The sequence below is a fragment of the Nocardia sp. NPDC057663 genome (genome assembly GCF_042799895.1).
Classification (GTDB): Bacteria; Actinomycetota; Actinomycetes; order Mycobacteriales; family Mycobacteriaceae; genus Nocardia.
In genome coordinates, this window is the sequence record NZ_JBHVHX010000004.1 from 170,567 (window position 1) to 285,909 (window position 115,343).

The 115,343-nt window shown below is 68.4% G+C and carries 105 protein-coding genes (2 of these 105 running past the window's edge); 49 read left to right on the forward strand and 56 right to left on the reverse strand.

Annotated features, from left to right (window positions below; translation table 11 throughout):
• Together ACFVAV_RS12045 and ACFVAV_RS12050 are read left to right on the forward strand one after the other, a co-directional pair.
• Positions 1-546: the end of a hypothetical protein gene (locus tag ACFVAV_RS12045; RefSeq protein ID WP_379033967.1), read on the forward strand. 606 nt of this gene lie to the left of the window's left edge; only the last 546 of its 1,152 coding nucleotides appear in the window; its start codon lies off the left edge, out of view; it ends in the stop codon at positions 544-546.
• 273 nt (positions 547-819) lie between these two features.
• Positions 820-2,076, forward strand: coding sequence for a TetR/AcrR family transcriptional regulator (locus ACFVAV_RS12050; protein ID WP_379033968.1), 1,257 nt, complete (start codon positions 820-822; stop codon positions 2,074-2,076).
• 59 nt (positions 2,077-2,135) lie between these two features.
• Here ACFVAV_RS12050 and ACFVAV_RS12055 read toward each other — a convergent pair whose 3' ends face one another.
• A complete protein-coding gene (locus ACFVAV_RS12055) occupies positions 2,136-3,281 on the reverse strand; it encodes an acyl-CoA dehydrogenase family protein (RefSeq protein ID WP_379033970.1) in 1,146 nt (381 codons plus the stop codon).
• A 37-nt stretch (positions 3,282-3,318) separates the two neighbouring features.
• A complete protein-coding gene (locus tag ACFVAV_RS12060) occupies positions 3,319-4,827 on the reverse strand; it encodes an aldehyde dehydrogenase family protein (protein ID WP_379033972.1) in 1,509 nt (502 codons plus the stop codon).
• 221 nt (positions 4,828-5,048) lie between these two features.
• Here ACFVAV_RS12060 and ACFVAV_RS12065 point away from each other — a divergent pair, with 221 nt between their 5' ends.
• Genes ACFVAV_RS12065 through fadD5 form a run of 3 tightly spaced genes read left to right on the forward strand, consistent with a single transcriptional unit; the run spans position 5,049 to position 8,444 of the window.
• Complete coding sequence (locus ACFVAV_RS12065; RefSeq protein WP_379033974.1) at positions 5,049-6,035, forward strand: NAD(P)H-dependent flavin oxidoreductase; 987 nt, start codon at positions 5,049-5,051, stop codon at positions 6,033-6,035.
• Positions 6,032-6,838, forward strand: a complete 807-nt coding sequence (locus ACFVAV_RS12070) for an enoyl-CoA hydratase-related protein (protein WP_379033976.1) — start codon at positions 6,032-6,034, stop codon at positions 6,836-6,838. The genes ACFVAV_RS12065 and ACFVAV_RS12070 overlap by 4 nt, the downstream gene beginning before the upstream one ends.
• Positions 6,839-6,857: 19 nt before the next feature.
• Positions 6,858-8,444 carry a fatty-acid--CoA ligase FadD5 gene (fadD5, locus tag ACFVAV_RS12075; protein ID WP_379033979.1) on the forward strand — a complete coding sequence of 529 codons (1,587 nt, stop codon included), beginning with the start codon at positions 6,858-6,860 and terminating at the stop codon, positions 8,442-8,444.
• A gap of 59 nt (positions 8,445-8,503) precedes the next feature.
• Here fadD5 and ACFVAV_RS12080 read toward each other — a convergent pair whose 3' ends face one another.
• The 4 genes from ACFVAV_RS12080 to ACFVAV_RS12095 all read right to left on the reverse strand — a co-directional run bounded on the left by ACFVAV_RS12080 (position 8,504) and on the right by ACFVAV_RS12095 (position 12,977).
• Entirely contained in the window at positions 8,504-9,562 is a 1,059-nt protein-coding gene (locus tag ACFVAV_RS12080) for an alpha/beta fold hydrolase (protein WP_379033981.1), read from the reverse strand.
• 45 nt (positions 9,563-9,607) lie between these two features.
• A complete protein-coding gene (locus ACFVAV_RS12085; protein ID WP_379033983.1) occupies positions 9,608-10,957 on the reverse strand; it encodes a lipase family protein in 1,350 nt (449 codons plus the stop codon).
• Positions 10,958-11,031: 74 nt separating this feature from the next.
• A complete protein-coding gene (locus ACFVAV_RS12090) occupies positions 11,032-12,018 on the reverse strand; it encodes a diiron oxygenase (protein WP_379033985.1) in 987 nt (328 codons plus the stop codon).
• Positions 12,019-12,116: 98 nt separating this feature from the next.
• On the reverse strand, positions 12,117-12,977 hold the full coding sequence (locus ACFVAV_RS12095) for an oxygenase MpaB family protein (protein ID WP_379033987.1): 861 nt from the start codon (positions 12,975-12,977) through the stop codon (positions 12,117-12,119).
• 177 nt (positions 12,978-13,154) lie between these two features.
• Here ACFVAV_RS12095 and ACFVAV_RS12100 point away from each other — a divergent pair, with 177 nt between their 5' ends.
• A complete protein-coding gene (locus ACFVAV_RS12100; RefSeq protein ID WP_379033989.1) occupies positions 13,155-13,898 on the forward strand; it encodes an oxygenase MpaB family protein in 744 nt (247 codons plus the stop codon).
• 63 nt (positions 13,899-13,961) lie between these two features.
• On the opposite strand, the gene ACFVAV_RS12105 is transcribed toward ACFVAV_RS12100, so the two are convergent.
• Entirely contained in the window at positions 13,962-15,464 is a 1,503-nt protein-coding gene (locus ACFVAV_RS12105) for an FAD-dependent monooxygenase (RefSeq protein ID WP_379033991.1), read from the reverse strand.
• Between the two features lie 93 nt (positions 15,465-15,557).
• On the opposite strand from ACFVAV_RS12105, the gene ACFVAV_RS12110 reads away from it, so the two are divergent.
• On the forward strand, positions 15,558-16,121 hold the full coding sequence (locus ACFVAV_RS12110; RefSeq protein ID WP_379033993.1) for a TetR family transcriptional regulator: 564 nt from the start codon (positions 15,558-15,560) through the stop codon (positions 16,119-16,121).
• Positions 16,122-16,236: 115 nt separating this feature from the next.
• On the opposite strand, the gene ACFVAV_RS12115 is transcribed toward ACFVAV_RS12110, so the two are convergent.
• A complete protein-coding gene (locus ACFVAV_RS12115) occupies positions 16,237-16,812 on the reverse strand; it encodes an NADPH-dependent FMN reductase (protein ID WP_379033996.1) in 576 nt (191 codons plus the stop codon).
• Between the two features lie 600 nt (positions 16,813-17,412).
• Between ACFVAV_RS12115 and ACFVAV_RS12120 the strand changes: the two genes are divergently transcribed.
• Positions 17,413-18,153: an SDR family oxidoreductase gene (locus ACFVAV_RS12120; protein ID WP_379033998.1), complete on the forward strand. Its 741-nt coding sequence runs from the start codon at positions 17,413-17,415 to the stop codon at positions 18,151-18,153.
• Between the two features lie 100 nt (positions 18,154-18,253).
• Here ACFVAV_RS12120 and ACFVAV_RS12125 read toward each other — a convergent pair whose 3' ends face one another.
• Both ACFVAV_RS12125 and ACFVAV_RS12130 read right to left on the reverse strand, forming a co-directional pair.
• The gene (locus ACFVAV_RS12125; RefSeq protein WP_379034000.1) at positions 18,254-19,255 is read right to left on the reverse strand and encodes an oxygenase MpaB family protein; all 1,002 of its coding nucleotides are present in this window, start codon (positions 19,253-19,255) and stop codon (positions 18,254-18,256) included.
• 5 nt (positions 19,256-19,260) lie between these two features.
• On the reverse strand, positions 19,261-20,427 hold the full coding sequence (locus ACFVAV_RS12130; protein ID WP_379034002.1) for a thiolase family protein: 1,167 nt from the start codon (positions 20,425-20,427) through the stop codon (positions 19,261-19,263).
• Between the two features lie 472 nt (positions 20,428-20,899).
• Between ACFVAV_RS12130 and ACFVAV_RS12135 the strand changes: the two genes are divergently transcribed.
• The 16 genes from ACFVAV_RS12135 to ACFVAV_RS12210 all read left to right on the forward strand — a co-directional run bounded on the left by ACFVAV_RS12135 (position 20,900) and on the right by ACFVAV_RS12210 (position 35,623).
• Positions 20,900-21,124: a hypothetical protein gene (locus ACFVAV_RS12135; RefSeq protein WP_379034004.1), complete on the forward strand. Its 225-nt coding sequence runs from the start codon at positions 20,900-20,902 to the stop codon at positions 21,122-21,124.
• Complete coding sequence (locus ACFVAV_RS12140; RefSeq protein ID WP_379034006.1) at positions 21,124-21,309, forward strand: hypothetical protein; 186 nt, start codon at positions 21,124-21,126, stop codon at positions 21,307-21,309. Before ACFVAV_RS12135 ends, ACFVAV_RS12140 begins: the two co-directional genes overlap by 1 nt.
• 41 nt (positions 21,310-21,350) lie before the next feature.
• Positions 21,351-22,223, forward strand: a complete 873-nt coding sequence (locus ACFVAV_RS12145; protein ID WP_379034008.1) for an MlaE family ABC transporter permease — start codon at positions 21,351-21,353, stop codon at positions 22,221-22,223.
• Position 22,224: 1 nt separating this feature from the next.
• Positions 22,225-23,088 carry an ABC transporter permease gene (locus tag ACFVAV_RS12150; RefSeq protein WP_379034010.1) on the forward strand — a complete coding sequence of 288 codons (864 nt, stop codon included), beginning with the start codon at positions 22,225-22,227 and terminating at the stop codon, positions 23,086-23,088.
• A 9-nt stretch (positions 23,089-23,097) separates the two neighbouring features.
• Positions 23,098-24,522 (forward strand): MCE family protein, encoded by a 1,425-nt coding sequence (locus ACFVAV_RS12155; protein ID WP_379034012.1) that lies wholly within the window; start codon positions 23,098-23,100, stop codon positions 24,520-24,522.
• Positions 24,519-25,541 carry an MlaD family protein gene (locus ACFVAV_RS12160; protein WP_379034014.1) on the forward strand — a complete coding sequence of 341 codons (1,023 nt, stop codon included), beginning with the start codon at positions 24,519-24,521 and terminating at the stop codon, positions 25,539-25,541. Before ACFVAV_RS12155 ends, ACFVAV_RS12160 begins: the two co-directional genes overlap by 4 nt.
• Positions 25,538-26,551: an MCE family protein gene (locus tag ACFVAV_RS12165; RefSeq protein WP_379034016.1), complete on the forward strand. Its 1,014-nt coding sequence runs from the start codon at positions 25,538-25,540 to the stop codon at positions 26,549-26,551. The genes ACFVAV_RS12160 and ACFVAV_RS12165 overlap by 4 nt, the downstream gene beginning before the upstream one ends.
• The gene (locus ACFVAV_RS12170) at positions 26,551-27,651 is read left to right on the forward strand and encodes an MCE family protein (protein WP_379034018.1); all 1,101 of its coding nucleotides are present in this window, start codon (positions 26,551-26,553) and stop codon (positions 27,649-27,651) included. The genes ACFVAV_RS12165 and ACFVAV_RS12170 overlap by 1 nt, the downstream gene beginning before the upstream one ends.
• Positions 27,648-28,763, forward strand: a complete 1,116-nt coding sequence (locus ACFVAV_RS12175; protein WP_379034020.1) for an MCE family protein — start codon at positions 27,648-27,650, stop codon at positions 28,761-28,763. Before ACFVAV_RS12170 ends, ACFVAV_RS12175 begins: the two co-directional genes overlap by 4 nt.
• The gene (locus ACFVAV_RS12180; protein ID WP_379034022.1) at positions 28,760-29,944 is read left to right on the forward strand and encodes an MCE family protein; all 1,185 of its coding nucleotides are present in this window, start codon (positions 28,760-28,762) and stop codon (positions 29,942-29,944) included. Before ACFVAV_RS12175 ends, ACFVAV_RS12180 begins: the two co-directional genes overlap by 4 nt.
• Before the next feature lie 13 nt (positions 29,945-29,957).
• Positions 29,958-30,560 carry a hypothetical protein gene (locus tag ACFVAV_RS12185; RefSeq protein ID WP_379034024.1) on the forward strand — a complete coding sequence of 201 codons (603 nt, stop codon included), beginning with the start codon at positions 29,958-29,960 and terminating at the stop codon, positions 30,558-30,560.
• Positions 30,557-31,858, forward strand: a complete 1,302-nt coding sequence (locus ACFVAV_RS12190; protein ID WP_379034026.1) for a TetR/AcrR family transcriptional regulator — start codon at positions 30,557-30,559, stop codon at positions 31,856-31,858. The genes ACFVAV_RS12185 and ACFVAV_RS12190 overlap by 4 nt, the downstream gene beginning before the upstream one ends.
• Positions 31,859-32,274: 416 nt before the next feature.
• Entirely contained in the window at positions 32,275-33,507 is a 1,233-nt protein-coding gene (locus tag ACFVAV_RS12195) for an FAD-dependent oxidoreductase (protein ID WP_379034028.1), read from the forward strand.
• Between the two features lie 93 nt (positions 33,508-33,600).
• Positions 33,601-34,662, forward strand: a complete 1,062-nt coding sequence (locus ACFVAV_RS12200; RefSeq protein ID WP_379034030.1) for a lytic transglycosylase domain-containing protein — start codon at positions 33,601-33,603, stop codon at positions 34,660-34,662.
• A 122-nt stretch (positions 34,663-34,784) separates the two neighbouring features.
• Positions 34,785-34,997, forward strand: coding sequence for a hypothetical protein (locus ACFVAV_RS12205; RefSeq protein ID WP_379034032.1), 213 nt, complete (start codon positions 34,785-34,787; stop codon positions 34,995-34,997).
• Between the two features lie 17 nt (positions 34,998-35,014).
• Positions 35,015-35,623, forward strand: coding sequence for a hypothetical protein (locus tag ACFVAV_RS12210; protein WP_379034034.1), 609 nt, complete (start codon positions 35,015-35,017; stop codon positions 35,621-35,623).
• Between the two features lie 71 nt (positions 35,624-35,694).
• Here the strand turns inward: ACFVAV_RS12210 and ACFVAV_RS12215 are convergent, their stop codons facing one another.
• The 7 genes from ACFVAV_RS12215 to ACFVAV_RS12245 form a co-directional block, all read right to left on the reverse strand.
• Entirely contained in the window at positions 35,695-36,150 is a 456-nt protein-coding gene (locus tag ACFVAV_RS12215; RefSeq protein WP_379034036.1) for an aminoacyl-tRNA deacylase, read from the reverse strand.
• A 100-nt stretch (positions 36,151-36,250) separates the two neighbouring features.
• Positions 36,251-38,455, reverse strand: a complete 2,205-nt coding sequence (locus ACFVAV_RS12220; protein WP_379034038.1) for a serine/threonine-protein kinase — start codon at positions 38,453-38,455, stop codon at positions 36,251-36,253.
• Between the two features lie 152 nt (positions 38,456-38,607).
• Entirely contained in the window at positions 38,608-40,284 is a 1,677-nt protein-coding gene (locus ACFVAV_RS12225) for an AMP-binding protein (RefSeq protein WP_379034040.1), read from the reverse strand.
• A gap of 37 nt (positions 40,285-40,321) precedes the next feature.
• A complete protein-coding gene (locus ACFVAV_RS12230) occupies positions 40,322-40,873 on the reverse strand; it encodes a nuclear transport factor 2 family protein (RefSeq protein ID WP_379034042.1) in 552 nt (183 codons plus the stop codon).
• Between the two features lie 83 nt (positions 40,874-40,956).
• Positions 40,957-42,132 carry a PucR family transcriptional regulator gene (locus tag ACFVAV_RS12235; protein ID WP_379034044.1) on the reverse strand — a complete coding sequence of 392 codons (1,176 nt, stop codon included), beginning with the start codon at positions 42,130-42,132 and terminating at the stop codon, positions 40,957-40,959.
• Between the two features lie 112 nt (positions 42,133-42,244).
• A complete protein-coding gene (locus tag ACFVAV_RS12240) occupies positions 42,245-43,639 on the reverse strand; it encodes a glutamine synthetase (protein WP_379034046.1) in 1,395 nt (464 codons plus the stop codon).
• Between the two features lie 138 nt (positions 43,640-43,777).
• Positions 43,778-44,470 carry a TetR/AcrR family transcriptional regulator gene (locus tag ACFVAV_RS12245; protein WP_379034048.1) on the reverse strand — a complete coding sequence of 231 codons (693 nt, stop codon included), beginning with the start codon at positions 44,468-44,470 and terminating at the stop codon, positions 43,778-43,780.
• A gap of 155 nt (positions 44,471-44,625) precedes the next feature.
• Here ACFVAV_RS12245 and ACFVAV_RS12250 point away from each other — a divergent pair, with 155 nt between their 5' ends.
• Positions 44,626-45,060 carry a hypothetical protein gene (locus ACFVAV_RS12250; protein WP_379034553.1) on the forward strand — a complete coding sequence of 145 codons (435 nt, stop codon included), beginning with the start codon at positions 44,626-44,628 and terminating at the stop codon, positions 45,058-45,060.
• Between the two features lie 81 nt (positions 45,061-45,141).
• Positions 45,142-46,578, forward strand: coding sequence for an amidase (locus tag ACFVAV_RS12255; RefSeq protein WP_379034050.1), 1,437 nt, complete (start codon positions 45,142-45,144; stop codon positions 46,576-46,578).
• Between the two features lie 6 nt (positions 46,579-46,584).
• Here ACFVAV_RS12255 and ACFVAV_RS12260 read toward each other — a convergent pair whose 3' ends face one another.
• The 8 genes from ACFVAV_RS12260 to ACFVAV_RS12295 form a co-directional block, all read right to left on the reverse strand.
• Positions 46,585-48,798, reverse strand: a complete 2,214-nt coding sequence (locus ACFVAV_RS12260; RefSeq protein ID WP_379034052.1) for an acyl-CoA dehydrogenase — start codon at positions 48,796-48,798, stop codon at positions 46,585-46,587.
• Positions 48,799-48,800: 2 nt separating this feature from the next.
• Complete coding sequence (locus ACFVAV_RS12265; protein WP_379034054.1) at positions 48,801-49,679, reverse strand: SDR family oxidoreductase; 879 nt, start codon at positions 49,677-49,679, stop codon at positions 48,801-48,803.
• A 4-nt stretch (positions 49,680-49,683) separates the two neighbouring features.
• A complete protein-coding gene (locus ACFVAV_RS12270) occupies positions 49,684-50,562 on the reverse strand; it encodes a MaoC/PaaZ C-terminal domain-containing protein (protein ID WP_379034056.1) in 879 nt (292 codons plus the stop codon).
• Positions 50,559-50,999 carry an SRPBCC family protein gene (locus ACFVAV_RS12275; RefSeq protein WP_379034058.1) on the reverse strand — a complete coding sequence of 147 codons (441 nt, stop codon included), beginning with the start codon at positions 50,997-50,999 and terminating at the stop codon, positions 50,559-50,561. The genes ACFVAV_RS12270 and ACFVAV_RS12275 overlap by 4 nt, the downstream gene beginning before the upstream one ends.
• 33 nt (positions 51,000-51,032) lie before the next feature.
• The gene (locus ACFVAV_RS12280; RefSeq protein WP_379034060.1) at positions 51,033-52,223 is read right to left on the reverse strand and encodes a lipid-transfer protein; all 1,191 of its coding nucleotides are present in this window, start codon (positions 52,221-52,223) and stop codon (positions 51,033-51,035) included.
• A gap of 224 nt (positions 52,224-52,447) precedes the next feature.
• Complete coding sequence (locus ACFVAV_RS12285; RefSeq protein WP_379034062.1) at positions 52,448-52,636, reverse strand: hypothetical protein; 189 nt, start codon at positions 52,634-52,636, stop codon at positions 52,448-52,450.
• 204 nt (positions 52,637-52,840) lie between these two features.
• On the reverse strand, positions 52,841-54,214 hold the full coding sequence (locus tag ACFVAV_RS12290; protein WP_379034064.1) for an FAD-dependent oxidoreductase: 1,374 nt from the start codon (positions 54,212-54,214) through the stop codon (positions 52,841-52,843).
• A gap of 24 nt (positions 54,215-54,238) precedes the next feature.
• Positions 54,239-54,928 carry a TetR/AcrR family transcriptional regulator gene (locus ACFVAV_RS12295; RefSeq protein WP_379034066.1) on the reverse strand — a complete coding sequence of 230 codons (690 nt, stop codon included), beginning with the start codon at positions 54,926-54,928 and terminating at the stop codon, positions 54,239-54,241.
• Between the two features lie 203 nt (positions 54,929-55,131).
• Between ACFVAV_RS12295 and ACFVAV_RS12300 the strand changes: the two genes are divergently transcribed.
• From ACFVAV_RS12300 to ACFVAV_RS12335, 8 genes are all read left to right on the forward strand, one after another.
• On the forward strand, positions 55,132-56,073 hold the full coding sequence (locus ACFVAV_RS12300; protein WP_379034068.1) for an alpha/beta fold hydrolase: 942 nt from the start codon (positions 55,132-55,134) through the stop codon (positions 56,071-56,073).
• A gap of 7 nt (positions 56,074-56,080) precedes the next feature.
• The gene (locus ACFVAV_RS12305) at positions 56,081-57,859 is read left to right on the forward strand and encodes an amidohydrolase family protein (RefSeq protein ID WP_379034070.1); all 1,779 of its coding nucleotides are present in this window, start codon (positions 56,081-56,083) and stop codon (positions 57,857-57,859) included.
• On the forward strand, positions 57,856-58,746 hold the full coding sequence (locus tag ACFVAV_RS12310) for a metal-dependent hydrolase (RefSeq protein WP_379034072.1): 891 nt from the start codon (positions 57,856-57,858) through the stop codon (positions 58,744-58,746). Before ACFVAV_RS12305 ends, ACFVAV_RS12310 begins: the two co-directional genes overlap by 4 nt.
• Positions 58,743-59,846, forward strand: a complete 1,104-nt coding sequence (locus ACFVAV_RS12315) for a PDR/VanB family oxidoreductase (RefSeq protein ID WP_379034074.1) — start codon at positions 58,743-58,745, stop codon at positions 59,844-59,846. The genes ACFVAV_RS12310 and ACFVAV_RS12315 overlap by 4 nt, the downstream gene beginning before the upstream one ends.
• Before the next feature lie 55 nt (positions 59,847-59,901).
• On the forward strand, positions 59,902-60,468 hold the full coding sequence (locus ACFVAV_RS12320) for a hypothetical protein (protein WP_379034076.1): 567 nt from the start codon (positions 59,902-59,904) through the stop codon (positions 60,466-60,468).
• 149 nt (positions 60,469-60,617) lie between these two features.
• Complete coding sequence (locus ACFVAV_RS12325; RefSeq protein ID WP_379034555.1) at positions 60,618-62,039, forward strand: hypothetical protein; 1,422 nt, start codon at positions 60,618-60,620, stop codon at positions 62,037-62,039.
• 57 nt (positions 62,040-62,096) lie between these two features.
• Positions 62,097-63,029, forward strand: coding sequence for an IclR family transcriptional regulator (locus tag ACFVAV_RS12330; RefSeq protein WP_379034078.1), 933 nt, complete (start codon positions 62,097-62,099; stop codon positions 63,027-63,029).
• A 196-nt stretch (positions 63,030-63,225) separates the two neighbouring features.
• The gene (locus ACFVAV_RS12335; RefSeq protein ID WP_379034080.1) at positions 63,226-63,729 is read left to right on the forward strand and encodes a DinB family protein; all 504 of its coding nucleotides are present in this window, start codon (positions 63,226-63,228) and stop codon (positions 63,727-63,729) included.
• Between the two features lie 63 nt (positions 63,730-63,792).
• On the opposite strand, the gene ligA is transcribed toward ACFVAV_RS12335, so the two are convergent.
• From ligA to ACFVAV_RS12350, 3 genes are all read right to left on the reverse strand, one after another.
• Positions 63,793-65,784, reverse strand: a complete 1,992-nt coding sequence (gene ligA, locus ACFVAV_RS12340) for an NAD-dependent DNA ligase LigA (RefSeq protein ID WP_379034082.1) — start codon at positions 65,782-65,784, stop codon at positions 63,793-63,795.
• Positions 65,785-65,843: 59 nt separating this feature from the next.
• Complete coding sequence (locus tag ACFVAV_RS12345) at positions 65,844-66,377, reverse strand: VOC family protein (protein WP_379034084.1); 534 nt, start codon at positions 66,375-66,377, stop codon at positions 65,844-65,846.
• Positions 66,378-66,552: 175 nt separating this feature from the next.
• Complete coding sequence (locus ACFVAV_RS12350) at positions 66,553-67,527, reverse strand: alpha/beta fold hydrolase (RefSeq protein WP_379034086.1); 975 nt, start codon at positions 67,525-67,527, stop codon at positions 66,553-66,555.
• A gap of 191 nt (positions 67,528-67,718) precedes the next feature.
• On the opposite strand from ACFVAV_RS12350, the gene ACFVAV_RS12355 reads away from it, so the two are divergent.
• Complete coding sequence (locus ACFVAV_RS12355; protein WP_379034088.1) at positions 67,719-68,522, forward strand: HEAT repeat domain-containing protein; 804 nt, start codon at positions 67,719-67,721, stop codon at positions 68,520-68,522.
• A gap of 141 nt (positions 68,523-68,663) precedes the next feature.
• Here the strand turns inward: ACFVAV_RS12355 and ACFVAV_RS12360 are convergent, their stop codons facing one another.
• On the reverse strand, positions 68,664-69,161 hold the full coding sequence (locus ACFVAV_RS12360) for a hypothetical protein (protein WP_379034090.1): 498 nt from the start codon (positions 69,159-69,161) through the stop codon (positions 68,664-68,666).
• Between the two features lie 168 nt (positions 69,162-69,329).
• On the opposite strand from ACFVAV_RS12360, the gene ACFVAV_RS12365 reads away from it, so the two are divergent.
• The 3 genes from ACFVAV_RS12365 (at position 69,330) to ACFVAV_RS12375 (ending at position 72,748) form a co-directional block, all read left to right on the forward strand.
• Complete coding sequence (locus ACFVAV_RS12365) at positions 69,330-70,658, forward strand: flavin monoamine oxidase family protein (protein ID WP_379034092.1); 1,329 nt, start codon at positions 69,330-69,332, stop codon at positions 70,656-70,658.
• 94 nt (positions 70,659-70,752) lie between these two features.
• Complete coding sequence (locus tag ACFVAV_RS12370) at positions 70,753-71,361, forward strand: hypothetical protein (protein ID WP_379034094.1); 609 nt, start codon at positions 70,753-70,755, stop codon at positions 71,359-71,361.
• A 103-nt stretch (positions 71,362-71,464) separates the two neighbouring features.
• The gene (locus ACFVAV_RS12375; RefSeq protein ID WP_379034096.1) at positions 71,465-72,748 is read left to right on the forward strand and encodes a class I SAM-dependent methyltransferase; all 1,284 of its coding nucleotides are present in this window, start codon (positions 71,465-71,467) and stop codon (positions 72,746-72,748) included.
• 56 nt (positions 72,749-72,804) lie between these two features.
• Here the strand turns inward: ACFVAV_RS12375 and phaZ are convergent, their stop codons facing one another.
• Together phaZ and ACFVAV_RS12385 are read right to left on the reverse strand one after the other, a co-directional pair.
• Positions 72,805-73,602 carry a poly(3-hydroxyalkanoate) depolymerase gene (phaZ, locus tag ACFVAV_RS12380; protein WP_379034098.1) on the reverse strand — a complete coding sequence of 266 codons (798 nt, stop codon included), beginning with the start codon at positions 73,600-73,602 and terminating at the stop codon, positions 72,805-72,807.
• Complete coding sequence (locus ACFVAV_RS12385; RefSeq protein ID WP_379034100.1) at positions 73,599-74,816, reverse strand: PucR family transcriptional regulator; 1,218 nt, start codon at positions 74,814-74,816, stop codon at positions 73,599-73,601. The genes phaZ and ACFVAV_RS12385 overlap by 4 nt, the downstream gene beginning before the upstream one ends.
• 221 nt (positions 74,817-75,037) lie before the next feature.
• On the opposite strand from ACFVAV_RS12385, the gene ACFVAV_RS12390 reads away from it, so the two are divergent.
• Positions 75,038-76,738: a PHA/PHB synthase family protein gene (locus ACFVAV_RS12390; RefSeq protein WP_379034102.1), complete on the forward strand. Its 1,701-nt coding sequence runs from the start codon at positions 75,038-75,040 to the stop codon at positions 76,736-76,738.
• Between the two features lie 97 nt (positions 76,739-76,835).
• Here the strand turns inward: ACFVAV_RS12390 and ACFVAV_RS12395 are convergent, their stop codons facing one another.
• From ACFVAV_RS12395 to ACFVAV_RS12405, 3 genes are all read right to left on the reverse strand, one after another.
• Complete coding sequence (locus ACFVAV_RS12395) at positions 76,836-77,315, reverse strand: MaoC family dehydratase (protein ID WP_379034104.1); 480 nt, start codon at positions 77,313-77,315, stop codon at positions 76,836-76,838.
• A complete protein-coding gene (locus ACFVAV_RS12400; RefSeq protein WP_379034106.1) occupies positions 77,312-78,802 on the reverse strand; it encodes a long-chain fatty acid--CoA ligase in 1,491 nt (496 codons plus the stop codon). Before ACFVAV_RS12400 ends, ACFVAV_RS12395 begins: the two co-directional genes overlap by 4 nt.
• A 255-nt stretch (positions 78,803-79,057) precedes the next feature.
• Positions 79,058-82,378: a protein kinase gene (locus ACFVAV_RS12405; RefSeq protein ID WP_379034108.1), complete on the reverse strand. Its 3,321-nt coding sequence runs from the start codon at positions 82,376-82,378 to the stop codon at positions 79,058-79,060.
• 277 nt (positions 82,379-82,655) lie between these two features.
• On the opposite strand from ACFVAV_RS12405, the gene ACFVAV_RS12410 reads away from it, so the two are divergent.
• The gene (locus ACFVAV_RS12410; RefSeq protein WP_379034110.1) at positions 82,656-83,540 is read left to right on the forward strand and encodes an alpha/beta fold hydrolase; all 885 of its coding nucleotides are present in this window, start codon (positions 82,656-82,658) and stop codon (positions 83,538-83,540) included.
• A gap of 55 nt (positions 83,541-83,595) precedes the next feature.
• Here the strand turns inward: ACFVAV_RS12410 and ACFVAV_RS12415 are convergent, their stop codons facing one another.
• The 3 genes from ACFVAV_RS12415 to ACFVAV_RS12425 all read right to left on the reverse strand — a co-directional run bounded on the left by ACFVAV_RS12415 (position 83,596) and on the right by ACFVAV_RS12425 (position 85,848).
• Entirely contained in the window at positions 83,596-84,993 is a 1,398-nt protein-coding gene (locus ACFVAV_RS12415) for a wax ester/triacylglycerol synthase family O-acyltransferase (RefSeq protein WP_379034112.1), read from the reverse strand.
• Positions 84,994-85,261: 268 nt separating this feature from the next.
• Entirely contained in the window at positions 85,262-85,525 is a 264-nt protein-coding gene (locus ACFVAV_RS12420; RefSeq protein ID WP_379034114.1) for a hypothetical protein, read from the reverse strand.
• Positions 85,526-85,566: 41 nt separating this feature from the next.
• Positions 85,567-85,848, reverse strand: coding sequence for a hypothetical protein (locus ACFVAV_RS12425; RefSeq protein WP_379034116.1), 282 nt, complete (start codon positions 85,846-85,848; stop codon positions 85,567-85,569).
• Positions 85,849-86,004: 156 nt separating this feature from the next.
• Here ACFVAV_RS12425 and ACFVAV_RS12430 point away from each other — a divergent pair, with 156 nt between their 5' ends.
• The gene (locus ACFVAV_RS12430; protein ID WP_379034118.1) at positions 86,005-86,718 is read left to right on the forward strand and encodes a cutinase family protein; all 714 of its coding nucleotides are present in this window, start codon (positions 86,005-86,007) and stop codon (positions 86,716-86,718) included.
• A 31-nt stretch (positions 86,719-86,749) separates the two neighbouring features.
• On the opposite strand, the gene ACFVAV_RS12435 is transcribed toward ACFVAV_RS12430, so the two are convergent.
• From ACFVAV_RS12435 to ACFVAV_RS12465, 7 genes are all read right to left on the reverse strand, one after another.
• Entirely contained in the window at positions 86,750-87,136 is a 387-nt protein-coding gene (locus tag ACFVAV_RS12435; RefSeq protein ID WP_379034120.1) for a hypothetical protein, read from the reverse strand.
• Positions 87,137-87,309: 173 nt separating this feature from the next.
• On the reverse strand, positions 87,310-88,455 hold the full coding sequence (locus ACFVAV_RS12440) for a TetR/AcrR family transcriptional regulator (protein ID WP_379034122.1): 1,146 nt from the start codon (positions 88,453-88,455) through the stop codon (positions 87,310-87,312).
• A 17-nt stretch (positions 88,456-88,472) separates the two neighbouring features.
• Positions 88,473-89,618: an acyl-CoA dehydrogenase family protein gene (locus ACFVAV_RS12445; RefSeq protein ID WP_379034124.1), complete on the reverse strand. Its 1,146-nt coding sequence runs from the start codon at positions 89,616-89,618 to the stop codon at positions 88,473-88,475.
• Positions 89,619-89,631: 13 nt separating this feature from the next.
• Positions 89,632-90,462, reverse strand: a complete 831-nt coding sequence (locus tag ACFVAV_RS12450; RefSeq protein WP_379034126.1) for an SDR family NAD(P)-dependent oxidoreductase — start codon at positions 90,460-90,462, stop codon at positions 89,632-89,634.
• Between the two features lie 17 nt (positions 90,463-90,479).
• Complete coding sequence (locus ACFVAV_RS12455; protein ID WP_379034128.1) at positions 90,480-90,887, reverse strand: MaoC/PaaZ C-terminal domain-containing protein; 408 nt, start codon at positions 90,885-90,887, stop codon at positions 90,480-90,482.
• Complete coding sequence (locus ACFVAV_RS12460; protein ID WP_379034130.1) at positions 90,884-91,342, reverse strand: MaoC family dehydratase N-terminal domain-containing protein; 459 nt, start codon at positions 91,340-91,342, stop codon at positions 90,884-90,886. The genes ACFVAV_RS12455 and ACFVAV_RS12460 overlap by 4 nt, the downstream gene beginning before the upstream one ends.
• Positions 91,342-92,517 carry a lipid-transfer protein gene (locus ACFVAV_RS12465; RefSeq protein WP_379034132.1) on the reverse strand — a complete coding sequence of 392 codons (1,176 nt, stop codon included), beginning with the start codon at positions 92,515-92,517 and terminating at the stop codon, positions 91,342-91,344. Before ACFVAV_RS12465 ends, ACFVAV_RS12460 begins: the two co-directional genes overlap by 1 nt.
• Positions 92,518-92,644: 127 nt before the next feature.
• Here ACFVAV_RS12465 and ACFVAV_RS12470 point away from each other — a divergent pair, with 127 nt between their 5' ends.
• From ACFVAV_RS12470 to ACFVAV_RS12480, 3 genes are all read left to right on the forward strand, one after another.
• Positions 92,645-94,192, forward strand: coding sequence for a long-chain-fatty-acid--CoA ligase (locus ACFVAV_RS12470; RefSeq protein ID WP_379034134.1), 1,548 nt, complete (start codon positions 92,645-92,647; stop codon positions 94,190-94,192).
• A 162-nt stretch (positions 94,193-94,354) separates the two neighbouring features.
• Positions 94,355-95,515, forward strand: coding sequence for a zinc-binding dehydrogenase (locus tag ACFVAV_RS12475; protein ID WP_379034136.1), 1,161 nt, complete (start codon positions 94,355-94,357; stop codon positions 95,513-95,515).
• A gap of 945 nt (positions 95,516-96,460) precedes the next feature.
• A complete protein-coding gene (locus ACFVAV_RS12480; protein WP_379034138.1) occupies positions 96,461-97,909 on the forward strand; it encodes an aldehyde dehydrogenase family protein in 1,449 nt (482 codons plus the stop codon).
• A gap of 51 nt (positions 97,910-97,960) precedes the next feature.
• Here the strand turns inward: ACFVAV_RS12480 and ACFVAV_RS12485 are convergent, their stop codons facing one another.
• Entirely contained in the window at positions 97,961-98,467 is a 507-nt protein-coding gene (locus tag ACFVAV_RS12485) for a hypothetical protein (protein ID WP_379034140.1), read from the reverse strand.
• The gene (locus ACFVAV_RS12490) at positions 98,464-99,069 is read right to left on the reverse strand and encodes a TetR/AcrR family transcriptional regulator (RefSeq protein WP_379034142.1); all 606 of its coding nucleotides are present in this window, start codon (positions 99,067-99,069) and stop codon (positions 98,464-98,466) included. Before ACFVAV_RS12490 ends, ACFVAV_RS12485 begins: the two co-directional genes overlap by 4 nt.
• Before the next feature lie 254 nt (positions 99,070-99,323).
• Here ACFVAV_RS12490 and ACFVAV_RS12495 point away from each other — a divergent pair, with 254 nt between their 5' ends.
• From ACFVAV_RS12495 to ACFVAV_RS12515, 5 genes are all read left to right on the forward strand, one after another.
• A complete protein-coding gene (locus tag ACFVAV_RS12495) occupies positions 99,324-100,493 on the forward strand; it encodes an amidohydrolase family protein (RefSeq protein WP_379034144.1) in 1,170 nt (389 codons plus the stop codon).
• Between the two features lies 1 nt (position 100,494).
• Positions 100,495-101,733 (forward strand): M24 family metallopeptidase, encoded by a 1,239-nt coding sequence (locus ACFVAV_RS12500; RefSeq protein ID WP_379034146.1) that lies wholly within the window; start codon positions 100,495-100,497, stop codon positions 101,731-101,733.
• A complete protein-coding gene (locus tag ACFVAV_RS12505; RefSeq protein WP_379034148.1) occupies positions 101,723-102,847 on the forward strand; it encodes a M24 family metallopeptidase in 1,125 nt (374 codons plus the stop codon). The genes ACFVAV_RS12500 and ACFVAV_RS12505 overlap by 11 nt, the downstream gene beginning before the upstream one ends.
• A gap of 67 nt (positions 102,848-102,914) precedes the next feature.
• Positions 102,915-103,874 (forward strand): enoyl-CoA hydratase/isomerase family protein, encoded by a 960-nt coding sequence (locus ACFVAV_RS12510; RefSeq protein ID WP_379034150.1) that lies wholly within the window; start codon positions 102,915-102,917, stop codon positions 103,872-103,874.
• Positions 103,875-103,879: 5 nt separating this feature from the next.
• Complete coding sequence (locus ACFVAV_RS12515) at positions 103,880-106,300, forward strand: CoA transferase (protein WP_379034557.1); 2,421 nt, start codon at positions 103,880-103,882, stop codon at positions 106,298-106,300.
• A 60-nt stretch (positions 106,301-106,360) separates the two neighbouring features.
• On the opposite strand, the gene dmpG is transcribed toward ACFVAV_RS12515, so the two are convergent.
• From dmpG to ACFVAV_RS12565, 10 genes are all read right to left on the reverse strand, one after another.
• Positions 106,361-107,404, reverse strand: a complete 1,044-nt coding sequence (gene dmpG, locus ACFVAV_RS12520; protein WP_379034152.1) for a 4-hydroxy-2-oxovalerate aldolase — start codon at positions 107,402-107,404, stop codon at positions 106,361-106,363.
• Positions 107,401-108,333 (reverse strand): acetaldehyde dehydrogenase (acetylating), encoded by a 933-nt coding sequence (locus ACFVAV_RS12525; protein ID WP_379034154.1) that lies wholly within the window; start codon positions 108,331-108,333, stop codon positions 107,401-107,403. The genes dmpG and ACFVAV_RS12525 overlap by 4 nt, the downstream gene beginning before the upstream one ends.
• 70 nt (positions 108,334-108,403) lie before the next feature.
• On the reverse strand, positions 108,404-109,606 hold the full coding sequence (locus ACFVAV_RS12530) for a cytochrome P450 (protein WP_379034156.1): 1,203 nt from the start codon (positions 109,604-109,606) through the stop codon (positions 108,404-108,406).
• Between the two features lie 37 nt (positions 109,607-109,643).
• Positions 109,644-110,879, reverse strand: coding sequence for a cytochrome P450 (locus tag ACFVAV_RS12535; RefSeq protein WP_379034158.1), 1,236 nt, complete (start codon positions 110,877-110,879; stop codon positions 109,644-109,646).
• Positions 110,880-110,926: 47 nt separating this feature from the next.
• A complete protein-coding gene (locus tag ACFVAV_RS12540; RefSeq protein WP_355277899.1) occupies positions 110,927-111,121 on the reverse strand; it encodes a ferredoxin in 195 nt (64 codons plus the stop codon).
• Complete coding sequence (locus ACFVAV_RS12545; protein ID WP_379034160.1) at positions 111,118-112,314, reverse strand: NAD(P)/FAD-dependent oxidoreductase; 1,197 nt, start codon at positions 112,312-112,314, stop codon at positions 111,118-111,120. Before ACFVAV_RS12545 ends, ACFVAV_RS12540 begins: the two co-directional genes overlap by 4 nt.
• A complete protein-coding gene (locus ACFVAV_RS12550) occupies positions 112,311-113,141 on the reverse strand; it encodes an SDR family NAD(P)-dependent oxidoreductase (RefSeq protein ID WP_379034162.1) in 831 nt (276 codons plus the stop codon). Before ACFVAV_RS12550 ends, ACFVAV_RS12545 begins: the two co-directional genes overlap by 4 nt.
• Before the next feature lie 23 nt (positions 113,142-113,164).
• Positions 113,165-114,028: an alpha/beta fold hydrolase gene (locus ACFVAV_RS12555; RefSeq protein WP_379034559.1), complete on the reverse strand. Its 864-nt coding sequence runs from the start codon at positions 114,026-114,028 to the stop codon at positions 113,165-113,167.
• Positions 114,028-115,164, reverse strand: coding sequence for a 3,4-dihydroxy-2-butanone-4-phosphate synthase (locus tag ACFVAV_RS12560; RefSeq protein ID WP_379034164.1), 1,137 nt, complete (start codon positions 115,162-115,164; stop codon positions 114,028-114,030). Before ACFVAV_RS12560 ends, ACFVAV_RS12555 begins: the two co-directional genes overlap by 1 nt.
• On the reverse strand, positions 115,161-115,343 hold the 3' portion of the coding sequence (locus ACFVAV_RS12565; RefSeq protein WP_379034166.1) for an NADPH-dependent FMN reductase. Its footprint extends 432 nt past the window's final position; 183 of the gene's 615 nt are visible here — the last part of the coding sequence; its start codon lies beyond the right edge, outside the window; it ends in the stop codon at positions 115,161-115,163. Before ACFVAV_RS12565 ends, ACFVAV_RS12560 begins: the two co-directional genes overlap by 4 nt.

Genomic DNA, 115,343 nt, shown 5'->3' on the forward strand with positions numbered 1-115,343 from the left:
CTGTGGCCGATGTCGCTGGCGTTCTGCGTGCAGTACTTCGTCGGCCGCCAGGTCGATCAGGGCCGGGACTTCTCCGGCGTCGAATTGGTCTGGCGCACGGTGGTGATCGGCCTGCTGGCCTCGGTGGGCACCTTCCTGCTGCCGCTACCGGCGACAGTGCTCGGTGCGGGCAGTACGACGGTGCGCGGCGTGGTCTACCTGCTGGAACTGGCCGTGCTCTCGCTGGTCGCCGCGGTCGTCCTGGTGCGCCGGTGGCGTGAGCTGCGGAGCGGTGACACGGCGGAGCCGCGCTACCTGAACCCGTTCGTTCAGCGCTATGCCATCGTCTATCTCGTTGTCCTGGCCGGACTCTGGCTCGCCTCGCTGCCCGCGTTCTTCGACGCGGTGGACGGCGAGACGGCCACCGGTGATCCGATCGGCAACCTCTGGTACACGACGGGCTGCTTCGCCATCGCCGTTCTGTCGGTGCTGGCCACCTTCACGCTGCCCCGTCCAGGCGACGAGGCCGCCGCGCCGGAGTCGGCGAACGCGGTGGTCACCAGCTGAGCCGACGCCGCCCGCCCCGGGAGTTCCGCGGCGGGCGGCGGATCTCCAATGCCCCTGGCCACCCTGGTCTACGGCGTCGCCACCGGCCGCTACCTCACCGCCATGCCGAACGGTGGGTGTCGGTGATCCGGGATCGAGAGCGGCGGGCGGCCTGACCTTCGCCCCGGAGGAGGACGCCGCCGGACAACCGGCTGGGGTGGCAGGTGGCGGCGGCGATCGATCTGTTCGGCACCACAGGTCCGGGGGACATATACGGCTCCGTACCATCGACATATGAGCGTCACCGACCACACCGAGCGCACGGCCGACACCAGCTCGCCCGAAACCGGGACGCGGACGGCCACGCCGGAGAAAGTCGTGCGGCGGCGCCCCAAGAACCGTCGCGCCCAGATCGCCGCGGAGGCCGCGTCCGCGTTCGGCGCCCACGGGTACCACGGCGTGAGCATGGAGGACATCGCCGGCAGGCTCGGAATCAGCTCGGCCGCGCTCTACCGCCACTACCGGAGCAAGTACGCGCTGTTCCGGGAGGAGCTGTTCCGGCTCGCCGAGGTGACGGTGGCGGCGGTGACGCTGCCCGAGGACGCGGCGGATTGGTCACCGCAGGAACGATTCGACCATGTCATCGACGCCGTCATCGCCAAGACCATCGGCAATCGGTCGACCACCGCGCTGGTCCGCTGGGAACGCCGTTATCTCGACGAGGACGACCGGCAGGCCCTCGACGACAAGTTCACCGAGGCGGTTCGCCTGCTCGGCGGCCTGGTCCGTGAGCTGCACCCCGGACTCACCCGCGACGACGTCGCCGTCCGCTCAGTGGCAGTGTTCAGCGTGGTCAGCAGCATCGGCGACCACCACGCGACCCTGCCGACCAGACTGCTCACTCCCCTGCTCGCCTCGACCTGCCGGGCACTGATCGATGTCGACCTGCCCGCGCCGGAACCCGCGCGCCCCCCGGCGGAGCCCGACACCGGATCGCCGTTCATGCACGAAGTGCTGCTGTCGAAGTCGGTCGAACTGTTCCATGAGCGCGGCTACCAGAATGTCAGCGTCGAGGACATCGCCACCGCCGCCGATCTGGCCACCGCCTCGGCGGTCTACCGCTACTACCGCAGCAAGAGCGACCTGCTCGCCGCGGCGTTCCGGCGCGCGGCCGATATCGTGTCCGGCGCGATCGGCCCGACGGTCGCCGCTTCGGCCACCCCCGCCGAAGCACTGTCGTCACTGATCGACATGTACGTGCAGGGCTCCTTCGCCGAACGCGCCCTCACCTACGTCTATTACGCCGAGTTCGGCAATGTGGCACCCGAAGACCGGGTGACGCTGCAGCACATCCAGCAACTGGTCATCGCCGAATGGACCAAGCTCCTGGTGCAGGTCCGCCCCGAGCTGACGGACGCTGAAGCACGCATCCTCGTCCACGCCGGCTTCGCCCTCGTCGTCGACCTCGGCCGGGCCTTCGGCGACGCGGGCGTCGCCCCCCAGAACCGCGTCATCACCCTCCACCGCACCACCCTGTTCGGCCACGCCTGACCACAACTCGCTGCCACTCCGGGGTGGAGTGGCAGCGAGTGCTGGTGCGGCAGAGACAGTTACAGCCCCAGGGTGCGGCCGATGATGTCGCGCTGGATTTCGCTGGTGCCGCCGAAGATGGTGGAGACCAGGGCGCCGCGGACGTGCTTCTCCATGTCGAACTCGCGGGCGTAGCCGTAGCCGCCCATCATCTGCATGCCTTCCAGCGCCACCCGCTTGCTGGTCTCGGTGGCCTTGAGCTTGGCCATCGAGGCCTCCCTGGCGAGCACCTTGTTCGGGTTGGCGTCGGCTTCCCTGGCCACGCTGTAGATCAGCAGCTTGGTGCATTCGATCTCGGTGGCCAGGTCGGCCAGGCGGTGGCGCAGCGACTGGAACGAGCCGACCGGCCTGCCGAACTGCTTGCGCTGGGTGACGAAGGCGATGGTGTCCTCGAAGGCGCGTTCGGCGGCGCCCAGGCTCATGGCGGCCAGGATGAGGCGCTCGAAGTTGAGCCCGGTCATCAGCTGACGCCAGCCGTTGCCCTCCTCGCCGACCACCGCGTCCTCGGGCAGCACGCAGTCGGTGAAGTACAGGTCGTTGGTCTCGGTCTGGTTGCCCATCAGCTCGATCGGCGTGATCTGCAGGCCGGGGGTGTCGGCGGGCACGTGGAACATGGTCATGCCCTCGTGCTTTCCGCCCTCCTTCGAGGTGCGGGCCACGAGCAGGATGTTCTCGGAGATGTGGGCGTTGGAACACCACGTCTTCTGGCCGTTGATCAGCCAGCCGTCGGCGGTCTTGACCGCCTTCGTCGACAGGTTGCCCACATCCGAGCCCGCCTCGGGCTCCGACATCGAGATCGACTGGGAGGCACCGCGAACGATGCCGCGCAGCACATTCTCTTTCTGCGCCTCGGTGCCGAACTTGGCGTAGGCGCCACCGGTGATCAGCGTCGGACCGATCGCGCCGATCGGCAGCATGCCGCGCAGCGATTCCTCGAGCAGGATGCACATGTCGACCATCGAGGCATCCGAGCCGCCGTACTCCTCAGGCACCGTCAAACCCAGCCAGCCGAGCTCGGCCATCTTCGCGTACACGCCGGGGTTGTGCTGTTCCTTGTCGTGCTCGGTCAGCGCGTCACGCTGCTCCCGAGTCCCCGCCTCGCGCTTGGCGAACGCGGCCACGGCCGCGGCGAAATCCTTCTGTTCCGGGCTGAATTCGACGCCCATAGTGTCCCTCTTCTTCCGTGCTGATCGATGGTTGGGTCTACTTGGCTCGCCCGAAACGGAGGGCGGTGAGCTTGCGCACGGTCGACAGCGTCGACTCCGTGCGGGCGAACGACAGCAGCGCCATGCCGGGAATCATGAAGCGCTGCCGCGCGATCGAATGCGGCCGGGTGAACCCGAGCAGGCCCGCGGCGCCGTGGATGCGGCCGATGCCGGATTCGCCGACACCGCCGAAGGGCAACGCCGGGATCGCCGCATAGGCGGCCGGGCTGTTCACCGAGGTCGCGCCGGCGCGCAGCTGCCGGGCGATCTCCATGCCGCGCTTGCGCGAGAACACCGACGAGGCGAGCCCGTACTCGGAGGCATTGGCCAGCTCGATCGCCTCCTCGACAGTGCGCACCGAGCGCACGGTGAGCGTGGGCCCGAAGGTCTCCTCCCGGACCGCGACCGAGTCCTCCGGCACATCGAGCAGCACGATCGGGCCGACGAACGGCGCCTCGATCGACTCGGGCCCGCCCACGACGGCGGTACCGCCGTTGGCCAGGGCGTCCTCGACATGCTTGGTGATCACGTCGACCTGACTCGGCAATGTCATCGGGCCGTAGGAGGCGTCCGGACCCGAGCCCGGCCTGAGGTCGGTGACCCGTTTGGTCAGCTCGGCCAGGAACTCGTCGAGCACGGAGGCGACGACGTAGCAGCGCTCGGTACCCACGCAGGTCTGCCCCGAATTGGCCATCGCCGACCAGGCGACCGCGTCGGCGGCGGCCGCGATGTCCGCGTCCTCGGCGACGATCGCGGCGTCCTTGCCGCCGCATTCCAGCACGACCGGCGTGAGCCGCGCGGCGGCGGCCGCCATGATCCGCTTGCCCGTCGCGGTCGACCCGGTGAACGCGATCATGTCCACGCCGGACTCGACCAGGGCCCGGCCGGTCTCCCCCGGACCGCTCACCACGCTCAGAATGCCCTCGGGCAGTGCGGGATTCGCCGCGGCGAACGCGTCGGCGTACCAGTGGCCGACGCCGGTGGTCAGCTCACTGGGCTTGAAGACGACGGTGTTGCCCGCGGCCAGCGCATAGGCGATCGAGCCGTTCGGCGTGTAGACCGGGTAGTTCCACGGCCCGATCACCCCGACCACGCCGTGCGGTCGCTGCTCGATCACGGCCTCGTGGTTGGCCATCATCATCCCGGGCCATACCTTCTTCGGCCCCAGGATCTTGCGGGCGTTCACCGCGGCCCAGTTCAGGTGTTCGACGGCGGTGACCACCTCGAGATAGGCGTCGTCGGCGGTCTTGCCGTTCTCGGCGCTGATCAGCGCGCAGAACTCGTCGACGTTGACGACGAGGTGGGCTGCCCACCGTTGTAAGGCCCGCTTCCGCTCCGTGAACCCGAGTTCACGCCAGGTCTGCGCCGCCACGCGAGCGCGCTCGACCGCAGCGGCGACCGTGGCGGCGCCGTCGACCGGCCAGCTGCCGACCGGTTCGCCGGTGGCCGGGTTGGCAGTGGCGATCATTGTCGCAGAAACAGGTGCGGTAGTGGGGGTTTCGGTCATCCTCGACCATCCTTCGTCCAACTCGGTGGTCATCCTGCGGCCGGACGGCCGAGCAGGACACTCCTGGGATCCAACAGGGCGGCGCGGACTGTTGACAGGTCGCGCCGACCGCCGTTAAGTTAATCACAATTCTCGTTAAGTTAATCATGGTTCTCGTCGGTTGCAAAGCATTCCCAGCGGACTGCGAGCGACGGGAACGTCGAATCCGGAGGGAGGGCGCGATGTTGCGCACCCGATTCACCGAGGCTTTCGGTGTCGAGCACCCGATCGTGCAGGGCGGGATGATGTGGGTCGGCCGAGCCGAGCTCGCCGCGGCCGTGTCGAACGCCGGCGGTCTTGGCATCGTCACCGGTCTGACCCAGCCCACGCCGCAGGCACTGCGCGAGGAGATCGCCCGCACCAGGGACCTCACCGACAAGCCGTTCGGGGTGAATCTGACGATCCTGCCGTCGATCACGCCGCCGCCGTACGAGGAGTACCGGCAGGCGATCATCGACGGCGGTGTGCCCATCGTGGAGATCGCGGGCGGCAATCCGGCCACCCACCTGCCCTTCCTCAAGGACGCCGGGATCAAGGTGCTGCACAAGTGCACCAGCGTCAAGCACGCGCTCAAGGCGCAGCAGGTCGGCGTCGACGGCGTCAGCATCGACGGCTTCGAATGCGCAGGCCACCCCGGCGAGAACGACACCCCCGGCCTGGTGCTGATCCCCGCCGCCGCCCGGGAACTCGAGATCCCGATGATCGCCTCGGGCGGCATCGCCGACGCGCGCGGGCTGGTCGCCGCGATGGCGCTGGGCGCCGACGGCGTCAACATGGGCACCCGGTTCCTGTGCACCGTCGAGTCGCCGATCGCGCACACAGTCAAGGAGCAGATCGTCGCCAACACCGAGCTCGACACCAAGCTGATCTTCCGGACCATGAACAACACCGCCCGGGTCGCCGACAACGCCGTCAGCCGCCAGGTCGTCGAGATCGAGCGCGGCGGTGGCACGTTCGCCGATGTGCGCGAGCTGGTCGCGGGCGCGCGGGGCCGCAAGGTCTACGAGGAGGGCGATGTCGACGCCGGCATCTGGAGCGTCGGCCAGTGTCAAGGCCTGATCCACGACATCCCCACCTGCGGCGATCTGGTCGCGCGCATCGTGCGCGAGGCCGAGGACCTCATCGCGGGCCGGCTGGCGGGCACGATCGTCGAGGCGGTCGCCCGATGAGCGAGAGCCTGCACGTCGACTCCGAACACGGCGTCCTGCGCATCACGATCGATCGCCAGGCCAGGATGAACGCGATCGACCTCGCGACCATGGCCGAACTGGCCGAGGCGATCACGGCGGCCGCCACCGAGCCGACCACCCGGGTGATCGTACTGACCGGCGCGGGCAAGGCGTTCTGCACCGGCGCCGATCTCGCCGCGGCGGCCGCCGCGGGCGGCAACGAGGCGACGCCGGAGTTGGTGATGGACACCGCCAACAGCGTGATCCGTGCGATCGTCGACTCGCCCCTGCCGGTGATCGCGCAGGTCAACGGACCCGCTGCCGGGGTGGGCGCCTCGATCGCGCTGGCCGCCGATCTCATCTACGCCGCCGACGACACCTACCTGCTGCTGCCGTTCACCTCCATCGGCCTGATGCCCGACGGTGGCGCGACCGCGATGGTCGCGGCGGCCATGGGACGGGCGCGGGCCGCGGAGATGGCACTGCTCGGTGCCCGCCTGCCCGCGGGCGAGGCCGCCGCGGCCGGCCTCATCACCGGGAGCGTGCCCGCCGCGGACCTCACCGAGCACGTCGACACCGTCGCCGCGAAACTCGCGACAGGCCCCCGGCGGGCGCTCGAGCTGACCAAGGCCGCGATCAACGCCGCGACCCTGTCCGAGCTCGACGGCGCGCTCGCGCGGGAGAAGCACGGCCAGACCGAACTGCTCACCTCCGCCGACTTTCTCGAGGGGATGACCGCGATGCTGACCCGCCGCGCCCCGAATTTCGCCGGCGCTCCCCGCCCGATCGCCGACCCGGCCTAGTTCTCTCGAGGAGACGACGATGTCCACTGCCGCAGAACCGATGCGCTCGCGACGCAATCACTGGATGAACCAGATCGCGATCCACGCCACCACCATCCCCGACGCGCCCGCGCTGCGCTATCTCGGCGAGACGACCACCTGGCGCGAACTGCACGAGCGGGTGCAGAAGCTCGCCGACGCCCTGGCCCGGCGCGGTGTCGGCCCCGGCGACCGGGTGCTGATCCTGATGCTCAACAACACCGAGTACATCGAATCGGTGTTCGCCGTCAACACTCTCGGCGCCATCGCGGTGCCGGTGAACTTCCGGCTCACCCCGCCCGAGATCGCCTACCTGGTCACCGACAGCGGGGCCACGACGATCATCACCGAGGCGATGTTCGCCCCGCTGGTCACCGCGGTCGCCGCCCAGACCGGCGGCCTGGACACCCGCATCGTGGTCGGCGTCGGCACGTGTGAGGGCATGCTCGGCTACGACGACCTGCTCGCCGAGGCGGGTGAACCGCACGAGCCGCTCGACGTGCCCGAGGACACCGCCGCGCTGATCATGTACACCTCCGGCACCACCGGAAACCCCAAGGGCGCGGTGCTGACCCACCTCAACATGAACGCGCAGGCGCTCACCTGTATCCGGGCCATGCGCTACAGCCCCGACGACATCGCCTTCTGCGCGTCACCGCTGTTCCACATCGCCGGATTGGGTTCGGTCGCTTCCTGTTTCGTGCTCGGCTCGCTGACGGTGATCCATCCGCTCAAGGCGTTCGATGCCACCGAGGTCCTCGACGCGTGGGAGCGCGAGCGGGCCACCTCGGTGTTCCTGGTCCCGGCGCAGTGGCAGATCGTCTGCGCCGATCCCTCGGTGCCACAGCGTGATCTGCGCCTGCGGGTGATCAGCTGGGGCGCCGCGCCCGCCTCCGACACGGTGCTGCGGGCCATGGCCGAGACCTTCCCCGACGCCCTCAATGTGGCGGTCTTCGGGCAGACCGAGATGTCGCCGATCACCTGCGTGCTCGACGGCGAGGACGCGATCCGCAAGCTCGGGTCGGTCGGCAAGCCGATCCCGACCATCGCCACCCGGATCGTGGACGACGAAATGAATGATGTCGCCCCGGGCGAGATCGGCGAAATCGTCTATCGCGGACCGACCTTGATGCGCGAATACTGGAACAACCCGCGCGCCACCGCCGACGCGTTCGCGGGCGGCTGGTTCCACTCCGGAGATCTGGTCCGCCGGGACGAGGAGGGGTTCGTCTACGTCGTCGACCGCAAGAAGGACATGATCATCTCCGGCGGTGAGAACATCTACTGCGCCGAGGTCGAGAACGTGCTCTTCAGCCATCCCCGCATCCGCGAAGCCGCGGTGATCGGCCGGGCCGACGACAAGTGGGGCGAGGTGCCGGTGGCGATCGTCGCCGTCGAGGACGCCGACGCGATCGGCCTCGCCGATCTCGAAGCCCACCTCAACGCCCACCTGGCCCGCTACAAGCACCCGAAGGACCTCGTCGTGGTGGACACCCTGCCGCGCAATGCCGGCGGCAAGGTGGTCAAGCACGAACTGCGCAAGCTGCACGGGTCGGCGCCCGTCGCCGGCAGCTCAGCGAGCCGATGACACGGTCCCGGTGACTCCGCTCCCAGAGTCGCCGGGACCTTTCGGCTGGGTGTCCCCGGTCAGCTGCCGAGGAATTCCTCGATCGCGGGCCAGGTGGTGTCGGCGGCGGCCGGGCCCGCGAGCAGGCCGAGGTGGCCGCCGGGGACATCCACGAAACGGGTTTCGGCGGCGTTCGGGAGGATCTCGAGCCCGCGCCGCACGGCGCGGGCGGGCACCACCAGGTCGGCGCGGCTGCCGACCAGCAGTACCCGGCAGGTGACCTTGGCCAGCTCGATCACCAGGTCCGAGCGCAACCGGATCGCGCCGTCGGCCAGCTCGTTGCGCAGGACCAGACTGCGGTAGATCTGCCAGCACGAGCGGCCGGGATAGCCGGGCATGCTGGACATGAAGCGGTCGGTCGCCTCCATCCGGGCCAGCGCCTCGGTATCGAGGGCGTTGCGGAGCAGGAACAGTGGCCGGGCGAGTTCGCGCTCGAAGGCCTGCAGCCGGAAGCCGAGCTGGACGAATTCCTGCGGGATTCCGCCCATGAGCCGGGTGGCCAGCGCCATCTCGCGGCCCCCGGTGATCCGGCCCGCCAGGCGCAGCGGCTGTAGCAGCGGCGTGCGGGCCTGATCGATCGGGGTGGCCAGGCCGGTGATCGAGGCGATCGGCAGGTCGGGGTGGGCGGCCGCGGTGAGCAGTGCCATCGCGCCGCCCAGCGACCAGCCGATGATGTCGACCTGGCCGTCGTGCTCGTGCGCGACCCGCAGGATCGCCTCGGGCAGGATGTCGTGGGTCCAGTCCTCGAGCCCGAGATCGCGATCGGCGTAACCGAATCGGCCGTAGTCGATGACATACGGCTGCCTGCCCTGGTCGAGCAGGAAGCGCACCAGGCTCTGGCCGGGACGCAGATCGAAGCAGGCGGGCGTCACCGCCAGCGGCGGCACCAGCAGGACCGGATTCCCGGTCGCCGGTGTCGCGCGGTCGTAGCACTTCAGCTGCCGGTGCTCGCCCTCGTACACCGTGGTCGACGACGCCGGCCGCGCCGACTCGAGTCCACCACCGAACGACACCGACCACACATTGCGCAGCGCGCGCTGCGCGTCCGCCACGATCCCCAGCACCACAGAACCCCTCACTTCACCTTTTCTACTGCCGGACGGCAGTCGTCATCGATCGAGTCGTCACGCCGCGTGGCGGTCCTCGCCTGCCCGCGCGCCACGGGCGGGCAGGGTCGCCGGGCCGGTGAGCGGCCGCCCGAAGAGCACCTGCGCGGCGGCGCGGGCGAGCCCGGCCAGGCCGTGGCGGCCAGCGGGCAGCCCGAGGACGCTCCACACCGTGCGTGTCTGCGACGGTGTCGCGGGCGCGCCGGCGAACCGGTCGGCGAGCCAGTTCAGGCTCAGCGGCGTCGACAACGCCAGCAGCGTGATGTGTTCGCTGAGCCGGTCGCGCAGGTAGGTGACATGCGCGCCGTAGGCGCGATAGCGGTCTACCAGGGCGTCGATATCGGCGGTCGCGATGATCTGGTCGTGCACCGCCTGGACGACGAGCAGCGGCACCGCCGGCGCCCGGGTGCCCAGTTCGGCATCGGTGAACACCGCCACCAGTTCCTCGAGCGCGAGCAGTTCGGCGATCGGCATGGCCGTGTGCCGGTCGACGTCGTAGCGCGCCAGGCGCAGCACCGAGGCGCCGGTGGTCGAGCGGGCCGCCCGGTCGAGCACCGCGTGGCCCGCCTCGCTGACATGCTCGCCGAGGACGGCGTCGAATGCCGGATACACCCGGCGCAGCGCGGACACGACCAGCGTCGGCAGGCCGGCGTGCAGGCTGCCGTTGAGGCGGTGGAAGGTCGAGAGCAGATCACCCACCGGGGAGCCGAGGACCGCGCCGACGAGGTCGAGTTCCGGCGCGTAGGTGGGCGCCATCTCCGCGGCCCACGAGGTCGCCAGGCCGCCGCCGGAGTATCCCCACAGACCCACCTGTGCCCGCGGGTCCAGGCCGAGCGGCGCGAAGGACAGCGCGGCGCGGGCGCCGTCGAGGGCGCGGTAGCCGGGCTCGCGCGGGGCGCCCCAGGCGCCGAGCATGCCTTCGTGATCAGGGATGGAGATGGCCCAGCCCCGGCTCAGCGCATCGGCGAAACACAGGAGCTCGACGTGGGCGAACGTGCCGATCGCGCGAGAGCCGCGCTGCAGCGCGTAAGACGGGAAGCCGCGCGAGGACACGGCGTCGATCGCGCACTGGAACGACAGCAGCGGTGTCGCCGGTCCACTGCCACCGGCCGGGGCGATCACCGTCGTCACCGCGGCCTCGGGCCGTCCGTTCAGGTCGGTGGTGCGGTAGAGCAACTGCCAGGCGGACACCTTCAGCGGGATCAGTCCGAAGGCGGCGAGCTCGATCGGCCGCGACCGCAGGATCGCGCCCTCGGCGAGCTGCTCGAATCCGGCCCGTGGCTGATAGAACGGGTCGTTGTCGGGCAGGACGGCCCGGGCAGGGGCCGTCCAGGTCTCGGCGCGCGATCGGGCGGGGTCGGCAGTCAACGGTGTACTCCAGGGGAAGGTGCGGACGACGGGCCGGTCGCGATGACCGGCCCGTCGGGGCGGATCGTCGTGGGTCAGGCGGCCCTGCGGGCGGGCTCGCTGCGATAGCGCGACGCGGCGCCGTCGATGCCGAGCAGGCGCCAGGTGAGTTTCGCGACCGGGTTCATCAGGCCGGTGCCGACAGCCAGCGCGCGCACGTCACCGAAGACGTCGCGCTTGGTGGCCTGCGACTCGGGGCTGCCCCAGTACGCCTCGCGCATCACCTCGTCCGGGATGCCGAACTTGTCCACGAACTCCTTCGGCGGCGTCGCGATCATCGACAGCATCACCCGCATGGTGATCGGGAAGGCCACCGACAGAACCGTTTTCGTGATCGGGTTCATCGACGGCACGTTCTTGCGCAGGTATTCGTGCGCGAACGAGATGTGCCTGGCCTCTTCCGCGACATGGATCTGCATGACCCGGTGAACCATCGGATGCATGTCCACGCCACCGCGCAGCAGCGACTTCTGCAGATGATCGATCGGCTCCTCGCCACCGAGGATCATCGTGAAGAACAGCTCGGGGAAGTACTTCACCGCGGGCCAGATGATCATCGTCAGCTTGCGGTCGACGGCGCCCATGCCGACCACATCGCGGTAACCGATGCGGTTGATCATCTCCTGGAACATCATCGTGTGGTTGCACTCTTCGGCCGCCTCGTGGGTGACGTACCGGAACTCCGGATCACCGTTGGGCACAGAGATCAGGTACTGCATCAGCCCGCGGATCAGCAGCTGCTCGAAATCCAGGCCGACCTTGGCGATCCCGGCCTGTCGCCACATACCCATGGCGATCTGCTTGTCGACGGGCTGTGCCTTGTACCAGGGGTGGCGGCCCAGCGGGTCCTCGTCGGGCATGATCCAGCGCGGATCGTCGGAATGGACGGCGAACTCCGATGACTCCCAGTCGATGTCGACATACGGGTCGAAGTGCTTGGTCACGGATCCCTCGGACAGACTGCGCAGGATCTCGTGGTATCCGGGCTCACCCGGACGCTTGGCGGCGGTGGACAGCGTCATCGATGTCTCCTCAGTAGATGCTGCCTCCAGTTTAGTGGTACCGGCAGTACCATACAAGAGTTGGCGCTACTTTGCGTTACACCTACCTTGCCATCCCGCTAGACGAGCGATTTCCCCGACGCCCGGCGCTTGCGCATATCGACGAGCAGCCGCGGGAACGGCTGGTGGCGCCAGCTCTGCGGCAGCACCGTGAGCACGCGCCCGAAACTGCGCATGACCAGCTCGAACGCGCGCTGCCGACGCGGACTCCAGGCCAATCCGAGGCTGTCGCGGAACCGCTGCGGGAGATATCCCGTGACGAAGAACCGGTTGATCCGCCGCCCGGCGATCCGGATGATCCAGGGCTGCGGCCCGAGATCCACGACGTGCTCGAGCAGATACCCGCGGACCTCGGCATCGAGGGCGAGCTCATCGAGCATCGAGTCCCAGTAGCGGTCGAACGCCGCCCGGTCTGCGGGCCACAGCTCCGCGGGCATCTGCAGCGTCGTACCGAACCGCGCCGAGTCCTGATACAGCTCGTCGGCGAAGGTCTCGTCCAGCTCACCGAACAGCAACTCGAGGCTGTCGCGGGTACCGCGGTAGATGCACGCGGCCACCCACAGCTGCAGGCGTGGATCGAAGGCGTTGTACTTCACCGGCCCACCGGGCCGGTTGCGCACCTGCCGATGCGAGGTGCCGACCGCCTCCCGGAACACGGCCCGGTCCTCGTCGGTGCCGAGCATCGCCACCGCGAGATAGGTCAGCGTCGTCTTGGCGCGCTTGCCCGGATTCGTCGCGTAGCTCCCGGATTCGACCGTGCTCTCCACCACGCCGCGCCCGACCGGAAGCAGGCTCAGCTGCATCACGACATTGGCGGGTCCGCCGAGGATCGCACCGGCGCCGGTGAGGTAGCGCTGCCTGCGCTCGGCGTTGTCGTCGACGGGATGCTGCGGCTGCGCTGCCGCGCGGGGCTGTGACACGACCAACCTCCAAGAGAGTGAGAGACTTTCTCATTCAGACTCTCATTCGCTCGGCCACTCACGCAAGGCCATTCGAGAATCACATGTCACATAGATGATGTTTGCCCAGTTGCATGACTGTCTGATAGCCGGAATGCAGAGTAACTTACTGCTCGGATTACAACGGAGGGGGCATCCATGACCGAGCAGGCCGGACCACTACTGCGGCGCCATCTCGGCGATCGGCGATTCCTGTTGACTCTGCCGCGTGCGGTCGGATTGCAGGTACTGCACCCCGTCATCGCGACGGCGCTGCGCGAGCACGCGCCGAATCGCCTGTGGGAACACAAGAAACGCACCGTCTCGCAGATGATCTATCTGGCGCACACAGGCCGGGCGGCGGACTCGGTGATCCGCTTTGCCCACGAGCATGTGAAGGGCCTCGACGACCGCGGACACCGCTACCACGCCCTGCATCCCGAGGTGTTCCTGTTCCAGCACGCCACCTACGTCGAGACGCTGATGACCGCCGCCGACCTGTTCGGCCCCGCGCTCTCCGCGGACGACCGCGACCAGCTCTACCGGGAGACCCGCGCCTGGTACCGGACCTACGGTGTCAGCGATCGGCGGCTCCCCCGGACCCTGCCGGAGTTCACCGAGTACTTCACCGACGCCTGCGCGACCCAGCTGCGAACCGGCCCCGCCGCGCACGAATTCCGCGATCAGGTCCTGCGCCCCGATGCCTGGATCGTCCGGCACCTGCCCGCCGGTGCTGCCCGGGCGATGCAACATCCGCGGGCGCTCGCACTGTTCGACGTCCGGCCCGCGCCGGCCGATACCGCCGCACTGCGCGCCGTCGCGCTCACCGCGCGCACCGGATTCACGATCGCGCCCAGGCGAATTCGCTACGTGTCACAGGCCCGTGCCCGGACCGTGCGATGACCGGGGCTGCACGGCGACGGTGGGGTGGCCGCAGGGTAGGCCGATCCGGCCGCGTCGCGGCGCTCAGCGAGCTGTTCGAATGAGCCACCTGTCAAGCCAGCCGGCGAGCCTCCGCGCGTCACCCGAACTTCCGGCCGCCGCGAGATAGCCGTCCGGCCGCACCAGCAGCCACCCGTCTGTCATCTCGTCGGGTAGCGACACCGGCCGCACCGCAAGGATGTGCCGCCATGGGCGATACGCGTCGGAGATCCGTCCTGCGTCCGGCGTGACGAACAAGGTCAGGGTGGACAGGTCCAGCATCTCGACCAGGCGCACCCCGTCGACGCGCAGGTCCGGCATCCGGTCGCCCGCCTGCAGCTGCCCGATCCGTCCGCCGCCCTTGGCAATAGGGCAGCCACGGTATCCCGCGGTGAGCTGTCCCAGTTTCGGCGCCGTCTTGTTCTGGACGGCGGGCAGGCCGAGCAGGACGGGAGCGAACCGAGTCAGGGCTGCGTGCACAAGCGGATTGGTGGAGTTGAACACCCCGGTGGCCCGTTCCGTCATCTGCACCAGATCGTGGATCACCGGCAGCCGGTCGGACTCGTAGGTGTCGAGAAGCTCCGGTCGGGCCTGGCCCTTGACTACCATGGCGAGCTTCCACGACAGATTGATCATGTCCTGTATGCCTGCGTTCATGCCCTGACCGCCCGCAGGGGAGTGCACATGGGCAGCGTCGCCACCGAAGAACACCCGGCCGTCTCTCAGCGTGGTCATGTGGCGGCTGTTGATCCGAAACCGCGAGCTCCAGTTCAGGTTGCACAAGCGGGCGGGGAGGTGCACAGTGCGGTCGTACAGACACTGGATGTCCTCCAGCGAGGGCTCGGCGGCATCACCGGTGACCCCCTCAGGATCGGTGGCCATGAACCGGAACCGGCCATTGCCCATGGGAAAGACTGCCAGAAAACCATTGCGCGCCAGGAAAACCGACAGCTGATCCTCCGGGATGTCACCGTCCAGGCGAAGGTCACCCAATACGTAGTTCTGTGCCAGTGACCTGCCCTTGAAGGGCAGTCCGAGCTGCTTGCGGATCGCGCTGTGGGAGCCGTCGGCGGCGATCAGGTACGACGCCGTGGCCGCATCGGTGGTCTCCGCGCCGCTGCCCAGTTGCACATCAACGCGGTCGGTCCGCCGGGACATCGAGACGATCTCGATCCCGCGTTCGACCTCGACCCCCTGCCGGTGAAGCTGCTGGGTCAGCAGTCGTTCGGTCTCCGACTGCGCCAACAGCAGCACGAAGTTGAATTCGCTCGGCATCCGGTGTAATTCGATGGCACCCAGCTTCTTGCCGCCGGAGTACAGCGTGGTGGCACTCGCGCGGTTGCCCAGCCTCAGCATCTCGTCGCCGACCCCGCGGCCGCGGAGCAGTTCGATGGTGCGGGCCTGGACGCCGAGTGCGCGGGATGTCAGTGAACGTTCGGGCGCCCGGTCGATGATCCGGACGCCGATGCCGAGCCGCGACAGCTCCATGGCGGCGGTGAGTCCAGTCGGTCCGGCTCCGACGATCAGGACAGGCACATCGTTTTTCATCACCCACTCCTCGCTGCCATGTCAACAAGTGGTGACTTATACGATAGGCGGCGGCGCTAGCCATGTCAACAGTCGGTGACTTAGGCTCATCGCATGACACCTCCGCGGGCGCGCAACGCCCAGCAGACACGCGCCGACATTCTGGCGGCGGCTCGGCGGCGCTTCGGGTCCGACGGCTACGAACGCACCACTCTGCGGGCGGTCGCCGCCGATGTCGGCATCGACCCAGCCCTGGTCGTGCGGTACTTCGGCAGCAAACAGGATCTGTTTGCCGCCGCGGCCGAGTTCGAACTCGATCTGCCTGACCTGACCAAGATCAAGTCCGATGACGTGGCAGATGCATTGCTGTCCAGGTTCTTTGCGGTCTGGGAGGAGGACACCACCTTCGTCGCGTTGTTGCGCGCGGCGATGACCAGTCCGGCGGCCGCCGACACCATGCGGCATGTTTTCGCCTCGCAGGTGGCGCCGAAGCTCGCCGCCGTCACGCCCGATCACCCCGAACAGCGGGCCGGATTGATGGGCGCGTTCGTCATCGGGTTGGCCACGACGCGGTACGTGCTGGCCAACCCCGCCGTGGCGAACCTCGGTCACGATGAACTCATCCGCTGGGCAGGGCCAGTGATCCGTCAGCTGCTGACCGGTTCGGCGCCGCCGTAGCTCGCCACATTGCGTCGAAAAAAACCTTCTCGGACACCGATCTCGCCCGGATTGAGCGCAGCCGTCACCACCTCGGCAACGACTTGCCGGGAGCTGCGCGGGAATCCGTTGGGGGTTACCGAGCTACGGCTGGACCGGTGCGCACACTCGCGAGCGCGTTACTCCAGGCAACAACCTGGCCGAAGAGCACCCCGAGTGATTTCGAGTGATGAGCGGCGGGAGCGAATTCGCTGAAGTTGATGAAGTCGGTGTACAGCGACAGGGCTACTTGAGCGCGGACATCGGCAACCTGCAGCTCACCCATCACCAGCCGGAGGTGTTCGACCGCGCGTGTGCCGCCGACACTGCCGTAGCTGACGAAACCCGCGGCCTTGTTGTTCCATTCCGCGTACAGGAAGTCGATGGCATTCTTCAGCGCCCCGGATATGGAGTGGTTGTACTCGGGGGTGACGAAGATGAAGCCGTCGAAGGATGCGATCTTGTCCGCCCAGCGCTTGGTGTGCGGTTGGGAGTACTGGCCCGTCGACGGCGGCGCCGCCTCGTCCAGGTGCGGGAGGTTGTAGTCCGCGATGTCGACGAGTTCGTAGTCGGCGTCACTGCGCTGCTCGGCATGGTCGTAGACCCACTGCGCCACGGCTGCGCCGTTGCGACCGGGTCGGGTGCTGCCCAGGATGATAGCGATCTTGGTCATCACTGGTGGCCCTTCCTGTCGGTGGTGGACTCGTCAGAGTGCGGGTTCATGACCAGCGTCCTCGATGAGCTGTTCGGTGCGTGCCCGTGCCGTCGTCGACATCGGCACCGGCTACCTTCCGGGCGCCGACGGCAGGCCACCGAGCTGCTGCATGAGGGAGAATTCGAAATCGACTGTATGGCTACACGTGCGCGAACACCGATCGTAGTCGGCGAGTGAGCGGAAGCGCGTAACCGGACATCCCGTGTCCACTGTAGTCACTGGCGGAAGTCCTGATCACCGAGCGACAGTTCGCCGACCATTTGCCCAGTCCAAGGCCATGGCGCGATATGCCGCGCGCAGCGCGACCCGCGCCACCGCGCTCGTGCGTCTCTCTCGCTGACGGATTCGCTCATGCAACCGGCCAGCATTGACACGGCAACGGTTCAGGTCGAAGCTGGAGCCTGGTGTGAGCAGCAGTCATGAGCGAGTCGCCGATCGACGCCGCCGATCGTGCTGATCCACGGGCTTGGATGACGCCCCGCAGCTGGGAGGAGCACTCCCCGCCGTCCCAGATCAAATCCCTGACCCCGATGCAACACTCGGATGGAAGGAACGAGCATGAAGATCGTCGTCATCGGAGGCACCGGGCTGATCGGCTCGAAGCTCGTCGCCCGGCTCGGTGAGCACGGCCACGAGGCGGTTCCGGCCGCGCCCACAACGGGAGTGAACACGCTCACCGGTGAGGGAGTGAAGGAGGTGCTTCAGGATGCGAATGTGGTGGTCGATGTCTCCAATTCGCCGTCGTTCGAAGACTCCGATGTCATGGGGTTCTTCCGGACTTCCACCACGAACCTGCTCGATGCCGCCGGCGCGGCTGGGGTCGGGCACTACGTGGCGTTGTCGGTGGTAGGTACCGAGCGGTTGCCGGAGTCTGGATACCTCCGGGCCAAGCTGGCGCAGGAGGAACTGATCAAGGGAGCGGGGCTGCCGTACTCGATCGTGCACGCCACGCAGTTCTTCGAGTTTGCCGGCAGGATTGCCGACTCCGCGACCGTCTCGGGCACGGTGCGATTGTCAGGCGCGGCTGTGCAGCCGATGGCTGCCGACGATGTGGCCGCTGCCGTCGGCAAGACCGCGGCGAGCGCACCGCTGAACGGCACCGTCGAGATCGCAGGGCCGGAGGTGTTCGGCCTCGACCAATGGATCGGCACGGTGCTGGCCGCACGCCACGATCCGCGCGAGGTGATCACCGATCCGCAGGCGCGGTACTTCGGGGCGGTGCCGGACCGCGAGCTGCTGCCCGGCGCGGGCGCGAGCCTCGCGCAGACGCGGTTGTCGGAGTGGCTGACCAGTCAGTGACCCGTTCCCGGTGGGCAGCAGCTGCCCCCGGCATGCACCGCGGACCGCGCGATGACCGGGGCCGCCGGCTCGGCAAGCCGGCAGCCCTCCCCCTGGCGGGTCAGATGATCGCCCTGTGCTTGCGGATCCGGCGCCGCACGTCGGCCATCATCGCGTTGGTGCCGGAGAACCGGATGAACCGCGGGATGAAACGGTTGACGAATCCGACGAACAGGAACAGATTCTCGAACCGCCGCTGATCCGACGCACTCCACTCGACGCCCATCTGCTCCTGGAAGTGCGGTGGCAGGAACCCCGCCGTCAGGAACCGGAGCAGCCCGCCCAGCAGCAGGCGCAGCGACCAGTGGATCATCCGCAGGTGCAGCAGGTCGTCGATGTAGGCCCGGAAATCGTCGTCGCACACCACCTCTCGACACGCCTGGACCCAGTACGCGTCGAACTCGGCGTGGGTCTTGGGCCACATGTCGGGGTGGACCTGCAAGGTGGTGCCGAAGGTATCCGCGCCCTGGTAGAACTGCTCGAGCTCCGCCTCGGTCATCTTGCCGCACAGCAGCTGATGGGTGTCCTCGTAGCCGATGTAGATCGCCGCCGCCACGTACAGCTGCAGGTTGCGGTCGAAGGCGTTGTACTTCACCTTCGAATTCGGTCCCGACCGCACCTGGCGGTGGGCGACGTTCACCGCCTCGCGCATCGCCCGCTTCTCCTCGTCGGAGCCGAGCACCGCAACAGCCAGATAGGACGCGGTGGTACGCAACCGCTTCCACGGGTGCACCATCAGCGCCCCCGACTCGACCGGGCTCTCCATCACACCCGCCGCGACCCCGCGATGCGCGAACTGCATCGCGACATTCGCCGCCGCGCCCGCGAACGCCCAGAAGTCGAGCGCGTCCGCCAGTTGCGCGGGCCGTTTGCGCGGCGAACGGTGGCTGTCGGGGAGCGGGATCCGCACCTGCGCGAGCGTCAGCGGCGCGTGCGCCGCCGGATCCGGCTCGGACAGCAGGCTTTTGCCCGGCCTGGGGACGTGGCCCGGACCCTCGGCCACGTACATCTCGCTGGTCGGGTCGTCGTAGTCGGGTTCGCCGGACTTCGCTGCGGTGTTCATCGCCGTCACAGCCTTTCGATGATCGTCGCGTTGGCCATGCCGCCCGCCTCGCACATCGTCTGCAACCCGTAGCGACCGCCGGTCTGCTCGAGATGGTTGACCATGGTGGCGAGCAGCCGCGTGCCCGATCCGCCGAGCGGATGGCCCAGCGCGATCGCGCCACCGCGAGGATTCACCCGGTCCGGATCGGCGCCGAGCTCGTGCTGCCACACCAGCGGAACCGGCGCGAACGCCTCGTTGACCTCGAAGGTGTCGATGTCGTCGACCGTGAGCGAGACCCGCTCGAGTGCCTTGCGGGTCGCCGGGACGACCGCGGTCAGCATGAGTGTCGGATCGTCGCCGGCCACCGCGAACGAATGGAATCGCGCGCGCGGGGTCAGCCCCAGCTTCGCCGCCGCCCGCTCGCTCATGATCAGCGCCGCCGACGCGCCGTCGGTCAGCGGCGAGGAGTTGCCCGGAGTCACCGACCAGGAGATCTCCGGAAACCGCTCCAGCGCAGCGGGATCGGTGAACGCCGGACGCAGGTTCGCCAGACCCTCGACGGTGGTGCCGGGCCGGATCGTCTCGTCCGCGTCGAGGACACCGGCGGAGGTCAGCTCCACGTCGAAACCGCCCGCGGCCGCGGTGGCCGCCGCCAGCCGGTGCGAGCGGGCCGCGAATTCGTCGAGCGTGGTGCGATCCAATTTCCATCGGGCGGCGAGGATTTCGGCGGCGATGCCCTGACCGATCAGACCGGCCGGGTAGCGCACCGCGAGCGGGCCGCGCAGCGCGTCCTTGCCCTGTGCGTTGGAGAACATCGGCGCCCGGCTCATCGACTCCACGCCGCAGGCGATCGCCACGTCGTACGCGCCGGCGAGCACGCCCTGGGCCGCGAAGTGCACGGCCTGCTGGCTCGAGCCGCACTGCCGGTCGACCGTGGTGGCCGGCACGGACTCCGGGAAGTCCGCCGCCAGCACGGCCGTGCGGGTGATGTTGCTCGACTGCTCACCACTCTGCGTGACGCACCCGCCGATCACATCGTCGACCAGGGCGGGGTCGATCCCGGTCCGGTCGACCAGTTCGGCCAGCACTCCGGCGAGCAGGGTCGCCGGGTGGACCGACGACAGGCCGCCGCCGGGCTTTCCCCGCCCGGACGGCGTTCGGACAACATCGACGATGACCGCGGACATCATGATCCTCCTGCGCAACCGCCGACCGTCGGCGGTTTCAACGCCATAAGTTAATCATGATTCCGTCGAATTTCATCGATGTTTCGACTTCTTCATGCGCAGTAGACCGCAATCGGCGGGTCATGTTACTGTCAATTCCGCATCGGGCGACTGGGTCGGGGGGTGCGATGCGGAGGCCGCATCGGTGTCGGGCGACGCAGCCGCGGCGCCGATGCGGCCACCGGCCGAGCGGCCGCCGAACCCCGGAAACGTTACCGGCGATTTTGCTCACATTCTCCAGAATACATAGTAACTTAATGATGGCGATCAACGCGGAACACCAAGAACTCTGCGAATCTGCTGTGTATTCACTGGGAGATCAGCCAAAGAAGTACCCGCCGAAGACAGAATGCTCGGCAACATCATCGGACCGTCAGCGACGCCGGCCACCAGCCGTCGATGCCACCGGTCCTGCGGAAAGGAACACCGGTACACCATGCTGCGACGGCTCGACAGGCTACTGAGCTACGAGATGAAGGTCTCCGAGTTCCTCGGCACCCTGATCATCATCGGCATCCCGTACGGACTCGTCGGCGTCGTCTGGACGCTCACCCACACCTCGCACCTGCGCAATCTCTACGGCGTCGACCTGGTCATCTCGTTCCTCGGATCGATCGTCTGCTGGCCGGTGCTCACCTTCGCGAATGTGACGATGACCTGATGATGGCGCTGGTCTGGGTCATCGACATCGTGGTGACCGTCGTCAAGATCCTGGGTGGCCGAACGAAGGTCAATCCCGTTCTCCGCGTGGGCATGTGGATCTCGCTGCTGTGCGTCGTCGCGGTCGGTCTCGCCGCGGGCGCCGGCTTCGTCGTCCTGCTCGAACGCTGGCTGAGCACGCTCTGAACCGCCGCGCCCCGGCGCAGCAAGAAAGGATTCGGTGCAGCGTGACCTCCACCGAGCACTCCCCGGCAGGCACCGCGCCGCCGGAACCGTCCGAGGTCGGCCGGATCGCCGACAGCGTCACCGGCCTGTGGCAACGCCACCCCCAGCAGTCCGTCGAGACCCTGGGCAGGCAGGTCCTGCTCGGCCGGGCCGCGATCGCCCAGCTGTTCCTGTCCCTGGTGCAGCGGCGATTCCCGTTCCAGGAGTTCATCCGGCAGTGCGCCTTCATGGCCAACGTCTCCGCCGTGCCGACGGTGTTCGTCGCGATCCCGGTCGCGGTGGTGGTGTCCATCCAGGTCGGCGCGCTGGTCAACCAGGTCGGCGCCACCACCTTCATCGGCGCGGTGGCCGGCCTGGGCATCATCCGCCAGGGCGCGCCGCTGGTCACCTCGCTGATGATCGCGGGTGCGGTCGGCTCGGCCATCTGCGCCGACCTGGGCTCGCGCACCATCCGTGAAGAGATCGATGCCATGAAGGTGATGGGTGTCGATCCCGTGCGCAGGCTGGTCGCCCCGCGGCTGGCCGCGGCGGTCCTGGTCAGCATGCTGCTGTGCGGGTTCATCGTCTTCGTCGGCTTCGCCACGGCGTACCTGTTCAACGTCTACGCCCAGCAGGGCACCCCCGGGTCGTTCATCAGCTCGTTCGCGTCGTTCGCGGTCGCCAACGACCTGCTCGTGGCGCTCGTGAAGGCGGCGATCTTCGGCGTGCTCACCGCGATCATCGCCTGCGACATCGGGCTGCACACCAAGGGCGGCCCCGGCGGCGTCGCGAACGCGGTCAACTCGGCGGTGGTCACCTCGGCGCTGATGTTGTTCGCCACCAACATCATCGTCACCCAGCTCTACAACACGCTGTTCCCCGCGAAGGTGGTGTGAGGTGGCCGCCGAGTACATCCCGCCCGCGCTGCGTCCGGTCCGTGCCGTCGGCGCGGCGGCCAAGATCCCGTACGCGGCGAATCAGCGCATCGGGCACCAGGCCATCGTCTTCTTCCAGGCGTTGTTCGCCATCCCGTTCACGTTGCGGCACTACCGCAAAGAGGTCGCGCGCCTGGTCGCCGACGTCGGCTGGGGTAACGGCTCGCTGATCGTGGGCGGTGGCACCGTCGGTGTCGTCATCGTGTTGTGCGCGTTCGGCGGCATCACCGTCGGCATGGAGTCCTACACGGCACTGAACCTGCTGACCATGGGTCCCCTCACCGGCGCGATCTCCGGCTTCGCCACCACCCGCGAGATCGCGCCGATCCTGGCCACGCTCGCCTTCGCCATCCAGTCGGGCTGCCGGTTCACCGCCCAGCTCGGCTCGATGCGGATCTCCGAGGAGATCGACGCGCTCGAATCCATCGCGATCCGGCCACTCCCCTACCTGGTGACCACCCGGATGATCGCGGCCACCGTCACCATCGTCCCGCTCTACACGCTGGGGCTGGCGGTGGCCTACCTCGCGACGAAGCTGTCGGTGCTGTTCCTCGGCGGAACCACCGCGGGCACCTACGACCACTACTTCTTCCAGTTCCTGGTCGGCGGCGACGTGTTCTTCTCCCTGTTCAAGGTGGTGGTGTTCGTCCTGATCGCCGCCTTCATCCAGTGCTACTACGGCTTCGTGGCCTCCGGTGGCCCCGAAGGCGTCGGGGTCGCGGCGGGACGCGCGATCAAGATGGTCATCGTCGTGATGGTCTTCACCAATCTTTTTCTCACCCTTGCGATCTGGGGCATCGACCCCGGATTCCGGATCTCGGGATAGGTCGATCGGATGATTCTCGATCCCAGTGGCCGCGGGCCGACAGGTCGTCAGCTGACCGTCGCGGGCCTGGCCATGGTGTCCGCCGTCGCAGCCGCGCTGTATCTGCTCGGTCTGCGCTACAACGGCGAGTTCGAAGACACGGTGGTGGTCGGCGCCGAGCTGACCAGCACCGGCGACGGGCTGCCGCAGCGCGCCGACGTGAAATATCGCGGCATGGTCGTCGGCGTGGTCGGCGACGTGGCGATGGTCGCCAAAGGCGAACGACAGCACGCCACCTTCGAACTGAAACCCGGTATCGCCGAGACGATTCCGGATACCGTGACCGCCCGGGTGGTCCCGGACAATATCTTCGGCGTCTCCTCGATCCAGCTGGTCGACAACGGCGCCGCCACCGGAACGCTGCGCAGCGGGCACACCATCCACGAGGACACCAGTGCCGAGACGATCCAGCTGCAGTCGACACTCAACACCCTGCGCGACGTGCTGGCCACCATCCAGCCCGAGAAGCTCGGGCGCGTGCTGGCCACGCTGTCCGCGGCCCTCGATCCGAGTACCCGGGTACCGGGCTCCACGGTGGAGCGGCTCGACACCTGGCTCACCACGATCCATCAGATTCCCGAAATCGGCGATCTGCTCGGCAATTTCGGGCAGGCGGCGACCGCGCTGAGCCAGTCGGCGCCCGAGCTGGTCGGCGTGCTGGCCGACTCGGTGACCTCCGCGCGCACCCTCAACGAGCACCGGACCCAGCTGGTCGAGCTGCTCACCCAGGGCAACTCCGCGGTCGAGGCCGTGAACAGTCTCTTCGCCGCCAATCCCGATTCCGGTAAGGAACTGGTGTCCGGACTGGACGGACTGCTCGGCGGTATCGCCAAGGACCCCGGCGCGCTCCAGTCCGCCGCGGCCAATCTCAACGTGTCGCTGCGCAAACTGCAGCAGACCTTCACCTTCGGCCCGCGCAAGCAGATGGCGTGGCGGATGGACGTGTCGTTCACGCCGTTCCAGCAGTACACCGCCGAGGACTGCCCACGCTACGGCGAGATGACCGGCCCGCGGTGTGGCGGCCCGAGCGTGCCCAGCGTCGCGCCGCCGCAAGAATACCCGGCTCAGTTGCAGCCGCAGCGACTCGAAGCGGCGGGTCCCGCACCGGTGCTGCCATCGGTGGCGGTCCCGGGACTGCCTGCGCTGCCGAACATCTCGGTGCCGGCCATTCCGGGTTTGCCCGCGATTCCCGGTTTGCCCGCCATCCCGGGGATCACCGCGCCCGCGGCGGCGACCGATCAGCCGCAGGCGGCACAGCCACGCAGCCTCACCGGCGTGGCCGCGGTGTCCGCGCTGGTCGGCGGGCGCCCGAACTTCACCCAGCTGCTGCTGCTCGGTTCGATCATCGGCACGGTCCCCCTCGTCCCCGACACCGAAGGTGGCCTTCGCCAGTGAAATACGCCAAGCCGTTGGTCGGATTCAGCTTCTTCGTCGTGTTGACCACCGTGCTCACCTACACGATCTGGTCCACCCTGCAACGCAGCGTCCCCGGCAACACCAGTACGTACTCCGCGGTGTTCACCGATGTCCTCGGGCTGCGGGTGGGCGATGACGTGCGCATGGCCGGTGTGCGGGTCGGTCGCGTCGACAAGATCGACTTCACCCCCGAGTACACGGCCAAGGTCGACTTCCGCATCGAAGCGCGCCAGCATCTGACCGATACGACGAAAGCCCTTGTCCGATACCAGAATCTCATCGGACAGCGCTATGTCGCGCTGGCTCCGGGCGACGGCGCGGGCACGGTCGTGCCCGTGGGCTCACAGATTCCGCTGAACCGCACCGAGCCCTCGTTCGACGTCTCGACACTGCTGTCCGGGTTCGAGCCGCTGTTCAGCGTGCTGCAACCCGACCAGATCAACTCGCTGTCCGAAACGCTCATCCAGGCGTTGCAGGGCAACGAGGTGTCGCTGGCGGCGCTGATCACCCAGGCCGCGCAGCTGGCCGACACCTTCGGTGAGCGCGACCAGATCCTGGGCGATGTCCTGAGCAATCTCAGCTCCGTGCTCGCCGGTCTGGCCAAGCGCAGCGGCGAGCTGGAAACCCTGATCACCCAGACCCGCAGCCTGATGGACGGGTTGTACGCTGAAGGGCAGTCGTTGAAGAGTTCCGTGGAACGCGTTGCGGGGGCGACGAACTCGCTGGTCTCGCTGATCGGCCAGGTCAAACCCGGCATGGGCGCCGCTCAGCGCGACGCCACCACCGGCGTGATGTTGCTGCTGTACAACGGCGCGGCACTGGATCGCGGCGCCGTCGAACTGCCCGACTTCCTCAACGGCGTCGCCCGCTTCACCAGCTACGGCACCTACGGCAACGCCTACATCTGCCGGCTCGATGTCTCGCTGTGGGGCGTGGTGCTGCCCGAAGGCCTGTTCTCGCAGGTCGGCGGCAACTCGCAGTCGGGGGTGTGCCGATGAGGCGGCCCCGTATTCCGGAGTTCTGGCGGCGCAACAGGTATCTGCGCCTCGGCTTGTCCGCCGCACTGGCGGTCCTGGTGTTGCTCGGCGGTTCCAGTCTGCTGGCCCAGGTCCGGCTGGGCGACAAGACGATCGATGCCGAGTTCGCCCAGGCGGCGGGCTTGCGTCCCGGCGCGACGGTGGACATCGCCGGGATCGAGGTCGGCGCCGTCCAGGCGGTGCGGCTGGTTAACGATCGGGTGGAGGTCGCGTTGCGGATCCGCGGCGACATCCGTCTCGGCCCCGACGCGCGCGCCGCGATCAAGATGTCGACCATCCTCGGCCGGTTGCACGTCGACTTGCAGCCCGGCAACGGAAAGGGACTCCCCGGCAACAGGATCGCGCTCGAGCAGACCTCGGTGCCCTACAACCTGAGCAAGGTCGTCCAGGACCCGAAGTACACCTCCTCCTTCGAGCGCATCGAACGGATCGACGCGACCAAGCTGCGCACGGCACTCGATGTGCTCAACACCCAGCTCGGCGATTCACCTGCCATGGCGGTGCAGGCACTCGACAGCATCGGCGCGCTGGCCCAGGTGATCAACAGCAGGCGCGACGAGGTCGACACGCTGTTGCAGAGCATGGACCAGGTCTCCCAGCTCGTCTCGGACAATCGCAACAGCGTGCTCCTGCTGCTGACCAGGGGCGAGGCCATCGGCGCCGCCGTCCAGCAGCGCCAGACCCTGCTCACCCAGCTGCTCGACAATGTCGCCGCGATGTCGAAACTGCTGCAGGACATGGGCATCGAGAACAACGGCGAACTGGGTCCGCTGATCCAGAACCTCAACACCATGGCCGACGGGTTGACCAAGAACAAGGAGAACCTGGACCGGCTCTACGAGATCTCCCCGGTCGCGTTGCGCCAGTTCAACAACGTGGTCGGCAACGGACCCTACGGCGAGATCTGGGCGCCGTGGATCTTCCCGGACAACTGGCTGTGTTTCGCGCAAGCCGTACAGGGGTGCAACTGATGAACACACGACACACGCGCAAGCTGGCGGCGGTGTGCCTGACCACGCTGATCGCCTCGGGCTGCGCCCTGGCGCCCGACAGCGTGACCGGGCTGGGTGACCGGATGCTGAGTGCACAGAAGCGCATCAGCGCCGACTTCGAGAACGTCGCCGGACTGTATGCGGGCAACGAGGTCTCGGTGCTCGGCGTCCCCGTCGGCGTCGTCGACTCGGTGACCCCGCGAGGAAGCTACGTGGAGGTGGTGATGTCGATCGACCGGGATGTGCGGATCCCGGCCGACGCGATGGCGGCGCTGGTCTCGCCGCAGCTGATCACCAACCGGCACGTCGAACTGGCCCCCGCCTACACCGGGTCGGGGCCCGAACTCGCCGACGGCGCACATCTTCCGCTGGCCCGCACCAGGACTCCGGTCGAACTCGACCGGATCCTGGCCAATTTCGATCAGCTCGGCGAGGCGCTCAAAGGCGGCAGCGAGACCGGGCCGATGGCCAGCCGCGTCCTGTTCCCGTTGCTCGACGGCAACGGCGACCGGCTGCGCGAAACACTCGACGAGCTCTCCGCCGCGTTCGAGGTGACCTTCGCCAACAAGGACCAGATCGCCAACACCATCGTGAAACTGGGCGAGATCACCCAGATCATCGCCGAGAACGACCAGACCGTCCGTGACTTCAGCGGCCGGATCACCGAGCTGATCGCCCTGTTCGGCCAGCAGTCCCCCGGCCTGCAGGCGGTACTGACTCAGCTCGACGATTTCATCACCAACACCTCCTCGGTGCTCGGCCAGAACCAGGACCAGCTCGCGGGCGCGCTCACCAAGTTCGTGGCGATCGCCGCCCAGATGCGGGCCAATGCCCGCAATCTCACCGAGGTCGTCGACGTCGCGCCGCTGCTGTTCCAGAACGTCGACAACGCGGTCAGCCGGGAACGCCAGGCGCTGCGCCTGCACGGTCTGCTCGACAAGATCGTGCTCGACAGCGAGGCGTTGTCGCTGTTCTGCGAACGCGTCCAGATGCGCCTCGATGGCTGCCGCACCGGAAAGATCGCCGATATGGGCCCGGATTTCGGGTTGACCGCCGCGCTGTTGGGACTGACGAAATGAACGCTCGCTCGGCACTGGCGGCCACGATGTGCGCCGCCGCCATCGCTTCGACCAGCACCGCGTGCTCGATGACCGTGGCCGACCTGCCGATGCCGGAACCCGGTATCGGCGGGCCCGGCTACACCCTGCACGCCACGTTCCGTGACGCGCTGAACCTGCCCGATCGGGCCCACGTCAAGATCGGTGGCACCGATATCGGTGTCGTCACCGGCATTTCCACCACGTCGTTCCTGGCCGATGTCGAGATGCAGATCCGCCAGGACATCCAGTTGCCGGAGGGCACCACCGCGGAGTTGCGGCAGGCGACTCCGCTGGGCGACATCTTCGTCGCCATGACCCTGCCCACCGCCGAGGCCGCGGGGCCGCCGTTGCGGGCGGGCGCGACCATCGGCGCCGAGCTGACCGCCTCGGCCGCCTCGGTGGAGCAGCTGATGATCTCGATCTCCATGCTGCTCAACGGTGGTGGGCTCAACCAGGCGGCGCGGGTCACCGCCGAGCTCGACTCGATCTTCGCGGGGAAGGCGCCGCAACTGCGGCACCTGGTCGGGGAGATGACCTCGGTCATCTCCGCGCTCAACCAGCGCACCGGGGACCTCGACGCCACCCTCGGCGGATTGTCGGTGCTGACCGGCGAATTGGCCAGGCGCAAAACCGAACTCGGTGCCGCCGCCGACAGTTTCCCGCAGCTGATCGGTCTGTTCGCCGAGAACAACCAGGCCATCACCGACCTGATCAACCGGGTCGCGGTCACGATGGACGCGCTCGGCGACTTCAGCGCGACCAACGGGGCGCAGTTCGTCAGCCTCTTCCAGAGCATCCAGAACCTCATGAACGGCTTCTCCCAGATGGGCGACGACCTCACCGGCACGCTGGAGGGTTTCCATCAGCTGTATCCGTCGCTGACCGACAGCTTGCGCGGCCCGAACCTGGCCGTCGCGGCCACGCTGTCCTACCTCGACGTCGGCGCGCTCACCGATCCTTCGGGCAGCCGCTGGCCCGAAGTCGGCGACGTGCCCGCGTTCCTGGGCAGCCTCGCCGAGGTCATCGCCAAGGTCATCGGCCGGGTCACCAGCACGCCGCAGGTGCCGCAGCAGCAGGAGGGGCCCCGATGAATCCACCGTTGTGGCTGTGGCTGGTCCGGCACCGCGTCGCGGTGGCCAATGCGGGGCTGGTCGTGGTGCTGCTGCTCGGCAGCCTCTATCTGGGCGGTGCGGTCCTGCGGATCGACCCGACCCGTTCGAGCTTCGATGTCACCGTGGAGCTGGCGGCCTCGGGCGGGCTCACCGCGGGCAGCGACGTGACCTTCCGCGGCGTCCGTGTCGGCCGGGTCGGTGACGTGCGCGTCGCCGGCGACGGGATCGCCGCGGTCGCCGAGATCGACGGGAACACCAGGATTCCGGTGGGCGGAACCGTCGCCGTGGCCCGGTTGTCGGCCGCGGGCGAGCAGTATCTCGACTTCCGGCCCGACGGCGAGTCGGGGCCGTACCTGGTCGACGGCGCGGTGATCCGCCGCGCGGACACCGCGGTGCCGGTCCAGATGCAGTCGGTGCTGGGCAATCTCAGCGGTCTCGTCGGCGGGATGAACCCCGACCGGCTCAATGTGATCGTCGACGAACTCGACAAGGCCCTGGCCGGCGGCCCGGACGGGTTGCGCAACATGATCTCCGGGCTCAGTCGCGCGATGGCGGGCCTGACCGACCTGCTCCCGCAGACCGAGCAGCTCATCCGCAATCTCGAGGTCATCGCCGCGACCACCGCGCACGCGCAGCCGGACCTCGGCACGCTCACCACCGCGGGAAGCGCCCTGTTCCGCCAATTCACCGCTGCCGACGCGGAATTGCGGCATCTGCTCGAGCAGGGGCCGGGCCAGCTCGCCACGCTCGGCGGCTTCGTGTCCCGCACCCAGAATCCGATGACCGATCTCGTGACGAACCTCGTCGCGATCACCAGGGCCGCCAAGCTGCGCCAGCCCGCCATCGAGGTGCTCTTCCCGTCACTGAGCCGCTTCGCCGAGGCGGTGGGCGTGCCCGCCCACGACAACATGTACTTCACCATGGTCGATCCGTGGCCGCGCCCGACCTGTGACTACGACACGGTGCCGGTGGTGGCGACCACGCCGACCACCGACACCAGGGTGCGGCTCTACAACTACTGCGTCACCGACAATCCCGCGTTGCAGATCCGCGGCTCGGCGAACGCGCCGCGTCCCGCCGGGCCCGACAACGGCTCCGGCCCGCCGCCCGGCGTCACCGGCAACGAACTGTCCCAGCCCTCGGTGCCCGCACCCCGATAAGGAGTCACCAGCGATGACCGACGAACCGCTCCCCACCGACGACGACACCACCGAAAAGCCCACTGCCGAAACGACACCCGCGCCCGCTGGGCGTCGGTGGTGGACCAGCGCGAACCGCACCCAGCTCGGCCTGTGCGGCGCCGCCGCCGTCCTGCTCGGCGCCTCGCTGGCGGCCTCGGTGTTCCTGTTCTTCGAGAACCAGCACAGCAAGGACCTGCTGGCGGCACAGCAGCAGGCGCGGGAAGCCGCGTGCCGCTACGGTCCGGTGCTGGCCGACTACGACAGCAAGCACCTCGACACCTACTTCAAGGCGGTGCTGGACGGCGCGACCGGCGACTGGAAGAAGCAATTCGACTCCACCAGCGCCGAACTGCGCGAGGTTCTCACCCAGGGTGAGGTCACCTCGAAGGTCACCGACACCCAGTGCGCGATTCGCACCGGTGACGAGAACGCCGCCGAGGCGATCGTGGTGATCGGCCAGACCATCTCCAGTCTCGGCACCGAACACAAACCCAAGCCGGGTCAGCTGTCCATGGTGTTACGCCTGCACAACGACGACGGCCGGTGGCTGGTCGAGAAAGTGACCTCCCCGCTGACGACGGCGCCCGCGCAGTGACCGAACCCGGCGCGCTATCCCCCCGGCACACCGGCCGCACCCCACGCACATCGAAGGCCAGGACTCCGGGCAAGCACGACGACGAACCGACCCCGGATTCCGCGGCGCGTGCGGTCCGCCGCCGGCCGAAGAACCGGCGGGCGCAGATCGCCGCGGAATCGGCGGCGGCATTCGGCGCACACGGCTATCACGGCGTGAGCATGGACGACATCGCCCGGCGCCTCGACATCAGTTCGACCGCGCTGTACCGGCACTTTCCGAGCAAGTACGCGCTGTTCCGCGCCGAGCTGCTGCGCCTGTCCGGTCTGGCGCTGCGGGCCGTCGAATTGCCCGAGGACGCGGCCGGCTGGTCACCGCGGCAGCGCCTCGATCATGTGCTCGGCGCCATCGTCGCCGCGACCATCGCCAACCGGCCCACCGCTGCCCTGGCTCGCTGGGAACGCCGCTACCTCGAACCCGACGACCATCAGGAGTTCAGCGACCAGTTCGCCGCGGCGATCGCGAGCCTGCGGGCCCGCATCGGCGAGGTCAGGCCCGAGCTGGACGGGCATGATCGCGCTGCGCGTGCGGTATCGATCTTCGCGGTGATCAGCAGCATCGGCGATCACCATACGACCGTGCCGGCGAAAGCCCTTGCCACCCTGCTCAGCTCGACGAGCTGGACACTGGTCGACGCCGACCTGACCGATCGGCACGCCATCACGGCGGCCCGCCGGAGCACGCAGCGGTCGCAGCCGTTCAAGCACGAGCTGGTGCTGCACAGGGCGGTCGAGCTGTTCCACGAACGCGGGTATCCGAACGTCAGCGTGGAGGACATCGCCGCTGCCGCCGAACTGTCCTCCGCGTCGGCGGTCTACCGCTACCACCGCAGCAAGAGTGATCTGCTGGTGGCCGCCTTCCGGCGGGCGGCGGATCGGGTGTCCGCGGCGATCCGGCCCGCGACCGCCGCCGCAGGCACTCCGGCCGGGGCCCTGGGCACGCTGATCGACCTGTACGTGTCCGGGTCGTTCGCCGAACGCGCGCTGACCTTCGTCTACTACGCCGAGTTCCGCCATGTGGAGCAGACCGATCAGGTGACCCTGCGCCACCTCCAGCAGCTGATCGTCACCGAGTGGGCGCGGCTGGTGGTCGAGGCCAGGCCGGAACTGTCGATGGGCGAGGCGCGAATCCTGGTGCACGCCGCGTTCAGCCTGGTCGTCGATCTGGGACGGACTTTCGGCGACGACGGAATCTGCCCGCAGGACACCGTCATCCAACTGCTGGAGACCATCATCCTCGGCCGGCCGCTGTCACGATAGGCGGCACCACCGGTGTGCCCGGCGCGCGGCGTCCGGACCTGCACATCGAATCCGGACGCCGCGACTACTCGATCGCCCGTCCCCGGCGGCAGCGAGTTCGCCGGGCTGCCGCCGGGGCGGGCGAGGGAGGCACGACGCGCGATCGCTGTGTGGCGTGGGGTAATTACGCCGCCCGCGTCGTCGCCGGGCACTTCAAACAGTACCGGCTCAGTCCAGAATTGTCATCCACTTATTGGCACTTTCCGATCGATTAACTGGCATGAATACGACTCATTTCCGGCCTACATAACCAGAATGTTCAGTAACATAAGGCCCGGGGTATCGACACCCGGCACCGGCACGCACACGCCGGAACGTCCGGGCAGACGACTGGACAAGACATGGGAATCAACTGGCTGTCGTCGCGACGTGGCTTCATGAGATCGGCCGCCGTCGGCGGCATCGCCGCCGCCTGGACCCTCCGGTCGACCAACCGCAGGGCGGCGGCCGCGCCGGGCGGCCGCACCGTCGCCGTCTTCGGCGCCGGGCCCGCCGGACTGACTGCCGCGCACGAACTCGCCGAACGCGGCTTCGCGGTCACCGTCTACGAACGCCTCGGCGCCGCGGGCGGGAAGTGCCGCAGCATCTTCAGCGACCAGGCACTGCCCAGTGAGCACGGCTTCCGCAGCTTCTTCGGCTTCTATCACAACCTGCCCGACACGCTGCGCCGAATTCCGTTCCGCGGCAACCGTAACGGCGTCCACGACATCGCGCTCGGCGCGCAGCTGTCCGGATTCGAGACCGACGGAGCGCATATCCGCGCGGCGACGGTGACCGACAGCGCCGGCGCCAGGCACAGCGTCGAGGCCGACTACTACGTCAGCGCGATTCCGCTGGACAAGGCTCCCGCGGTGTTCTCCGACGGCGTTCTCGCCGCCGATCCCCGCCTGGAGTCGATCTCCCGGCTCCAATCGGCCTGGATGGTCGGCATCCAGTTCTTCCTGCGCAGGCGGGCCGACCTCGCCGCGGGGCACGTCGCCTATGTCGACTCACCGTGGGGTCTCACCTCGATCAGCGAGGCACAGTTCTGGCGGACACCGCTCAACGGCTACGGCGACGGCGGTGTCGCCGACGTGTTGTCGGCGATCATCTCCGAGTGGGAGGAGCCGGGCGTGTTCGACCGCAAGACCGCCGCGCAGTGCTCGCCGGCCGAAATCGCCGCGGAGACTTGGGAACAGCTCACAGCGCACGTCAACAAGGTCGGCGACGAGCCGCTCACCGACGACATGCTGCATTCGTGGATGATCGATCCCGCGCTGCGCGACCCCGGCACCCCGGACGTGTCCTACGACGACGCCATCTTCATCCAGAATCCGGGCTCGTGGGCAGACCGCCCCGACGCGACCACGGCCATCGACAACCTCTTCCTGGCCGGTGACTGGATCCGGACCCAGATGAATGTCGCGTGCATGGAAGGCGCGAACGAAGGCGGGCGACTGGCGGCAAACGCCGTGCTGCATGTCAGTGGCTCGGCGGCGGGCCGGGTCCCGATCACTCCGCGATTCCGGATGCCGCTGTGGGAACCGCTCGAGCTGGCCGACAGCGCGCTGTATCACGCGGGCCGGCCCAACGCCTTCGACCTGATCGACCGCAGGTACCCGGTCCGCTGACCGCGGTGCACGTCCGGCCGGGTGCCGGCCGGACGCCTGCGCCCCCCTCGCTCCATGCGGCCGCCATGTGCGGCCGCGGAAGGTGGCATCACCATGCGCTCCGCCCCTCTCGCCGCAACCACGATCCTCGCGGCAGGCCTGCTCGTCTCCGGTTCGACGCGCCTCACCGCACCGGCAGCGCGCGAATTCCCCACTACGCCGGTCGCTGTCGAGTCGATGTCGGCGGAGTCGACGGTTGTCGGCCTGCTGGCGCCTACTCCGCCCGTGCCGCGCACGCTGCGCACGGCGGCGCCGCCGATCGAGCCGGCGCCGCCCGTCGCCGTCATTCCGGTCGGTGCCACGGGCGGGCTCGGGATACCCGAGACCGTTCTGGCCGCCTACCGCAATGCCGAACTGTCCCTTCAACTCTCGGCGCCAGGGTGCGGTGTGAGCTGGCATCTGCTGGCCGGGATCGGCAAGATCGAGTCCGACCACGCCGACCGGGGAAACACCGATGCCGCGGGCACGACGATGCGGCCGATCTTCGGGCCCGCGCTCGACGGCACGCTGCCGGGCAACGAGGTGATCCCCGCCGCCGAGGGTGGATTCGTGCACGCGGTCGGCCCGATGCAATTCCTGCCGAGCACCTGGAGCCGGTACGCCACCGACGGAAACGGCGACGGCACGGCCGACCCGCACAATGTGTTCGACGCCGCCCTGGCCGCGGCCCGCTACCTGTGTGCCGACGGAACCGATCTGCGCGACGCCGCCGCCCGGCAGCGCGCGGTGCTCCGATACAACAACTCAGCGAGTTACGCCGCCGAGGTACTCGGCTGGTCGGAGCGTTACCGCACCGGCGGGTCCCCGATCCACGTCGACCTCGTCGCCGTGCCGTCCGCCCCCACCCTGCCCCTGGACGACGCCGCGCCCGAAACTCCCTCCCCCACTGTCGAAGCCCCGCTGACGCTCGAACCCATGGCACCGGCCCCGACTCCACCGCGTGAGCCGGTGATCCTGGTGTCGCTGCCGGTGATCGGCGCCATCGAATGCGGGATCCTGTGCGGTGAGCAGCCGACGGGAACCGAGCGGCCACCGAGCGAACCCGACCCGACACCTGGCCCGCAGATCACGCTGCCGCTGGGCGTCAGCATTCCCCTGCCGATGCCACAGGGCTGACAGGACACGGTGATGAGCACTGCGACGTCCCGTCCCGGTTCTATCAATTCAGCTATGCCAGGAATCCGTCGTGGAGCCGGTTCCTGGCGAGCGGGACCGAGATCGACGAGTACTTCACCGCGGTGGCCCACCGCTACGGCCTCGACGGGATGACCCGATTCGAAGTCACCGCCGTGCACGTCGACGGCGACCGGTGGTCGGTCCAGACTGCCGACGGCGACCGGGAATCGTTCGACTTCGTGGTCTGCGCCACCGGGATTCTGCACCACCCACGCCTGCCCGACCTTCCCGGTCTCGGCGAATTCGGCGGTGCGGCATTCCATTCGGCGCGCTGACCCCATGCGACGCGCCGATGTGCAAGCGGCTCATCGTCTCCGACGGGTTCTATCGTGCGGTGCAGCGCGACGATGTCGCGGTGGTGACCGAGCGGATCGACCGGGTCGAGCAGGCCGGTGTGGTGACCGCCGACGGCACCCTGCACGAGCTGGATGTCCTGGTGTCGGCCACCGGATTCGAGGCGCACGCCTACATGCGCCCGATGCGGGTGGTCGGCCGCGAGGGGCGCGTGCTCGACGACGAATGGGGTGGCAGTCCGCGCGCGTTCCACACCGTCGCCCTGCCCGGCTACCCGAACCTGTTCGTGCTCATCGGACCGCACAGTCCCGTCGGCAACTTCCCGCTCACCGCGGTCGCCGAGTGGCAGACCGAGCATGTCACCGCATGGCTACAACGGTGGCGCAGTGGCGAATTCACCACCGTCGAACCGACCGAGGCCGCCACCGAGCGCTTCAACGACCAGATCGACGATGCCTTCGCCCCGACCGTCTGGGCGAGCGGCTGTCAGAGCTGGTATCGCGATGCCGACGGCCTGCCGACAGTGTGGCCCTGGAGCCCTGCCGCGCACCGCCGCCGCATGCGGCGGGCGCCGGACTACGCGGACTACCTGTTCGACGGTGCGTGACGCCAATGCGCATCGAACGGGGTCAACCGGCACCACCAGTTCGGCGAGGTGGGCCGGATACGCCGCCCCGGCTAGGAGAACCGGACTTTCTCCGCGTGTTCCATCAAGCGCATGAACTGTTCGGTGCGCAGGTGGATGAGCGTCTCGTGGTCACCGGCCTCGAAATAGATGTCGGGTTGAGTGCTCAAGCTTTCGTCCATCAGTGTTGTCATGCCGTAAGCGGTGCACACGGGAGGGATCGCGCCGACTTCGCAGTCCTTGAAGATTTCGCGGATGTCCGACTCGTGGGCGAACGACAGTCGTCGTCCGGTTTGGTCCCACAGTTTCGGCAACCGCAGGTGATGAGTGGATGGCAGCACCGCGCCGACGTAGCCCTGGTCGTCTTCGAGGAGGACCGTCTTGGCGAGCCGGTCGCCGGGGATGGCCGCTGTTTCGGCCGTCTCGGTACTGCTGTGACTGTGCGGATGCCGCACAGTTTCATACTCCACACCCGCATCCTGTAGGCACGTGTGCACGGTTGGTGACATGGCCATGGCGGAACCTCCATTGGCTGGTTGGCACCACCGCCGAGCTCGGCGGCCTTGAACCAAGCATAGGCTTCTTGCCGGCGTCGCCATAGGTTGATCGCTAGACCACCCGGCTGAGCGCGCGCAGGTCCGCGTCCAGCTTCCGGAACAACCAGTACACGGCGACGAAGGCGAGCCCGCCTGCCGCGCACAGCCCCAGCACCGAATCGCGCACGAGCCACAGCTCCTCGGGTTCGAGAAAGCTGAATCCGGCCAGCACCCCGATCACCGGCACCGACGCCGTCACCGCGAGGTAGACCGTGGTTCTCCGGCGCAGCCAGCGCAGGTCGGCGGAGTCGCGCTCCGTCGTGTGTCCGTGGCGCAGATAGCGGGGATAGACGCAGCGGACGAGGTAGAACGTGGAAAGGAAGAAGGTGTAGGCGACCGAGATGGTGCCTGCCACCAGAACAGTCATCGCCGCATGGACCTGCAGCCGCACCGGAAGGTCGGTGAACCAGCGCAGCAGCAGCACGGCCGTCACGGTGGCGAGAAGCGCGGACAGCAGGGTGTTGAGCGCACACAGGTCGCCCCACAGCAGCGTCCGCGACCGCACCCGCGCGAGCCGTGCCTCGCCGTAGCGTCTGCTCTTGCGCAAGCCGCGAAGAACCTCGAGCTGATCACGCGAGATGTAAACGTAGATGACGATGGCCAACAGCAAGCCACCGAGGATGCACACCAGGATGCCCTTGTCGATCCGGTCGTTCGTGGCATCGGGCAGGCGCGCTCTGATCAGCTGCTGGGCGTGCACAGCCAGATACACCGTAGCCAGGCCGACACCGACCATCGACGACAGCCAGAGGACGGGGGTGGGCCACCGCGACAGTTTCGTCCGCCAACTGTCCGGCGGCGGATAAACGAGGTCGCGGGCCCTTTTCTCGAGGCACAGGTCGAACTGCTGGGCCAATTCCGAACCGGACGAATAGCGGTCCTCGCGATCGGGCGACAGACATTTCAGGAGGACGCGGCGCAGCGCCATGGGGCAATCCGGCGGAAGCTCCGACAAGAATGTCGCCTCTACCGGTCGGCGCCGCAATTCGAGCATGCGGGCCAGCGACGTCTCCGACTCGCCCGCGGACGTCTCGTCCGGGAAGGGCCGGTGCCCCGTGAGCAATTCCCACAGCATGACCGCCAGCGCGAAGATGTCGCTTCGGGTATCGAGGTCGAGGGCGGTCGCGGGCAGGTCGGGATGGCAGGCTTCGAGCTGTTCGGGCGACATGTACGCCAGGGATCCGCCGAAGTAGGCCAGGGGACTGGTGCCCTTGATGCGTTTGCTGAAGCTGACGTTGAAGTCGGCCAGTTTCGGCACTCCCTCGGCGCTCAGCAGCACGTTCGCGGGTTTGATATCTCGATGCAGCACCCCTCGTTCGGACGCGTGCTGCAGCGCGTCCGCGAGTCGGCGGCCCAGCCAGGCGACGGTCTCCGGCCAGGTCAGTGCCGCGGTCCTGGTCCGGATCGCCGATTCGGTAGGCCGGACCTCACCCTTCTCGGCGAGTACCTCGTCGACGGCGTCGAGCAGCAGTTGCCCACCGTGGCGTTCCGGCGGCGTCGAGCGCCGCAACCGCAGCACGTCGAGCAGCGTCCCGCCCGGTAGGTACTGCATGTAGAGCAGCTTCAGCTGGCCATCGGCGATGAGCCGCTGGTCGAAGATGCGCACGATGTATTCGTGGTCCAGCTGGGCGAGAGTCTCCGGCTCGATGCCGTGGTTGTGGGAGATCTTGACCGCGACGAGCCGCTGCATCGATTGTTGCCGAGCGAGATAGACCTGGGCGAAGGCGCCCGCGCCGATCCTCATCAGGAGGTCGAAGTCGTCGACGTGGTCGCCGACATCGATGGCGTCGAGAAGAACCTGCGCGCCGGGACGAGCGATGATCGTGCTGTGGTAGTCGCTCGGGGGCTCGGGGTCGGTCGCCGCCGCGGTCACCGCACCCTCGGTGGGAGCCGCATCGGTTACCCGCGATCCGCGGCGCAGGGCATGGAATTCCTCGTAGACGAGTTCGGCGGGCAGCGGGCCATCGCGCAGCTCGGCGAATTCCGCGCGGTACTCGCTCAGCCGTTTGGGAAAGTGATACCGAAGCCAGCGGTATTCGAGGTCGACCTTGATCAGTTCGATCAGGATCGTGCGCCGCGCCGCCGGTTCCCCGGGTAGGTACGCCGAGAGGTCGGGTGGTGAACCGGACGCCCACGCCTGCGAGAGTTCCGCCACGGCACTGGCGAGCGCGGTGCGGGTTCGTTCAGCTGAATCGACCAGGTCGATCGGCTCGGACATCGGTAGCTCGAGATCAGCCCCGGGCGATCACCCGGCGGCTACGCGCGATGTGGACTGGTTGCCCCACGTCAGCTCCTTCCATCCAGACTCCCTCGCTCAAGGATATCGCTCCGATTCGAGCAAATAGCCCGCAACACCGGGGAGCGGTCCGGCTACAGCATGCGTTGCCTGCCGTACGCGGCGAATTCCGACTCCAGCGCCTGTTTGTCCGCTTCGGTCATGCGGCGGTAGTGCGGTCCGCCCCGGCCTGCCCACCGGTGGACCGGTTCGTCGGTGTGCCAGGCCTGCTCCTGTAGTTCGCGCTTGAGCACCTTGTTCGACCCGGTCACCGGGAGGTTTGCCGAGACGCGCAGGAACCGGGGCGTGCCTTTGCTGCCGAGGTCGTCCTGCGTACAGAGGAATTCGGTGAACTCGGCGACATCGAAGCCGACCGGATCGGCGACTTCGACGGCGGCCATGACCTGATCGCCCGAGCGTGGGTCGGGCACCCCGAACACGGCGGCGGCGATGACCGCGGGGTGACGGCGCAGGACCTGTTCGATCATGAGTGCCGAGGTGTTCTCGCCGTCGACACGGATCCAGTCGCCCTTGCGGCCGGCGAAGTACAGGTATCCGTCGGTGTCGAGGTAGCCCAGATCACCGGTCCAGTACCAGCCGTGACGAATGCGGTCGGCGTCGGCGACCTCGTTCTTGTAGTAGCCCTCGAAGGCGAGCGCGCCTGCTTTGTCGATCATTTCCCCGATGGCCTCGTCGGGATTGCGGACCCGGCCGTGCTCGTCGAGTTCGGCCCGCGCGCACTCCCGCAGGGTGTCCGGATTCACCACCGCCACACCGGGATGCGCGGGTCTGCCGAGGGCGGCGGGCGGTGCGGCGGGATCAAGGGCGGCCAGGCTCGGGCCCTCGCTGGAGCCGTACCCCTCGAACAGCTCCGCGCCGAAGCGGCGGCGGAACTCGTCCTGATCGGCCACCGACGCCTCGGTGCCGAACCCCCGCACCAGCGGATTGTCCGAATCCGTCGCGGCTTCCGGCGTGGCCAGCAGGTATCCCAGCGCTTTGCCGACGTAGGTGAAGTAGGTCGCGCCGAAGTGCCGCACATCCGGAAGGAATTGCGACGCCGAGAATTTCGGGGTCAGACAGATCGTCGCGCCGACCGACAGGGCCGGCGCCCACAGCGCCATGATGGCATTGCCGTGGAACAGCGGCATACAGCAGTAGTCCACGTCGTCGCGGACGTGCCCGAACTTCGCCGTCGCGGCGTACGCGATCACGGCGAGGCGGCGCTGGGTGCAGCGCACCGCCTTCGACGTGCCGGTGGTGCCCGAGGTGAACAACAGCAGCAGCAATTCCGCCGGCCCGCCCACCGCCGTGGGCGGCACTCGGTGGGCATCGATCCGGGCGGCGTAGCCGGGATCGTCGACCAGCAGGAACCGATCTGCGGTGAGGCCGAGATCCAGCTGCCGCAGACGCGCCATTCCCGCGGTGTCGGTGACGATCAGCTGGCAGTCGACATACCGCACATCGGCGGCCAGCTGGGTAGTGCCCCTGGTCGGATTGAGACCCGCCACCGTCGCGCCCGCCAGCGCCGCCGCGCCCAGCCAGAAGACGAAATCAGGCACATTGTCCAGCAGCACCCCGATGTGGAACGGGCCGTCGCGGCGCAGGGTGCGGGCGAGTTCCGCGCGGGCAGCGGACTCGTGGACGACCGCGTCCCAGGTCCAGTCGGTGTCGCGGGTACGCAGGCCGAGCCGCTGGTCGCCGAGCCGGTCGAGCAGCATGCTCGCGATGTCCGCCCGGCGCGCACCCGGGATTCCGTCCGTTCGTTCCGTCATCTCCCCATCACCTTCCCTGCGCTGGATCCGGCCTCGCTCATGCGCCCGGGTGCACGAGTTCGACGTATTCGCGCGGCAATTCGTCGAAGGTCAGCTTGCGGATCTCCACGGGGCCCGAGTGATACGAATCCTCGCCTTCGATGCGGCCCTCGGGATCGATCGGCCACAGCAGCAGCTGACGGAACACGACCAGATAGTCGGCGGCCGGGTCGTCGACGGGGATGCCGATCTGCGCGGCGTACGCACCCGGGTAGATCTGCTTCAGGAAGCCCTCGGTCACCACACAGTGGTCGTCGACGACCAGCCGGTCCAGCTGGTACTCGAGCACGTTGCTGCGGCTGGCGACGAAATCGGAGTAGTAGGTGTGCACGACGTCGCGGCCCTTCGGGCCGACGTCCTTGCCCGCGTTCCAGAAGTGGTAGGCCGGTTCGGGGACCAGGGTCCGCATGAGCCCGTCGAGATCGGGTGCGGCCTCGGCCTTCATATGTTCGATGACGATGCCGAGCACCGTGCGGTGCCGTTCGTTCGTGGTGACGGCCAGGCGCTGTTCGAGCGGCGCCCAGGTGTTGTTCGGATCGATGACCGCCATGGTGGAGACTCCTTCTCGTACACCGGGTTTCCCGGCTGCACCACCCGGTGCCCGTCGATCATCACCGACAGGAGTGATGCGGATCACCCGACATCCGTCGCTGGATCGTTCCGAACCGCCCGACGCGCGTCGGATCCGGTCAGCGGATCCGGGGACAATTCAGCCGACGACAGGGCGATCCGGCGCATCATCAGCGCCAAGGTGGCCATGAACCGGTCCAGCGCCTCGCCGATATGCCAGCCCATCACCGTCTCGACCTGCGCGATCCGCGACGCGACGGTGCTGTGGTGCAGGTGCAGTTCGTCCGCGGTGCGCCGCAGTGATCCGTACACGCAGAATGCCTCCAGTGTGTCGACGGCCAGTGCACCGGCCTCCGTGGCGGCGAAGTCGTTGAGCCGCAACACATCCGGCGCGCTGAGGAGCCGGGACATCGGCAGTTCCCCGAGCAGGGCAAGAGATCCGAGCCGTTCGAAGGCGATCACCCGGCGTCCGTGCCAGGTCGACGACGCGAATCGCAGCGCGCGCCGCGCCTGCTCCCAGGACGTGGCGGCTGCCAGTGCGGGCAGCCGTTCGCCGATCCCGACCCAGGGACCGTCGGCGCCCCGGCGTGATGCCGGGAATGCCTGCACGACAGCCGTATTCAGGACATCCGACAGCTCCCGGCAGGTGCCGACGTCCTGCACCAGCACCGCGGTGGTCGTGCCGAGGATCGTCGAGCGGACCACCGGGACGTGCTCGGCGATGATGCGCACCGCGTCCGCCGTGCCCGGTCCGGATACCGCCAGCAGGCACATCGGCCGCCCGGGATCGACGCCGAGCAGGCGCATCGCGCGGACCCGATCCGCGCGCCGCTGTTCCTCCGACAACACCACCTCGAGCAGGGCCGGGTCGGACAGCCCGGTCGGCCCGGTCGCACCCCGGCGCGATGTCACCCGCAGACAGTGCCGCAACCGGCCCACCAGGACGCCGTCCAGGGGGTGTGGGGCGCCGGTCCGCTCCAGCCACACCGCGGGCTCGGTACCGAACGCTCCCTGCGGTGGTGCGGCGACAGGAAGCAGTCGGCCCGCTGCGTCGTACCGAATGGTGGTGCCCGACGGCCAGCGCGCGCCCGCCGGGCATTCGGCCAGGACCGCGGCCGCGCGGATCACCGTATCGGCATTGGCGTCGGATTCCGCGAAGCCATCGAAGTACTCGACGATCCGCACCAGGTCAGCGGTGAATTCGGCCGATCGCGGCAGGTCGGGATCAGGCTCACCCATTCGGCACCTCCACTGTGGCGGACTGTCGACCAGAGTGACAGGACCATGCCGGGTCGCCGCGAGATTTCACCCGGATCATCCCGCTGGATGGCACAGCGATCCCCGGCCGCGGTCAAAACCGCCACCGGGTCGCGGTGGCGATCTGTTCGGGGGTGGCGTCGGCGAAGAGGGTGATCTCGCCGCGGCGGACGCTGCTGATCGTGTCGGCCAGTTCGGCGCCGAACGCGCCGTAGAGCACCGGGTCTCCTTCGAAGGCGGCGACCGCATCGTGCAGGGTTCTCGGCAGCGCGTCGATCCCTTCGGCGTGGCGGGTTTGCTGATCGAGGCCGGCGGGGTCGACGGCGACCGGGCTGGGCAGCGCGAGGCCGGCGACCAGGCCCGCCCGTCCGGCGATCAGCAAGCCGGCGAGCGCCAGATAGGGATTGGCCGCTGGATCGAAGCACTTGATCTCGAGGTTGGCGGCGTACTCGCGCTCGCCCTCGGCCCCGGTGATGAAACGCAGTGCGGCCTCACGGTTTTCCAGCCCCCAGCACGCGTAGATTCCGGCCCAGTGACTGGGGCGCAGTCGCAGGTAGCTGGCCATCGACGGGCAGCCGATCGCGAGCAGCCCGGGCAGGTGTTTCAGGATGCCTGCGGCGAAGCGTTGTCCAGGGTCGGTGAGGCCGAACGGCCCAGAGCCACCTGCCATCGTGTTGCGCCCGTCGCGCCACAGGCTGAGGTGGATGTGGCCGCCGTTGCCCACCCCGTCGACGCCGACCATAGGTGCGAAGCAGGCGCGCAGGCCATGTGCGGCGGTGACCGCACGAATGGTCTCGCGGACCACGATCGCGGTATCGGCGGTAGCCAGCGGATCGGCGGCAGCAACGGATAATTCGAACTGGCTGACCGCGTACTCCGGATGTATCTGCTCGACGGCGATGCCGCTGTCGCGCAGCGCGCTGAGGAGATCGCGCAGGTAGCCGCCGAGCTCGACGAGCTTGGCGGCACCGTAGGCGGGCGCGGTGGAAGCCGGGTGGAATGCGTCGGGGTCGGCGGGGTCGGTCCGCGAGACGACCCATTCGAATTCGATCGCGGCGCGCACCGCGAAGCCGTCGGTGGCGAGTTCGTCGACGATGCGGCGCAGCAGCAACCGTGGGTCGCGTGGGTGCGGGGTGCCGTCCTGGGTGTACCGGTCGGCGGGGGCGATCGCCCAGCCGGGGAGAGCGGCGAGCGGTGCGACGTGTGCCAGGTCAGGGTGGAGCCGCAGGTCGCCGGTGGGCCCGCCGGCGAAATGCCCGGACAGGATCGAGTCGTCGAGCAGGAACGCGTCGAATACGGGGGAGGCTCCCACACCCCACGCCGCGGCGTGGGGTAGCCGTTCGAGCGGGATGGCTTTGGTCCGGGTGATGCCGCTGGTGTCCACCCAGGGCAGGGCAACCGCGACGATGCCACGGTCGCGCAGCGTCGCGGCGACGGTCCTGGCACGGTCGGAGCGGCGCTGACGTTCCCGCTCGGTCAGAAGTTCCACTGATGCTCCTGCAGTTCGTCGACGTGGTCGGGGCGCAGAGTGCTCGCGGTGAGCGTAGGCGCTACACGGCGCGGTGAGCGGGAGGTCGTGCTGGGGAAAGGGCGGCGGATGTCACGGTCCACCGACAGCTTTCACGCCCTAGGCGTCGGCCGGTGGCGCCACGAGATCGGCCATCGGCGTCAGCGGATTGAGCATGACGCCGACCTTGCGCAGGCTGCTGTCCACGATCGCCCAGATCGCTCCCTGCAGGTAAGACGACAGCTCGGCCGCGTCCATCGGCTGCATCGAGCGGCTCAGCCACCGGTTCACGCTGCCGTCGACGAACCCGACCAGGCCGAAGGCCATCGGCTCGGCGATCGTCACCGGAGCCGACTGGGCGCGCAGCGCGTTCTCGACCACCTCGCGCACGGTGCCCGCGATCGCGATCTTGGTGCCGGAGACGATCGGCGAATTGTGCCGCTGCTTGCCCTCGGACCCGGCGCCGAGAAAGTAGTGCAGCCGCGGATTGGCGGCGATCCACCCCACATAGGTGTCGACCGATCGCGCGATGGCCTCGGCCACGGTGCCTTCGGGATTCAGGGTGGGGGCGAGCACCGCCATCAGGTCGTCGACGATGCGGGCACGCAACTGTTCGTCGAGATCCTGGCGATCCTTGAACAGCCGGTACAGCACCGACCTCGGCACCTGCGCCAGATCGGCGATCTCCTGCACGCCCACCGAGGCGCCCTGCGCCTGCACAGCCCCGAGCGCCGCGACGAGGATCCGGTCCCGGCGCTCGGCGCGATGCCGGTCCCACCGACTGGCCCGGCCGTCGGCGCGCTGTGCGGTCACATTCCTCCCATCGGGCACCGGATCGGCGCGATCCGGCGAAAACAGTATTCCAGCCGGGTCCGGCGCCCGGCCGACGCGGACTCGCGACAGATCACGATCCATCGGCGATCCTGTTCTGGTCGGGTATGGAGACCGACGGAGAGGACCCGATCGACATGACGACCGCGTGGGCCGTGATCGCCGCGGCGACGTTCTGCTGGCTCGGCATGGTGCTGGCCATCTCGTTCCTGGAGGCGCCACTGAAATTCCGGGCGCCCGGGGTGACCGTGCCGATCGGGCTCGGTATCGGCCGGTTGGTCTTCCGCGCGCTTAATATGACCGAACTCGTGCTCGCCACAACGATTCTCGTCGCGATCGTCACCGACTCCCCCGGCACGGCCGCCACGATTGCGCTCGCCGTGGCCATGGTGGCCTTCGCCGTGCAGATCCTGGCAGTGCGCCCACGATTGACCCGCCGCAGCGATGCCGTGCTCGCCGGCATCGACGCACCGCGCTCGCACAGTCATCACGCGTACATCGCGCTCGAGGTGGGCAAGGTCGTCGCCCTGCTGGCCGGCGGCATTCTGGTCCTCGCCCACAGCGTGCCCTGATCCGGCCGCGGGCGCACCGGCACCATGCGGAGCGCCGGCCGAACGCCAGTCGAGTTGACGCTCTGCGTAATAATGTAACGCATGAGCTTCAGTCCGATCGGGACGATGATCACCGACGAATCCGCCATCGGCCTGGCTGCCGCTATCCGCGCGGGTGCGGTGAGTGTCCGCACGGTGGTCGATGCCCATATCGCCGTGCTCGAACGCTTCGCGCCGGCCACCAACGCCGTCGTCGTCGACCGCTACGAGGCAGCGCGAGCGCAGGCCGACGCCGCCGACGCGCATCTCGCGACCGGTCCGGTGACGCTGCCGCCGCTGTTCGGTGTGCCGATCACCGTCAAGGAGTCGCTGGCCGTGGCCGGTCTGCCCAACACGGCGGGTGTGCTGGCGCGCAGGCATGTGCGGCCCTCCGCGAATGCGACTGTGGTGCAACGGGTCCTGGACGCGGGCGCGATCGTGCTCGGGCTGACCAACACGTCCGAGGGCTGCATGTGGATCGAGACCGAGAACCGGCTCTATGGGCGCACCAGCAATGTCCACGATCCGACCCGCACGGCGGGCGGGTCTTCCGGCGGCGAGGGCGCCGCGGTCGGCAGCGGCGGGTCCCCGCTCGGCCTGGCCACCGACACGCTCGGGTCCATCCGCATTCCCGCGTTCTGCAACGGCGTCTTCGGGCATCGCCCGTCGACGGGCCTGTTGCCGACCACCGGCGCGTGGCCACCGCCCTACGGTGTCGCGGCGCTGTGCGCGAACGGGCTGATCGCCCGCCGCGCCGACGATCTCATGCCATTGCTGCGGATCATGGCGGGCCCGGACGGCATCGATCCGCTGGTTCGCGAGATGACGCTCGGCGATCCGGCGACCACCTCGCTGCGTGGTGTGCGCGTCGCGCTGCTCGACGGCGCGTTTGCTCCGGGTGTCGGCCGGGCGGTGCTGTCCGTGCGCGATCGTGCCGCCACGGCGCTGGAAGAGGCGGGCGCCGAGATCGTCCGGGTGCGCACGCGATCGCTGCGGATGATCGGGCTGTCCACCACGATCGTGCTCGCGAAGGAGACCGGCATCAGCTTCGCCGAGATCATGCGCGGGGAGGGCGCCGAGATCCTGGCCCCGCGACAGCTCACCGGCAGTGACCACACGCTGCCCACCCGGCTGCTCGCGCTCGGTGAACTGCTCGCCGCGCGCGTGCCCGCCGGACCTGCCCGCCGCATCACGAGCGCGGCCCATGACGCGGCCGCCGAGATCGCCGACACCATCGGCGACGGACTGCTCCTGCATCCCACGCTCACCTCCGTCGCGCCGCGCCACGGCCGCACCACCGGCCAGCCGTGGCGTACCGACGCGGTCGCCCCGTTCAGCCTCGCCGGCCTGCCGGTGACGCAGGTTCCGCTCGGCCGGGGCGCCCACGGTCTGCCGCTGGGTGTGCAGGTGGTCGCGGGTGCGGGCCGCGACCACCTCTCGATCGCCGCGGCACTCACCCTCCAGGACGCCTTCGGCGGGTGGGTCCGGCCGCGGCCGTGAGCACCCTCAGACGGTCACCGACGCGTCGCGGGGCAGCCCCAGCATCCGTTCGCCGATGACATTGAGCTGCACCTCGGTCGTGCCACCGTAGATGGTGGTGGCGCGCCCGGCGATCAGCTGTTCCATCGCGTGATCACTGCGCTCCCCCGGCACCGAGACGACGCCGGCGATGCCGAGTTCGGCGACGACGAACTCCGAAATCGCCTGTCCCAGTGCCATCCCCAGCAGCTTGCCGACGCTGGAGGTGGTCGAGACATCGATGCCGGACAGCTGCTTCAGCACCACCCGGGAACCGATCACGTCCACCGCCCGGCTCTCGGCCATGAGCTCGCCGACGTGGTAGCGCGCCACCGGCGACAGCTCACGGCCGACCGCGAAGCGCAGCAGGTCGGCGTCGGTGGCGTAGGCCTCCATCTTCTGGCTCAGCGCCACCCGTTCACCGGCCAGCGTCGTGCGCGCCACGTGCCAGCCGTCGTCGACCGCGCCGACGACGTTCTCGTCGGGGATGAACACATCGTCGAGGAACACCTCGTTGAACAGCGCCGATCCGGTCATCTCGCGCAGCGGCCGCACCGTGATGCCGGGGCTGGACATGTCGAGCACGAAGTAGGTGATGCCCTCGTGCTTGGGCTTGTCCGGGCTGGTGCGCGCGATCAGCATCGCCCATTCCGCGAACTGCGCGACCGTGGTCCAGATCTTCTGCCCGGTGACCCGCCAGCCGCCGTCGACCTTGGTCGCCTTGGTGGTCAGGCTCGCCAGGTCCGAGCCCGCGCCCGGTTCGCTGAACAGCTGGCACCACACGACCTCGCCGCGCAAGGTCGGGACGACCAGCTCGCGCTTCTGCCGTTCGTCGCCGTGCGGGACGATCGCGCCGACCGCCCAGGTACCCATCAGCAGCTGCGGCATCGGGATACCGGAGGCCTTGATCTCCTGCGAGATCACGACCTGCTCGAGCGGCGACGCCGAACGACCATAGGGACGGGGCAGGTGCGGCAGGTTCCAGCCGCCGTCGCCGAGGGCGACCAGCTGGTCGTCCTCGTCGTCGATCTGCGCGATCTCGGCGAGCTCGGCCCGGATACCGGCCCGGATCTGCTCTGCCTCGGCGGGCAATTCGAGCTCGCTGGACAGGGTCGGTCCCGACAGCGCGTAGCCGGCGACCGCCTCGGCACGTTCGTCGCGCGCACCCAGCTGACCGCGCAGCGCGAGCGCGCGCCGGTAGTACAGGTGCGCGTCGTGCTCCCAGGTGAATCCGATGCCGCCGTGGACCTGGATGCAATCCTGGGCGACCTGCACCGCGGCGTCGGGGATGATCAGCGCGGCAACGGCCGCCGCGTAGTCGGCGGTCTCGTCGTCACGATCGAGGGCGTAGGCGGCATCCCACAGCACCGCGCGCGCCTTCTCCAGCGCGATACCCATGTGCGCGCACTTGTGCTTGACGCCCTGGAACTGGCCGATCGGCCGACCGAACTGCACGCGGGTCTTGGCGTATTCCGCCGCGGTCGAGACACACCACGACATCACGCCGACCGCCTCGGCGCCCAGCACGACCGCAGCGACCGAGCGCACCCGCGCCGAGGTCACCGCGAGCATTCGCTCCGCCGGCACCTCGACCGAATCCGCGTGCAGCCGAGCCGCTCCGCGCAGCACGTCGACATTGTCCTGCGCGCCGACGGTCACCTCGGCGTTCCGGAATGCCACCCACCGCTGCTCGCCGTCGACCGTGACCGGCGCGATGATCACCTCCGCCGACACCGCCCCGACCACACCCTCGGCGGTGCCGTCCACGACCAGCGCACCGTCACGCAGCACACCGGTCAGGTTCGACGACAGCGCGACGGCACCGGTGCGCGACCCGTCGGCCAGACCGGGCAGCTGCGCCTGCGCCCACGACCCACCGGCCTGGGCGAGCACCGCGCTCGCCAGCGCCGTCGGCACGAACGGACCGGTGTGCAGGCCACGGCCGAGCGGCTCGAGCGCGACGGCCAGTGTCAGCAAGCCCGCACCCTGCCCACCCAGGTCCTCGGAGACGTGCAGGCTCAGCAGGTCCTGCGCGACGAGCGCGTCCCAGTAGGGCAGCTGCTTGCCCGCCTCGCCGGCTTCGACTGCCGCGCGGACGATGTCGGCGGTGATGGTGCGTTCGACGAACCCGTGCACCGCGTCGGCGAGGGCCAGGTGATCCTCGCTGACGCCGACGCCGAGCTCATAGCTGTTGCGTGCCATAACTAGCTGGTCTCCTTCAGCTGGGCCGCGACCTCGTCGATGGTCCACGGGCCGTCGGTCTCGACCGTGCGCACGTCGTGCCAGCCGGCCAGTTCGACGATCGCGCCGCCCTGCACCGCGAACACCTTTCCCGTGAGCGGGCAGTCGGCCTCGGCCAGGTGCGCGACCAGCGGCGAGATATTGGCGGGGGCGAACGCGTCGAACTCGCCCTCGGGTACCTCGGCGGCGAACAGCGCGCCCATGCCCGGGGTGGCCAGGGTCAGGCGGGTGCGCGCGATCGGGGCGATCGCGTTGACCCGCACGCCGTAGCGCTCGAGCTCGTCGGCGGCGACCAGGGTCAGCGCGGCGATGCCCGCCTTGGCGGCGCCGTAGTTGCCCTGTCCGGCATTGGGCATGAAGGTGCCCGAGGCCGAGGCGGTGTTGATCACCGCCGCGTTGACGGGGACGCCCGCCTTGGTCTGGGCCTTCCAGTACGCCGCGGCGTGATGCAGGGTGGCGGCGTGGCCCTTGAGGTGCACGGCGATGACGGCGTCCCACTGGGATTCGTCCATGCCCGCGATGAAGGCGTCGCGCAGGATGCCCGCGTTGTTCACCAGCACGTCGAGCGTGCCGTACTCGCTGATCGCCTGGTCGACAAGAGCTTTCGCGCCGTCCCAGGTGGCGATGTCGTCGGTGTTGGCGACTGCCCGGCCACCGGCGGCGACGATCTCGTCGACCACCTGCTGAGCCGGTCCGGCATCGATGCCGGAGCCGTCGTTGGCGCCGCCGAGATCGTTGACCACGACCTTCGCGCCTTCGCGGGCGAACAGCAGCGCGTGTTCGCGGCCGATACCGCGCCCGGCGCCGGTGACGACTGCGACGCGCCCGTCAAGCTTTCCCATGAGTTCAGTTCTCCTCGTTGATTTCGACGCGGCCGTCGGTGATCGCGATCTGGCCCGCGGCTTCGGTCTCGAAGGCGTAGGCGGCGACACCCGGTGCGGCGGCGGTGCGCCACAGGGTCGTGGTGATGTCCTGGCCCGGCAGCACCGGCTTGGCGAAGCGCACGGCGAGGCGGCGCAGGCGCGCGGTGTCACCGGCGGCGAGTTCGGTCAGCGCGGCCCAGGACGTGAACGCCATGGTGCACAGACCGTGGTTGATGATGCCGGGAAGCCCTGCCATCCTGGCGATTTCGTCGTCGAGGTGGATCGGCATCGGATCGCCGGAGGCGGGCGCGTAGCGGAAGGTCTGGTCGCTGTCGATGTGCGCGGTGACCGTCGCGACCGGCTCGCTCGCCCGGTCGGCGTCGGTGATCCGGTGCTCGGGCGCCTGCTCCCCAACGCCGGGACCCGCGTCGACCTTGCGGAAGAACGCCGTCATCCACTGCTCGTTGACGAGTTCACCCGTGGCGTCCCGGGTTTCCGCGTAGACGACCACCGTCGAACCGTTCGGCTTGCCCACGTAGCCGATCGGCTTGGCGCGCACCACCAGTTCGTCGCCGGGCCGGATCGGCCGGTGGAACAGGAAGTCCTGCTCACCGTGTACGAGCTTCATCAGCAGTTCCACCGGCGCCACCGACAGGGCGGCGGGCGCCATCGAGGTGAACACCGGGACGACCGCGAACACCGGCGGCGCGATCTCGCCGCTGCGGTGGGCGTCGATCGGATCATTGGTCGCCGCGGCGTATTCCGCGATCCGCTCCGCGGTGACCGAGAACCGCTCCGCGTCGGTCCACTCCCCCAGGCCGGAGCCGTCGAAGACGACCCCGGCCGATTCCGAAGTGGTCATGCGGCCGAACCGACGAGCTCGGTGAACTTGGCCATCGAGGCCTTCAGGTCGGCTTCGGCGTGCTTGGCGACGGCCTTGCCGATCGGGCCGACGATCATGGTGCCCTTGAAGCCGGCGTCGAACGCGGCACTCGAGCCGGACTCGGTCGCCTCCACCTTCAGCGCGAATTCGACGGTGACACCGGCCATTCCGGTGCCGGTGATGCGCAGGTACTTGTTCGGGTCGACCTCGGCGACGGTCCACTCGATCTTGTTGGCCATGTTCATCACCGAGACGACCTCGATGAAACGCGAGCCCGCGGTCAGCTCGGTGGGGAGCTCGCTGCGCCAGCCCTGGTGGATGGTGAGCCAGTCCTCCCAGTTCGCGAGGTCGCTCAGGCGGGCCCACGCCTGCTCGGGGGTGACGGGAAGATCGGTGGAAACGGACACAGATGCCATGGGGTTACTCCTCGGGGGGTTCGTGGGGGAAGATCAGCGGTTGGCCGGGCGGTAGGCGGTCACCACGACCGCGCCACCGAGACCGATGTTGTGCTGCAGGGCGATTCGTGCGTTGTCGACCTGGCGGGCGTCGGCGTCGCCGCGCAGCTGCCAGGTGAGTTCGCTGCACTGGGCCAGACCGGTGGCGCCGAGCGGATGACCCTTGGAGATCAAGCCGCCGGACGGGTTGACGACCCACTGACCGCCGTAGGTGGTGGCGTTGTCGTCGACGAGCCGACCGCCCTCACCAGGCGCGCACAGGCCGAGCGCCTCGTAGGTCAGCAGTTCGTTGGTGGAGAAGCAGTCGTGCAGCTCGATGACGTCGACGTCCTCGGGGCCGATGCCCGCCTGCTCGTAGACCTTCAGCGCCGCGGTACGCGACATGTCGGCGCCGACGAGGTTGATCGCGCCCTGCGTGGAGAAGGTGGACTCCAGATCGGTGACCATCGACTGCCCGACCATCTCCACGGCGCGATCGGCCAGGTTGTGCAGGTCCACGAAGGCCTCACTGGCGAGGATGACCGCGCCGGAACCGTCGGAGGTCGGCGAGCACTGCAGTTTGGTGAGCGGGCCGTAGATCTGCTTGGCGGCCAGCACTTCGTCGAGGCTGTATTCCTTCTGGAACTGCGCGTACGGGTTGTTCACCGAGTGCTTGTGGTTCTTCACGCCGATCTTGGCGAACTGCTCGGCGGTGGTGCCGTAGCGCTCCATGTGCTCTTGGCCCGCGGCGCCGAACATGTACGGTGCGGGCGGCATCGCGAACTCCTGCAGTTCGGCCAGCGCGAGCAGGTGCCGCATCATCGGCTGCTCACGGTCGTCGAAGGTCGAACCGAGCGAACCCTTCTGCATCTTCTCGAAGCCCAGCGCCAGCGTGCAGTCGGCCAGCCCGCCCCGGATCGCCTGCGCCGCGAGGTAGAGCGCGGTCGATCCGGTGGAGCAGTTGTTGTTGACGTTCACCACCGGAATGCCGGTCAGCCCGAGCTCGTAGACCGCGCGCTGACCCGAGGTGGACTCGCCGTACACATAGCCGACGTAGGCCTGGTCGACGCGGTCGTAGTCGATGCCGGCGTCCGCGAGCGCCTTGGCGCCCGCCTCCCTGGCCATGTCGGGGTAGTCCCATTCCAGTTCGCCCGGTTTCTCGAACTTCGTCATCCCGACGCCGACGACGAACACCTTCTGTGTCATGTACGCACTCCTGTGTGCCGCGCGTCCCGGTTATATGGGACACGGTGTCACTGCAATGTAGGTTGGACACCGAGTCCAGGTCAATACCTAGGCATGGACCGATCTTCGGCAGACCAAATCCGGTCAGCGTGCATTCACGGCGCCAACCTGCGCAGATTTAGTGAGTCATACGTCCCAGATATATGGGTAGAAGAGGACAAGGCCCGGAGAGGAAACCGAACTGGTTAGTCGACCAGCGAGTCGCCGGGCATCCGCTCGACGGCGCGCAGCCGCTCGGCGAATCCGGTCAGAATCTCGTGCGACTCGGCGGACAAGCCGTCGATCAGCGCCAGGAAACGCTCGAATCGTGGATCAGAGAACGGCTTGCGCTGGTCCGCGACGGAACGAGCACCGGCCAGGCCACTCGACATCATCCGACTCCCTAGACACAGCTGCCAACCCTTACGCGACCGCCTGCCACCCCGACGATCTCATCGAAAGGAAAAGTAACATAGCTGAACATTTGCGGACACCTCATATGCCGCATCCGCGAGGACCGTAGCCTGCGATCGACCCCGATGCTTCGTCGGCGCCCCGGCCTGCGAAGGCGACGGCCGCGGACCTACGCTCCCGGAAGTTCAGTGGCCTCGTGCCACCGCGCGTGCCGCTGCGCGGGCGGCGACCAGCACCGGATCCCAGACCGGTGAGAACGGGGGCGCGTAGCCGAGATCGAGTGAAATCACCTGCTCCACCGTCATGCGCGCGGTGAGCGCGACCGCGGCGGTGTCGATGCGCTTGCCCGCACCGTCCCGGCCGACGATCTGCACGCCGAGCAGCCGGCCGGTGCGGCGTTCGGCGAGCATCTTCACCGTCATGGGCTCCGCGCCGGGGAAATAGCCTGCCCGTCCGGTGGATTCGATGGTGACGGAGTGGAACTGCAGTCCGGCGCGCCGAGCGTCCTTCTCCCCCAGGCCGGTGCGCGCCACCTCGAGATCACACACTTTGCTGATCGCGGTGCCGACCACGCCGGGGAAGGTGGCGTATCCGCCGCCGACGCCCGATCCGATGACCTGGCCGTGCTTGTTGGCGTGGGTGCCGAGCGCCACGTGGCGCAGCGTGCCGGACACCAGGTCCAGCACCTCCACGCAGTCACCGCCGGCCCAGATGTCGTCGTATCCGCGCACACGCTGGGCGAGGTCGGTGAGCAGACCGCCGTCCTCGCCCAGCGGCAGCCCGGCTCGGCGAGCGAGGTCGGTGGCCGGGCGCACGCCGATCCCCAGGATCACCACATCTGCCGGATACCCGGCGGCGGCGGTCGTCACCGCCCGGACCCGTCCGTCCGAGCCGGTCCGCATGGCGGTGACTTCGGCGTTCGTCACGACCCGAATTCCCATTCCCACCATGGCTTCCCGGACGAGCGCGCCCATATCGGGGTCCAGCGTGGACATGGGTTCGGCGCCCCGGGTGACCATGGTGACCCGGAATCCGCGCCGCACCAGCGCCTCGGCCATCTCGACGCCGATGTACCCGGCGCCCACGACGACCGCGTCCCGCCCGGTCGCCGCCGCGAGCCCGTCGATGACGGCCTGCCCGTCGTCGAGGGTCTGCACGCCGTACACGCCCTCGGCATCGATACCCGGCAGCGGCGGACGGACCGGCGTCGCGCCGGTGGCCAGTACGAGCTTGTCGTAGCTCGTCCACGATTGCGCGCCGGTGCCGAGGTCGCGCGAGAGTACCTGTCGCCCCGCCGGATCGATCTCGGTCACCTCGGTCCGCAGGCGCAGGTCGATGTCACGAGCGCGGTGCTCGGCGGGCGTACGCGCGATCAGGTCCTCGGCGTCGCCGACGTCCCCGCTCACCCAGTACGGAATACCGCACGCCGAATACGAGGCGTGGTTGCCTTTCTCGAACACGACGATCTCGAGCTCGTCGGCACCGCGCAGCCTGCGCGCCTGAGACGCCGCGGCCATCCCCGTCGCATCCCCACCGATGACCACCATGCGTTCGCCCATGTCGTCCACGGTACGAGAGCATCGTCAGGGTGGCGGGATCCGCTGGGAGATCGCGGCCAGCGTTTCGACGACCGGCTGGTCCGGGTCGACGACGACGCCCTTCCCGCGAAGGAAGCCGTCGAGCAGTTGGCAGACGGAATCGGTACTGCGCTCGATGAATTCCTCGGTGGCGGCCGGTTCCGGCTTGCCCGGCACATCGAGCCAGAGATCGGTGACCGCGACGAGGAAGCCGACGATGCCACGGGCGAGGTGATCCACGCCGTCGGTGTCGAGGCCGACCGCGGCGAACAGTGTTCTCGTCCGCTCGGCCAGGTCGTCCGACAAGCGCCTGCCCACGTCGAGGGGGCGCGCCGAGCTGTCGCCGGTCGCAACGCTCTGCGTGATCGCCACGTACCGGAATACGTTCGGGTACGTCAGCACGACCTCGGTGGCCGCGGTCATGAACTGGTGGACGGTGGCGCGGCGGGTCTGCATCATCAACGACAGATCCGGCGCCACCGCGCGGTAGATCTGGTCGACCAGCCAGTCCGCGACGGCCCGATCCAGGTCGGACTTGTCCGCGAACATGCGGTACAGCCGTGGTTTCGCGACGCCCACCTCGGCCGCGATCGCACCCATCGTCACCTGCGCGCCGTCGCGCCCGATGGCGCGGATCGCACCGCGGACGACGTCGTCGCGCGAGAGGATCCGCGCGGCCGAACGCCCCGATGTCATCGACATGTCCCTGTTCTTCCGCGTCGCCGTAGCCGTCTCGGCAGCATACCGGCAGTTCCGGCGGTGAATACCCCGACTGCGGAGGCCACCACGCTTGACAGAGACGGCGGCGTACCGGGAGACTCGTCATCCGGTACCAGCGGTACTATAAATCGAACTCAGAGTACAACGTGCAGTGGCGCACGCGTCCAGAAGGAATTCCCATGGCGGCTCACCTCGACAATCAGCCCAGTGTCCGGCCAGCGCCGAGGCGACAACACCGGGTCGGAAACGGTGAGATCGAGCTCGCTGTCTTCGAGTACGGACAGCCCGACGGTGTACCGGTGGTACTGGTGCACGGCTGGCCCGATACCCACCACCTGTGGGACGGCGTGATCGCGCTGCTGTCGGACAAGTACCGGGTCCTGGCCTACGACACCCGCGGGTACGGCGAGTCCAGCGCTCCGCGCGCGGTGTCGGCCTATCGCCTCGATCGCCTGGCCACCGACTTCTTCGCCGTCGTCGACCAGCTCAGCCCGGAGCAGCCGGTGCACGTCGTCGCGCACGACTGGGGCTCGGTCCAGGTCTGGGAGGCGGTCTGCGAACAGGGTGCCGAGGAATTCGTCGCGTCCTTCACCTCGATCTCCGGCCCCAACCTCGACCACCTCGGCAAGTTCCTGCGGGCGCCGCTGCGCAGGCCGACCCCCCGCGCGATCTGGAACACCCTCGCCCAGGGCCTGTCCTCGGCCTACACCGGGTTCTTCATGCTGCCGGTGCTGCCCGGCCTGTTCTTCCGGGTGGCCGGGTCGGCGCGGATGTGGCGGCTGTTCCTGCGCCTGGTCGAGGGCATCCGGCCCGACCAGGTCACCGTCGCCGACACCCTGCGCCGCGACATGATCTCCGGCCTGCGCTTCTACCAAGCCAACATCATTCCCCGCATGGCCGGCCCGCGGGACCGGCGCACCGCGGTGCCCGTCCAGTTGATCGTCAACACCCGCGATATCGCTGTGCGCCCGGCCGGCTACGACGCCTATGGCGAGTGGGCAGGCGAACTGATCCGCCACGACCTGCCGCGCGGCCACTGGCTGCCTTTCTCCGACCCGGACGCGATCGCCGGCTACGCGGAGAAGTTCATCGCAGCGCACTCGACCGACAGCGGAAAGTAGCTCCCTCATGACCGATTTCGATCTCGTCATCACCGGCGGCACCTGGTTCGACGGCACCGGCGCGCCTGCCGCTGAGCGCCATCTCGGCATCACTGACGGTGTCGTACAACGGGTTTCGGCCGAACCGCTGCCCGTCGGACCGGACACCGCGGTGATCGACGCCGACGGCAAGTGGGTCGTGCCCGGCTTCGTCGACGTGCACACCCACTACGACGCCGAGGTGCTGATCAAGCCGGAACTGTCGGAGTCGCTGCGCCACGGTGTCACCACCGTCGTCATCGGCAACTGCTCGCTGTCGACGGTCCTGGCGTCCAACACCGATTGCGCCGACCTCTTCAGCCGGGTCGAAGCCGTGCCTCGGGACGCGGTGTACGAGACGCTCGACCGCACCCGCACCTGGTCCGGCCCGGCCGAATACGCGAAGGCGATCGACGAGCTGCCGCTGGGGCCGAATATCGCCGCGTTCCTCGGTCATTCGGATCTGCGTACCCATGTGCTCGGGCTCGGGCGCGCGGTCACCCGTGACACCAAGCCGACCGCCGCCGAGATCGAGCGGATGCAAGAACTGCTCGGTGAGGCGATCGCCGCGGGCTTCCTCGGCTTGTCGTCGATGTCGAACCCGCTCGACAAGATCGACGGCGACGAGTACCGGTCGCGCTCGCTGCCCTCGACCTACGCCCGCGGCAAGGAGACGCGAGCGCTGAACCGGGTGCTGCGCCGCAACCGCCGCATCTTGCAGAGCGCGCCGACGGTGAGCCTGCGCCCGAACATCGCCAAGTTCTTCTTGGCCAGCGCGGGTGTCGGCCGCCGTCCGCTGCGCACCTCGTTGCTCTCGGCCGCCGACTCCAAGGCCTACCCGCCGCTGGTGTGGTTCATGCTGACGGTGGCGCCACTGCTGAACCGCTTCGCGCGCACCGACTTCCGCTGGCAGCACCTGCCGGTGCCGTTCACGGTGTACGCCGACGGCATCGATCTGGTCGTCTTCGAAGAGTTCGGTGCCGGTGCGGCAGCGCTGCATCTCAAGGATCAGGTCGAGCGCAACGAACTGCTGCGGGACGAGTCCTACCGGCGCTGGTTCCGCAAGCAGTACGACAACAAGTTCACCCCGCGCATCTGGCACCGCGATTTCTTCGACGCCGAGATCGTGGCCTGTCCCGACGCGTCGGTGGTCGGCAAGACGATCGGTCAGGTCGGCAAGAACCTGGGTCTGCATCCGGTCGACGCCTACCTCGACCTGGTCGTCGAGCACGGTGCCGCGCTGCGCTGGCGCACTACCATCGCCAACGACCGGCCCGGCTACCTGAACAAACTCGCCGCCAGCAGCGGCGTGCAGATGGGCTTCGGCGACGCCGGCGCGCACCTGCGCAACATGTCCTTCTACAACTACCCGCTGCGCCTGCTGGAACGCGTGCTGCGCGCGCAGGAAGCGGGCAAGCCCTTCCTGAGCGTCGAACGCGCCGTCCACCGTCTCACCGGCGAGCTCGCCGACTGGTTCCAGATCGACGCCGGTCATCTGCGCGAAGGCGACCGCGCCGACCTGCTCGTCCTGGATCCGGCCGGACTGGATGCCCGGGTGCACGAACTGCACGAGGCGCCGCTGCCGGAGTTCGGGCTCGACCGGATGGTCAACCGCAACGACGACGCCGTGGTCGCCACCGTCGTCGGCGGCAAGCGGGTGTTCGAGCGCGGCGCGTTCGCCGACGGCCTCGGCACCGAGTGGGGCACCGGCAGTTTCCTGCGTGCCGGCCACGCCCCTGTCACCACACCGTCCGAGGGGTACCGATGAAGCCGCTTCGCCGTCGCCGGGCCCAGCCCGCCCACGTCGCGCTGCACGCGCGCAATGTCCAGTTCGACTGGACCGACACCGCGTTGCGGTGGATGCCGGACGAGCCGGTGGCCTCGCACGTCGTCAATTCGCTGAATCTGCTGCTCCCCGAAGGGGAACGGATGTTCTGCGCGGCGTACAGCGAGGCGCTGCCGTATGTCGCGGACGCCAAGCTGCGCGAGGACATGCTCGGCTTCATCGGCCAGGAGGCGATGCACGCCGAGACCCACCAGAAGGTGCTGGCCGGGGTGCTCGCCGCGCACGGCATCGACACCGCGCCGTATGTGCGGCAGATGGAATTCGTCTTCCGCAACACCCTCGGGCCCCGCGACGGCAGCACCGCGGCCACCGAGGTGCGGATGGTGGAGCGGCTGACCTTCATCGCCAGCCTCGAGCACTTCTTCGCCTGGCTCGGCGACTGGATCCTCAACGCCGACTTGGAGAAACACCACGCGGACCCGCGCATGCTTGACCTGTTCCGCTGGCACGGCGCCGAGGAGGTCGAGCACCGCAATGTCGCCCACGATGTGGCGATCTACTTCGGCGCGGGATATCTGCGGCGCGCGGTGATGATGATGATCGTCATCCCGATCCTGCTGGTCCTGGTCCTGCGCGGCACCCGCTACCTGATCAACCAGGACCCCGGCATGCCGAACATCGGCTACCCGATGCTGCTGTGGCGGATCCTCGGCGCGATGCGGCGCGGGGCGCTGCCGCGACTGCGCGCGCTCGCGATCAGTGCGCTGTCGACGTTCAACCCGCGCTATTCGCCGAACACCGTCGGGTCGACCGAGCAGGCGATCGCCTACCTCGCCAAGTCTCCCGCGGCCAGGGCGGCGCACCAGTGACCCGCCCCGTTCCCACCGTGCTGCCGCCGGACCTGTACGGCAGGCACGTCCAGGATCCGACCACCCGGGTCATCGACCGGATCGCCACCGCGAAGGTGAGTCTGTCGACGCTGATCAACCGGGGCAAGCTCGAATCCGGCGTGGACGACAACCGTTTTCCGGTCGTCGTCACCGATCGGGCGCTCGTCGCGGCCGACGCCGATGTGGTGTGCCTGCGCCTCGAAGCACCGTCCGGGCGCAGCCTGCCGCGCTGGCAGCCCGGCGCGCACATCGACCTGGAACTGCCGTCGGGCCGGATCCGCCAGTACTCACTGTGCGGCGACCCCGCCGATCGCGGCGCCTACCGGATCGCGGTGCGCCGCATCCCCGACGGTGGCGGCGGATCGATCGAAGTGCACGAAGAGCTGGCGGTCGGCACGGAACTGATGGTGCGCGGCCCGCGCAACGCCTTCCTGTTCGCCCCACCCGGCCGCGGATCCACCGCACGCCGACTGCATTTCGTGGCGGGCGGCATCGGCATCACCCCGATCCTGACGATGGCCAGGGCCGCCGACCGGCTCGGCGTGCCGTGGACGATGGTCTACTGCGGCCGCACCCGCGACACCATCCCGTTCCTCGACGAGATCGCCGAGTTCGGTGACCGGGTCACGGTGCGCACCGACACCGACCACGGCATCCCCACCGCCGCGGATCTGCTCGCCGGCGTCGACGGTGACACCGCGGTGTACTGCTGCGGACCGGTCGTCATGACGGCCGCGCTCCTGAGCGCGATCAGGGACATCGACGGCGTCGAATTCCATTCGGAGCGTTTCTCACCCGCCCCGGTCGTCGACGGCACCCCCTTCGCCGTACAGCTCGCCGCCACCGGCGAAGTCGTCGAGGTCGGCGCCGACGAAACCATGCTCGCCGCCATTCTGCGAGCTCGCCCGAACCAGCCCTACTCCTGCCGCCAGGGGTTCTGCCGCACCTGTGTGGTCCGAGTCGTCGCCGGCGCCCCCGACCACCGCGACACCGTTCTCACCGACACCGAACATGCCGAGGGGATGACACTCGCGTGTGTATCCCGTTGCCACGGAGGCACTCTCGTCCTGGATCTGTGAGGGCAGATGCTGACGCGGCGCGCCCATGTCGGACGCTGTTCCTACAATCCGGGGCGTGACGCTCACCCTCGCCGATCTCGTCGGCTACGCCGATCGCGGTCTCGACACCGATCTCGCCCGCTGGTTCCCTGACGCCGAACCGGTCGTCATCCCCGCCGAAACCCGTTCGGTGGCCCGGTTTCTCGAGAAGCTGGCCCCTGCCGATGCCGCCGCACTGGCGGCCTTCGACCGCCGGGTCCGCTCCGGCAGGCTGCCACAGTTCCTCGACATCTTCGACTGGTCCTACGCGTTCGACTTCACCGGCAACGACTGCGCCATTCTCGATGCCGACTACACCACCGAACTCACCGACGAGGACGTGTTCTCCCTCGGCGCCGACGGCGGCGGCAACCTCTACGTCGTGCTCACCAACGGCCAGGTCGCGGTGTGGTTCCACGAGGAGGAGGTGCTCGAGGGCGGGACCCGTTTCGACAACCTCGACGTCTTCCTCTGGTCGTTTGTGCGCTATCGAGCGGTGCGAGCGGGCAAGCTCGCCCGCGCCGACGTCGAGGCCGACTTCACCGCGCTCGGCCAGGACGGCGCGCTGGCCGAGAACCTGGGGCTGCTGAGCATGATGGCCTGAGAAGCCCTTGCCATCGTGGCCGGGACCTCCTAACCTGTACCGCCATACGAATATTCGATAGAGAACGTTCGAATATTCGTATGGCAGAGTTTCCCGGATCGGGTGACACGCCGGCACTACACCTCAGGGAGTCGCCCGTGTTCGAGAGAATGGGTCGCGCCGCCGCGACCGCCGCGCTCAGCATGACAGCGTTGCTGATCTTCAGCACCGGCACCGCCACGGCAGGCTTCGGTTCACTACCACCCGCGAATCCCCATCTCGGCCCACCAGGGACGGCGACCATGCACGGTGATGCCGAATCCTCCGACGCCACACCGTTCGCGGGTCCCGGCGCGGGGAATATCGACAGCGACTTCCGTGAGCTCGCCGCCGCGTGCCCGACCATTCTCCAGGGTTCGGACGGCATGCCGCAGGCCCTGTGCACCAAGATCATCGACCGCGCGCCGAAGGTCTTCCTGCTCGATCCGGACAACGGGCAGCCGCTCGCCTCGCTCGACCTGACCAAGGGCAGCCTGCTCGGCGGCGTGTACGCCTACCTCGACAGCAGCGACCGCATGGTCACCGTCGACGGCAGCGGCAAGCTGCTGCGCATCGGCCACCGCCGCGACGGCGGCGACTGGACGGTCTTCATCGAATCGGCAACCGATATCGCCCAGGCAGTCACCGGCCACTGCGGCGGCGGGGACTGTGACGCGGTCAGCTCGGTCATGGCCGACTTCGACGGCCGGGTCTGGTTCGCTACCGACAATGCCGTGGCCGGATTCTCCGATCCGGCCACCGGCGTGGCCCGCTCGATCGTGCTCGGCCCCGGCGAGAAGGTCGCCAACAGCATCTCCACCGCACCGGAGGGCGTGGCTATCGCCACCACGCACGCGCTGTACCTGGTCGACGTAGACGGCTCCGGCGATCCCCGGGTGCTGTGGCGCCAGGCCTACGATCGTGGCCCGGCACGCAAACCCGGTCAGCTGTCCTGGGGCACCGGCGCCACTCCGACTTTCTTCGGACCCGGCAGCGGCACCGAATACCTGACGATCACCGACAACGCGGTGCCGAAAGAGAATCTGCTGGTATTCGACACCGCGACCGGCAACCAGATCTGTTCGGTGCCGACGGTCGACGGCACCGAGAACTCCCCGATCGGCTCCGGCAACAGCCTGTTCGTCGCCGGCACCTACGGATACCCGTATCCCGCCGTTCCCGAGGGCGCGGGGCCGAGTGAACCGGCGAATGCCCAGTTCACCGGCGGTATGGTGCGGGTCGATGTCACCGGCTCCGGGTGCCGGGTGATGTGGACGAACAAGGCGCTGTCCGCTGCGGTTCCACGCCTCTCGGTGGCCGACGGCAAGATCTACACCGTCACCCGGCACACCATCATCCCGACCGGCAGCGTCGGCGTGACCGACAACTTCCGTTACACCGTTATCGATGCCGTCTCCGGGCGCATCGAGACGGAGAAGCTGATCGGGGCCACCGCACTGCACAACACGCTCCAGATGGTCGGCACCATCTCCCCCGACCGCACCCTCTATCAGGGCACGATGAGCGGGCTGTTCCGCATCGCACCACGCTGAGCGGCGTATGCGATCATCGGAGCCGATCGACAGCGTGCACTGCGGAAGGGAGGCGGGATGCGATCCGATTCGTCTCGCTCCCACGATGATTCACCACCGACCAGCCGGGTCGTCGCGGTGGTGGAACTGCTCGCCGCCCGCGGCACCGCGCTCTCGGCGGCCGAGATCGCGCAATCGCTGGACCTGAGCCGGTCGACGGTGGGAGCCATCCTGTCCACCCTCGACCGGCACGGGTGGGTCCGGCGGCAATCCGACCTGACCTACCAGCTGGGTCCCGGCCTCGCCCGGGTCGGACTGCTCGCGCCCGCGGTTTTCGCCGAGGGTGAAGCGATCGGCGAGGAGGTCGAACGCCTGGCCACCCGCGTCGGATGCGGCGCCGCCCTCACCGCACCGAGTGGCGACGACGTCATCTTCGTGACGACCGTCGGTGGGCCCGGCCTCATCCCGGCCGGCATCGAGAACGGAACCCGCATCCCGCTGCTCCCGCCCGCAGGCGCGACACTCATCGCCCACGCCCCCGCCACTACCCAGAACAGCTGGCTCGATCGCGGTGATCCCGAGCGCCGCACCGAGTTTCGTGACGTCCTGGCAACGATTCGCACCACCGGCTACTGCGCCTGGAGCCTGCGACCCGGCGCACTCACCGCGCTGCGTGTCCTCTCCGATGTGGTCGACCTTCTCTCCGGCCGCCCGGCCGGCGACGAACTTCGCGGGCGCGTGCTGAGTCTGCTCGGCGACATCACCGGCAGCGCCCACACCGAAGACGACCTGAACTCCCCCGCGTCGCTGTCGCTCGGATATCTGAGCGCCCCCGTCCTCGCCGCCGACGGCCGCGCGCTCTTCGAGGTCCAGATCGGACCCCTCCGCACCGAAGTCACCGCCGCCGCACGCCGGCGCTACATCGACGAGCTCCTCGCCACTGCCCGCCGCATCGAGCGCATCGCCGCGGAGGCCCGCGCAGCGACCGGGTCGCTGCGTCAGCGAGCTTGACGTCCGTGCAGCCCGGATCGAAACTCTGCGATATCCTGGCTCCAGGCAGCAGCGCCTTCTGACAGGCCTTGCCGCGGTGTCGACGTCGTCCGCCGCGCCATGCTCCCCGCGCAATCCGCGCGAATCGAATGCCCTCGTTCTTTGCGATCGCCGCACCGCCTTGCCGCGACCACACCACAGAATGGAATGAAATCCCATGAGTACCCACGGAATTACCAACGGCGCCGAGCGCGCGCTCGTCGAGAACATGCTCGACCGCAACCGCGAAGCACTCATCGGGACCGCACGCGGCCTGTCCGAGGCCGACGCGCGCCGACGACTCGTCACGTCGCTGACGACACCGATCTCCTTGATCAAGCATGCCGCTGCCGCGGAACGGATCTGGTTCCAACGGTTCTGGGCGGGCCTCGACGAATCCGACTGCGATGGCTACTCGCGCCGCGACGAGGGCACCTTCGCCGTCGCCGACGACGAGTCGCTGGCAGACGTTATCGCCGAGTTCGAGCGCGCAAGCCGACGATCACGGGAGATCGCGTCCCGCTTCGACCTCGACGACACCGTGGACATTCCCCGCGAGGGAACGGTCAGCATGCGCTGGACCCTGCTCGCCATGATCCAGGAGTTCGCCCGGCACGCAGGTCACGGCGACATCCTCCGCGAACAGATCGACAACCCCACACCGTGCCAGCCGAACGCGTGACACTTCAGCTGTGCGGAGCACAAGTTCACCCGAACACGCCGGACCGGCTCGCACGCAGGCGGACTAGACGACCTTGGCCGCGATCAACAGGTTCCAGATCTCGCCCTGGTCGACGACCTCGACGCCGAGCTTCTCCGCCTTGGTCAGCTTGCTGTCACCGACTCCCGCACCGGTGATGAGCAGATCGGTGTTCGCCGAGACCGAGGACGCCGCCGTCGCGCCCGCCTGCTCGCACAGGCGTTGAAACGTCGGGCGGGCGACCTTCTCACCCGAACGCGGGTCGCTGATGGCGCCGGTGATCACCACCGTCTTACCTTCCAGGGGCGCACCGGCCGCGACGACCGGGGCAAGATCCTCTGCGCGCACATCCAGACTGACGCCCGCCGCACGCAACCGCTCCAGCTCCGGGCGCAGGCGGGTGAGGTGTGCGACCAGGGAGGCGGCGACCTTCGGTCCGATGTCCTCCACCGCGACGAGTCGTTCCTCACCCGCATCGGCGACCTCCTCCAGGGAGCCGAATCCCGCTCGGGCCAGACGAGCTGCGGTGCCGTCGGAGGCCATCGGGATGGCCAGGCCGATCAGCGCTCGGCGCAGGCCGACCTGGCGGCTGGCATCGATCGACTCGATCATCCGCGCGGCCGAGACCTCGCCGATGCGGTCGAATTCGAGCAGGCGCTCCTGGGTGAGCGTGTAGAAGTCCGACGGGCGCTCCAGGATGCCCGCCTCGGCGAGGCGTTCGATCCACACCTGCCCGATGGCGTCGATGTCGGCGGCGGCCCGCGACGCCCAGTGGATCAGCCGCCGCACCGTCTGGGCGGAGCAGGAAACGTTGGTGCAGAACAGCTCTCGGCTGTTGCCCTGCTCGGTGACCGGCTGCCCGCACGAGGGGCAGACGGTCGGCGGCACGATCTCGCGCTCCATACCCGTCCGCTTCGCCGCGTCGAGTACGCCCGCCACGAACGGGATCACGTCGCCCGCGCGGCGCACCAGCACGGTGTCACCGATCTTGATGTCGCGGGCGCGGATGACCTCCTGGTTGGCCAGCGTCGCTTTCGTGACCGTCGTGCCGCCGACGAAAACCGGCTCCAGCCACGCGACCGGGACGATCTTGCCGGTCTTGCCGACGTCCCAGACCACATCGGCCAGCACCGTGGTCTTCTCCTCGGCGGCGAACTTGAATGCCAGCGCGCCACGCGGCGAGTTCGACCGTGTCCCGGCCGCGGCGTACGCATCACGGTCGGCCAGGCGCAGCACCGCGCCGTCGAGGTCGTAGTCCAGCTCGTTGCGGCCTTGCTCGATCGCGGTGATCGCCGCCTGTGCCTGCTCCGCGTCGGCGCACAGACGCATCCGCGCACCCTCGACACCCAGCGCCCGCAATCCCTCCGCGAGGTCGACCGCGGCACCGCCGGCGGAGGTATCGAGGTCGAAGCCGAAGAACTGCAGGCGGCGCTCGGCGACCGTCGCCGGGTCCTTCGCCCGCAGCGTGCCCGCCGCGGCGTTGCGTGGGTTGATCAGTGGTTTGTCCGGATGCGCCGTGTTGTAGGCGGCGAACGTCGACCGCAGCATCACCGCCTCGCCACGCACCTCCACCCGTCCCGGAACATCGATCCGCTCCGGAACACCGTCGACCAGGGCACGGACCAGCATGGTCACGTCGTCCCCGGTGGTGCCGTCGCCCCGGGTCACGGCGCGCACGAAGCGCCCGTCTTCGAAGACCAGGGCCAGTGACAGGCCGTCGAGCTTGGGCATCACCACCACCGGCTGACCGGGGAAGCGGTTGAAGAGCGCCTCGACCTGCTCGGGTTTGGTTGCCTTCTCGAGCGACAGCATGGGACGCGAATGCCGGACCGGAGCGTGCAGCACCGCCGGCGCGCCGACCTGCTTGAGCGGATTCGGGTCGGGCGTGAGGTCGGGGTGCGCCTCGATCAGACCACGAAGCTCGTCTTCGATCGCGTCGTACTCGGCGTCGGCGACCAGCGGCGAGCCTTGATAGTAGGCGTCGCGCAGCGCCACGATTCGGACGGCGAGATCTTGCATGCGTTCCCCAGTTTCCACAGCACGCGACGCTACCGATCCCCACCGACAGGTCTACCGCCGAGTGGGCGGAATCCGGGTCAGAACATCGCGGCCCGCCGCGCCGCGACCCGCGCCCACACCTGGGGATCGGTGCGCGGGCCGCCCGGAGTGGCGGCGCCGTACCGCTGGATCTGGGCGTCGAGGTCCAGGGGTGCGGTCAGCGAAGTGCCTGGGGCCAGCGCGTCCTCGACGTCTTCGTCGGGCACCAGCCAGCACACCTCGAACTCGATGCCGTCGGGGTCGCGGGCGTAGAGCGCCTTGGTCGACCCATGATCGCTCGCACCGGTCAGCGCATGCGCCGCCGCCAGACGGTCCCAGACAGCCGCGAGCTCGGACAAAGTGTCCACTTCCCACGCGACGTGATAGAGCCCGACCGAGCCCGCCGGACCTGCCGCGGGCGTCCTGGCCTGGAAGAGCCCGAGGTCGTGGTCATTGGCCGAGCCCGGGTGGCGCAGGAACGCGCCGCCGGGGAATCCCTCGGCGAGCCGCTCGAATCCGAGCACGTCCTCGTAGAACGCGATACTGCGCGGCAGATCCGCGACGAACAGGACGATGTGGTTGATTCCCCGCATCTCCGGTGACCTCCTGGCTCGAAAGTTCTCGACCCATCACGGTCCCACGGAATCACCCGTCGGCAACACCGGATGACCGGGGAGCGGGACGGGCGAGCACCACACGCTGCGGGCGCCGTACGGCCAACTCGCGCGCCCCGACCCTAGGCTCTGTTGCCTGCCTTCGACGGCGCGCTCATCCGCGAAGGAATCTCAACAGCTCTGTGGTGACGAAATCCGGGTTCTCTTCGATGAGCCAGTGTCCTGCGTTCGGAACGTCCACCGCGTGCACGATATCGGCCAACCGTGCTGCAGCGCTCGCTCGGACCGGGTCGAGCTGTCCCTGCGCGGTCATGATCAGCGTCGGGACATGCGTCGGTGCCGCCGCCACCGAATCGCGGACGTCTTGATCCAGGGAACGGTAGAGCTCGAAGCCGCCGGCCAGGTTCTCGGGCCGACTGTAAGTCCGTGCGTACTCGTCGATTTCGGCATCGGTGAACGGAGAACGCCGCGAGGTGCCACCGAAAGCCGTTCCGCCGAAAGAGACCTGGGGATAGAACAAAGCCAGGTAGTCACGGACATTGTCACCGACCACCGCCTCGGGGACCTGTTGCTGGGAATGGAAGGCGATGTGCCAGCTCATCGAGCGGTAGGTGGGAGCGTCCACTGCGGGCCCGGGGAGAGGCAGGTCGAGGTATCCGAGACGCGCGGTGTCGGCGGGAAACTGGGTGGCGTAGTGGAATGCCACTGCGGCGCCGAAGTCGTGCCCGATGATCTGCGCATCGCGCACCCCGAGCCGGTCGGCGATGAGGGTGTGGATGTAGCGCGCCAAGGTGGCCTTGCTGTAGTCGCTCGGCGAGCCGGTACTGTCCCCCAGCCCGGGAAGGTCGATGGCGTAAACGGTGTGATGCTCAGCGAGTGCAGGCATAATCTGCCACCAGCCGTACCAGGTCTGCGGCCATCCATGGATGAGCACCACCGGCGAGCCGCTACCTCCGGTCACGTAGTGCATGCGAACGCCGTCGACATCGGCGAACTCGTGCCGGAAGGTCTTGTCGAATTCCCGGTCGCCGTGCGTCGCGACCGCATAGGCGGGAATCTCTGCTGCGGTCGTCGTGCCGCATGCCGCGGAGCAGACCGTGAGCAACGCGGAGATCGCGGTGACGGCCACCGCGCGGGCGTATCGTTTCAGTCGGACTGTCGACGGTTGAGCTGCGCTATTCATCGTTTCTTCCTGGGTGGTCGGGAGCTTCGGTCCGTCCCGCCAGTTTTGGCCGACGCAGCGAGGTCCGGCAAGCAACTTTGCTGGTTCGGCAAGCAAGCGGACAGGAGCCGCGGACCGTCGCCAGGTACCGTTGGCTGGTGAACCCAGCTGACGCGCGATGCCTCAAAGACGGCGACCTCGAGACCCGCGAGGAGAATCTGCGGCTTCTGCTCGCGCGGGCTGCTGACGGCGACGCATCCGCCAAGGAAGCACTGTGCGCGCTCGTCCGCGACTATCCCGACTACCACCGGTCGCTGTACAGCCGTGCGCTGAACCGGGCCGCGGTCTTCGGCGACGACACTCTGACAGCACCACTGCTCGCGTCACTGGCCGACACCCGGTACAACTGCCAGGCGTGGGCCGCGATGGGCTGTGCGGCGCTCGGCGTCCGCGACGCGGTTCCCGGCTTGGTCGCGATGCTGGACCACCCACAGCAGATGGCTCGAGAGCAAGCGGTGATCGCGCTGGGCCTACTCGGCGACGAATCGGTCGTCCCAGCGCTCGCGCCCGTGCTGCGGGACTCGATTGCCGGAATGCGCGAACGTGCCGCCGAGTCCCTCGGCCAGATCGGCGGCGATGCCGCCCTGGCCGCACTCTGGGACGAATTCGAGAACCGCCGGTACTACCGCATCGGCTATATCGCCAGCGCGCTGGCCACCTTCACCCCGGACGTGATCCCGAGGCTGTGCGCGGCAGCCGACAGCGACGACCCGAACCAACGGTACTGGGCGGCAGTCGCTCTCGGTTCTACCGGCGACGATCGTGCCGTACCGACGCTGGAACGGCTGATGGCCCACGACCGGGGTTCGACAGTCTTCGACGGCATGGTGAGCGTCGCCGCGAAGAAGGGCCTGCGCACACTACGGCGAATCCAAGCCGCGATCGCAGCCCGCGAATCCTGAAAGTTCAACTGCCGCAAGGCTGACGATGTACCGGGCAACGTAGATGCGTCGCCGGTGAGCCCGGCGTCCGCGAGCGGCTTACGATGACGACGCCGACCTGGATATTCTCCGCAACGAGCTCACGGCCACACCTCCACCGACCTAGGGGTGGAGTCGAAGCACCCTGAGCTCTGACAATTCGAGGGCCGCCCAGAGCGCGGTCAGCGCGCGTTTCCGACGCGCGGGTGACCACGGGCGCCCCTCGTCGAAGCCGGTGACCACCAGCCCATCGACCACCACATCGAGGACATCACACGCGGCACCGATATCGGGCTCGGCGATGCCCGTGTCGGCCAGCAGGCCCCGCACACGGCTGTCCCACCAGTCGTTGAACAGATCGAGTTCGGCACGCAGCACGGGTTCGCCACGACTGCCGAGCACGAGCGCCAGCCACACCCGGTGCGTCTGCTCATCCGGAGTCAGTACCGCCCACTCGACGAGTGCACGCAGTGCCGCCGCGCCTTTCACCCCCTCCAGCACCGCCTCACCCTCGGCGCGGCGCAGGTCGATCTGACGGCGAATCGCGATGCGCAGCATAGTGTCCCGGCCGCCCACATAGTGGGTCACGACCGAGGTGGACGCGCCGATGCGGTCGGCCACCGCCCGTATTGTCACCGCGCCGAATCCCCCGTCGACCGCGAGGGACAGTACCGCGTCGCTCACGGCGGCGAGTCGGGCCGCAGTATCGACCTGTCGAGGCATAGCCACAGCATATCGGGTTATGACACACTTGTTGTACAACATGCGTTGCATAACCGGGAGGCGGTCATGGAAGAGACGACAGTTGTCATTGTGGGGGCAGGATTCGCTGGACTGACCGCGGCACGGGTCCTGCGATCGCGTGGTGTGGACGTTCTCATGCTCGAATCGGCGAATCGGGTGGGCGGGCGCGCGTTCACTGTGCGATCCAACGCGGGCTCGCCGGTCGATCTGGGTGGCCAGTGGATCGGTCACGATCACGCGCGAGTGACCGCCCTCGCGGCGGAATTCGGGATGAGCCTGTTCCGCACCGCCTCTCCGGGGACACCGCTGGTGGTCGACGGTGGTCGCAGGATTGGGTCCGCGCCGCTGACCATGCTCTCGACCGGGCTGGCACTGCTGAGGCTGGAGGTGTTGTCCCGCTTACCTTTCCGCACGAGGTCCGATCGGGTGACAGTGGCCGGCTGGGTCGCACGGATTCCCGGTAGCCGGACGCGGCGGTTCCTCGATGTCATCCTGTCCGAAGCGCTGGCGTGTGACCTCGACCAAGTGTCGGTGGGGGCACTCATGACCGGGCTCCGGTCGGCGGGCGGGTTGCGGGTCATGCTCGGAACCGCCGGTGGCGCACAGGAATCGCTGATCTCGGGCGGGGCCGGGGGTCTCGCCGACGCGCTCGCCACCGAGCTCGGGCCGCTGGTGCAGCTGAATCGACCGGCCACGACCATGACGCGGACGGCCGATGGTGTCCTGGTGGGCACCCCGTCCGGGCCGGTCCGTGCTATCCGGGCGATCGTCACCGCACCGCCGTTGATCGCCGCCGCGATCCGGCACGAGCCGCCGTTGCCCGCGGAACGTCTGCTGGTTCAGACCGGAACCGTGATGGGCACGATCTACAAAGCGGTCGCGGTCTACGACACCCCGTTCTGGCGCGAGAACGGATACAGCGGAGAAGTTCTCGACCTGAGCGGTCCGGTTCCCGTCGCATTCGACATCTCACCGGCCGACGGTCCGGGGCATCTGTGTGTCTTGGTCCCCGGCCGCTCTGCGCGCGCTCTGGATCGGCTCTCGGCAGAGGATCGCCGGAACACCGTGTTGGGCTCTCTGGCCGATCATTTCGGTGCGCGGACGATGAATCCCCTGAGCTGGCACGAGAAGTCGTGGCATCATGACCCGCACGTGGGTGGCGGCTACAGCGCGCTGCCGATGCCCGGGGCGCTCCACGCCCTGGCGCATGCGGGAAGGCCGACCGGTCCGATCCATTGGGCGGGCACCGAAACCGCGCCTCGGTGGACCGGGTACCTCGAGGGTGCGGTGCGGTCGGGAGAGCGCGCGGCCGGGGAGATTCTGGCGGAAATAGGGACCCCGCGAGACCGAGAACCACAGCCGGAAGTCGGGTAGCGGAGACGAGTTTGTGCGGTGTCTACTTCGCGCGTGGCCGTACGCTGTTGAGTGCCTGCATGTTTGGTGGCCGTAGCCCGTAGGATGGAGCCTGATGGACCACACGGACCCTTTCCCCCGCCCTGTTCCGTTCACGGTTCCGAAGCTGCTTGTGGGCTTAGGGTCCCTATTGGTTGTTGCTGCGGCGATTGCGTCGTTCACCTTCACCTCCACCCTTGCTCGGGCGGCAGGAGTTCCTGAGCACCTGACCTGGTTGTGGCCGGTGGTGGTCGGGCTCACTGTCGCGCTGGTCGCCAGCACCTTCGTCACGTTGGTGGGTATCCGCGACGAGAAGATCACGCCCATGGTGCGGGTCTACGAGCTGCTGCTGGTCGCCGCCGTGCTGGCCAGTATCTGTGGGAACCTGCTTGCTATCTCCCGCGATCCGATCGAGATGGGCACCCTCGGGACCGCGACCGTGGTCTCCATTCCCCCGATCTGTCTGATGATCTGTGTGGGCAACTACCTGCTGCTCGCGGCAGTCGTTCCCGTCCGCATCGTGGCCTCGATCCGTGAGGACGACTGGCGACTGAGGGTCCTCGGCATACCCAGCGCACCGGCGCAGCCGAAAGACTCGAACCCCTCTCACCATGACGGCGCCGCCTGGTGGGACCAGCACCGCAGCGAGGCAAGGACTCCGACGACACCGAAAACCCGGACGTAGGAGATCGCAACCTTTACCTGGACGCGCCGCGTCCTCGACCTGCGGCACGGATGGGGTCGCGTCGCTGCCAGGGCAGCGGCGCGACGCGGGCCATAGTGGTCGGATGGGTAACCAGACCACGGTCGCTGCCGCGTTCGAACCTCTGCTGCGAGCCACCTTGGGCCCGCACCCTGCGGTGGGATTCGAATTCTGGGATGGCAGCACGATCCAACCCGATGGTGCCGGCCCCGGCACCATGCGCGTGCGATCCGCGGACGCGCTGCGCCACCTGGTCTGGGCGCCTGGCGAACTCGGCTTGGCGCGTGCATTCGTCTCCGGCACAGTGGATCTCGAGGGCGACATTTTCACGATGCTTCGAGCACTCCAGTCGACAGCGCCGAACGATGCCCGCCTCGGTTTCGGTGCGGCCTGGCAGGCCATCGGCGCGGCACGGCAACTCGGGGCGCTCGGTCGCCGCCCGGCACGACCACCGGAGGAGGCCCGACCGCGGCGCGGACCGTTGCACACCAAACCTCGCGATGCGTCGGCGATCAGTCATCACTATGACGTCGGCAACGATTTCTACCGGCTGGTGCTCGGACCGAGCATGACCTATTCCTGCGCGCGGTTCGTGCCCGGCGACGACGGCTCCTTGGAAGACGCACAGCGCGCCAAGCACGACCTGATCTGCCGCAAATTGGGCATGGCCGAGCAGTCGGGTATGCGCCTGCTCGACGTGGGATGCGGCTGGGGTTCCATGGCGATGCACGCGGCGTCGACCTATGGGGCGCAGGTCGTCGGCGTCACCATCAGCAGTGCTCAGGTCGAGCTCGCCCGCCGACGAGTCGCCGACGCGGGGCTGTCGGGCAGTGTCGAGATCAGGCTGGCCGATTATCGGGATCTACGCGGCGAAGAGTTCGACGCCATCTCCTCGATCGGCATGTTCGAACACGTCGGCTCCCAGCGCGCCGCCGAGTACTTCGACACCCTGCGCGCACTGCTGCGCCCGCGCGGACGGCTGCTCAACCACGCCATCTCCTCGCCGGGCGGCTCCATCATGCAGAATCGTTCCTTCATCGGGCGCTATGTCTTCCCGGACGGCGAACTCGTCGACGTGGGCGAAGTCGTCTTGGCCATGGAACGCGCCGGATTCGAAGTTCGTGACGTCGAAGCCCTGCGCGAGCACTACGCGCGCACCCTTCGCCAGTGGGTCGCGAATCTGGAAAACGCTTGGGAACAAGCAGTTTCACTCGTCGGCGAAGGGCGAGCACGAGTGTGGCGGCTCTATATGGCCGCCTCCGCGCTGGGCTTCGAAGACGGCGGACTCGGGATTCACCAGGTACTCGGCGTGGTACCGGAAGCAACGGGGAATGCCGATATGCCCGCGACGCGGCGTGTCTGGGGGTAGACCGTGCACTCTGCAGCATGGCTCGGCCGGCACGGTCCCGACCGATCCGGCCGCGCTCAGCGCTGCAGGAAGTCGGCGATGCGCGGGGCGAGGTCGTCGGCGCGGGTGACGAGCCCGAGATGACCGTCCGGGTAGACATGAAGGGTCGAACGGGGCATGAGCAGGTGCATGATCCTCGCGTTGACGAGGGGGATGATCGGGTCGTCGTCGCCGGCGAGGATCAGCGTGGGCTGCCGGATCAGCGGCAGGAACGGGAGACTGCTCCAGCCCGCGCCGGCGATCAACTGCAGGGCGTAGCCGCGACCGCGGGCGAGAGGTGCGTGGCGGTAGAGGATCTCCTTCGCGAGCAGCGGCTCGTCGCGCAGGCGCCCGCCGTAGAGGGTCGCGGCGATCGTGGCGGCATAGGCGGGATCGCGGTAGCGACGCGGCGTGATCATCTTGCTCAGCACCCGCGGCGAAGCGGGGACCATCAGCATCCCCGTCGCGGTGGCGACGAGCACCAAGCGACGGCATCGGCGGGGGTTCTGGAAGGCGAACTGCTGGGCCAGGCCCCCACCCCAGGAGATTCCGAGCATGTCCACCTCGCGGCAACCGAGTTCGTCGAGAACCCGTCCCAGTTGCCAGGCCAACGTCGCGAAATTGTAAGGCAGGCGCGGTAGTTCGGACTCGCCGATGCCCGGCACGTCGAAGCGGACGACCGGGATGTCCGGGTCGAGCCGATCGACGAACGGTTGGAGCAGATCCAGGCTCGCGCCGATACCGTTGCACAGTACGAGCGGCGTGCCCTCCCCGGCTCGGACAGCGACGCGCAAGGAGCGCCCGTCCACCCGCAATTCGCGGACGATGTCGCTCACGAGATTCCGTCCGCGCGGTTGCCGAGCTCGGGAAACGTGCGGATCGCCTGCAGCGCGGTGGTCAGATCGCCCAGCTTCCGTGGATCGTCGAGCGAACCTCCGAGGTGCTCCTCGAGGCGATGGATACGGTGCCGGACAGTGTTCTCGTGGCAGTAGAGAAGCCGGCCCGCCTCGGCGGCGGAGCCGTGCACCTCGATCCACGCCGTCGCTGTCGCGAGCAAGGTCGTGCGTTCGTAGTCGGGCAATGTGAGCACAGAGCGCAGGACGCGCTCCACGAAACGGCGAGTCGTTTCTTTGTCCCGGACGATCAGGTCGATGTGCGGTTCGTCCTCCAACTGGCGGATGGCTTTCGTTCCGGGAGGCACTGTTTCGAGAGCCACCTGTGCCAATCGCAAGGCTCGCGCCGCACCGTCGAGACGGTCGAATCGGGGGCTGATGCCTACCCGCCCGTCAGCCGCCTTGCCGATGCACGCGAGAACCTCCTCCGGATCGCGGCGCTGTCCCAGCGAGAGCACACCGATCTCATGGTCGGGTTGCGAACGCCAGGCCGAGCCCACGTCGAGCTGCCGGAGACGGTCCTCGAGATGTGGAAGGGGCGATGAACGCCTGCCCGTTGCCTCCGCGACCAGCACGAGGAAGGTGCCGACATAGGGAAGGTCCAGCAGCTTCGCGACCTCCCACGCACTGTGCGAGCTGGATCCGGGGCCGTCGAGGATTGCCGAGATGATGCCGGATCGGCGGCGATCGGCGGCGATCATCCGCTCGCCCACCTCCTGCCGATAGGAATCGGTCAGGGCGAGCGAGTAGTCGTCGGCCAGCTCCCAAATCGTCGTCGCGGCGTCGAGGAGTGCATCGACCGACCGCTGCCCCGCACTCCGGGCCGTGTCGAGTAGTCGCTGCCAGACGAAGGCGAAGCCGAGTCGGTACGCGCGCAGGATCTCCGGCAGCGGTATACCCTGCGCGGCACGCGCACGCCCGGTTCGACTCGGCGCCGACAGGTCGCGCTCGGCGCTACCACTCAACCGACCGAGGATCTGATGCATGTTGTCTATCAGCGATTGCTTCAACTCGCGACGATCGACGATGCTCGCCTGGCGGTAGATCTCGATCTGATCGGTGATCCGGGCTACCAGCTCGTCGGCCAGCGGATCGATCTGCTCGAGCAGGTTGGCGGCGAGTCTTGTCACCGGCGGAGTGAGGCTGACAGAGGGCACCTCGTCAGGCTATCCACGACGACGTCGCCCCGTCGCGGCCGACAGCCGGACTGTGGGGGCCGACACGTTCCGCCCCACGATCTTGTCGGTGCCGACATTGGCCGAACCGGCACGTTGCGCCACTGTGTGTGCACGCATTCGGCACGGTGGCCGCACTGAGATGCGGGTCATCATGCGTTCGCCGCCGGAGTCGATGAGCAGATCCACCGCAGCCGACAAGGATGAGGGGAGACGCCATCAACGACACGAGTGACACTCCGGAGTTCGCCATGCCGCTCGACCAGCTACTGACGCAGGCCGCGTTGGGATCGGCGAGCCGGTGGCTTCCCGGCAGTGCGGGAGTTCGATTCCTGGACGCATTGGCCCAGCACCCTGATCGCGTAGCCACGCGGGTCGGCGGCCTGCTGGACGAACTCGGCCGGATCGCCAAGGGCACATCGAAGGTCGCGCCGCAGCGCCGCGACCGCCGTTTCGCGGATCCGGCATGGTCGGACAATCCACTGTTGAAGCGCGTTGTCCAGGCCTACCTGGCCGCGTCCGAGACGGCCGAAGGTCTCCTGAAGGACGCGCCGATGGAATGGCGCGACGCCGAACGGATGAAGTTCGTGACGTCGAACATCATGGAAGCCGTATCGCCCAGCAATAATCCGCTGATCAGCCCCGTCGCCTGGAGGACGTTCTTCGCCACCAGCGGCGCCAATGCGATCGCGGGCCCGCGCAACCTCATTCGGGACTTCGCCAGCTCGCCGCGGATCCCGGCGATGGCCGAGCCCGACGCCTTCAGAGTGGGCGCCGACCTCGCGGTCACGCCGGGCGCCGTCGTGTACCGGTCGCCGATGTTCGAACTGATCCAGTATGTGCCCCAGACCGAGACCGTGCGCGGCGTGCCCCTGTTGATCGTCCCGCCGACCATCAACAAGTACTACGTCCTCGACCTCGCACCCGGCCGTAGCCTGATCGAGTATCTGGTCCAGCAGGGCCAGCAAGTGTTCGTGATCTCGTGGCGCAACCCGGACGAACGCCACAGCACGTGGGGCATCGATGCGTACGCCGAAGCCGTCATCGATGCGTTCTCGGTGGTCGACCGGATCAGCGGAGCCGGATCCGTGCATACGCTGGCTGCCTGCTCGGGTGGCTTGATCACCGCCCTGGCGGCCGCACACCGCGCGGCGATCGGGCGGGTCGGCACACTGGCCAGCCTCAGCCTGCTCGTCACGATGATCGACCAGAACAGGGCCGGAGTCGCCGGATCGCTCGTCGACGAGGCCATCGCACGGACGGCGATCGCCCAGTCGAAACGCAAGGGCTACCTGGACGGCCGCGATCTCGCGGAGGTCTTCGCCTGGCTTCGTCCCGCGGACCTGGTCTGGAACTACTGGGTCAACAACTATCTGCAAGGCAGGACACCACCGAAATTCGACATCCTGTTCTGGAACGCCGACACCACCCGGATGCCCGCTGCTTTGCACCGCGACTTCATCGAGGCCGCTGTGCACAACAAACTCGCCACCCCCGGATCGATCACGGTTCTCGGGACTCCCGTCGACCTCGGCGAGATCACCGTCGATTCCTACGTCGTGGCAGGCTCCGCCGACCACCTCTGCCCCTGGGCCAACTGCTACCGCAGCAGTCAATTGCTCGGTGGCAAGGTGCGTTTCGTCCTGTCGACCAACGGTCATATCGCTGCGCTGGTCAATCCACCCGGTAACCGCAAGTCCAGCTACCAGGTGTCGGACGACAATTCACTCGACCCCGCCGACTGGCGCGGCGCCGCAACCACCGTGCAGGGGTCATGGTGGCCGGACTACGCCGCGTGGCTCGGCGACCGCTCCGGGCAGGAGAAGCCGTCGCCGGCGGCGCTCGGCAACGCCGACTTCCGTCCGCTCGGCGGCGCGCCGGGCACCTACGTGATGGCCGAATAGCAGAGCTCGGCACCGAGACGGAGGTGGACCGAACGGCCGGTGCCCCGTAGCGCTGGAAGCGCTACGGGGCACCGGTGCGAGGTAACGATGTGCCTGGTCAGATCTGCTGCAAGTACCGATAGACCGGCTCGGCGATACACGCCGGCTTTGCCGCACCGCTGATCTCGACGACGGCGGCGATAGTCACCTGGACTCCGCCAAAGACCCGATCGACCGACTGCAGGGTCGCATTGAGGCGGACCTTCGCGCCGATCGGAACCGGACTCGGAAAGCGGACCTTGTTGAGGCCGTAATTCACGGCCACCACCGCATCGGTGACTGCGAGAACCTGCGGCCAGAGATAGGGCAGCAACGACAACGTGAGATAGCCGTGCGCGACAGGCCCGCCGAAGGGGCTCTCCCGGGCGGCACGCTCGGGATCGACATGGATCCACTGGTGGTCGTCGGTGGCATCCGCGAAGGTGTCGACCCGCGATTGGGTGACCTCGAGCCACTCGCTCGTGCCGAGGTGTCGTCCCACGAAGGACTCGAGTCCCGCGATGGAGGTGGTAGTCGGCATCTCATACGACTCGGTCATGACAGCTCCTCGGGAACGACAATGGCACGCTTGAGCACCTTTCCCGTAGGACCCTTGGGAAGTGCCTCGACGAACCACACGTGGCGTGGATACTTGTAGGCGGCGACACGGGCTTTCACGTATTCGCGCAACTGATCCGCCGTCGTGGTGCACCCGGCCTTCAGCGCGACGACAGCAGCGACCTCCTCGCCGTGAGTCCGATGCTGCACGCCGATCACCGCTGCTTCCAGTACTTCCGGATGCTCGTACAGCACTTCCTCGATCTCGCGGGGGTACACATTGAACCCGCCCCGGATGATGAGGTCCTTCTTGCGGTCGACGACAGCGAAATAGCCGTCGCCGTCCTGCCTGGCCATGTCGCCGGTGTAGAACCAGCCGTCCCTGATCGCCTCGGCGGTCGCCTCGGGCCGGTTCCAGTACCCCTTCATCACGTTGTGCCCGCGGATGACGATTTCGCCGACTTCGCCCGGCGCGACATCGTTGCCGTCGCTGTCGACGACGCGCATCTGCACGCCTTCGACCGGGGTGCCGATGGAACCCGGCTTCGCCGCGGCGACGCGATTGAACGAGGCGACCGGGGAGGTCTCCGACAACCCGTACCCCTCGAGGACCTGCACGCCGAAGGTGTCGGCGAACCCACGAAGGACCTCCACCGGCAGCGCCGCGCCACCGGACAGACACACGCGCAAGGTCGAGGTGTCGGCGACCTCACGCCCCGCGCTGAGCAGGCCTACGTACATCGTCGGGACTCCCTCGAATACCGTCACCCGGTCCCGTTCGATCAGCTTCAGCACCGCGGCCGGGTCGAACCTCGGGATCAGCGTGATACCGGCCCCACACAGCACGGCGACATTCAGGCCTGCGGTCTGCCCGAAAGAATGGAACAGCGGCAGGCAGCCCATGATGACGTCCTCGGGCGTGGCCTCCAGCAGCGTCCGGGCGGTGACAGCGGCGTTGGCCCGCAGGTTGGCGTGCGTCAGCTCGGCACCTTTCGGCGCCCCGGTCGTTCCGGATGTGTACAGGATGACCGCTGTGTCCTCGTCGTCGCGCTCGGTCACCTCGACCAGCGCGGGCCACGAGGCGATCTCGGCGAGCTTCCCTTCGGTCACCGTGACCGCGCTCGCCTCGCACGTCACCACGGCGGAGGCGACTTCGGTGAGCGCGGTGTGCCAGGCGAACAGCAGCGTGGCACCGGCATCGTCCAGATGGTGGCGCACCTCGCGTTCCTTCAGCAGCGGGTTCATCGGCACCGCGATCAGACCGGCCCGCAGGACTCCGTAATAGATCACCGGGAAGGCGATGACATTGGGCAACATGATGCCGACCCGGTCACCGGGCGCGTAGCCGCGCTCCCGCAACCAGCCCGCCACCCGCGAACTCAGATCGTCGAACTCGGCGTAGGTCAGCACCTGATCGTCGAGCCGAACTGCCGGGCGTGCAGGAAACCGTTCGGCCGAATTCTTCAGGTTCCAGGCGAGATTGGTCATGAGCTCGGCCCTTCGACCGGCACGCGGCAGGTGAATATTCGCGCACCCGGCGACGAAAAATTGGTGATTCTCACGCCGACAATCGTCGGGCGCGGGCAGTGGCGGGCCAATATCGGCGGCGACAACCAATCGTCCCGATTGGTGTTCCGCAGCATATTCATCCGCGAATCCGAGCTCGACTACCCTCGCGACGGCCTCGCGGGCGATTTGTTCAGAAGGTGGAGGACGCGCTGCGCCCGCGGCGGACCGACAGTGTCACGGTTCGCGGCCTGAAACAGCAGCTGCAGGTTTCCTTGGCTCAGGCTTGGGATTCTGCGATGCTGCTATCCATGCCGCAATCTGCGCCCTGGAGGTGAACCCAAGCTTGGTCAGCAGATGCTCGACATGCCCCTGGGCAGTACGTGGTGAGATGACGAGGCGATGGGCGATTTCCCGGTTGGTGAGCCCTTCGGCAACCAGGAGGGCGACTTCCCGCTCCCGCTTGGTCAACTTGCGGCCGACAGGATCGGTCGATGCGGGCGGCTTGTGCTCGCGTAATGCATAGGTGATCGCGGCATCGAAACTCAACGCGGCGCCCTCCCGTCGCGCGGCGGAATAGCTCTTTTCAGTCATCGCCTGTCGGGTGAAGCGCTCGCACTCTTCCTGGTGGACAGCCAGATCCGGAATCGGCACGGGTCCGGTGCCCACGGACCGGCCGATCTGCTCCGCGGCCGCGGTCAGCACGACCGCGCGCTCGGCATCGCGTTGCTCGGCAGCTATCCACGCCAGCACCTGCAGGCACGCGCTCGAGTTCGTGCGGTCGTTGACTGTGCGGCTGACCTGCAGTGACTCCCCGAGGAGCTGGGTCGCGCGCGCCGGGTTTCCCTGCCGCCACAGCGCCACGGCCAGCGAGCACAGCAGGTACGAGCGGTAGATCGTTTCTCCTGTCTCGTCCGCGAGTGCGAGCGCGTGCTCGTAATGCTCGATCGCGCGGTCGGTGTCATGACGCAGCTGGTAGGTGAGCCCGAGGTTGGTGAGAGCGTCGATCTGAAAAAGCACGTCGCCGCGCTGGGCATACACCGCGATCGCCTTCTCGAAGTAGCGTCGGGCCGACCCGGCGTTCCTGCCGTACAGCGCAAGGACACCGTCGGCGAAGTCGATGTGTGCTCGCATCAACGGGTCCGTCGTCTGTTCGGCAAGCGTTCGCCCTTCGCGCACCACGGCAACCGCTGCCGGAAGGTCGCCCTGCACCGCGGCCATCAGGCAGGCGCAATACCTCGCAGCAGCTTCGTCGACGGTGAGTGGTCCGGTGCGGCGTGCCAAGAGGCGGTCCAGCCAGCGACGGCCCTCACTGAGGGCGCCCTGGCAGAACCAGAATGGCCAGATGGCCGCGGCGATCCGGAGGCCGACCGCTGGGCTGTCGGAAACGCAGAATTCCAGCACTTGCCGCAGGTTCGATTGGTCCCGATACAACCTGGTGATCCACTCGAGAGTCTGGGCACCAGCCCAACCGGCATACGCGTCCTCTGCTTGGCGTTCGTACCAGTCGCGGTGACGGCGGCGCAGCTCGAGGTAGTCACCGGCCGTGCGCGCCTTCTCGCGACCGTACTCACGCACAGTGCCCAGCATTCGGAACTGCACCGAGGCGCCGGATTCTTCTCGGACCAGGATCGACTTGTCGACCAGGCAGGCCAGCGTATCCAGGAAATCCACGGCTTCGGGGCCGTCGCCGCAGACGAATCGCGCGGCATCGGAGTCGAACCCGCCGGCGAACACCGACAGCTGAGCCCACACCTGCTGCTCGGCCGGCGTGCACAGATCGTGGCTCCAGTCGATGCACATCCGCAATGTCTGTTGCCGCGGCGGGGCGCTTCTGGTGCCGCGGGTCAGTAATGCGAACCGATCGGTCAGCCGCTGCAGAATCTGATCGGGCGACATCGCCCGCAATCGTGCCGCTGCCAGCTCGATCGGCAGCGGCAGGCCGTCGAGCTGTCGGCAGATCTGCGCGATGGTGATCATGTTGTCATCGGTGATCTCGAATCCCGCGACGGTCGCGCCTGCCCGGTCGGCGAACAACTTCACGGCGTCCTGCTGCGACAATCTCCTCGGTAGCCGATCGGGATCGGGTACCGCGAGCGGACGAATCGGCAACAGCGACTCCCCGTCGACACCGATCGGCTCACGACTCGTCGCGAGAATCCGCAACCCGGGACAGCTACGGAGGAGGGAGTCGGCGAGCTCAGCGACGGCAGCCACCACTTGCTCGCAGTTGTCCAGAACAATCAGGAACTCCCGATCGGACAGGAATTCCCTCAACATCTCGCGCAACGGTCGCACCGATCGGTCCGGCAATCCCAGTACGCCCGCCACGATCCCCACCACCAGCGACTCGTCGCGCACCTCGCCCAGCTCCACGAATACCACACCATCGGCGAACCGGGCCTTCGCGCCGGTGGCGACCCGCACCGCCAGTCGTGTCTTGCCCACCCCGCCGGTGCCGGTCAAGGTCACCAACCGCGAGCTCGACAAGGCGTTCGTCGCTTCGGTCAGCTCGGTACGCCGATCGACGAAACTGGTCAATTCCGCGGGAACCGTCCCGCGACGATCGCCACCCGCCGGGGTCTTCGAGGGGTCACCTTCGTGGCGTGCGGCCGGGAAGGGCTCCTTGGATTCGAGTGAACCAGCATCATCGGCATGCGGCGTATGCAGCGCCATCTCGTCGACGGGAAATCCATGTCGGCGCTGCGACGCTTGGAGTTGCGCACCCAGCTCTGCGGCGGACGGGCGGCCACCTGCGTCAGCGCCCATGGCACGTTCGACGACCGAGCCGACATCCTCGGGAATGCTGTAGTCACGCAGATCCGGAATCGGCTCGGACGCGATCCTGACGAACTGCGCCACCAACTGCTCGCTGCTGCGGCGTTCGAAAGCGGCATGCCCGGTGATCGCGGCGAACAACGTCGCTCCCAGGCCGTACACATCCGCGGCGGGACCCGGTGGCTCGCCGGCGATCACCTCCGGCGCGGTGAAAGCCGGTGTACCGGTCACGACGCCGGTAGCGGTGTGGAACCCGCCCGCGATGTGGGCTATCCCGAAATCCGCCAGTGCCGGCTCGCCGTACACGGTGAACAGGATGTTGGCGGGTTTGACATCACGGTGGAGAACCCCCGAGCGATGCGCCGTCTCCAGCGCACCCGCCAGTTTCACCCCGAGCCGCAGGGCTTCTTGCAGGTCGAGCGGACCGTTGGCGCGGAGACGAGCGTCGAGGGAGCCGTGGGCGTAGTACGGCATGACCAGGAACGGCCGGTCTTGCCCGGTGGTGCCCGCGTGCAGGACACTCACGATATTGGGATGTCCGGTCAACCTGCCCGCAGCGCGTTGCTCGCGGAAGAATCGCGCTCGATTGTCCTCGTCGAGATCGGCGATCAGCACCTTCACCGCCACCACCCGGTCGAGTGAGGGTTGCGCGCATCGAAAGACGGTGCCGAATCCGCCTCGGCCGATCTCCACCGCATCGTCGAACCCGGCCGCAGCCAGCTCCGCCACGACCGACCCGGATGTGTCGCGTTGGGTCGCGTGCGGATCGCCACCGGTCATCGACTACACCGATACGTCCGACCCCAACGAAGGCACGGGCACCATTGCTCACCTCTCGACGATCAACCCAAGGATATCGCCGCACGACCGAACACTCGGCGCCTGCTGACGATGTGCTTCTGGACCGCGCGCTCGGTGACCCGCCACCGAAACCGAAGAACAGGTAGCTACACCCCCTGCTACCCGGCCTGCTCCCCCACCTCGACCTGCGTCACGCCGGCGCGCCGATATGGCATCATCAACTAGAACGAGTTCTAGAATTGCCGAGGAGGACTTCGTGGGAACTGCGCGATCAGTGCGGACGGGACCTTTCGTCGTGCCCGCCGTCGACGAGATTCCCGGTGGACGGATGCTCGAACTTCCGGGGCGTGGCCAGACCTACGTCGTGGACATCCCGGGACCAGCCGGCGCACCCGTCCTGATCCTGCTGCACGGCACCGCCTGCACGGCGGCCCTGAACTGGTTTCCGGCGCTGGAAACGCTGAGCGCGCGGTATCGCGTGGTGCTGTTCGATCAGCGCTGGCACGGGCGCGGGATCCAATCGGCGCGGTTCCGGCTCGACGACTGTGCCGACGACGTGGTCGCGGTCGCCGATGCGCTCGGCCTGGATCGCTTTGTCTGCGTGGGCTATTCCCTCGGCGGCATCGTCTCCCTGCTCGCCGCCCACCGGCATCCGGACCGGGTCGCCGGGCTGGTGCTCTGCGCGACTCCGTATCGCTTCCAGGAGAAGCGGCGCGAGCGGGCGTTCCATCGCGGTTTCGCCACCGTCGCCGAGGCGATGGGCGACTATCCGTATCGGCGGGCCCGGCGGCTGACGCGCGGTCTGCCGGAACTGCCGCCTGCCCTGGTGCCGGGGCAGCTACGGCGGTGGGCGGTGGGCGAATTCCGCAGTACGAGCGGATGGGCGCTCGCGCCCGTGCTGGCCGAGATCGGGACGTTCGACGCTACCGCGTGGCTGCCGGAGCTGCGGGTGCCGACCGCGGTGGTCATCACGACCAAGGACCGGGCGATCCCGGTGTACCGGCAGATCGAACTCGCGGCCGCGATTCCCGGGTCGAGCGTGCATCCGGTCGCGGCGGGTCATGCGGCGTGCGCTGTCGCACCGGACCGGTTCGTGCCGGCACTGGCCGACGCGTGCCGGGCGGTGGCCGCGCGGCTGTAGTCGACGACCCTGTTCGACGCCGATGGCGAACAGGGCGGACTTTCGGCGTGGGCGATCAGCCCCGAGCGCGTGCCGCGGCCAGCAATTCGTCGATCACTGCGGGCACCGCATCGGCCAGCGCGTCGACGTCGGGAACCAGGTCACGACAGGCGATGAAGCCGAAATCGAGATCACCGCAGTTCGACAGCACGGTGACGGTGAGCCCGGCGCCGTGGAAGACCGGACCGAACGGGTACATGCCGTCCACCCGGACACCGAGGAAGTACAGCGGCATCGGCGGACCGGGCACATTCGAGACCACCAGGTTGTGCACCACCGGGTGCCGTTCGGCCAGCTTCAGCGACGAGTAGACGCGGGAGGCGAGGCGGAAGGTGTTGGGCGGGGCGTACTTCGACCAGTCCTGGAGGAAGTCGGCGCCGATCAGATCATGTTCGGCCTTGGCGTCGCGGTTGGCGACGGCCAGCGCCTCCAGCCGCTCGACGGGATCGGCGATATCGGTGCCGAGACGGCAGAACAGGGTCGAGACCTTGTTGATTCCCTCGGTGTGCCTGGTCGATTCGTGCACCGACACCGGCACCGAGGCGACCAGCGAGCGATCGGGCAGCTCGCCCCGATCGGCCAGGTAGCGGCGCAGCACGCCACCGACCACGGTCAGCACGACATCGTTCACCTTCACCCCGAACGCGGCCTTGATCTCCTTGATCACGCCCAGGTCCGTCTTGGTGAACGAGACCGACCGTGTCCCGGTGACGGCCTGATTGAACGGCGTGCGCGGCGCGGAGAACGGAAGCGCCATCCCCGCTTCGTTGTTCCGCCGCCGTTGCGCGAAACCCGCGACCATGCCGAGGGTTTTGGGAACCATGCCGAGCATCCCGGCCCTGGCGGGAAACCGGACCGCGGCGCGCGCGATGAGCTCGAGATCGCCGGGCACCGGTTCCGGTTGCCACGGTTCGGGTTCCGGACGGCTGAGCCCCGGCTCCAGATCGCACAGGTGCATCATCATGTTCGTGCCGGTGATGCCGTCGACGGCCGAATGGTGGTACTTGCAGACGACCGCCACCTTGCCGTCGTCGAGACCCTCCACCACCGACATCTCCCACAGCGGCCGATTCTGATCCATCGGCCGACTTGCGATGTCACCGATCAGCTCGGCCAGACCGGCGAGACCGGCGAGACCGCCCGGCTCCGGCAGGTCGGCGCGCCGGATGTGGTTGTCGATGTCGAAGTCGGTGTCGTCGACCCAGAGCGGATGGTCGAGGTTGAACGGCACCGGGTGGACCCGGCGGCGCATGTGCGGGATGAGGGGCAATCGCCTGCGTAGTTCGTCGCGGAGGTGGTCGAACGAGTACGGCCCGTCGGCCGGGTCGAGAATCAGCAGTGCGCAGACGTGTAAATGCTGGGTATCGGTCTCCAGATAGAGGAAACTGGCATCCAATCCAGTGAGTCGTTCCATAGCCGAACCCTACTAGAACACGTTCTATTTTTGCTGCCTCTCGGCCGAACTAGACGACTCTCACACTGCCGACGGCGGCGAAACCATGGTGGAGTTCGGCGAGCGGGCGTGATCGGCGGCGACGGCGCCCCCATCGGGGGCGACCGGTCCCCCGACCGCGTAGCCGTCGAGCAGGGAGTCATCCGCCCCACAACATCCGTGCCAACCCGAAACGCCGTCGGCCCCACGGTGCGGGGACGACGGCGTTTAGCGGTGAGCGTTGATCAGGTCAGAAGTCGGTGCTGCCGGCGGTCAGGTCGAGGAGCGCCTGGCACAGGGGATTGTGCGTCGGACTGTCACCGTCGGCGAAGCAGGCGCCGAACAGCACGAAGCCGAGCGGCCAGGCCAACAGCATCTGGACGGATCCCGACGCGGACCCGGTCTGCGTCTCGGCGACGGGCGCGACGGCGACCGGGGCGGCCTGCACTGGGGCCAGGCCCAGTCCGGCGGAGAGTGCAACCGCGACAAGGGATGTGGTGAGCATTCGGCTCATGAGGGAGTGCCTCCGGATCAGGTTGGTGGGTGTTCTCGGGGTCAGGCCGGGTCGGATTCGGCGCTGCCGCTGCCGATCTCGTAGATGAGGGCGCAGACGTGCCCGTTCGGTTCGGCATCGCAGAGCAGGATGTAGAGCGCGCCGAGCGGGAAGGTGATCAGCGGTGCCAGCGAGGAACCGGAGTCGCCGGAACCCGACGCGGATCCGGAATCCGCGATCGGAGCGACAGTGGCCGGAGCGGCTTGCGCCGGACCCAGGACTGCGCCGACCATGGCACTCGAAAGAGCAATGGCAGCAAGGGGTTTGGCGAGTAGATGATTCATGGCTACCTCCTATGAATATGCTCGCCGACACCAGTCGACTCCCATCAATGTGAAATACCCAAGTTTTACTGTCTGTCGCCCCGGGTCCGATTCGTGAGAACGTGCGGAAACCCGGTCTGTCCCCCACACGGCCCGCCGACGCAATACAGTGAGCGCATGCGTGGACGATCCCGAATCCTGCTGCGTTCGGCGGCAACAGTCACGGCGACACTGGCGCTTACGACCCTCCCGACCGCGGCCGCCGAGCCGTCCACCGGCCCCACCGGCTGCGCGGAGGTCCGGGTCGTCACTGTGCGGGGCACCCTCGAACCACAGACCGGCAGCCTGCTCCTGACACCGCTGGGCAAGCGGATCGCCCAGGAATCCGGCCGCCGCACCACGGTGACCGAACTCGAATATCCGGCCTCGATGGCCCCGGACAGCGCTATCCGCGGCGTCGAGAACCTGACCACGCTGCTGAACACGACCGCCGCCACCTGCCCGGACCAGCAGCTCGTCCTGCTCGGCTACTCGCAGGGCGCCCGCGTCATCGGGAACACCCTCAACGCGCGAACCGCGTTGACGGACCAGGCGGGCGCGCGGATCGACGCCGTCGCCCTGTTCGGCAACCCGCTGTTCAACGGCACCGAACCCTATAACCGCGGCAGCTTCGACCTCGCACTGTCGGGCACCGGTCCCCTACCCGCAGGCGCCCTCGCCGAATTCGCCGACCGCCTGCACGACTACTGCAACGCGGGCGACCGCGTCTGCCAGGGCGGTGACCCGGCCGCCGGGTTCGGAAACGCCCTGAGCTACGGCCATTTCGCGTATTTCGTCAACGGCAACCGTGACCAGGCCGCGGCGTTCGTCCGCGAGCAGCTCGGCTCATAGCCGTCGACCACAGCGCCGTGTCTTCTCCAGCTCAGGGACGGTCGACGTCGCGGAGGATCGTCTCGGGCTTGAAGATCACCTTGTAGTGATAACGGCTCACCTCGGCGGATTCGAGCTGTTCCACGAAGTAGCTCACGTTGTCCGAGAGTCCGAGGAAGTGCTTCTTGTATTCGTCCTCACCGGTCTTGCACGTGACCTCGAGCTGATTGTTCTCGTCCTTGATCGAGCACTTGCCCTCGATGGACAGCAGGTATTTGTCAGTGATTCCGTTGAAGAACACCACGCGACGGTCGATCTTGAACTGGTCCGATTCCTTGGACAGGTTCTTGGACACCACATCGGCGTCACTCGAGCACCCGGTCAAGACGATGGCACCCGTGGACAGCGCCACCGCAGCGGCGACGAGTTTCCGATTCATTTCCTACCCCCTAGTGCACGAGCTCGGATGACGATCCCGAACTCCTCCTTCTCGAAGATATACGACCGCAACACCGTTGGACCGTGCTCCGGTGGTCGATCGATTCCGCTGATCGCGTACCTCCGACGCTCAGGGCGAACGCGTCGCTGTAGCCGACCCGGCGAACAGCCCGCCTACTCCGGAAGGCCCAGGGCGGCAACGGCAATCGTTGCCAGCGGAACGCTCAGCTGACGAACGTCGGAAAACGCACTGTCCCTGGCGATATCGTTCATCGCCATGAGGGTGGCTTGTACGGTGACCAGGGCTTGTTCGCGGGTGAGGGTGGGGCGTGCCGCGCGGCACAGCCTGACCCATTCGCTGACGTAGTCGCGCTGGGCTTGCACCAGCGGTTCCGCTTGGGCGCCGAGGCTGCGGACTTCGGTGACCAGGATGTCGACCAGGGCCGGGTGGCGCAGGGTGAAGTCGGCATAGACCGCGACCAGCGCGCGCAGCGCGGCGGCTTCGTCGGATGCGGCCAGCAGCGTGTCGTCCAGGGTGACCTGGAGATACCCGTTGGCCCGGTGCAGGGCGACGTCGAGGATCTCCAGCTTGCTGGTGAAGTGGTTGTAGACACTCGAGGTGGACAGGCCGACGGCCTCGCCGATCTCCTCCATCCCGGTGCTCGCGTAGGTCTGATCGGCGAAGATGCGCAGTGCCGCGCGCAGGATCTGTTCGCGTTTGCTTCCGCGCGCCAGCCCTGTCGGTGGTGGAATCTGTGGTGGCGCAGGCACTTCCACCTCGACACCCAGCACCGCCGCGGCGATACCGACCAGCGTCGTCCGGAATTCGTCGACGGGCAGCGTGGTGCTGTGGAACGCCGGGCTGAGCAGTGCGGCCAGTGCCGTTCTCGCGCGCAACCGCGCGTCGAGGCCGGGGGCGTCGCCGGTCGTCGCCACCGCGAACGCCTCGCACAACTGCTCGAGGCGAGCGGCGAGGTCCAGGCGCTGTGGGCGCGGGAGGTGGCGTGCCTCGCGCACCCACAGCAGCGGCGCGCTGCGCCGGCCGACCGCGAAATCGGCGACCGCGTCCAGGACATCGGGGCCGTCGAGCGTGCTCGCGAACCGGTCGAGCGTCTGCTCGATGGCGGCGCGCAGCAGGTCGTCCTTGCCGGTGAAATGCCGGTAGAGCGCGGAGGGTCCGACGCCGACAGCGGCCGCGACATCGCTCATCGCGATGTTCTCGAAACCGCTGTCGGCGAACAGCGACGCTGCCGCGTCGACGATCAGTTCGCGACGGTTGGCCGGGCGTTTGCGGCGCACGGCGGCGGGCGGTGAGGACACCACGGGGATGCTACCGCTCAGCCCAGTCGCAGCGATCGGCCGATGATCTCCTTCATGATCTCGCTCGTGCCGCCGTAGATGCGGGCGATCCGCGAGTCGAGATAGGCCCGGGCGATCGGGTATTCCAGCATGTACCCGTAGCCGCCGTGCAGCTGCACGCAGGCGTCGACGACCCGGCTCTGGAGCTCGGTCGCCCACAGCTTGGCCTTGGCTGCGTCGACGGCGCTCAATCGACCGGCGTTCAGTGCGGTGATGCCACGGTCGACGTAGGTCTGGGTGATCTCGACCTCGGTGACCAGATCCGCGAGCCGGAACCGGGTGGCCTGGAAATCGCCGATCGCGCGCCCGAAGGCCCGGCGTTCCCGCACGTAGTCCGTCGTCTCGCGCAGCGCGGTGGTCGCACCGGCCATGGCCGCTACCGCGATCGACAACCGTTCCTGGGGAAGGTTGTTGCTGAGCCCGAAGAATCCCGTGCCTTCCTCGCCGAGCAGGTTGGCCACCGGAACCCGCGCGTCGGTGAACGACAGCTCCGCGGTGTCCTGGGCGTGCATGCCGACCTTCTCCAGATTGCGCCCGCGGGTGAATCCCTCGGTCTCGCGCTCGACCACGATCAGGCTGATGCCGCGGTGCGGGTGCTCGCCGGTGCGCACCGCGGTGATCACCAGATCGGCATTGATGCCGTTGGTGATGAACGTCTTCGCGCCGTTGAGCACATAATGGTCGCCCTCGCGGACCGCCTTGGTGCGGATACCGGAGAGGTCGGACCCGGTCCCGGGCTCGGTCATGGCGATCGCGACGATCGTCTCGCCGGTGGCGACGCCCGGCAGCCAGCGCGCCTTCTGCTCATCGCTGGTCAGTTCGAGCAGATACGGCATGCAGACGTCGGCTTGCAGCGTCGGACCGAGGACCGCGGGGGCGACATCGGCCGCCGCGGCCTCCTCGATCAGAATCGCGTTGAACCGGAAGTCGTTCACCCCCGCGCCGCCGAACTGCTCGGGCACCGCCATGAACGCGCCGAGTTCGGCGATGCCGGTGAACAGCGAGCGTGGGACGATGCCCGCCTGTTCCCACTCCTGGTAGCCGGGCACGACGTGCTTGGCCAGGAACTGCCGCACGCTGTCGCGGTAGGCATCGTGCTCGGGTTCGAAGATCTCCCGGTCCATCGTGGATCCTCTCTCAGATGGTGTATCCGCCGCCGCAGACCAGTGTCTGGGCGCTGATGTAATCGGATTCGGGACGGCAGAGCAGATAGACGGCGCCCGCGGCCTCGGCCGGGGTGCCGGCGCGGCCGAGCGGGATCTGCTGGGCCATGGCGTCGAGCAGGGTCGGGTTCACGCCGACGGCCAGCTCGCGGCCGCCCACATCGATGGTGGCACTGCCGTCGGCGGGCGCTTCGGTGAGTCGCGTGGTGATCAGGCCGAAGGCGACCGTGTTGACGGTGACATTGAGCCTGCCCCATTCCTTGGCGAGGGTCTTGGTCAGCCCGGTGATGCCCGCCTTGGCCGCGGCGTAGTTGGCCTGACCGGCGTTGCCGCCGAGCCCGGCGATCGAGGAGATGTTGACGACCTTGCGGCACGGCACGGCTTCGCCCGCGGCCCTGGCCCGCTTGACCTCGGTGGAGATGATCGGCTGGGCCGCGCGCAGAATGCGGAACGGCGCCTTGAGGTGGACGTCGAGGATGGCGTCCCACTGCTCGTCGGTCATCTTCTGGATGACGGTGTCCCAGGTGTAGCCCGCGTTGTTGACGATGATGTCGATGCCACCGAACTCGTCGACCGCGGTCTGCACGAATCGGTCGGCGAAGTCGTCGTCGGTGACGCTGCCCGCGCACGCGACCGCCGTGCCGCCCGCGGCGCGGATGTCGGCGACGGTCTGCTCGGCCGGGTCCTTGTCGAGGTCGTTGACGACCACCGACGCGCCGTCGGCGGCGAACTTCAGCGCGATCTCGCGCCCGATGCCGCGACCGGATCCGGTGACGATGGCTACCTTGCTGTCGAGTGTTCCCATGCTGGTGTGACTCCTGATCAGTGGGTGCCCGGCACGGCGACGACCGCGGTGCCGAGCAGGGTGGAGGTGCCGTCGGCGAGAGTGACGGCGAGGGACAGGGTGGCGAGTCCGTCCTCGACGGCGGTGACCGTCGCGGTGCAGGTCGGCTGCCCGTGGATCGGGGTGATCGCGGTGAATCGCACGGCGAAGGACCGGATGTCGCGCTGGGGCACCCAGCCGGTCAGCAGGCGGCCGAGGTAGGCCATGGACAGCATGCCGTGGGCGAAGACGTCGTCGAAGCCGGCGGAGTGGGCGTTGTCGAGGTCGATGTGGATCGGGTTGTGGTCACCACTGGCGCCGGCGAACAACGCCAGCGTGGTACGGGAGATGGGCGGCAAGGCCAAGGGCGGCAGCTCCGTGCCGACGGTCAGCAGCGCGGTGCTCACGCGGTCACCTCCGGATTGCGGACGACGGCCACATTGGTGGCCTTGGCGAGAAGTTCGGTGCCACGGCGGAATTCGGTTTCCTTGGTCACGAACTCGAGGGCGCCGCCGCGTTTGACGGTCACGTCGACGACGCGCTCGCTGATCTCGATGGTGTCCCCGGCATAGGCCATCGCGAAGTAGTCGAAAGTCTGCTCGCCGTGCAGGACCCGGCGCAGGTCGATGTCTAGCTCATCGAAATAGCCGAAGGGGGAAAGCGATTCGAGGATCAGACTGAAGAAGAAGGTCGGTGGGACGGGCAGATCCGGGTGACCTGCCGCCCGTGCGGCCTCGACCTCGGTGTAGACCGGGTCGGTCTCGCCGATGACTCGCGCGAACAGGCGCAACCGGCCGCGCTCGACGTCGACGGTGAAGGTGGGCAGGGTGAGCGCCAGGGCGCGTTCGATGTCGACGGCCATCAGCCGACCTTCTCGTACAGGGTGACCACGGCGGCGCCGCCGAGGCCGATGTTGTGCTGCAGCGCCACGGTCACGCCGTCGACCTGCCTGGCTTCGGCCTGCCCGCGCAATTGCCACGTGAGCTCGGCACATTGGGCGAGCCCGGTCGCGCCGAGCGGATGTCCCTTCGACAGCAGTCCGCCCGAGGGGTTGGTGACCACGCGGCCGCCGTAGGTGTTGTCGCCGTCGCGGATGAACTTCTCCGCGGTGCCCTCGGGGGTCAACCGCAGCGCTTCGTAGCTGAGCAGTTCGTTGGCGGTGAAGCAGTCGTGCAGTTCGACCACGCGGATGTCGGCGGGGTCGACGCCCGCGGCCTCGTAGACCTGGTCGGCCGCGCGCCGGGCCATGTCGTAGCCGACGAGCTTGGGCAGATCGTCGAAGGTGTCGGGGGTATCGGTCGTCATCGCCTGCGCGGTGATCGCGACGTCGGTCCGCAATCCGTGGCGCCGCGCGAAGTCCTCGCTGGTGATGATCGCGGCGGCCGCGCCACAGGTGGGCGGGCAGCACTGCAACCGGGTCAGCGGCCCGAAGATCTGCGGCGATTCGAGCACCTGCTCGACGGTGACCTCGTCGCGGAACACGGCGAACGGATTGTTCTTCGCGTGTGTGCGCGCCTTGACCGAGATCATCGCGAAGGTCGCCGGGTCGGTCCCGTACTTCTCGGCGTACGCGGCGCCCGCTCCGCCGAACAGCTGCGCGGCGAACGGCGCGTCACTCGGGCCGTTGTGCTGATGCGCCACCGCCATGAAGTCGACGAACGGGCTCGGCCGATCGGGCCACTTCATGGCGAGCGCGCCGCGTTCCATCTGCTCGAATCCGAAGGCGAGCACGCAGTCGGCGGCGCCGCTGGCGACGGCCTGGCGCGCCAGCCACAACGCCGACGACCCGGTCGAACAGTTGTTGTTGACATTGACCACCGGGATACCGGTCATCCCCACGCCGTAGAGCGCGCGCTGGCCACTGGTCGAGTCGCCGTAGACGTATCCCGCGTAGGCCTGCTGCACCTGGTCGATACCGATTCCGGCGTCGCGCAGCGCGTTGCGGACCGCGCCCCCGGCCAGCACGTCGTAGGGCTCGCTCCTACTCGGCGTCGAGAACGGCACCATCCCGACTCCGGCGACCTGCACCCGTTGCATCACACCACCACCTGTCTTGGCGAATCAATATTCACTTCATGGTTGCACGACCCTTGACAATCCTTCAAGGCCCGCCACAATGTCATGTAGATCACACGGATCAAGATTCACAACAGAGGAGTTGGCCGTGCACATCACGCAATCCCTGCACGCGGCGCTGCAACGCGATCCCGACCGGACCGCCACCATCTTCGGCACCCGCCGCCGCACGGTCACCGAATCGGTCGATCGCATCGCTCGGCTGGCGGGAGCACTGCGCGAGCTCGGGGTCGGCTCCGGTGATCGCGTCGGGATCTACGCCCTCAACAGTGACCGCTACCACGAACTGCTGATGGCGGTGCCGTGGGCGGATGCCGTGGTCAACCCGGTCAACATCCGCTGGAGCACGGCCGAGGTCGCCTACTCGCTCGTCGATTGCGGCACCGATGTCCTCGTGGTCGACGACGCCTTCGCCGGTGCCGTCGACGCGCTGCGCGCCGCGGCGCCGAACCTGCGCACGGTCGTCTTCGCCGGTGACGGTCCGACACCGGCCGGCATGCTCGCCTACGAGGAGCTCATCGCCGCCACGGCGCCGATCCCCGATGCCCGTCGCGGCGGCGACGAGCTCTACGGCGTCTTCTACACCGGCGGCACCACCGGTTTCCCCAAGGGCGTGATGCTGTCGCATCGGGCCTGTCTCACCTCGGCCATGGGCAGCCTGGTCACCACGGACATGCTCACCCGCGGCGGCATGCTGCTGCATGCCGCGCCGATGTTCCATCTGGCCGATATCGCCGCGTGGAACGTCGGCAATCTGACGGGCGCGACGCACGTCATCGTGCCGTCGTTCACTCCGGCGGCCACCCTCGAGGCCATCGTCACCCACCGGGTGACCGACGCGCTGCTGGTACCGACGATGATCCAACTGCTCGTCGACTCCCCCGCCGCCGCCGACGCGGACCTGTCCAGCCTGGAGCGCGTGCTGTACGGCGCCTCCCCGATCTCCGAGACCGTGATGGCCAAGGCGCGCACTGTGCTCGCCAACGCGCGGTTCACCCAGGCCTACGGGATGACCGAACTCGCGCCGGTCGCCACCCTGCTCACCGCGCAGGACCACGACGATCCCGCGCTGACCAGGTCGTGTGGGCGCGCGGCGGTCCACGCCGAGGTCCGCATCGTCGGCGAGGACGACACCGAACTCGCGCGCGGCGAGATCGGCGAGATCGTCGTCCGTGGCGATCACGTGATGTCGGGCTACTGGAACCGGCCGGACGAGACCGCGTCGGCGCTGCGCGACGGCTGGATGCACACCGGCGACGCCGGCTACATGAACGAGGGCGGCTATGTCTTCGTCGTCGACCGGCTCAAGGACATGATCGTCACCGGCGGCGAGAACGTCTATTCCGTCGAGGTCGAGAACGCGGTAGCCAAGCATCCCGCCGTCGCCCAGGTCGCCGTGATCGGCGTTCCCGACCACGACTGGGGCGAGCGCGTGCACGCCGTGGTCGTCCTGGCGCCCGGACAGATCGCGGCCGAGGCGGACATCCGCGAGTTCTGTCGCGAGCACATCGCCAACTACAAGCTGCCCCGCAGCGTCGAATTCCTCGACGCGCTACCGGTTTCCGGGGCAGGTAAGGTCCTCAAGCGCGATCTGCGCAAGCTGCATTGGGAGGGTGCCGACCGCGCCGTTCACTAGGGCACAACGGCGGTCCGGGTGTGGGAAACCGGCCAGGGCGATCACCCGCCCTGGCCGACCCTGTAGGGCTACGATGACGATCGAGATCGGCGACTCGACACATGCCGAGGGAGGTGCACGGGCGCCCCCGGTGATGACCCATCATTCGCCTAGGAGGCACTCATGCGTGCGACGGTGGTCAGCAAAGGTGAATTTCGCGTCGAGGATCTGCCGACGCCGGAACCCGGGCCGGGCCAGGTGCTCATCTCCGTGACCCGCTGCGGCATCTGCGGCTCGGACCTGCACGCTCGCGTGCACTGCGACGAACTCGCCGACCTGGCCGCCGCCACCGGCTACAGCGGCTTCATGCGTTCGGACCAGCGGATTGTCCTCGGGCACGAATTCACCGGTGAGATCGCCGAGTACGGGCCGCGCACCCACCGTCGCTGGAAGCCGGGCACACCCGTGGTGGCGATGCCGATTCTGCGCAGCGGTCGCGAACCGGAGCTCACCGGGCTGTCCGCCCACGCCCCCGGCGGGTACGCCGAACAGGTGCTGACGCAGGAGTCGGTCACGTTCGAGGTCCCCAACGGACTCTCACCCGAGCACGCCGCGCTCACCGAGCCGATGGCGGTGGGCTGGCATGCCGTCCGCAAGAGCCGGATCACCAAGGGACAGACCGCGTTCGTCATCGGGTGCGGTCCCATCGGACTGGCCGTCATCACCATGCTGAAAGCCGCGGGCGTACGCACCGTGGTCGCCAGCGACTTCTCGCCGCGCCGCCGGGAACTGGCCCGCACCTGCGGCGCCGATGTCGTGGTCGACCCGGCCACCGAATCCGCCTGGGATTCGGCCCCGAAACCGCCACGCATCGCCGGTGCCGCGGACATGCTGAACCTGGGCTTCGACGTCATGGAACGCGTGCGCCGCGTCCCGAAAGTCCCGTGGTGGTATCTGTTTCGCGCGGCGCACACTCTCGACCGCGGCCCGGCAGGCCCCGTCGTCTTCGAATGCGTCGGCGTACCCGGCATCATCGACCAGATCCTCACCGCCGCACCGCCGTCGACCCGCGTCGTGGTCGTGGGGGTGTGCATGCAGCAGGACGCATTCCACCCCGCCAACGCCATCAACAAAGAGATCGAGCTGCGGTTCGTCCTCGGCTACGACCCCGGCGAATTCCGCGACACCCTCCACATGATCGCCGACGGCACCGTCGATCCCAGTCCGCTGATCACCGGCACGGTCGGGCTCGACGGCGTCGAAGCAGCGTTCGCCGCCCTGGGATCTCCGGACCACCACGCCAAGATCCTGATCGATCCACGCAGCGACAGCGTTGCGCCCTGAAACCGAGGCCGCGCCACCTCTGCCAGGGACTCCTGCCCCGGGGCGAGACGATCACCTTCGCCACCGAGTACAAGGTCACGCCGACGATCAAGATCACCGCCACCGTCAGCTGACCCGCGTAAGCACGGGGGCCGGGTGGCCGAAGCGGCTACCGACCAGGGTTGTCCGGCGGTGAGGCATCGGCGTCGCCGCCCGGCTCACTCTCGCCGGGCCCGACTCTGCGTGGCCGCACCGTCGGCCGAGGTCCCCCGGGCGAAGCATCCCCACCGGCACGTTTCCGACGCGACGCGCCGAGGTCGATGACATTCCGTTCGTGCTCGACGTTCCCGCCCGTCTGCCCCGCAGACCGGGCCGGCGCATCGGCCGGCCACGTGCCTGTTTCACCTTGCAACTCCGCTCGAGTTACCGGTCGGGTAGGTGCCGGATCGTAGACAGCCTCCGGATACCAAGGCCGGCGCCGAGCCTCGCCGACATCCTCCCGACCTCGCCGCGGCCGCCTCGGCAGCCGGACAACATTCGACCCCCCACGCTCGGCCGCACCGGAACCACCCTCCGCGGCCTTCATCTCTTCCCACTTCCGACGCAGCTGCTCCACCGCATCGAATCGACTTCCACCAGGCCCCGACCCGGCTTCCTGGTCCGACATCGAACTAACCGCGAACAGGTGTCGCGACACCCATCGATCCCACAGCGGCAGGCACCCCGCACTTCGTCTCAGGTCTATCGTTCACCTTCACATTCTGCATCAAAGCCCCCATTACCCGTCTGCGACCCTTGCCAAAGGTCTCGGCAATGCCCGCGCAAGGACGTAATTACCGGTATTGGAGAGTATCATTCTCTTCGAATCCGCCGCCGCGAGGAAACCGTCCGCGGCACCGGGTTCTCGACACCCCAAGCCACCGCGCTGCCCCTAGCCGGAGCGGCTCGGCGAGAGGATGAGACATAGTGAGTAACTCCATCGACGTCGAATCGGGGGTCGAAAGCCCCAGCACGAGGATCATTCAGGTCTTCGACCCGTCGACCGAGGAACAGATAGCGGAAGTCGTCGATTCCGACCAGAAGGCCGTCGATGCGGCGGTGGCCCGGGCCCGCGAGACGTTCGAGTCCGGGGTCTGGCGCAAGCAGCCCGCCATCCACCGCGCGGACGTGCTCTTCCGGGCCGCGGCCATCGTCCGGGAACGCACCGACGAACTCGCGGCGATCGAGGCCAGGGACAACGGCATGAACGCCATGGCCGCGCGCCACATCATCGCGGTGGCCTACGACATGCTCATGTACTACGCCGGCTGGGTCGGCAAGATCCACGGCGAGTCGAGCAGTCTGGTCTCCGACGGCCTGCTCGGCGAGTTCGAGAGCTTCCACACCTTCACCCAGCTCGAGCCGGTCGGCGTCGTCGGCCTCATCGTGCCCTGGAACGGGCCGTTCTTCGTCGCGATGCTCAAGGTCGCGCCCGCGCTCGCCGCGGGGTGCAGCGCCGTCCTCAAGCCTGCCGAGGAGACCCCGCTCAGCGCGTTGAAGCTCGAGGAGATCTTCCGCGAAGCGGGTCTGCCCGACGGTGTCCTCACCGTTGTCACCGGCTACGGCGAGACCACCGGCGCCGCGCTGACCGCGCATCCGGACGTCGACAAGATCTCGTTCACCGGATCGACCGAGGTCGGCCGCCTGATCGTGAAAGCCGCGGCGGGCAACCTCAAACGCCTGACTCTCGAACTCGGCGGCAAATCGCCGCTGATCATGTTCGACGACGCCGACCTGGACAAGGCGATCATGGGCGCCGGGATGGGTCTGCTCGCCGGTTCCGGGCAGAACTGTTCCTGCACGTCGCGCATCTATGTCCAGCGCGGCATCTACGACCGGGTGGTGGACGGTCTCGCCGCCTTCGCGAAAATGCTGCCGATGGGTGGCAGCGACGATCCCACCTCGGTCCTCGGGCCGCTGATCAGCGCGAAGCAACGCGAGCGTGTCGAAGGCATCGTCGACGACGGCGTCGCCGCCGGCGCGCACGTGGTGACCGGCGGCAGGCCGATGGACCGCCGCGGCTACTTCTACGAGGCGACCATCATCACCGGCACCACCCCGGACATGCGGCTCATCCGCGAGGAGATCTTCGGGCCGGTCGGTTCGGTGATCCCCTTCGACGACGAGGACGAGGTGATCGCGGCCGCCAACGACACCGATTACGGTCTGGCAGGCTCCATCTGGACCGAGAATCTCGGCCGCGCCCACCGCGTCGTCAACGAGCTTCGCGCAGGCCAGATCTGGGTGAATTCCGCGCTCGCGGCCGATCCCTCGATGCCGATCTGTGGCCAGAAGCAGTCCGGCTGGGGCGGCGAGCGCGGACGCAAGGGCATCGACGCCTACTTCAACACCAAGGCCGTCTACATCCGCATCTGACCGGTTCGCCGCCGTTCGCGCCCCGCGGGGCGCGAGCGGCGGCCGTCCGGTTCAGCCGACCGGGCTCAGATCCGCACCGATGGGCGGGAACGTCGACACCCCGCTGCGGAAAACCTCGGTCGTGGCGATCGATGCGGCGGGCAGCTCGGCGGCGGCCAGCGCCTGCGCCTTGAACGCCTGTGCGGCGACGCTGAGCCGATGCACCACCGGATCGACCCGATGCTCGGGTGGCGAGGACCAATCATCGCCCCAGACAACGACTTCCACTCCCCCGTCCCGCAGGGCCGAGACCACACCGCGGTGCGCGCGGGAGTCGCGACAACAGACATCGCCGGCGATCGCCAGGGCATGCGGCCTGCGGCCCTGTCCGTGCGCGGCGAGCACCTGCCCGAGGTCGACGAGTTCGGCGCCGAGGATGCGGAGCGGCCGCGCGTCGGAGATCTCGGCGACGAGCACCGACACGTCCCAGCCGGCTACCGCGCGATCGAACAACCAGCCCCCGGCATGTTCGACGACGTCGACGACGCTGGTCGCCACGACGTCGAGGCGGTACCTCATCGCGGAGGGTCCGGGGCGAAGTCGCGTTTCAGCGACCTCGTGTACTCGGCGAACACCTCGGTCAGGGGAATCGAATGATCGAGCAGCCATGAGATCTCCATTCCGTTGATGAAAGCGACGATCTCCACCGCCCGGATCCCGGGATCGAAATCGGCACGGTAGCGGCCGATTTCCTGGTTGTGGCGGATGAACGCCGTGACGATGCCGACGGCCATGTTCCATCGGTCCAGCATCCGGTCGTGTAGCGGAGCATCGGGCTGGAGGTTCTCCACGAGCAGCACGGCGAAGGTCCCGACCAGTTCGGGTGAGCGCTGGATACGCTCGGCGACCTTCTCGATCTCCTCGAGCAGGTCCCCACGCAGGTCCGCCTGCCGCAGGTCGTCGGCATCGCGCGCATCGAGCACCGCGTGCAGCAACTGGTTCTTGGAGCTGAAATGGTGCAGCAACCCCGCCGGGCTCACCCCGGCCTCGCGCGCGATCATCGCCAGACTCGTGTTGCGCCAACCATTGCGGGTGAGCAGGCGCTGGGCGACGGCCACGATGCGCTGGCGGCGATCCTCTCCTTTGGCGAGTAGCGAGGCGTAAGGACGAGGAGAAGTCATGCGCGGCACCCTGTTCGAGAAAACCTAGTGAACACACAGTAGGTTGGTTGGCTCGATGTGACAAGGGTCTCATGCCTCTTCCGAGCCGGCCGATCGTCCACCGCATTGTCGGCCCCTCCTCGCCACGATACGAGAATCACGTTCTTGCGCTACCTCGCAGCTGAAACCACCTTCGCAGGAAAAGATCTCCTAGCCGCACTCTCCACCTGTGATAATGTTGTTTCCGCATTCGGAGAATCACATTGGAGGGCAGGATGCCGGTTCCCAGTAGTAGCGCCCCGCTGTACCCACCCGGCGGATTCGGCCCACCGAAGGACCGGCGCGGCAAGGCGGCAGGTGCCCTCGGGCTGCCCACGGGCACCGACGTCTTCTCCGCCGACAACCACATCTCGCTGGCGCACGACATCTTCTACGAGCGGTTCCCGGAGAACCTCAAGGACCGCGCGCCCCGGGTCTGGTACGAGGACGGCGCCTATCAGCTCGGCCGCAAGGGAAAGTCTTTCCTGCCCGGCGATTTCAGCCACGTGCTCATGCAGTACGACCCACTGGAGGGCTCGGGCAGCGCCAACCTGGCCGCCCGCGCTGCCGATCTGCGCGCCGACGGCATCGCCAGGGAACTGGCGTTCCCCAATGCGCTGCTCGCGCTGCTGTTCTACCCGGACAAGGAGATCCGCGAGCTCTGTTTCCGCACCTACAACGCCTACATCGCCGAACTGCAGGAGCAGTCCGGCGGCACCTTCTACGGTGTCGGCCTGATCAACTGGTGGGATGCCGCGGGCGCGCGCCGTACCCTCGACGAGCTGAAGTCGCTGGGACTCAAGACCTTCCTGCTGCCGCTGTCGGCGGGTAAGGACGACGAGGGCGCGGTCATCGACTACGGCAGCACCGCGATGATTCCGGTGTGGGACGCCATCGAGGAGTCCGGCGTCCCGGTCTCGCACCACATCGGTGAGTCGCCGCTGTCGGCTCCGTGCGAGGTCAACAGTGTCGCGGTCGGCATGATGCACAATGTCGCGCCGTTCCGGGAACTGTTCTCCAAGTACATCTTCAGCGGGATCATCGACCGCCATCCCGGGCTGAGCATCGGCTGGTTCGAGGGCGGCGTGAACTGGGTACCGGCGGCCATCCAGGACGCGGAGCACATGCTCGCCTCCTTCCAGCACATGCTGGACCGGCCGGTCGAACACGACATCCGGCACTACTGGGACAACCACATGCGCGCCTCGTTCATGGTCGACCCGCTCGGGCTCTCGCTCATCGACCAGATCGGGATCGACCGGGTGATGTGGTCCTCGGACTACCCGCACAACGAGAGCACCTTCGGTTATTCCGAGCAGTCGCTGGCCGCGGTCGTCGAGGCCGTCGGGCCCACCGCGGCGGCCCGGATCGTCAGCGGCAACATCCGCGACTTCCTGGGTGTCTGAGATGACGGTGTTCAGCACGGCCGCGCGATCCGCGGCCTTCGAAATCCCCGACGTCCCCGACCGGGCCCGGATGCGGACCGAGACCGGAGCCCGGCTGCGGGCGGCCATGGCCGCCCGCGGCGTCGACGCGCTGGTCCTGCTCAACAACACCAATGTCGCCTACGCCACGGGTGCGAACTGGCCGCTCGGGGATGCCGGGCTCTCGCATGTCGAGCGCCCGGTGGCCGTGGTGGTGGCCGGTGATCCGTGGCCGCACCTGTTCCTGCCGTTCCGGGAAGGCACCTCCGACGAGGCCGAACTGCCCGCCGATCACCTGCACGGACCGGTCTACCTCGAATTCGACGAGGGCGTGGGCACTTTCGCCCGCACGCTGGCCGAGCTCGTCCCGGCCGGGTCCACCGTCGCGGTCGACGAGTGCACCGGTGCGATGCGCCGGGCGCAGGCCGCGCTGTTCCCCGGCGGCGCCCCGTCCGACGCCGCGCTGGTCGTCGGAGCGGCGAAACTGATCAAGACGCCGGACGAGATCTCCTGCCTGCGGATCGCGAACCGGATCACCGAGCAGGCGATCGCCGAGGTGCAGGCCGCCCTCGAACCAGGCCGCCGCCAGATCGATCTGTCGGCCGGATTCGTCCGCCGCGCTTTCGAACTCGGCGCCACCGCGAACATGCTCGACGCCATCTGGCAGGTGATGCCGCAGTCCAAGGCCGAGGGCGTGTGGACGACCCACGGTGACCTGGCGCTACCACTGCTCACCACCGAACGGGCGCTGGTGGCCGGCGACGTGCTGTGGACCGATGTCAGCATCGTCTACGGCGGCTACTGCTCGGATTTCGGCCGCACCTGGATCGTGGGCGATACCCCGAACGCGCGGCAGCAACGGCAGTTCGAACGCTGGCGCGAGATCGTGACCGCGGTGCTCGATGTCACCCGGGCCGGCGCCACCGCCGCTGATCTCACCCGGGCCGCGATCGCGGCCAACGACGGCGTCAAACCCTGGCTGCCGCATTTCTATCTGGGTCACGGCATCGGCGTCAGCGCCGCCGAGATGCCGATGATCGGCACCGATCTCGGCGCGGAGTACGACGAGAACTTCGTCTTCGAGCCGGGGATGGTGCTGGTGCTTGAACCGGTCGTCTGGGCGGACGGCACCGGTGGATACCGAAGCGAGGAGATCGTTGTGATCACCGATCAGGGCTACGCGGCCCTCACCGACTACCCGTACGACCCGTATGGGTACTGAGATCCTGCCCGACGAGCGCGCCCTGCGGCATGGGCGACGCGCTCGCGCGCTGGCACAGATGCATGCCGACGATCTCGACATCCTCGTCCTGGGCAGACAGGCCAATGCCCGCTACGTGGCGGGCGCCCCACAACTGTGGGTGGCGGGCACCCGCCCGTTCGGCCCCGTCGCCACCCTGGTTCGCGACAGCGGCGCGGTGCATCTGCTCAGCACCTGGGACGAGGGCATTCCGGAGGACATCCCGCACGGCAATCTCTACGGCCTGGCGTGGAATCCGCTGACCACCATCGAGGTGTTGCGCCGCATCGAGGGCGCGAGCACGGCCCGCCGCGTCGGCACCGATGCCCTGTCCCCGACCTTCGCCCAGCTGCTGCCGCAGGCGTTCCCGCAGGCCGAACTCGTCGACGGAGAACCGGCGATGAGCGCGGCACGACGGATCAAGACGCCGGAGGAGATCCTCGCGCTGCGCCGCGCCCTGGCCGTGGCGCAGCGCGGGCTGGCGGCGTCGGTGGCCGCACTCGCGCCGGGCGTGAGCGAGCAGTCGCTGATCGGCATCCTGCTGGAGGCCATGGCCGCAGGTGGGATCAGCACGCCCGCCTCACAGGACTCGGCGTGGGTGACCTCGCGAGCACATCCGTGGCGGCGCGCTGGTGCGCAACGGCGCGCACTGGCCGGCGATCTGGTGGCGTTCTCGGCCGGCATTCTCGGCGAGGGCTATATCGGTGAGGTGGGCCGGACCTGGCCCGCCGGCGGCGTGGGCGATACCGGGGTGCGGGCGCTCTATCGGCGCTGGGATGTCCTGTGGGACAGGCTCGTCGAGGCGTGCCGTCCGGGAGCGGTGGCCGCCGATCTGCTCACCGCCTACGACCTCGCCGGTGAATCGCTGCCGCCGATGCCGGTGGCCCGTGGACTGGGCATGGGCTTCGACGCCCCGGTCGTCTCACCGCTGTTGCGCCGGACCGCCGAGGCCGAACGGCTGGAGCCCGGCATGGTGCTCTCGGTCACCAGCTATGTCTGGGAGCCCGGGGTCGGCGCCGTCTTCGGCCGCGACGCGGTGCTGGTCACCGCCGACGGCGCCGAGGTGCTGACCGACGCGCCGCACTGGCCGCACTGACCCGCAACATCCTTCGAGGCGGGCCGCCTGCGGGCGGTCCGCCTCGTCCAGGCAAAGGAGCCGTATCGTGCCCGGACCGGAGCAGCCGTCGGCGGAGGAGATCATCCGCTTCGACAAGGACCCCGAAACCCGTATCGCCACCATCACTTTCGACCGACCCGACCATCTCAACGCCCCGACCATCGCGGCCCGGCTGCGCTACGGCGAGCTGATCCATCGCGCGAGCGTCGACGACGAGGTCAAGGTGCTCGTCGTCCGGGGCGCGGGCGACGATCTGGGCAGCGGCGCCGATCTGCCGGAATTCCTTGCCGTGCAGCGCGATCCGGATCCGGGTCTACGGCTGGCCGAGTACCGGATCGGCGCCGAGGACGGGGTGCGCCACCCGCCGGAGGGGTCGTTCCGGCACGGCGCGACGGTCAGCCAGTGGTACGCCAACGCGCAGGCGGGCTGCCGGAGCCTGCAGGAGTTCAAGAAGATCAGCATCGTCGAGGTGAAGGGCTACTGCTACGGCTGGCACTTCTATCAGGCCGCCGACGCCGACCTGGTGATCTCCAGCGACGACGCGCTCTTCGGCCATCCGTCGTTCCGCTACTACGGCTGGGGTCCGCGGATGTGGACCTGGGCGCAGACCATGGGCCTGCGCAAGTTCCAGGAGATGGTGTTCACCGGCCGGGCGTTCACCGCGCAGGAGATGGCCGACTGCAACTTCCTCAACAAGGTGGTGCCGCGCGACGAGCTGGAGTCCGAGACCGCGAAGTACGCGCTGGCCTGCGCCCGGAATCGCCCTACCGACACCATCTTCATGCAGAAGGTGTTCTTCGAGATCATGAAGCAGCAGCAGGGTGAGTACATGGGCAGCCTGCTGAGCGGGTTCTTCGAATCGATGGGCGGGCATGTCCACGCCGACGACGAACTCATGCTCGGTGACGCCTACGACAGCGGGCTCAGCGCCGCGGTGAAGGACAACGACGCCCGCTTCCCGCCGGAGTTCCGGCTGAGCAAATCCGCGCGCAAGGAAGACCGGTGAGTACCGTGGCCGCGCCGCTGTCCGGGTGGACGGTCGTCGACCTGTCCGCGGGAATCGCGGGCGCGTACTGCACCAAGTTGCTCGCCGACGCCGGCGCCGAGGTCGTTGTCGCCGAACCGCCGCGGGGTGCCGCACTGCGGCGCTGGTCGGCCTCGCGCACCCCGCTCGCCCTCGGCGCCGACGGACCGCTGTTCACTTTTCTGAGCGGCGGCAAGCGCAGCGTGGTCGTCGATGTCCAGGCGCAGGCCGATCGCGCGATGCTCGACGGTGTGCTCGCGGTGGCCGATGTCGTGGTGTGGGAACCCGGTTCGCCGATCGCCGACGATCCCGCCTGGTCCCCCGCCGCGCTGCGACGCGCGCATCGGCACCTGGTGGTCACCGCGATCACGCCGTTCGGGCTCGACGGGCCGTGGGCGGGGCGGGCGGCCACCGAGTTCACACTGCAGGCCTGGTCGGGCGGCATCATCGGGCTCGGGCGCGGGGCGCCGGAGCGGGCGCCGGTGGCCGTCGGGGGGCGGATCGGCGAATGGTTCGCCGGCGCGCACGCTTCCGTCGCCACCCTGACCTCACGGCTGCGCGGCGGCGGGGGCGAACTGATCGACCTCTCGATCCTCGAAGCCCAGATCCTCGGGCTGACCTACTTTCCCGTCACCTTTCACGATGCGCTCGGCCGGCCGTTCCGCACCCGGCGCCGGCGCAGCGTTCCCGGTATCGCGACCGCCGCCGACGGACTGGTCTCGGTGGGCTGCGGCACCGTGCAGCAGTGGTTCGACCTGTGCGCGATGGTCGGGCATCCCGAGTGGATCGACGAGGACACCGACGCGTCGATCACCGAGCGCGCCGCCGCCAAGGCACCGCAGATCTATGCCTGGCTGGCAGGCCACCCGGTCGAAGTGGTTCAGGATCTGGCCTCGGCCTTCCGGATTCCCAACGGGCCGGTCGCCGACGGCGCGAATGCCCCGGCAATGGATCAACATCTGGCGCGGGAGTCGTTCGTGACCGATCCCCGTGACGGATTCGTGCGCCCTGGTCCGCCGTATCGTTTCGATCCCCCGCTGCTGCCGGAACCCGGGCCCGCGCCCCGGCTGGGCGAGCACACCGAGCACTACCGCGTGCAGGCTGTCGGCAGTGTCCCCCGAATCCGCAGCGGTGCAACGGAACAGCTGCCGTTCCGGGGGATGCGGGTGCTCGATCTCACCACCTTCTGGGCGGGTCCGTCGTGCACCCACTATCTGGCCATGCTCGGCGCCGAGGTGATCCACGTCGAATCACCCACGCGGCTCGACGGGACCCGTCTCATCGCGGGGGTGCCCACCGGCGAAGACCGGTGGTGGGAGAAATCGCCGATCTTCTCCGGGCTCAACACCGGCAAGAAGAGCATCACCGTGGATCTGGCGGACGAGCGCGGGTGCGCGCTGCTGGCGCGGCTCTCCGCGACCTGCGACGTCGTCGTCGAGAACTACACCCCGCGCGTGCTCGAGCGGATCGGGCTGGACTATCCCGTCTATCGGGCGCTGCGGCCCGACGGAATCATGGTGCGCATGCCCGGTTTCGGCACCAGTGGGCCGTGGCGCGACAACCCTGCCTTCGCCTATGTCATCGAGGACACCTCGGGCATCAGCTGGCTCACCGGTCACCCCGACGAGAATCCGGTGCAGCCCTATTCGATCGGCGACCCGAACGCGGGCGTACACGCGCTCAACGCCTTGCTGCTGGCGCTGACCCACCGCCGCCGCACCGGCCAGGGAACCCTGATCGAAGCGGCCATGGTGGAGGCCGCGCTCAATGTCGCCGCCGAACAGGTCGTGGAGTACTCCGCGAACGGCGTTCTGCTGCACCGCGACGGCAACCGGGGCCCGGCGGCGGCGCCGCAGAATCTGTACCGGGTCGCGGGCACCGACGAGTTCGGCGGCCGTGACTGCTGGGTGGCGATCGCGGTCGCCACCGACGGCCAGTGGCGCAGGCTCCGTGCAGCACTCGGTACCCCCTTCTGGATGCTGGACCCCGCGCTGTCGAGTGCGGCGGGCCGGCGCGCCCGGCACACCGAGATCGATGCGCGGCTCGCGGCCTGGTGCGCGGACCGCGACGGCGACGAAGTCGTGCAGATCCTGTGGGACGCGGGGGTTCCCGTCGCCGAGGTGATGCAGCCGCACCGCCAGAGCGCACTGCCCCAGCTCGCCTTCCGCGGCTTCTTCGAGGACGTCACGCACCCGGTCACCGGAACGGCCAGGCACAGTACGGTGCCCGCCCGGTTCTCGGCGGGACCGTACCGGTTCCACCGTGCGCCCGCGCCGCTGCTCGGCCAGGACAATCTCACCGTGCTCACCGATCTCGGCCTGGACGCCGCGCAGATCAGCGAGCTGATCGCCGCCGGTGTCGTCGGTGGAGAGCCGACGGTGGTGCCGGCCCGCACCTGGGCACGGTGATCCCGGCGAACCGCCGGCCTGCCCCGGATCCCGGGTCGGGCCGGCGGTATTCGCGGGAGGTCACCGTGTGCGGTGTTCGTCGTCGGTCGCCTGCTCCCGGACCAGTTCGAGAGCGATGTCGATGAGCTGATCCTCCTGGCCGCCGATGAGCTTGCGCTGCCCCGCGCGGTGCAGCAGCTGCGCCGCGGAGACGTCGTAGCGTTGTGCCTGGCGCACCGCGTGTTTCAGGAAACTCGAGTAGACACCGGAGTACCCCATGATCAGCGCGTTGCGATCGAGGACGCATTCGGCGGGCATCGCGGGCCGCACGACGTCCTCGGCGGCGTCGGCGATGTCGAAGAAGTCGATGCCGGTTTTGACGCCGATCTTGTCGAACACCCCGATCAGCGCTTCCACCGGCGCGTTTCCCGCGCCCGCGCCGAACCGGCGCACACTGCCGTCGATCTGGACCGCGCCGGCGTGCACGGCCGACACCGAGTTCGCGACGCCCAGCCCGAGGTTCTCGTGCCCGTGGAACCCGACCTGGGCGTCCGCGCCCAGCTCGGCCACCAGCGCCGCCACCCGGTCGGCGACCCCGTCGCCCACCAGTGCCCCCGCGGAATCGACCACGTACACGCACTGGCACCCGGCGTCGGCCATGATCCTGGCCTGCGCGGCGAGGCGCTCCGGGCCGACGGTGTGGGCCATCATCAGGAAACCCACCGTTTCCAGGCCGAGTCCCCGCGCCGCGCCGAAGTGCTGGACCGACACGTCGGCCTCGGTGCAGTGGGTGGCGATCCGGCAGATGGCGCCGCCGTTGTCCCGGGCCTGGGCGATGTCGTCGATCGTGCCCACCCCGGGCAGCATGAGGAACGCGATCCGGGCGCTCGTCACCGACTGTGCCGCGATGGCGATGAGTTCCTGATCGGGTGTCGCGGAGAAGCCGTAGTTGAACGAGGATCCGCCGAGGCCGTCACCGTGGGTGACCTCGATGACGGGCACCCCGGCTCCGTCCAGCGCGGTGACGATCGCGCGGACCTCGTCGCCACTGAACTGATGGCGTTTGTGGTGCGACCCGTCGCGCAGCGAGGTGTCGGTGATCCGGACATCCCAGATATCGCTCATCGCGCTGCTCCCGGTGCCGTGCCGCCCGCGGCGAGTTCCGTTGCCCGCCGGGCGATCTGCTCACCGACGGCGGTGGCCGCGGCGGTCATGATGTCGAGGTTTCCGGCATAGGGCGGCAGGTAGTCGCCCGCGCCTTGCACCTCGACGAACGTGGTGACCACCGCCCGGCCACCCGAGTTCACCGACGGATCGTCGAACTGGGGTTCGTTGAGCAACCGGTAGCCCGGCACATAGGTCTGCACCTGCGCGACCACCTCGCGAATGGACGCGGTGATCGCCTCCCGGTCGGCGTCCTCGGGAATGGCGCAGAAGACGGTGTCGCGCATGATCATCGGTGGATCCGCCGGGTTCAGGATGATGATCGCCTTGCCCCGGGCGGCGCCGCCGATCGTCTCGACGCCCCGGCTGGTCGTCTTGGTGAACTCGTCGATGTTCGCCCTGGTTCCCGGGCCTGCCGAGGCCGACGACACCGAGGCGACGATCTCCGCCATGGCCACCTCGACCACCCGGGAGACGGCGTGGACGATCGGGATCGTCGCCTGCCCGCCGCAGGTGATCATGTTGACATTCGGCGCGTCCAGATGTTCGCGCAGATTCGCCGGCGGCACGACCGCCGGACCGATCGCCGCCGGCGTGAGGTCGACGACGCGGATCCCGGCCTCGGCGTAGCGCGGGGCCGCCGCGCGATGGACGGCGGCCGAGGTGGCCTCGAAGACCAGATCCGGTGTCTCGGACCGGCTCAGCAGCCAGTCCACGCCCGCCGCGGAGGTCTCCAGACCGAGTTCAGCGGCCCGGGCCAAGCCGTCGCTGGCGGGATCGATGCCGACCATCCAGCGCGGTTCCAGCCACTCCGACCGCAGGAGTTTGTACAGCAGGTCGGTGCCGATGTTTCCGGACCCGACGATGGCTACCGATGTCTTCGCCACCATGACACAACCTTCTTCCCGAACTGGTCGACAACGGCCCGGACAGCACCCACGCCCGCACGGTGGGCGTCGGTCAGCATGTGGTGGCGGGCAGGGTCTCCCAGCCGCGCACGGTCGAGGTCGGCGAGAGCCGTGCGGCGGACAGGTCGACCTCCCATTCGGGGAAGCGGCGCAGGATCTCCTCGAGCGCGATCCGGCCCTCGAGGCGGGCCAGGGCCGAACCCAGGCAGTAGTGGGTGCCCGCGCTGAACGACAGGTGGGGGCGGGAGATCCGGTGGATGTCGAAGACATCGCCGTCGGGAGCGAAGTGCCGCTCGTCGCGGTTGGCCGCGCCGATCAGCATCATCATCACGCTGCCTTCCGGGACCGTCCGGTCGTGGAGTTCGATGTCGCGGGTCACGTAGCGCGCCACGTGCGGGGCCGGCGGCTGGAACCGCAGCAGTTCCTCGACCGCCTTGGGGATCAGGCCCGGATCGTCGACCAGTTGCTTGCGCTGATCGGGATGTTCGGCCAGGACCTTGCCCGCCCAGCCGATCAGGCGGGTGGTGGTCTCGTTGCCCGCGCCGGAGACGACATTGACGTAGGTCAGCAGTTCCTCGCGGCTCAGACGCCGCTCGACCCCCGTCTCGTCCTCGAATTCGACGGTGAGCAGTTCGGTCATGATGTCGTCGGACGGGTGTTCGGCCCGCCAGTCGATGTAGGCGGCGAACAGTTCGCCCCCGGCCATGCCCGCCGAGGCCGCCTTCATCGGCTGCCCCTCCTCGGTGCGCATCTGGTCGTTGGCGAAGTCGCGAATGGCTTCCTGGTCCTGCTCCGGGATGCCGAGCAGCAGGCCGATCGTGCGCATCGGCATCTGCGCGCCGATATCGGCGACGAAATCGATCCGGCCGGTGCCGATCAGCGGATCGAGGCTGTCGGCACAGAATTGGCGGATCTGTCCTTCGAGCGCCTGGATCTTGCGGGGCGTGAACATGCGCGACAGCAGTCGGCGGTGGATGTCGTGGATCGGCGGGTCCTCGAAGATCAGGACACCGGGCGGGATCGGGATGTTCGCCTTGATCAGCTCCAGGATGGCGCCGCGGGCCGAGCTGAAGGTGTCCTTGTCGAGCAGCGCCGCGTTGACGTCGGAGAATCGGGAGACCGCGTAGAAGTCGTGGGTCTCGTTGTAGTACAGGGGAAGTTCGTCGCGCAGCCGCCGGAACATCGGGAACGGGTCGGCATTGAGCTCGACGTCGTACGGGTCGTAGAACACCTCGTCGGTGGTGCTGGTCGTCATCGGATCGCCCCTCACGGCAACTAGGAATGGATACCGGTCACCAGGTGACGGGTAGCGAGTACAGGCCGTAGGCCAGGCGGTCGTGCTTGAACTCGACCTCGTCGATCGGGATCGCCAGGCGCAGTGTCGGGATCCGGCGCACCAGCGTCCGGAAGACGATCTGCAGTTCGGCACGCGCGAGCTGCTGGCCGACGCACTGGTGCGGGCCGAATCCGAAGCCGAGGTGGTGTGCCGCGGGGCGGGCCAGATCCAGCCGGTCCGGCGACTCCCATTCCCGCTCGTCCCAATTCGCCGGTGCCAGATCGAAGATCAGCCCGTCCGCGGCGTGGATCGTCTGCCCGGCGATCTCGATGTCGGCGGTGGCGATGCGGCGCTGCCCGTTCTGGATGATGCTCAGGTAGCGCAGCAGCTCCTCGACCGCGTTGACGACGATCGCCGGGTCCTCGGTGTCGCGCAGCAGCGCGAACTGTGCCGGGTTCTCCAGCAGCGCGAGCGCGCCGAGGGAGATCATGTTGGCGCTGGTCTCGTGGCCGGCGATCAGCAGCCCGGTGCCCAGCTGGGCGGCTTCGCGCATATCGATCTCACCCGAGCGCACCCGCTCGGCGATATCGGAGACCACGTCCTCGGCCGGGTCGTCCAGCTTCTGCTTGATCAGGTCGACCAGGTAGCGCGCCAAGCCGGCCCGGCCCGCGGCGGCCTGTTCCTTGGTGGCGAACCGGTCGACATTGACACTGGCGTGCTTCTGGAAGAACTCGTGATCGTCGTAGGGCACGCCGAGCATCTCACTGATCATCAAGGTCGGCACCGGCAGCGCGAGCGCCTCGACCAGGTCCGCCGGTTTCGGCCCGGCCAGCAGCCGGTCGAGGTGCTCGTCGGTGATCTGCTGAATCGCCGGGCGCAGCCCTTCGACTCGCTTGTAGGTGAACGGTTTGGTGAGCATGCGCCGGTAGCGCTGGTGCTCGGCGCCGTCGGTGGTGAACACCGATTTCGGCCTGCTCCCGACGATGGCCAGCATGCCCTCGTTCCAGTGCGGGAAACCGGGACGGTGGTCGTCGACGCTGACCCGCGGATCCGACATGAGTTGCTTGTACTCCGCGTACCCGGTGACCAGCCAGGGAGTGCTGCCGTCCCAGATCCGGACCCGGTGCAGCGGGTCGGCGCGGCCGAGCCGCAAGGTCTCGGCGGGCGGCGCGAACGGGCAGCCCGGCGCGCGCAGCATCGGGTACTCGGGCGCTGCCGCGGTGGCGGTGGTCTCGGCCGGTGTGTCGGACACGGTTCACTCCTTCGGTGGGCGCCGCGGCGGGGCCGCGGGCGCGCGGGTCATTCCTCGATGTGGATGGCCATGGCGGGGCACACGGCGGCGGCGGTGCGGACGTCGCCGGCGAGTTCGGCCGGTGGCTCGGCGTCGAGCAGCACGACGATGCCGTCCTCGTCGCGCTGGTCGAACACCTCGTCGGCGTGCATCACGCAGTGGCCCGCGGCCACGCACTTGACCTGGTCGACTGTCACCTTCATCGGGACCTGCTCTCCTGGGGGACGGGATCAGCCCGCCCGTCGATCAATTCCTGGCGGCGAATCCTGGCCTGTTTCGCCATGTTCCAGCCGAGGACCGCCGTCACGGCGCCGTCGCGCTCGTATCGGACGACGAAGCGCCCGTCGTCCGGATCGCCGTCCACGACCTGGGCGGTGGCGTCGCGGGTGACCGTGCCGTGAACCTGGATCTTCGTGCCGAACTGGTCGGTCCAGAAGTACGAGATCGGCTCGTGTGGGCGCGGGGTGCCCGCGATGGCGGCGGCGACGACCGCGGCCTGCTCGGTGGCGTTGGTGCGGTTCTCCCACCGGACCTCGGCACCGAGCCCCTGGTGACGCCAGCGGGCGACATCGCCTGCCGCGTAGATCCCTTCGGCGGCACGGCAATACGCGTCGCAGACGACCCCGTCACGCAACGACAGGCCGCTGCCGTCGAGCCAGCCGGTGACCGGCGCCGCGCCGATCGCCACGACGACCAGATCGGCGGGCAGCACGACGCCGCCCACGAGGGCCACCCCGGTGACCTCCCCGTTGCGGTCGGTCAGCCCGTCGACCGGGGCACCGAGCTCGAGGCGCACACCGTTGCCCCGGTGCAGCGCGCCGAGCCGGGCACTCACCAGGTCACCGAGCTGACCGGCCATCGGCGCCGACAGCGGACCGCACAGGGTGACGTCGCGGCCGAGTTCGCGTGCGGTGGCGGCGATCTCACTGCCGAGGACGCCCTCGCCCACGACGACCACCCGCTGCGCGTCGCCCAACCCGGCCCGCAAGGCAAGGGCGTCGTCGAGAGTGCGCAGAACGTGGACGCCGCGCAGGGCGGGCGGGGTGGGCAGGGTGCGTGGCGCGGCGCCGGTGGCGATCACCACGTGGTCGGCGGTGATCGACCCGCCGCGGACCTGCACGGTCCGGGTCGCGGCGTCCAATGCCAGTGCGGGTGTATCCAGGATCAGCTCGAGGTCGAGTCCGGCCAGCAGCCGTGGCGGGCGCAGCAGGGTGCGTTCGGCGCGCCACTGCCCCGACAGGATCTGTTTCGACAGCGGCGGCCGGTCATAGGGCAGGTGCGGCTCGGCACCGAGAACGGTGATCCGGCCCCGATATCCTTCGCGCCGAAGGGCTTCCGCGGTAGCCAAGCCGGCGGCCGATGCCCCGACCACCAGCACACCGGTGCCGCGCTTCATCGCGCACTCCCCTGCTCGGCGGGTTTCGGACGGCGCCGCAACGGTTTACCCGCGACGGTGCCGCCGTCGACCGGCAGGACGGTCCCGGTGACGTAGCGCGACAGATCGCTGCCGAAATAGACCGCCGCTTCGGCCACGTCCTCGGGCTCGCCGTCACGCTGCAGTGGACGGTCGTCCCTCATGGACTCGCGGACCATGCGGGTGAACTTCTCGCTCACGCCACTCGGCATCCGGTCGGCCGAGGAGGCCAGCAGCGGTGTCGGGATGCTGCCAGGGGCGATGCAGTTGACCCGGATTCCGTACTGCGCCAGCTCGATCGCGGCGGATTTGGTGAAGTGGATGACGGCGGCCTTGGAGGCGCGGTAGCTCTGGACGCCACCGCCGGCCTGGATGCCGCCGATCGAGGACACATTGATGATCGACCCGCCCTCGGCCGCGGCCATGTGCGCGGCGGCGAAGCGGGTTCCGGCCATCACGCCGAGCAGGTTCACCCCGAGCACCCGGTGGAAGTCGAGCAGGTCGTCGTGCAGGAAGTCCTTGTGCATCACCCCCGAAATGCCCGCGTTGTTGCACATCACGTCGAGTCGTCCGAAGACCTCGACGCCGCGATCGACTAGCCGACGCACCTGCACGGGGTCGGCGACGTCGGTCTCCGCGAAGATCGCGGCGGTGCCGTAGCCCGCGATCGAGGCGCGTCCCCGCTCGGCGTCGACGTCGCCGACGACCACCCGGGCGCCCGCGGCGACGAAGCGCGCGACGATCGCCCCACCGATCCCGGACGCGCCGCCCGTCACGACGGCGACTCGACCTGCCAGTTCGTCGGTCATCCGCTCTCCCTTCTCTGATGTGGTCATCGCGCCCCTACCGGCGCGCCCGCGGGCAGTTCCGCCGAATCGGCGTGGCGGGCAAGAAAATCCAGCAGTAGCTCGTTGACCATGGCAGGCTGCTCGAGCTGGGGGCAGTGCCCCGCGTCCGGCACGACCGCGTGCACGCCGTGTGGCACCCGCCGCGCCAGCTCCTCCGCCCAGCCGGCGGGCAGCAGCTTGTCGCCCGCGCCTTCGACGAACAGGGTGGGCACCGTGATCCGGTGGTAGGCGCGGTCGCTGGACGGGGTCGAGGGCGCCGCGGCGCCGGGTCGGCGAAATCGGGCGGCGGCCAGGGCTTCCCACGCGCCCGGCGCGACACTGGACTCGTAGCGGCGCCGGACGTAGTCGGCGTCGGCCGGATAGGCCCCCGAGTGGAACAGCGCCGCCACGATGTGGCGCATCCCCTCGGGGGTCGCGTCGTAGTCGTAGAGCGCGTCGACGTGTTCGTTGCGCAGGATGTCGCCGCCGCCGCAGAGGGCGACCAGGCTGCGCGCCCGCAGCCGGGGCCGCGCGGCGGTCTGGTCGACCAGCAGGTTGATCGCGCCCATCGAATTGCCGACGAAATGCGCGGAGTCGATGCCGAGTACGGCCAGCAGGGCGGCGAGGTGGCGGATGCGCAGTCCACGCCCGTCGGTGAAGTCGACGACCTTGGCCGACCGGCCGAAGCCGAGCATGTCCGGTGCGATCACCCGGTGGTGGCGGGCGAGGGTGTCGACGGTGTGTTCCCAGCCGAGGGCGGCGTCGGCGCCGAATTCGCCGCCGTGCAGCAGGACGACCGGTTCGCCGGAACCGGCGTCGAGATAGGCCGTGTCGTGCCCGTCGACGACGAGACGGCGATAGTCCGCGATCACGAGGCCCGCTCCACCCGCTCGACGGCCGAGAGGCCGATACGTTCCACGACGCGCACATGGCCGGGCACGGCGTGGGTCTCCCCGGGTTCGGTCAGCAGCCGGATCGCCCGGATGCCGAGGTCGTCGAGGATGTCGAAGGCGGATTGCAGATCGCTGTGGCCCACGGGATGTGCTCGGGGCAGCGCGGATTCGCCACCGTGCCCGCTGGCGCGGAGCGTGTCGCCGATCGCGGTCGCCCCGGCCCGCACGTAGATCAGCGCACCGCAGCCCGCGCGCACGATCCGCTCGACCGCGCCGTGCAGCGCATCGCGGCAGCCACACGCCCGCGAACCGAGCACATCGCCGATGAGACATTCGAAGTGCAGGCGCACCAGGGGCGCGCTCGCGCGGGCGGGATCGCCGTGGACGAAGGCGACGTGCTCGCGGTCGAGTCCGTCGGTGAAACCGATGGCCCGGAATTCCCCGAGCGGCACCGGGATACGCGCGGCACCGTGCCGGGTCACCCGGCACAGCTCGCGGCGCCGGTAGGCGATCAGTTCGGCGACCGAGACCACCGGAAACCCGTGGGCGCGGCCGAGTTCGGCCAGTTCTGTCCAGGTGGGCCATTCCCCGTCGGCGCCGGTGATCTCGCACAGCACCCCGGCGGGCCGCAGCCCGGCCAGTTCCGTGACATCGACGGCGGCTTCCGGGATCTCGGGTACCTCCAGGACCCCGTCGGCGGCGGTGCCGAGCGGGAAAATGTTTCCCGGCCTGGTGAATTCGGCCGCGTGCGCGTCGGCCGCGGCGAGGGCGCGCACGGTGGCGGCCCGCTGGGACGCGCAGATTCCCGCCGCGCCGGCCAGGCCGACCAAGACCCGGTAGCGGGATCGGTCCGGTCCGGTGCCCGCCGGATCCGCGGGCGGTACGGCGAGGTCGTCGAGGACCGCGGCGCGCAGGGCGACCTGTACGAGCCCACAGCCCAGCGTGCTCAGCACGGTGATCGCCGCGGCGGTGACATGCTCGGCAGCCAGCACCAGGTGCCCGCGCGCCCCCTCGGCCGCCGGGTCGGCGACGATGATCACGCGGCCCGCCCGCAGCGCGGTCAGGGCGCTGGACACCGCCAGATGCCCGGTCTCCGTGCGGCTCTCGCTCATGATCGGCCGCCGCCCGCGGGGACGAAGGACAGCAGCTGCCCGGCGAGCATGTCCAGTTGCGCCTCGATGCCGGTGTCGGTGAGCGCGCCCTCGGCGTCCCAGATCGGTTCGGCCGAGTTGATCGCCACACCGAGGGGGGTCGGCCAGGCGCGCAGGGCGTGGCCGATGACGCGCAGCTG

Bases quoted from the DNA above. Each gene is read 5' to 3' on its own strand.
- ACFVAV_RS12050 (WP_379033968.1), top strand. From the start codon at position 820: ATGAGCGTCACCGACCACACCGAGCGCACGGCCGACACCAGCTCGCCC.
- ACFVAV_RS12055 (WP_379033970.1), bottom strand. From the start codon at position 3,281: ATGGGCGTCGAATTCAGCCCGGAACAGAAGGATTTCGCCGCGGCCGTG.
- ACFVAV_RS12060 (WP_379033972.1), bottom strand. From the start codon at position 4,827: ATGACCGAAACCCCCACTACCGCACCTGTTTCTGCGACAATGATCGCC.
- ACFVAV_RS12065 (WP_379033974.1), top strand. From the start codon at position 5,049: ATGTTGCGCACCCGATTCACCGAGGCTTTCGGTGTCGAGCACCCGATC.
- ACFVAV_RS12070 (WP_379033976.1), top strand. From the start codon at position 6,032: ATGAGCGAGAGCCTGCACGTCGACTCCGAACACGGCGTCCTGCGCATC.
- fadD5 (WP_379033979.1), top strand. From the start codon at position 6,858: ATGTCCACTGCCGCAGAACCGATGCGCTCGCGACGCAATCACTGGATG.
- ACFVAV_RS12090 (WP_379033985.1), bottom strand. From the start codon at position 12,018: ATGACGCTGTCCACCGCCGCCAAGCGTCCGGGTGAGCCCGGATACCAC.
- ACFVAV_RS12100 (WP_379033989.1), top strand. From the start codon at position 13,155: ATGACCGAGCAGGCCGGACCACTACTGCGGCGCCATCTCGGCGATCGG.
- ACFVAV_RS12105 (WP_379033991.1), bottom strand. From the start codon at position 15,464: ATGAAAAACGATGTGCCTGTCCTGATCGTCGGAGCCGGACCGACTGGA.
- ACFVAV_RS12110 (WP_379033993.1), top strand. From the start codon at position 15,558: ATGACACCTCCGCGGGCGCGCAACGCCCAGCAGACACGCGCCGACATT.
- ACFVAV_RS12115 (WP_379033996.1), bottom strand. From the start codon at position 16,812: ATGACCAAGATCGCTATCATCCTGGGCAGCACCCGACCCGGTCGCAAC.
- ACFVAV_RS12120 (WP_379033998.1), top strand. From the start codon at position 17,413: ATGAAGATCGTCGTCATCGGAGGCACCGGGCTGATCGGCTCGAAGCTC.
- ACFVAV_RS12125 (WP_379034000.1), bottom strand. From the start codon at position 19,255: ATGAACACCGCAGCGAAGTCCGGCGAACCCGACTACGACGACCCGACC.
- ACFVAV_RS12130 (WP_379034002.1), bottom strand. From the start codon at position 20,427: ATGATGTCCGCGGTCATCGTCGATGTTGTCCGAACGCCGTCCGGGCGG.
- ACFVAV_RS12135 (WP_379034004.1), top strand. From the start codon at position 20,900: ATGCTGCGACGGCTCGACAGGCTACTGAGCTACGAGATGAAGGTCTCC.
- ACFVAV_RS12140 (WP_379034006.1), top strand. From the start codon at position 21,124: ATGATGGCGCTGGTCTGGGTCATCGACATCGTGGTGACCGTCGTCAAG.
- ACFVAV_RS12155 (WP_379034012.1), top strand. From the start codon at position 23,098: ATGATTCTCGATCCCAGTGGCCGCGGGCCGACAGGTCGTCAGCTGACC.
- ACFVAV_RS12165 (WP_379034016.1), top strand. From the start codon at position 25,538: ATGAGGCGGCCCCGTATTCCGGAGTTCTGGCGGCGCAACAGGTATCTG.
- ACFVAV_RS12170 (WP_379034018.1), top strand. From the start codon at position 26,551: ATGAACACACGACACACGCGCAAGCTGGCGGCGGTGTGCCTGACCACG.
- ACFVAV_RS12175 (WP_379034020.1), top strand. From the start codon at position 27,648: ATGAACGCTCGCTCGGCACTGGCGGCCACGATGTGCGCCGCCGCCATC.
- ACFVAV_RS12180 (WP_379034022.1), top strand. From the start codon at position 28,760: ATGAATCCACCGTTGTGGCTGTGGCTGGTCCGGCACCGCGTCGCGGTG.
- ACFVAV_RS12185 (WP_379034024.1), top strand. From the start codon at position 29,958: ATGACCGACGAACCGCTCCCCACCGACGACGACACCACCGAAAAGCCC.
- ACFVAV_RS12195 (WP_379034028.1), top strand. From the start codon at position 32,275: ATGAGATCGGCCGCCGTCGGCGGCATCGCCGCCGCCTGGACCCTCCGG.
- ACFVAV_RS12200 (WP_379034030.1), top strand. From the start codon at position 33,601: ATGCGCTCCGCCCCTCTCGCCGCAACCACGATCCTCGCGGCAGGCCTG.
- ACFVAV_RS12210 (WP_379034034.1), top strand. From the start codon at position 35,015: ATGTGCAAGCGGCTCATCGTCTCCGACGGGTTCTATCGTGCGGTGCAG.
- ACFVAV_RS12215 (WP_379034036.1), bottom strand. From the start codon at position 36,150: ATGTCACCAACCGTGCACACGTGCCTACAGGATGCGGGTGTGGAGTAT.
- ACFVAV_RS12220 (WP_379034038.1), bottom strand. From the start codon at position 38,455: ATGTCCGAGCCGATCGACCTGGTCGATTCAGCTGAACGAACCCGCACC.
- ACFVAV_RS12225 (WP_379034040.1), bottom strand. From the start codon at position 40,284: ATGACGGAACGAACGGACGGAATCCCGGGTGCGCGCCGGGCGGACATC.
- ACFVAV_RS12230 (WP_379034042.1), bottom strand. From the start codon at position 40,873: ATGGCGGTCATCGATCCGAACAACACCTGGGCGCCGCTCGAACAGCGC.
- ACFVAV_RS12235 (WP_379034044.1), bottom strand. From the start codon at position 42,132: ATGGGTGAGCCTGATCCCGACCTGCCGCGATCGGCCGAATTCACCGCT.
- ACFVAV_RS12250 (WP_379034553.1), top strand. From the start codon at position 44,626: ATGACGACCGCGTGGGCCGTGATCGCCGCGGCGACGTTCTGCTGGCTC.
- ACFVAV_RS12255 (WP_379034050.1), top strand. From the start codon at position 45,142: ATGAGCTTCAGTCCGATCGGGACGATGATCACCGACGAATCCGCCATC.
- ACFVAV_RS12260 (WP_379034052.1), bottom strand. From the start codon at position 48,798: ATGGCACGCAACAGCTATGAGCTCGGCGTCGGCGTCAGCGAGGATCAC.
- ACFVAV_RS12265 (WP_379034054.1), bottom strand. From the start codon at position 49,679: ATGGGAAAGCTTGACGGGCGCGTCGCAGTCGTCACCGGCGCCGGGCGC.
- ACFVAV_RS12270 (WP_379034056.1), bottom strand. From the start codon at position 50,562: ATGACCACTTCGGAATCGGCCGGGGTCGTCTTCGACGGCTCCGGCCTG.
- ACFVAV_RS12275 (WP_379034058.1), bottom strand. From the start codon at position 50,999: ATGGCATCTGTGTCCGTTTCCACCGATCTTCCCGTCACCCCCGAGCAG.
- ACFVAV_RS12280 (WP_379034060.1), bottom strand. From the start codon at position 52,223: ATGACACAGAAGGTGTTCGTCGTCGGCGTCGGGATGACGAAGTTCGAG.
- ACFVAV_RS12285 (WP_379034062.1), bottom strand. From the start codon at position 52,636: ATGATGTCGAGTGGCCTGGCCGGTGCTCGTTCCGTCGCGGACCAGCGC.
- ACFVAV_RS12290 (WP_379034064.1), bottom strand. From the start codon at position 54,214: ATGGGCGAACGCATGGTGGTCATCGGTGGGGATGCGACGGGGATGGCC.
- ACFVAV_RS12295 (WP_379034066.1), bottom strand. From the start codon at position 54,928: ATGACATCGGGGCGTTCGGCCGCGCGGATCCTCTCGCGCGACGACGTC.
- ACFVAV_RS12300 (WP_379034068.1), top strand. From the start codon at position 55,132: ATGGCGGCTCACCTCGACAATCAGCCCAGTGTCCGGCCAGCGCCGAGG.
- ACFVAV_RS12305 (WP_379034070.1), top strand. From the start codon at position 56,081: ATGACCGATTTCGATCTCGTCATCACCGGCGGCACCTGGTTCGACGGC.
- ACFVAV_RS12310 (WP_379034072.1), top strand. From the start codon at position 57,856: ATGAAGCCGCTTCGCCGTCGCCGGGCCCAGCCCGCCCACGTCGCGCTG.
- ACFVAV_RS12325 (WP_379034555.1), top strand. From the start codon at position 60,618: ATGGGTCGCGCCGCCGCGACCGCCGCGCTCAGCATGACAGCGTTGCTG.
- ACFVAV_RS12330 (WP_379034078.1), top strand. From the start codon at position 62,097: ATGCGATCCGATTCGTCTCGCTCCCACGATGATTCACCACCGACCAGC.
- ACFVAV_RS12335 (WP_379034080.1), top strand. From the start codon at position 63,226: ATGAGTACCCACGGAATTACCAACGGCGCCGAGCGCGCGCTCGTCGAG.
- ACFVAV_RS12345 (WP_379034084.1), bottom strand. From the start codon at position 66,377: ATGCGGGGAATCAACCACATCGTCCTGTTCGTCGCGGATCTGCCGCGC.
- ACFVAV_RS12365 (WP_379034092.1), top strand. From the start codon at position 69,330: ATGGAAGAGACGACAGTTGTCATTGTGGGGGCAGGATTCGCTGGACTG.
- ACFVAV_RS12370 (WP_379034094.1), top strand. From the start codon at position 70,753: ATGGACCACACGGACCCTTTCCCCCGCCCTGTTCCGTTCACGGTTCCG.
- ACFVAV_RS12375 (WP_379034096.1), top strand. From the start codon at position 71,465: ATGGGTAACCAGACCACGGTCGCTGCCGCGTTCGAACCTCTGCTGCGA.
- ACFVAV_RS12390 (WP_379034102.1), top strand. From the start codon at position 75,038: ATGAGGGGAGACGCCATCAACGACACGAGTGACACTCCGGAGTTCGCC.
- ACFVAV_RS12395 (WP_379034104.1), bottom strand. From the start codon at position 77,315: ATGACCGAGTCGTATGAGATGCCGACTACCACCTCCATCGCGGGACTC.
- ACFVAV_RS12400 (WP_379034106.1), bottom strand. From the start codon at position 78,802: ATGACCAATCTCGCCTGGAACCTGAAGAATTCGGCCGAACGGTTTCCT.
- ACFVAV_RS12405 (WP_379034108.1), bottom strand. From the start codon at position 82,378: ATGACCGGTGGCGATCCGCACGCGACCCAACGCGACACATCCGGGTCG.
- ACFVAV_RS12415 (WP_379034112.1), bottom strand. From the start codon at position 84,993: ATGGAACGACTCACTGGATTGGATGCCAGTTTCCTCTATCTGGAGACC.
- ACFVAV_RS12420 (WP_379034114.1), bottom strand. From the start codon at position 85,525: ATGAGCCGAATGCTCACCACATCCCTTGTCGCGGTTGCACTCTCCGCC.
- ACFVAV_RS12425 (WP_379034116.1), bottom strand. From the start codon at position 85,848: ATGAATCATCTACTCGCCAAACCCCTTGCTGCCATTGCTCTTTCGAGT.
- ACFVAV_RS12430 (WP_379034118.1), top strand. From the start codon at position 86,005: ATGCGTGGACGATCCCGAATCCTGCTGCGTTCGGCGGCAACAGTCACG.
- ACFVAV_RS12435 (WP_379034120.1), bottom strand. From the start codon at position 87,136: ATGAATCGGAAACTCGTCGCCGCTGCGGTGGCGCTGTCCACGGGTGCC.
- ACFVAV_RS12445 (WP_379034124.1), bottom strand. From the start codon at position 89,618: ATGGACCGGGAGATCTTCGAACCCGAGCACGATGCCTACCGCGACAGC.
- ACFVAV_RS12450 (WP_379034126.1), bottom strand. From the start codon at position 90,462: ATGGGAACACTCGACAGCAAGGTAGCCATCGTCACCGGATCCGGTCGC.
- ACFVAV_RS12460 (WP_379034130.1), bottom strand. From the start codon at position 91,342: ATGGCCGTCGACATCGAACGCGCCCTGGCGCTCACCCTGCCCACCTTC.
- ACFVAV_RS12465 (WP_379034132.1), bottom strand. From the start codon at position 92,517: ATGCAACGGGTGCAGGTCGCCGGAGTCGGGATGGTGCCGTTCTCGACG.
- ACFVAV_RS12475 (WP_379034136.1), top strand. From the start codon at position 94,355: ATGCGTGCGACGGTGGTCAGCAAAGGTGAATTTCGCGTCGAGGATCTG.
- ACFVAV_RS12485 (WP_379034140.1), bottom strand. From the start codon at position 98,467: ATGAGGTACCGCCTCGACGTCGTGGCGACCAGCGTCGTCGACGTCGTC.
- ACFVAV_RS12490 (WP_379034142.1), bottom strand. From the start codon at position 99,069: ATGACTTCTCCTCGTCCTTACGCCTCGCTACTCGCCAAAGGAGAGGAT.
- ACFVAV_RS12495 (WP_379034144.1), top strand. From the start codon at position 99,324: ATGCCGGTTCCCAGTAGTAGCGCCCCGCTGTACCCACCCGGCGGATTC.
- ACFVAV_RS12500 (WP_379034146.1), top strand. From the start codon at position 100,495: ATGACGGTGTTCAGCACGGCCGCGCGATCCGCGGCCTTCGAAATCCCC.
- ACFVAV_RS12505 (WP_379034148.1), top strand. From the start codon at position 101,723: ATGGGTACTGAGATCCTGCCCGACGAGCGCGCCCTGCGGCATGGGCGA.
- dmpG (WP_379034152.1), bottom strand. From the start codon at position 107,404: ATGAGCGATATCTGGGATGTCCGGATCACCGACACCTCGCTGCGCGAC.
- ACFVAV_RS12525 (WP_379034154.1), bottom strand. From the start codon at position 108,333: ATGGTGGCGAAGACATCGGTAGCCATCGTCGGGTCCGGAAACATCGGC.
- ACFVAV_RS12530 (WP_379034156.1), bottom strand. From the start codon at position 109,606: ATGACGACCAGCACCACCGACGAGGTGTTCTACGACCCGTACGACGTC.
- ACFVAV_RS12540 (WP_355277899.1), bottom strand. From the start codon at position 111,121: ATGAAGGTGACAGTCGACCAGGTCAAGTGCGTGGCCGCGGGCCACTGC.
- ACFVAV_RS12545 (WP_379034160.1), bottom strand. From the start codon at position 112,314: ATGAAGCGCGGCACCGGTGTGCTGGTGGTCGGGGCATCGGCCGCCGGC.
- ACFVAV_RS12550 (WP_379034162.1), bottom strand. From the start codon at position 113,141: ATGACCGACGAACTGGCAGGTCGAGTCGCCGTCGTGACGGGCGGCGCG.
- ACFVAV_RS12560 (WP_379034164.1), bottom strand. From the start codon at position 115,164: ATGAGCGAGAGCCGCACGGAGACCGGGCATCTGGCGGTGTCCAGCGCC.